92 protein-coding genes and 15 pseudogenes (1 of these 107 running past the window's edge) are annotated in these 115,343 nt (G+C 60.5%); 55 read left to right on the top strand and 52 right to left on the bottom strand.

Translation table 11 applies throughout. The features are described from left to right. From AC3WLM_RS20010 to AC3WLM_RS19995, 4 genes are all read right to left on the bottom strand, one after another. On the bottom strand, positions 1-5,055 hold the 5' portion of the coding sequence (locus AC3WLM_RS20010) for a hypothetical protein (protein ID WP_492478597.1). 27 nt of this gene lie to the left of the window's left edge; 5,055 of the gene's 5,082 nt are visible here — the first part of the coding sequence; it begins with the start codon at positions 5,053-5,055; the stop codon falls past the left edge of the window. 84 nt (positions 5,056-5,139) lie between these two features. Then, positions 5,140-6,195 carry a hypothetical protein gene (locus tag AC3WLM_RS20005; protein WP_492478596.1) on the bottom strand — a complete coding sequence of 352 codons (1,056 nt, stop codon included), beginning with the start codon at positions 6,193-6,195 and terminating at the stop codon, positions 5,140-5,142. Positions 6,196-6,271: 76 nt separating this feature from the next. Then, positions 6,272-6,766, bottom strand: coding sequence for a hypothetical protein (locus tag AC3WLM_RS20000; protein WP_492478595.1), 495 nt, complete (start codon positions 6,764-6,766; stop codon positions 6,272-6,274). Positions 6,767-6,784: 18 nt separating this feature from the next. After that, positions 6,785-7,750: a hypothetical protein gene (locus AC3WLM_RS19995; RefSeq protein WP_492478594.1), complete on the bottom strand. Its 966-nt coding sequence runs from the start codon at positions 7,748-7,750 to the stop codon at positions 6,785-6,787. Between the two features lie 1,414 nt (positions 7,751-9,164). Here AC3WLM_RS19995 and AC3WLM_RS19990 point away from each other — a divergent pair. From AC3WLM_RS19990 to AC3WLM_RS19975, 4 genes and pseudogenes are all read left to right on the top strand, one after another. Further along, entirely contained in the window at positions 9,165-9,644 is a 480-nt protein-coding gene (locus AC3WLM_RS19990; protein ID WP_492478593.1) for a hypothetical protein, read from the top strand. A 1,093-nt stretch (positions 9,645-10,737) separates the two neighbouring features. Continuing rightward, positions 10,738-11,292 carry an IS701 family transposase gene (locus AC3WLM_RS19985; RefSeq protein ID WP_492478592.1) on the top strand — a complete coding sequence of 185 codons (555 nt, stop codon included), beginning with the start codon at positions 10,738-10,740 and terminating at the stop codon, positions 11,290-11,292. A 36-nt stretch (positions 11,293-11,328) separates the two neighbouring features. Further along, a complete protein-coding gene (locus AC3WLM_RS19980) occupies positions 11,329-11,628 on the top strand; it encodes a hypothetical protein (RefSeq protein ID WP_492478591.1) in 300 nt (99 codons plus the stop codon). A gap of 104 nt (positions 11,629-11,732) precedes the next feature. Continuing rightward, positions 11,733-11,978, top strand: a pseudogene (locus AC3WLM_RS19975) (transposase); the annotation flags it as partial. A 70-nt stretch (positions 11,979-12,048) separates the two neighbouring features. Here AC3WLM_RS19975 and AC3WLM_RS19970 read toward each other — a convergent pair. Together AC3WLM_RS19970 and AC3WLM_RS19965 are read right to left on the bottom strand one after the other, a co-directional pair. Then, positions 12,049-13,377, bottom strand: coding sequence for a glycoside hydrolase family 1 protein (locus AC3WLM_RS19970; protein WP_492478658.1), 1,329 nt, complete (start codon positions 13,375-13,377; stop codon positions 12,049-12,051). A 90-nt stretch (positions 13,378-13,467) separates the two neighbouring features. Next, positions 13,468-15,822, bottom strand: a complete 2,355-nt coding sequence (locus AC3WLM_RS19965; protein WP_492478590.1) for a TonB-dependent receptor — start codon at positions 15,820-15,822, stop codon at positions 13,468-13,470. Positions 15,823-15,970: 148 nt separating this feature from the next. On the opposite strand from AC3WLM_RS19965, the gene AC3WLM_RS19960 reads away from it, so the two are divergent. Continuing rightward, on the top strand, positions 15,971-16,597 hold the full coding sequence (locus AC3WLM_RS19960; protein ID WP_492478589.1) for a TetR/AcrR family transcriptional regulator: 627 nt from the start codon (positions 15,971-15,973) through the stop codon (positions 16,595-16,597). Positions 16,598-17,364: 767 nt separating this feature from the next. Here the strand turns inward: AC3WLM_RS19960 and AC3WLM_RS19955 are convergent. Then, the gene (locus AC3WLM_RS19955) at positions 17,365-20,175 is read right to left on the bottom strand and encodes an EAL domain-containing protein (protein ID WP_492478588.1); all 2,811 of its coding nucleotides are present in this window, start codon (positions 20,173-20,175) and stop codon (positions 17,365-17,367) included. 964 nt (positions 20,176-21,139) lie between these two features. Between AC3WLM_RS19955 and AC3WLM_RS19950 the strand changes: the two genes are divergently transcribed. Next, complete coding sequence (locus AC3WLM_RS19950) at positions 21,140-21,292, top strand: hypothetical protein (RefSeq protein ID WP_492478587.1); 153 nt, start codon at positions 21,140-21,142, stop codon at positions 21,290-21,292. Positions 21,293-21,485: 193 nt separating this feature from the next. Further along, complete coding sequence (locus tag AC3WLM_RS19945) at positions 21,486-22,628, top strand: GGDEF domain-containing protein (protein ID WP_492478586.1); 1,143 nt, start codon at positions 21,486-21,488, stop codon at positions 22,626-22,628. A gap of 238 nt (positions 22,629-22,866) precedes the next feature. On the opposite strand, the gene AC3WLM_RS19940 is transcribed toward AC3WLM_RS19945, so the two are convergent. Then, positions 22,867-23,166 (bottom strand): hypothetical protein, encoded by a 300-nt coding sequence (locus AC3WLM_RS19940; protein ID WP_492478585.1) that lies wholly within the window; start codon positions 23,164-23,166, stop codon positions 22,867-22,869. Between the two features lie 491 nt (positions 23,167-23,657). Here AC3WLM_RS19940 and AC3WLM_RS19935 point away from each other — a divergent pair, with 491 nt between their 5' ends. The 5 genes from AC3WLM_RS19935 (at position 23,658) to AC3WLM_RS19915 (ending at position 28,545) form a co-directional block, all read left to right on the top strand. After that, positions 23,658-24,008: a PEP-CTERM sorting domain-containing protein gene (locus tag AC3WLM_RS19935; protein WP_492478584.1), complete on the top strand. Its 351-nt coding sequence runs from the start codon at positions 23,658-23,660 to the stop codon at positions 24,006-24,008. 943 nt (positions 24,009-24,951) lie between these two features. Beyond that, a complete protein-coding gene (gene tnpA / locus AC3WLM_RS19930) occupies positions 24,952-25,320 on the top strand; it encodes an IS66-like element accessory protein TnpA (RefSeq protein ID WP_492478583.1) in 369 nt (122 codons plus the stop codon). Then, positions 25,317-25,658, top strand: coding sequence for an IS66 family insertion sequence element accessory protein TnpB (gene tnpB, locus AC3WLM_RS19925; protein ID WP_492478582.1), 342 nt, complete (start codon positions 25,317-25,319; stop codon positions 25,656-25,658). Before tnpA ends, tnpB begins: the two co-directional genes overlap by 4 nt. 59 nt (positions 25,659-25,717) lie before the next feature. Then, entirely contained in the window at positions 25,718-27,361 is a 1,644-nt protein-coding gene (tnpC, locus tag AC3WLM_RS19920) for an IS66 family transposase (protein ID WP_492478657.1), read from the top strand. A 245-nt stretch (positions 27,362-27,606) separates the two neighbouring features. Continuing rightward, positions 27,607-28,545, top strand: a complete 939-nt coding sequence (locus AC3WLM_RS19915) for a nucleotidyltransferase and HEPN domain-containing protein (protein WP_492478581.1) — start codon at positions 27,607-27,609, stop codon at positions 28,543-28,545. A 55-nt stretch (positions 28,546-28,600) separates the two neighbouring features. On the opposite strand, the gene AC3WLM_RS19910 is transcribed toward AC3WLM_RS19915, so the two are convergent. Together AC3WLM_RS19910 and AC3WLM_RS19905 are read right to left on the bottom strand one after the other, a co-directional pair. Then, entirely contained in the window at positions 28,601-29,413 is an 813-nt protein-coding gene (locus AC3WLM_RS19910; protein ID WP_492478580.1) for a class I mannose-6-phosphate isomerase, read from the bottom strand. Next, complete coding sequence (locus tag AC3WLM_RS19905; protein WP_492478579.1) at positions 29,410-30,450, bottom strand: mannose-1-phosphate guanylyltransferase; 1,041 nt, start codon at positions 30,448-30,450, stop codon at positions 29,410-29,412. Before AC3WLM_RS19905 ends, AC3WLM_RS19910 begins: the two co-directional genes overlap by 4 nt. Positions 30,451-30,664: 214 nt before the next feature. On the opposite strand from AC3WLM_RS19905, the gene AC3WLM_RS19900 reads away from it, so the two are divergent. From AC3WLM_RS19900 to AC3WLM_RS19870, 7 genes are all read left to right on the top strand, one after another. After that, positions 30,665-32,173 carry a phosphomannomutase gene (locus tag AC3WLM_RS19900; protein ID WP_492478578.1) on the top strand — a complete coding sequence of 503 codons (1,509 nt, stop codon included), beginning with the start codon at positions 30,665-30,667 and terminating at the stop codon, positions 32,171-32,173. 336 nt (positions 32,174-32,509) lie between these two features. Then, positions 32,510-33,004 carry a DUF4402 domain-containing protein gene (locus AC3WLM_RS19895; protein ID WP_492478577.1) on the top strand — a complete coding sequence of 165 codons (495 nt, stop codon included), beginning with the start codon at positions 32,510-32,512 and terminating at the stop codon, positions 33,002-33,004. 95 nt (positions 33,005-33,099) lie between these two features. Beyond that, a complete protein-coding gene (locus AC3WLM_RS19890) occupies positions 33,100-33,621 on the top strand; it encodes a DUF4402 domain-containing protein (RefSeq protein ID WP_492478576.1) in 522 nt (173 codons plus the stop codon). Positions 33,622-33,722: 101 nt separating this feature from the next. Beyond that, positions 33,723-34,613, top strand: a complete 891-nt coding sequence (locus AC3WLM_RS19885; protein WP_492478575.1) for a fimbrial biogenesis chaperone — start codon at positions 33,723-33,725, stop codon at positions 34,611-34,613. Positions 34,614-35,929: 1,316 nt separating this feature from the next. Continuing rightward, positions 35,930-38,524 carry a hypothetical protein gene (locus tag AC3WLM_RS19880; RefSeq protein ID WP_492478574.1) on the top strand — a complete coding sequence of 865 codons (2,595 nt, stop codon included), beginning with the start codon at positions 35,930-35,932 and terminating at the stop codon, positions 38,522-38,524. 185 nt (positions 38,525-38,709) lie between these two features. Then, positions 38,710-39,099: a VanZ family protein gene (locus tag AC3WLM_RS19875; RefSeq protein WP_492478573.1), complete on the top strand. Its 390-nt coding sequence runs from the start codon at positions 38,710-38,712 to the stop codon at positions 39,097-39,099. Continuing rightward, on the top strand, positions 39,071-40,069 hold the full coding sequence (locus AC3WLM_RS19870) for a M48 family metalloprotease (RefSeq protein WP_492478572.1): 999 nt from the start codon (positions 39,071-39,073) through the stop codon (positions 40,067-40,069). The genes AC3WLM_RS19875 and AC3WLM_RS19870 overlap by 29 nt, the downstream gene beginning before the upstream one ends. 274 nt (positions 40,070-40,343) lie before the next feature. On the opposite strand, the gene AC3WLM_RS19865 is transcribed toward AC3WLM_RS19870, so the two are convergent. After that, positions 40,344-40,520: a hypothetical protein gene (locus tag AC3WLM_RS19865; protein WP_492478571.1), complete on the bottom strand. Its 177-nt coding sequence runs from the start codon at positions 40,518-40,520 to the stop codon at positions 40,344-40,346. Between AC3WLM_RS19865 and AC3WLM_RS19860 the strand changes: the two genes are divergently transcribed. The 6 genes from AC3WLM_RS19860 (at position 40,503) to AC3WLM_RS19835 (ending at position 46,358) form a co-directional block, all read left to right on the top strand. Further along, the gene (locus tag AC3WLM_RS19860) at positions 40,503-41,741 is read left to right on the top strand and encodes an exopolysaccharide biosynthesis polyprenyl glycosylphosphotransferase (RefSeq protein WP_492478570.1); all 1,239 of its coding nucleotides are present in this window, start codon (positions 40,503-40,505) and stop codon (positions 41,739-41,741) included. The genes AC3WLM_RS19865 and AC3WLM_RS19860 overlap by 18 nt on opposite strands. A 105-nt stretch (positions 41,742-41,846) precedes the next feature. Beyond that, the gene (gene rfbA, locus AC3WLM_RS19855; protein ID WP_492478569.1) at positions 41,847-42,746 is read left to right on the top strand and encodes a glucose-1-phosphate thymidylyltransferase RfbA; all 900 of its coding nucleotides are present in this window, start codon (positions 41,847-41,849) and stop codon (positions 42,744-42,746) included. Beyond that, a complete protein-coding gene (gene rfbC / locus AC3WLM_RS19850; protein WP_492478568.1) occupies positions 42,743-43,288 on the top strand; it encodes a dTDP-4-dehydrorhamnose 3,5-epimerase in 546 nt (181 codons plus the stop codon). The genes rfbA and rfbC overlap by 4 nt, the downstream gene beginning before the upstream one ends. Further along, positions 43,285-44,142, top strand: a complete 858-nt coding sequence (gene rfbD / locus AC3WLM_RS19845; RefSeq protein ID WP_492478567.1) for a dTDP-4-dehydrorhamnose reductase — start codon at positions 43,285-43,287, stop codon at positions 44,140-44,142. The genes rfbC and rfbD overlap by 4 nt, the downstream gene beginning before the upstream one ends. Next, entirely contained in the window at positions 44,135-45,199 is a 1,065-nt protein-coding gene (rfbB, locus tag AC3WLM_RS19840; protein WP_492478566.1) for a dTDP-glucose 4,6-dehydratase, read from the top strand. Before rfbD ends, rfbB begins: the two co-directional genes overlap by 8 nt. 43 nt (positions 45,200-45,242) lie before the next feature. After that, positions 45,243-46,358, top strand: a complete 1,116-nt coding sequence (locus tag AC3WLM_RS19835) for a DUF1972 domain-containing protein (protein ID WP_492478565.1) — start codon at positions 45,243-45,245, stop codon at positions 46,356-46,358. A gap of 207 nt (positions 46,359-46,565) precedes the next feature. Here AC3WLM_RS19835 and AC3WLM_RS19830 read toward each other — a convergent pair. From AC3WLM_RS19830 to AC3WLM_RS19810, 5 genes and pseudogenes are all read right to left on the bottom strand, one after another. Further along, positions 46,566-46,781: pseudogene (locus AC3WLM_RS19830) on the bottom strand (ATP-binding protein); the annotation flags it as partial. Positions 46,782-47,302: 521 nt separating this feature from the next. After that, positions 47,303-48,232, bottom strand: coding sequence for a transposase (locus AC3WLM_RS19825; protein ID WP_492478564.1), 930 nt, complete (start codon positions 48,230-48,232; stop codon positions 47,303-47,305). Then, positions 48,214-48,654, bottom strand: a pseudogene (locus AC3WLM_RS19820) (IS630 family transposase); the annotation flags it as partial. The gene AC3WLM_RS19825 and the pseudogene AC3WLM_RS19820, both read right to left, overlap by 19 nt. A 64-nt stretch (positions 48,655-48,718) precedes the next feature. Beyond that, complete coding sequence (istB, locus tag AC3WLM_RS19815) at positions 48,719-49,591, bottom strand: IS21-like element helper ATPase IstB (protein ID WP_039338571.1); 873 nt, start codon at positions 49,589-49,591, stop codon at positions 48,719-48,721. After that, a pseudogene (locus AC3WLM_RS19810) lies at positions 49,588-49,941 on the bottom strand (Mu transposase domain-containing protein); the annotation flags it as partial. The gene istB (AC3WLM_RS19815) and the pseudogene AC3WLM_RS19810, both read right to left, overlap by 4 nt. A gap of 107 nt (positions 49,942-50,048) precedes the next feature. Between AC3WLM_RS19810 and istA (AC3WLM_RS19805) the strand changes: the two are divergent. Continuing rightward, positions 50,049-51,311: an IS21 family transposase gene (istA, locus tag AC3WLM_RS19805; RefSeq protein WP_492477676.1), complete on the top strand. Its 1,263-nt coding sequence runs from the start codon at positions 50,049-50,051 to the stop codon at positions 51,309-51,311. Beyond that, entirely contained in the window at positions 51,308-52,078 is a 771-nt protein-coding gene (gene istB, locus AC3WLM_RS19800) for an IS21-like element helper ATPase IstB (protein ID WP_066043586.1), read from the top strand. Before istA (AC3WLM_RS19805) ends, istB (AC3WLM_RS19800) begins: the two co-directional genes overlap by 4 nt. Positions 52,079-52,210: 132 nt before the next feature. Here istB (AC3WLM_RS19800) and istA (AC3WLM_RS19795) read toward each other — a convergent pair. The 10 genes and pseudogenes from istA (AC3WLM_RS19795) to AC3WLM_RS19750 form a co-directional block, all read right to left on the bottom strand. After that, positions 52,211-53,104, bottom strand: a pseudogene (gene istA, locus AC3WLM_RS19795) (IS21 family transposase); the annotation flags it as partial. 221 nt (positions 53,105-53,325) lie between these two features. Beyond that, positions 53,326-53,874 (bottom strand): helix-turn-helix domain-containing protein, encoded by a 549-nt coding sequence (locus tag AC3WLM_RS19790; RefSeq protein WP_492478563.1) that lies wholly within the window; start codon positions 53,872-53,874, stop codon positions 53,326-53,328. Positions 53,875-53,978: 104 nt separating this feature from the next. Further along, positions 53,979-54,925, bottom strand: a protein-coding gene (locus tag AC3WLM_RS19785; RefSeq protein WP_492478562.1) for an IS630 family transposase whose coding sequence is annotated in 2 segments (ribosomal slippage) — positions 53,979-54,589 and positions 54,589-54,925 — 948 coding nt in all. Because the reading frame shifts where the segments join, the coding sequence is not laid out codon by codon here. Positions 54,926-55,013: 88 nt separating this feature from the next. Beyond that, positions 55,014-55,202 (bottom strand): annotated as a pseudogene (locus tag AC3WLM_RS19780) (transposase); the annotation flags it as partial. 195 nt (positions 55,203-55,397) lie between these two features. Beyond that, positions 55,398-56,317: pseudogene (locus tag AC3WLM_RS19775) on the bottom strand (IS5 family transposase); the annotation flags it as partial. Between the two features lie 120 nt (positions 56,318-56,437). After that, on the bottom strand, positions 56,438-58,081 hold the full coding sequence (locus AC3WLM_RS19770) for an IS1634 family transposase (protein WP_492476953.1): 1,644 nt from the start codon (positions 58,079-58,081) through the stop codon (positions 56,438-56,440). Between the two features lie 160 nt (positions 58,082-58,241). After that, a pseudogene (locus AC3WLM_RS19765) lies at positions 58,242-58,418 on the bottom strand (IS5/IS1182 family transposase); the annotation flags it as partial. A gap of 400 nt (positions 58,419-58,818) precedes the next feature. Next, a complete protein-coding gene (locus AC3WLM_RS19760) occupies positions 58,819-59,886 on the bottom strand; it encodes a glycoside hydrolase family 99-like domain-containing protein (RefSeq protein WP_492478561.1) in 1,068 nt (355 codons plus the stop codon). A gap of 46 nt (positions 59,887-59,932) precedes the next feature. Then, positions 59,933-60,496, bottom strand: a complete 564-nt coding sequence (locus AC3WLM_RS19755) for an acyltransferase (protein ID WP_492478560.1) — start codon at positions 60,494-60,496, stop codon at positions 59,933-59,935. A gap of 35 nt (positions 60,497-60,531) precedes the next feature. Then, the gene (locus AC3WLM_RS19750) at positions 60,532-61,827 is read right to left on the bottom strand and encodes an MATE family efflux transporter (protein WP_492478559.1); all 1,296 of its coding nucleotides are present in this window, start codon (positions 61,825-61,827) and stop codon (positions 60,532-60,534) included. Positions 61,828-62,034: 207 nt separating this feature from the next. Here AC3WLM_RS19750 and AC3WLM_RS19745 point away from each other — a divergent pair, with 207 nt between their 5' ends. After that, entirely contained in the window at positions 62,035-62,271 is a 237-nt protein-coding gene (locus AC3WLM_RS19745) for a hypothetical protein (protein ID WP_492478558.1), read from the top strand. Positions 62,272-62,413: 142 nt separating this feature from the next. On the opposite strand, the pseudogene AC3WLM_RS19740 reads toward AC3WLM_RS19745, so the two are convergent. From AC3WLM_RS19740 to AC3WLM_RS19730, 3 pseudogenes are all read right to left on the bottom strand, one after another. Beyond that, a pseudogene (locus tag AC3WLM_RS19740) lies at positions 62,414-62,596 on the bottom strand (integrase core domain-containing protein); the annotation flags it as partial. Further along, positions 62,590-62,996, bottom strand: a pseudogene (locus AC3WLM_RS19735) (transposase); the annotation flags it as partial. The pseudogenes AC3WLM_RS19740 and AC3WLM_RS19735, both read right to left, overlap by 7 nt. An 88-nt stretch (positions 62,997-63,084) precedes the next feature. Next, positions 63,085-63,822: pseudogene (locus AC3WLM_RS19730) on the bottom strand (IS701 family transposase); the annotation flags it as partial. Between the two features lie 638 nt (positions 63,823-64,460). Between AC3WLM_RS19730 and AC3WLM_RS19725 the strand changes: the two are divergent. After that, on the top strand, positions 64,461-65,639 hold the full coding sequence (locus AC3WLM_RS19725) for an O-antigen ligase family protein (protein ID WP_492478557.1): 1,179 nt from the start codon (positions 64,461-64,463) through the stop codon (positions 65,637-65,639). A 167-nt stretch (positions 65,640-65,806) separates the two neighbouring features. Continuing rightward, positions 65,807-66,261, top strand: a pseudogene (locus tag AC3WLM_RS19720) (transposase). 123 nt (positions 66,262-66,384) lie between these two features. Here the strand turns inward: AC3WLM_RS19720 and AC3WLM_RS19715 are convergent. The 3 genes from AC3WLM_RS19715 to AC3WLM_RS19705 form a co-directional block, all read right to left on the bottom strand. Next, on the bottom strand, positions 66,385-67,404 hold the full coding sequence (locus AC3WLM_RS19715) for an IS110 family RNA-guided transposase (RefSeq protein ID WP_492478556.1): 1,020 nt from the start codon (positions 67,402-67,404) through the stop codon (positions 66,385-66,387). Between the two features lie 200 nt (positions 67,405-67,604). Further along, positions 67,605-68,693, bottom strand: coding sequence for an IS5 family transposase (locus AC3WLM_RS19710; protein WP_492478555.1), 1,089 nt, complete (start codon positions 68,691-68,693; stop codon positions 67,605-67,607). A 37-nt stretch (positions 68,694-68,730) separates the two neighbouring features. Continuing rightward, entirely contained in the window at positions 68,731-69,261 is a 531-nt protein-coding gene (locus AC3WLM_RS19705) for a helix-turn-helix domain-containing protein (RefSeq protein WP_492478554.1), read from the bottom strand. Between the two features lie 272 nt (positions 69,262-69,533). On the opposite strand from AC3WLM_RS19705, the gene AC3WLM_RS19700 reads away from it, so the two are divergent. From AC3WLM_RS19700 to AC3WLM_RS19690, 3 genes are all read left to right on the top strand, one after another. After that, complete coding sequence (locus AC3WLM_RS19700) at positions 69,534-70,595, top strand: glycosyltransferase family 4 protein (protein WP_492478553.1); 1,062 nt, start codon at positions 69,534-69,536, stop codon at positions 70,593-70,595. After that, positions 70,592-71,566, top strand: a complete 975-nt coding sequence (locus AC3WLM_RS19695; protein ID WP_492478552.1) for a glycosyltransferase family 2 protein — start codon at positions 70,592-70,594, stop codon at positions 71,564-71,566. Before AC3WLM_RS19700 ends, AC3WLM_RS19695 begins: the two co-directional genes overlap by 4 nt. Before the next feature lie 299 nt (positions 71,567-71,865). Beyond that, positions 71,866-72,756, top strand: a complete 891-nt coding sequence (locus AC3WLM_RS19690) for a sulfotransferase family protein (protein WP_492478551.1) — start codon at positions 71,866-71,868, stop codon at positions 72,754-72,756. A 174-nt stretch (positions 72,757-72,930) separates the two neighbouring features. On the opposite strand, the pseudogene AC3WLM_RS19685 reads toward AC3WLM_RS19690, so the two are convergent. The 9 genes and pseudogenes from AC3WLM_RS19685 to AC3WLM_RS19645 form a co-directional block, all read right to left on the bottom strand. After that, positions 72,931-73,113, bottom strand: a pseudogene (locus AC3WLM_RS19685) (integrase core domain-containing protein); the annotation flags it as partial. 239 nt (positions 73,114-73,352) lie between these two features. After that, positions 73,353-74,996: an IS1634 family transposase gene (locus AC3WLM_RS19680; protein ID WP_492476953.1), complete on the bottom strand. Its 1,644-nt coding sequence runs from the start codon at positions 74,994-74,996 to the stop codon at positions 73,353-73,355. A 163-nt stretch (positions 74,997-75,159) separates the two neighbouring features. After that, positions 75,160-75,446: pseudogene (locus AC3WLM_RS19675) on the bottom strand (transposase); the annotation flags it as partial. Between the two features lie 131 nt (positions 75,447-75,577). Next, on the bottom strand, positions 75,578-76,687 hold the full coding sequence (locus AC3WLM_RS19670; RefSeq protein WP_492478550.1) for a hypothetical protein: 1,110 nt from the start codon (positions 76,685-76,687) through the stop codon (positions 75,578-75,580). Positions 76,688-76,708: 21 nt separating this feature from the next. After that, positions 76,709-78,943, bottom strand: coding sequence for a GumC family protein (locus AC3WLM_RS19665; protein WP_492478549.1), 2,235 nt, complete (start codon positions 78,941-78,943; stop codon positions 76,709-76,711). 2 nt (positions 78,944-78,945) lie between these two features. After that, complete coding sequence (locus AC3WLM_RS19660) at positions 78,946-79,635, bottom strand: polysaccharide biosynthesis/export family protein (protein WP_492478548.1); 690 nt, start codon at positions 79,633-79,635, stop codon at positions 78,946-78,948. After that, complete coding sequence (locus tag AC3WLM_RS19655) at positions 79,632-80,978, bottom strand: O-antigen ligase family protein (RefSeq protein ID WP_492478547.1); 1,347 nt, start codon at positions 80,976-80,978, stop codon at positions 79,632-79,634. Before AC3WLM_RS19655 ends, AC3WLM_RS19660 begins: the two co-directional genes overlap by 4 nt. A 128-nt stretch (positions 80,979-81,106) precedes the next feature. Beyond that, on the bottom strand, positions 81,107-81,361 hold the full coding sequence (locus AC3WLM_RS19650; protein ID WP_168905583.1) for a hypothetical protein: 255 nt from the start codon (positions 81,359-81,361) through the stop codon (positions 81,107-81,109). A gap of 435 nt (positions 81,362-81,796) precedes the next feature. Continuing rightward, positions 81,797-82,087 carry a hypothetical protein gene (locus AC3WLM_RS19645; RefSeq protein WP_492478546.1) on the bottom strand — a complete coding sequence of 97 codons (291 nt, stop codon included), beginning with the start codon at positions 82,085-82,087 and terminating at the stop codon, positions 81,797-81,799. Positions 82,088-82,685: 598 nt separating this feature from the next. Here AC3WLM_RS19645 and galE point away from each other — a divergent pair. The 7 genes and pseudogenes from galE to AC3WLM_RS19610 all read left to right on the top strand — a co-directional run bounded on the left by galE (position 82,686) and on the right by AC3WLM_RS19610 (position 87,334). After that, positions 82,686-83,687: a UDP-glucose 4-epimerase GalE gene (galE, locus tag AC3WLM_RS19640; protein WP_492478545.1), complete on the top strand. Its 1,002-nt coding sequence runs from the start codon at positions 82,686-82,688 to the stop codon at positions 83,685-83,687. Positions 83,688-83,796: 109 nt separating this feature from the next. Then, positions 83,797-84,348 (top strand): helix-turn-helix domain-containing protein, encoded by a 552-nt coding sequence (locus AC3WLM_RS19635; RefSeq protein ID WP_492478544.1) that lies wholly within the window; start codon positions 83,797-83,799, stop codon positions 84,346-84,348. Between the two features lie 54 nt (positions 84,349-84,402). Continuing rightward, positions 84,403-84,738 (top strand): hypothetical protein, encoded by a 336-nt coding sequence (locus AC3WLM_RS19630; RefSeq protein ID WP_118074911.1) that lies wholly within the window; start codon positions 84,403-84,405, stop codon positions 84,736-84,738. Positions 84,739-84,778: 40 nt separating this feature from the next. Next, positions 84,779-85,243, top strand: coding sequence for a hypothetical protein (locus tag AC3WLM_RS19625; protein WP_492478543.1), 465 nt, complete (start codon positions 84,779-84,781; stop codon positions 85,241-85,243). Then, the gene (locus AC3WLM_RS19620) at positions 85,158-85,748 is read left to right on the top strand and encodes a JAB domain-containing protein (protein WP_492478542.1); all 591 of its coding nucleotides are present in this window, start codon (positions 85,158-85,160) and stop codon (positions 85,746-85,748) included. The genes AC3WLM_RS19625 and AC3WLM_RS19620 overlap by 86 nt, the downstream gene beginning before the upstream one ends. Next, positions 85,745-86,062, top strand: coding sequence for a hypothetical protein (locus tag AC3WLM_RS19615; RefSeq protein WP_492478541.1), 318 nt, complete (start codon positions 85,745-85,747; stop codon positions 86,060-86,062). Before AC3WLM_RS19620 ends, AC3WLM_RS19615 begins: the two co-directional genes overlap by 4 nt. Before the next feature lie 79 nt (positions 86,063-86,141). Then, positions 86,142-87,334: pseudogene (locus tag AC3WLM_RS19610) on the top strand (IS256 family transposase). Between the two features lie 412 nt (positions 87,335-87,746). On the opposite strand, the gene AC3WLM_RS19605 reads toward AC3WLM_RS19610, so the two are convergent. Continuing rightward, positions 87,747-88,037: a MarR family transcriptional regulator gene (locus tag AC3WLM_RS19605; protein WP_492478540.1), complete on the bottom strand. Its 291-nt coding sequence runs from the start codon at positions 88,035-88,037 to the stop codon at positions 87,747-87,749. Between the two features lie 852 nt (positions 88,038-88,889). Between AC3WLM_RS19605 and AC3WLM_RS19600 the strand changes: the two genes are divergently transcribed. From AC3WLM_RS19600 to AC3WLM_RS19590, 3 genes are all read left to right on the top strand, one after another. Further along, positions 88,890-89,726, top strand: a complete 837-nt coding sequence (locus AC3WLM_RS19600; RefSeq protein ID WP_066554070.1) for an IS5 family transposase — start codon at positions 88,890-88,892, stop codon at positions 89,724-89,726. A gap of 22 nt (positions 89,727-89,748) precedes the next feature. Beyond that, entirely contained in the window at positions 89,749-89,907 is a 159-nt protein-coding gene (locus AC3WLM_RS19595; RefSeq protein WP_492478539.1) for a hypothetical protein, read from the top strand. Positions 89,908-90,573: 666 nt separating this feature from the next. Continuing rightward, complete coding sequence (locus AC3WLM_RS19590) at positions 90,574-91,617, top strand: hypothetical protein (protein WP_492478538.1); 1,044 nt, start codon at positions 90,574-90,576, stop codon at positions 91,615-91,617. Positions 91,618-91,695: 78 nt separating this feature from the next. Here the strand turns inward: AC3WLM_RS19590 and AC3WLM_RS19585 are convergent, their stop codons facing one another. Beyond that, positions 91,696-92,190: a hypothetical protein gene (locus AC3WLM_RS19585; protein WP_492478537.1), complete on the bottom strand. Its 495-nt coding sequence runs from the start codon at positions 92,188-92,190 to the stop codon at positions 91,696-91,698. Between the two features lie 211 nt (positions 92,191-92,401). Then, positions 92,402-93,004: a hypothetical protein gene (locus tag AC3WLM_RS19580; protein WP_492478536.1), complete on the bottom strand. Its 603-nt coding sequence runs from the start codon at positions 93,002-93,004 to the stop codon at positions 92,402-92,404. A 690-nt stretch (positions 93,005-93,694) separates the two neighbouring features. On the opposite strand from AC3WLM_RS19580, the gene AC3WLM_RS19575 reads away from it, so the two are divergent. Continuing rightward, complete coding sequence (locus AC3WLM_RS19575) at positions 93,695-94,906, top strand: IS256 family transposase (protein WP_062347439.1); 1,212 nt, start codon at positions 93,695-93,697, stop codon at positions 94,904-94,906. A 28-nt stretch (positions 94,907-94,934) separates the two neighbouring features. On the opposite strand, the gene AC3WLM_RS19570 is transcribed toward AC3WLM_RS19575, so the two are convergent. Then, a complete protein-coding gene (locus tag AC3WLM_RS19570; protein WP_492478535.1) occupies positions 94,935-95,216 on the bottom strand; it encodes a hypothetical protein in 282 nt (93 codons plus the stop codon). A gap of 569 nt (positions 95,217-95,785) precedes the next feature. Next, positions 95,786-96,427 carry a response regulator transcription factor gene (locus AC3WLM_RS19565; protein WP_492478534.1) on the bottom strand — a complete coding sequence of 214 codons (642 nt, stop codon included), beginning with the start codon at positions 96,425-96,427 and terminating at the stop codon, positions 95,786-95,788. Positions 96,428-96,585: 158 nt separating this feature from the next. Between AC3WLM_RS19565 and AC3WLM_RS19560 the strand changes: the two genes are divergently transcribed. Continuing rightward, positions 96,586-97,935 carry an IS1380-like element ISSp1 family transposase gene (locus AC3WLM_RS19560; RefSeq protein ID WP_376706517.1) on the top strand — a complete coding sequence of 450 codons (1,350 nt, stop codon included), beginning with the start codon at positions 96,586-96,588 and terminating at the stop codon, positions 97,933-97,935. 574 nt (positions 97,936-98,509) lie between these two features. Further along, the gene (locus AC3WLM_RS19555; protein ID WP_492478656.1) at positions 98,510-99,334 is read left to right on the top strand and encodes a flagellin N-terminal helical domain-containing protein; all 825 of its coding nucleotides are present in this window, start codon (positions 98,510-98,512) and stop codon (positions 99,332-99,334) included. Between the two features lie 166 nt (positions 99,335-99,500). On the opposite strand, the gene AC3WLM_RS19550 is transcribed toward AC3WLM_RS19555, so the two are convergent. From AC3WLM_RS19550 to AC3WLM_RS19540, 3 genes are all read right to left on the bottom strand, one after another. Next, on the bottom strand, positions 99,501-99,905 hold the full coding sequence (locus AC3WLM_RS19550) for a hypothetical protein (RefSeq protein WP_168905591.1): 405 nt from the start codon (positions 99,903-99,905) through the stop codon (positions 99,501-99,503). Between the two features lie 215 nt (positions 99,906-100,120). Beyond that, positions 100,121-101,317: an IS256 family transposase gene (locus AC3WLM_RS19545; protein ID WP_004207098.1), complete on the bottom strand. Its 1,197-nt coding sequence runs from the start codon at positions 101,315-101,317 to the stop codon at positions 100,121-100,123. A gap of 515 nt (positions 101,318-101,832) precedes the next feature. Continuing rightward, the gene (locus AC3WLM_RS19540) at positions 101,833-102,192 is read right to left on the bottom strand and encodes a hypothetical protein (protein WP_492478533.1); all 360 of its coding nucleotides are present in this window, start codon (positions 102,190-102,192) and stop codon (positions 101,833-101,835) included. 270 nt (positions 102,193-102,462) lie between these two features. On the opposite strand from AC3WLM_RS19540, the gene AC3WLM_RS19535 reads away from it, so the two are divergent. The 8 genes from AC3WLM_RS19535 to AC3WLM_RS19500 all read left to right on the top strand — a co-directional run bounded on the left by AC3WLM_RS19535 (position 102,463) and on the right by AC3WLM_RS19500 (position 110,214). Then, positions 102,463-103,299 carry an IS5 family transposase gene (locus tag AC3WLM_RS19535; protein ID WP_066554070.1) on the top strand — a complete coding sequence of 279 codons (837 nt, stop codon included), beginning with the start codon at positions 102,463-102,465 and terminating at the stop codon, positions 103,297-103,299. Between the two features lie 114 nt (positions 103,300-103,413). Next, on the top strand, positions 103,414-103,803 hold the full coding sequence (locus AC3WLM_RS19530; protein ID WP_492478532.1) for a MarR family transcriptional regulator: 390 nt from the start codon (positions 103,414-103,416) through the stop codon (positions 103,801-103,803). A 636-nt stretch (positions 103,804-104,439) separates the two neighbouring features. Then, the gene (locus AC3WLM_RS19525) at positions 104,440-104,640 is read left to right on the top strand and encodes a hypothetical protein (RefSeq protein ID WP_492478531.1); all 201 of its coding nucleotides are present in this window, start codon (positions 104,440-104,442) and stop codon (positions 104,638-104,640) included. An 838-nt stretch (positions 104,641-105,478) separates the two neighbouring features. Then, positions 105,479-105,769, top strand: coding sequence for a winged helix DNA-binding protein (locus tag AC3WLM_RS19520; protein ID WP_162896217.1), 291 nt, complete (start codon positions 105,479-105,481; stop codon positions 105,767-105,769). Positions 105,770-106,236: 467 nt separating this feature from the next. Continuing rightward, positions 106,237-106,593, top strand: a complete 357-nt coding sequence (locus tag AC3WLM_RS19515) for a hypothetical protein (protein WP_492478530.1) — start codon at positions 106,237-106,239, stop codon at positions 106,591-106,593. 673 nt (positions 106,594-107,266) lie between these two features. After that, a complete protein-coding gene (locus AC3WLM_RS19510; RefSeq protein WP_492478529.1) occupies positions 107,267-108,322 on the top strand; it encodes a hypothetical protein in 1,056 nt (351 codons plus the stop codon). Positions 108,323-109,124: 802 nt separating this feature from the next. Then, complete coding sequence (locus AC3WLM_RS19505; RefSeq protein ID WP_492478528.1) at positions 109,125-109,811, top strand: ParA family protein; 687 nt, start codon at positions 109,125-109,127, stop codon at positions 109,809-109,811. Continuing rightward, positions 109,804-110,214, top strand: a complete 411-nt coding sequence (locus AC3WLM_RS19500; RefSeq protein WP_492478527.1) for a hypothetical protein — start codon at positions 109,804-109,806, stop codon at positions 110,212-110,214. Before AC3WLM_RS19505 ends, AC3WLM_RS19500 begins: the two co-directional genes overlap by 8 nt. An 81-nt stretch (positions 110,215-110,295) precedes the next feature. Here AC3WLM_RS19500 and AC3WLM_RS19495 read toward each other — a convergent pair whose 3' ends face one another. Together AC3WLM_RS19495 and AC3WLM_RS19490 are read right to left on the bottom strand one after the other, a co-directional pair. After that, entirely contained in the window at positions 110,296-111,456 is a 1,161-nt protein-coding gene (locus AC3WLM_RS19495) for a replication initiation protein (RefSeq protein WP_492478526.1), read from the bottom strand. An 806-nt stretch (positions 111,457-112,262) separates the two neighbouring features. Further along, positions 112,263-113,063 (bottom strand): hypothetical protein, encoded by an 801-nt coding sequence (locus AC3WLM_RS19490; RefSeq protein ID WP_492478525.1) that lies wholly within the window; start codon positions 113,061-113,063, stop codon positions 112,263-112,265. Positions 113,064-114,137: 1,074 nt separating this feature from the next. Between AC3WLM_RS19490 and AC3WLM_RS19485 the strand changes: the two genes are divergently transcribed. Then, positions 114,138-114,281, top strand: a complete 144-nt coding sequence (locus AC3WLM_RS19485; protein WP_492478524.1) for a hypothetical protein — start codon at positions 114,138-114,140, stop codon at positions 114,279-114,281. Between the two features lie 333 nt (positions 114,282-114,614). Here AC3WLM_RS19485 and istB (AC3WLM_RS19480) read toward each other — a convergent pair. Beyond that, positions 114,615-115,343: IS21-like element helper ATPase IstB (istB, locus tag AC3WLM_RS19480; RefSeq protein ID WP_492478075.1), on the bottom strand; the 729-nt coding region annotated here is incomplete at its 5' end.

Genomic DNA, 115,343 nt, shown 5'->3' with positions numbered 1-115,343 from the left:
CATTGCACTTTCGAACTTGAGTTTCACGCTGGCAAACAGGCCTTTGCTCGTGTTGCGGTTTTCGGCAAAATCGCGATCGCGAAATCCTGTCGCATTGTAGCCGATGACGATCATCGCATTGCGCGCAGGCGCAATCCCGATCTGCGGCCCGAGCGCAAATGCGCTCGTTCCATCTCGCAGGCTTCTCCTCACCGTGCCCACAGCCCCCACTTCGACACGTTCCTCCAGCCCGATCCGCACATCGGCTCCAGCCACCAGACTCGTTCCTTGCAGCCCGTAGCCTTCATAGCGGTCAAAGCCGTAACGTGCGGCAAGGAACAGCACGAATTCCTGGCGCTGGACCAGCGCCTCGCCGTCTCGCCCTTGCGGCGTGAAGTTGGCTGACACAGCGCCGAGCAATCGCGTGCTGCGGGCATCGACCGTTCCGCTGGCGGCATTGGCAGTGATAGCCGTGGCGCTGCCAATGCCGGCCCCATTCCATTCGCCCGAGGCCTCCTCTCCCCGCAGCATGTCGCTGCGCAGTTCTGCCTTTGCCAGAAGCGCGAACCGGCTGGCATCGGGCCGATGGGCAAGTGACAGAGCGGCGTTCACAGACCGGGTATGCGTCCTCCTGTCGTCCTCTGCCTGCTTGGCTGAGCGCTCCTTTGCATCGGTCAGCGTCATGTTGAATCCGACGATGCTGCCCTCACCCAGTTGACGGACCGCACCCAGGGCCAGGCCCTTGCGCGCCATCGCGCTTCCCTCGCGCAATTCCGCACGGCTCGACACGCTCCAGCGACCCGATCGCCAGTTTGCCCCGAGCGTATAGGCGGTGAAGTCCTCGTCGCGCGACGTTGCAGTTGCCGTCCCGGCAATACCGGTGCGCGCGACGGTGACCTGCGCGTCACCGCCCACCTTCCGGCTACCATCGATCGAGGCGTCAAGCGTCAGGCGCTTGCCGACCGGCACGGACTGGGCAAGGCCGTATGCAGCAAAGACGCGCTTGCCCTGCTCGGTGACTTGCTCGCGGCCGAGCACGGACGTCACCCGGGCCCCTGACCAGGGCGCAACCTCGAACCCTGCGCGAAGGGTACGCGTCTCGCTGTCATCGCTCCGGGACATCTCGTAGTCTGCAACAAGCCGGACGCTCGAGGTCACAGAATAGCGCGCGCCGGCCCGGTACCGCGGCGGCTGCCACGATGAGGAACCGCCGTCCCCGAGCGCAATGGCACCGGTCGCTGTCAGCTCGAGGCGGTTGTCGAGCAGGCGCCGCGTCGCGCCGGCCTCGATCAGAGTTACCGCGCTGCTTTGCTCCTGGCCCAGTGTGTCGGCATAACGGGCAAGACCAAGACGCAATTCAAGACCCGGCGCCTGCCACGTGCCACGCAGCTGCATCAGGTCACGGCGCGCAGGTTCGCCCAGAGTGACATCGCGGGCAAGGCTTGCCGATACCGACAGGTTCGAACCCAGCGCAAGCCGTCCATCGAGCCCCAGTTTGCGTCGGCCGAGCTCGGGAATGCTTGCCTGGCCAAGACCGAACTGGCCATCGATCGAACGAATGTAGGCCAGGACGTCGCTACGGCTATCGTGCCGCTCGATTTCGAGAAGATAGGCAAACTGCGAAGGCCCGGTGCCACTGCTCAGCGCCGTCTCGGCCCGAACCTCCAGTGTCCCGTCAAGGGCGAGCCGGGCATCGAGTCCGGCAAGGGTCGTCCTGGCCGCGCTGCCGGCATCGGTGCTTTGGCCGGCTTCGCTGATCGCCGTTGCGCCCAGACGCAGTTTGCTGTCTGCCACCTGCAGTTCACCGCGCAGCCCCCCGGTCCATTCCCCCGGCGCTGCTGTATCGACATCGTATTCAGCGACAATCGTGCGCGGATTGAGATTGTCGTCGCGGCTCAAGATCGGTTCCTTGAACTGAATCGTTCCGGCAAGAATGTCGACTTCGTAATCGACGAAGCGGACAAGCTTGCGCGAACTGAGGACGAGCTCCGAGCGGAAACGGTCGCGCACTTCGAGCGTCACGCTCTCGCTATTGGGCACGATCCGGCGCGAGGACAGGCGGTAGGGGCCCGAAAGGCCCGCCCCCGGCATCTCGTCGCGGCGATGGGCATTGGCACTTTGCGCCGCGAACCCCTCGATCCGCGCATTGCCGGAACGCACATCGACTGCAGCGCCAGTCAGGACGCGTTGATAGCGGCCCAGCACGGTGTGATCGAAGCCCGTGACGAAGTCGCCGACAAGTGCCCGGAACGCCTCGCTCTCGATCCGCACATAGAGCTTCCCCGTGCTCGCAGCATCGAACCTGCGGTCCGAACCGTCACCGAAGACCGTATAGTAGGCCTTGGGATCCAGTCCGCCCAGCAGACGTTGCTCGGCGGCCTGCTTGGCGCTGTCGTAGGCAATCGTCATCAGGTACCTGCCCTTGATCCGCCCCTTGGCATAAAGTGCCGTGCGTGCGTGGCGGCCAAGATTGCTGTCAAAGCGATCGGCCCGCTCCATGTGATCGGCAATGCTGCGTGCGCCTATCGCCGCTTCGGCAACGCCGACCAGGGTCCATTTCTGCTCGCCGGGCAGCAGCCAGGCCTCGATGATCTGGCGGCGCCTGATCTCGCGGTCGACGAACTCGAATGCAAGCTCGACACGGCCGCTGACCATGGTCGGTGCCAGCTCGACAAGCGCAACGCCGTCGTCACCCTTGATCGACCAGGTCGGCGTTGGCTGGTCCGATCCTGCAATGAGCTGGCCCTGCCTTGCATCGATCGCCGCCGCACTTTCGTAAGGCGCGGATATGGCAAGCGTGCCGGCAAGGCCTGCGTGCACGGGACGGCCGTTGCGATCCAGTACGCGCACAGCAATGACAGGACGGGTCCGTCCGTCAGCGACAAGCCTCGAGAAAGCCGGCGCAAGCTCGGCCCTGGCAGGCGTTGCGTTGAAGTTCACGGTCCGCGTCAAGCTGGCGGCGAGGCTCTGGTCAGGACGGCGCACATCGGCCTCGATCAGTGTCTGCTCACCGCGCAGCGGAATGCCGCGCCAGATGCTGACGGCATAACCATCAGGCGAAATCCGGGCGCCGTCGAAAGCCAGCTTGTCGACAGCCTCGCCATCGATGCGCAGATCGACCCGCTCGCCTGCCCGGTGTCGTATAACAACGCGGACGGCCGGCGCACGAGGATTGTGGTCGGCTTGCGGGAACAGGAACTCGGTCGGTCCATCGCCCAAGGCGAGCCAATCGATGTCAGCTCCTGCAGCCGTACGTCCATCTTCAGGCTCCTCCCCGGAAGCGCTGGACGAGGTCTGCATCGCGTTGTCGCTGCCTGGCGCCAGGACCACGGCGTAGTCGACACGGGCCAGGCTGCCCCCTTGCCCGGTCACGAAGCGTGACAGGGCGCTCCCGGCACTGCGGGTCGAGCGGGCACAGTCGACCACACGAGCCCCCTCGGGCAGCGTGCCCGCCTGCAATTCGGCGACATGCGTGCCCGGTCCGAGCCCTTCGAAGTGGAACCGTCCGCTCGCATCGCTGACGGCAAAACTGCCATCTTCGAGTGCAATGCGTACCCCCGGCAGACCCTGGCGTTTGCCTGACGCATCACAGCCACCCAGCGTAACCTGCCCGATCAGCGTCATGGTGGCCGCCAGGGCATCCCGCTCAATTCGCACGCGGGCCACGGCAAAGCCCGAAAGGTCCCGTGAATCCGCCACTTGCGCGCGGTTGCTGGCAAATCCTGCTGCCGCATCGGGACGGACCGTCATGGCATAAGTGACAAGCTGCTCATCGCCCGGTCCCAGGGAACCCAGCGTCAAGGCAAAGCCCCGGCCGTCGCTGTCCGGGAGAAGCGCACCTGCTGCCGGAAGCGCTCCGCCGACACGTACCGAATCGCTGAGCAGCCGCAGCTGCGGCGAGGTCCGGTCAAACAGCCTCAATCCGGTCTTGCCCCGCGCCTGGTCTGCGTTGCGAACGCGCACGCGGAAAAAGATCGTGTCGCCAGGCTGCGCTACGTCGCGCGAGGCAGACTTGGTCACGGCAACGGCTCGCGCAGGCCGGTCAAGGGGAATATCGACGCGCACCGGCGCCAGCGATGCAAGCTCGAGCGGATTGCCAAAGGAGGCTGGCAATATCTCGAGTTCGGCGCCATCGGGCCGGCGCAAGGCTGCAAGACTGGCTGACGAGACCTTGCTTGGCGCACTATAGCCCGCAGGCGGCGTGACCACGAGGCGATAGTGCCCGAGCGGAACCAGCGGGAACCGGTACTCCCCGGCGGGCATAGGCCAGACATTTCCGGCCCCGTCGATGACGTCCTGGCCGGTGACAACCGACGAAGGCCAGGATGTGCGGCCATCGTCGGCCCTCACCGTAGCCGGCGCCCCGGTCTGGGCATCGACCAGCGTCACCGTCGCACCGGAGACAGGCGCGCCATCCTCTGAATCGAACACAAGACCGAAAGGATCGGACAGGACTTCGACCTGGGCCTGCGCCACGAGCGAGGAGACGATACGGTCCTTGTAGGTGATGGTTATCATGTCGCCATCGGCCAGGCTGAGCCGGCAGTCTCCCGCAACCGGTTGCGGGGGAATGGCGCTCGTTGGCAAAGCACCAAAAAACGTGGCGGTATCCAGGCCCGTTTCCGTGATGGCGACGTTCTCCACGTCTCCGCTCGCCGATGTCAGCGTAACCTCCAGGGTGTCGACCTTGCCGGCCTGAAGGAGCGCTGGCGACAATTGCAGTCGGAAGACAATTGTCTGGCCCAGCTTCAACTGCCGGATCGTGGCAGGCGTGGCGGCCTGGACCACGCTTTGATCCACGCTGACCGCTGCCAGCGCATGACCGCCACAGATGCCGCCCGGCAGCTCGACCGGGCTGGTCGCAGAGGTGGTAGCGGGCAGAACCGCCAGCTGCGAGCGCAGTGGCGGCACTTCGAGTGTTACAGTGTTCGACCGCACATGGCGGACCTGCCCCTGGGAACGGTAGGCAATATCAGCGGTATTGACGATCGACTGGGCCCGCGCCGAGCCGAGGCATGCAAGAATGCATGTGGCAAGAAGCACAAGGCCGAACTGCAAGAGGAACCGATGTCGCATCGTGCTGCATGCTGGTGCGCTTCCAGGGACGAAAGCCTTCGGCATTGCCGGATCTGGCATTTCGTCCCTGGGCGACATTCGCGATCAGTTGATCGAGGCGCGGAACACGAGCGTCTTGGTCTCGCTGGCAGCGACCGAGGCAATCGTTCCGGTGACGGTGTTCGAGGTGAAGTCGCCAACACCCGTACCATCTGCCTGGCAGACGCCCGAGACCACGCTGCCGTTCGTCTTGACTCCGAAGCCTGCGTCAAAGGTCAGGTTCGCCGGCAAAGGGTCATTGACCGCAACCGAGGTTGCCGCTGCACTGCCGGCCGCATTCGAGACGGCAATGCAGTATTCGATCGTCGCACCCGGGATCATCTTCGGGTTCGTGGTCCCGTTGACCGGGTCGCTGATCACGCGAGATGTCTTGGTAGCGCTCAGCGCCGCAGCCAGCACGGTGTAATCGTCCTTGGCAGAAAATGCTGCGTCGCGCAGTCCGTCGGTGGCACCCGAACCATCTGCGAACACGGTGTCCATGCCGGCCGTGTTGCCACCGGTGGTCTGCACCAATGCCGCACCCTGACTGCCGGCCCCCCCGCCTGCCCGCGCCGTTGCGGTAAGGGTGACAACAGCGACACTGCCCGTCGTCAGGCTCAGCGGGACGTCCGAGACCACGAAGACCGTGGCCGAGCCATCAGCTGCCAGTTCGTCGAGATAGGTGATCTGCGCATCGCCGGAATCGTACGAATTGCTGCCGTTCGAATCGCGGAAAATGCGCACATTGCTGGTGTCGAAAGTATCGGTATTGGCATGGGCGCCCGCCCCGCCGCTCTGCTGGGCGGCAACGAGCGCAAAGTCGAGCACGGCGTTCGACGTGTTGGTCACGGTAAAGGCCGTCACGGCCGAAGTTTGACCGGGCGAGACTTGCGTCGTTGTTGTCCCGACTTCGGCGACCGTGAGGTTGACCTTGCGGTCGACCGTCAGCGTGTCGGATGCCGAGGTGCCAGTCTGGTTGATGCCGCCAACCTGGAACGCCACCGTCACGTTGTTGGTAATGGTGCTCCCGGCGGTCGTGCCGGCGGCAAAGGCCGGATTTGTGCTGAGTACGGCGAGCGCGCAAACGCCCGCCGCCCCCAGCAGTCTGCTGCGGTACGTCATCTATTGCTCCGTTTCTGATTGCCTGCGTGTCGACTTGCCGCCCGCAAGCTGGCGGCCTTGCTACCCCCCGCGGCTCTTAGCGGACGGTCGCGTTGTACTGGACCTTGCCCGAAGCGCCTGAAGCAATCGCGGCTATGACCCAGCGCATGTGCGTCACATCGCTGGCCTTGGCCGGGCGCTTTGCTCCGGAGCTATCGATAATCGAAAGTGCGGCAAGCTGTCCCCAGGTCTTGCCACCATCAACCGAGACCACCGCATTGCCGATGCTCTCGGGCAGGATCTCGACGGCCGCAGGCACGGGGTTGGTCACGACAAAGTCCGTCACCACCTGCGAGCCCTGATTGCGATAGGAAGTCGAGAACAGCAGGCGATCGCCAGGAACGACAACCTTGGGCTCGCTCAGGACCAGCTTGCGCACGCCGCCTTCTTCAACGGCCTTTTCCAGCATCACGCTGCCCTCGAGGGCGACCGGGTTGGCTGCTGGCGGGTTGGCTGCTGGCGCCGCTGCTGCCCCTGCCCATGGCGTGGCCAGGGCCAGGGCGGCGGCGGTCAGGGAAATCTTGATGTTCATCTGCTTGTGTCCCCACTGTCAGTTGATCTGTACGGTGAAATTGACTGTAAATCGGGTACCGCCCGCAGCATCGCCGAGCGCAACGCTTACCCCGCTGCTGCCGGCCTTGCCGGCATCGCCATCCTCGCCATCGGTCAGGGCAGCACCATCGAGCGACAGGGAGCCTGCCGTATAGGTGGTACCTGCCGGGATGACGTCAGCGACTGCGAGACCTTGTGCAATGCCACTGCCCGATACTTCCGCAACGAGCTGGTAGGTCACTTTGGCTCCGGGGATCGGTGCAGTGCCGCCAAACGGGTCGACAACACGCGCTGACTTGATCAGGCTGACGCTGGCGAGCGAGGAGCGCATTGCGGCCTGTGCCGCGTTTCTGGCGGTGGTGAGACCGACAACGGCATTGCCGCCACCTTCACCCTTGCCGGCAAAGCTCATGCCCGGCGCTCCGCTTCCGGTCACAGCGGCTGCGACGAGCTGGACCCGGGCCACTTGTGCATCGCTCGCACCATCCGGCAGCGCAGTGAGCACGAATATCCGCGCGGCGCCGTCAGGCGCGAGCACGGGGGTCTGTGCGCCGCCCGCCAGCATCTGGTCGACGCCTGCCTCGTAAGTGCCGTTGTCATTGCTGTCGATCGCAAGGCCGATGACCTGTGGGCTGAACTGGTTGCCGCTCATTGCCGCATCGACGGTGAGAACGAATGCCTCCGGCCCATTTCCGCTGTTGGTGACCGCAAACGGCAACACGCCTGTCTCGCTTTGCAGCACAAGCTCGGAGGCAGCGAGGCTGGTGACCGCAACATCGAGCAGTTCATCGACCCTGATAACGACCTTGTTCGACCTGATCGTGCCGGTCTGGCTTCCGGCCTTGAATGTTGCAGATGCCGTGTTCTCGATGAGCGTGCCGGCATTGACCCCCGCAGCATGCACCGGGGTCACGCACGCCAGGGCAAAAAGGCTGCCAGTGCCAAGGAGGAGCTTCGGGCTCACGGACGGTGCATAAGTAGACATACGCATCCCAAACACGCATTAGGGTTAAGGAGTTCTAACCATTTAGAGCAGGGTGCTGTTAACCGTATCGAGTGCCCGGGACCGGTGCGTCAGGCCTGATGGCAAGCCACAAACCATAAACTCCATTAACTTCATAAGCTTATGGGTGAGCCGGTGAAATGGTGCGAGGCAGGCGGCTACCCGATTGCCAATTTTACATCCGAATCGGAGGGAAGGTCGCCTTCCTGAAGCCAAGGCCTCTCGACCTGCCATGGTGTCCCGATTCCCGGGCGCCCAGCAGGCGTTCATTTTGGAGCAGGGAGCAGACAGATCACCTGTGGCTGGCATTGGCAACAAGGTCCCGATCAGCCAGGCGCCCTGCTGTAACAGGACGAAGACATACGACGGCATGCAGCCGTCGGACATGCGCCGCTTGGAACCGTTCCAGGACAAGGTACCCAAGCTGCGCAAGCGCGTTGCGGACTTCTCCTTGGACAGGAACATCCGGCAGGACGTCATTCGCCGAAAGGTGTGAGGCATGCTCGTAGACGTGAGCGGGTCAAGAGCGGGCGCGGTGACTGGGGTGTGTCGATCTGCCGGGCTGGCGAGGTTCTGGAGATGGATACGCCGACCTGCCACGACAGATGCCCCGCCGAAAGCGGGCCGGTTCTGAAACCAGCAACTACGGGAGCTGCGGGATCTGCGGGATCTGCGGGATCTGCGTCCGTGCTGGCTATCTTTGCGTCAACGTGCTTCTTCACCATCACGGCGGGGAGATCGCCATGAAACAAAACGCACTGGACCTACAACGATCTGGGTCCCGGATTCGCAACAAGACGCCAAAGCGCACGGCCAAGGCATAGCGCAGGCAAGTCCGCGACGTGGCCTGCGGCAAGGCGGATGCCTGGGGTCCAAACGCAATCAGAGCGCATTCGAGGTTCGAGGCAGCATGGCTCAGCGCAAGGAGGCAGGGCGCAGGAATATGTCAATATTTACCCGCGGCGGCCTTCGGCTCAAGTCTTGCCGACGCGGCGATGGGCCATTCTGGTCGAACCCCTTCGGGGAATATGCCCTGATCGCGTTTGGACCCTAGACCAGGGACTTTGTCCGAAACCAGCTCGGGTCACATCACTCCTTGTCAGATCCAACACCTGCTGGTGGGTCATGGATGCGTATCGCCAATAAAGGCGCGTCTGGCACCTCCATGCTGGTCGGGACCTGGCTTCTTGATGACCCGCACGAACAATTAATGCTTCTTATCAATGACATGTAATGAGGAAGGCAGTAAAGATGTAATCTTGATGAAATGTCAGCGTATGGTTTATTCAAATTTGCCTCTATTACTGATATCTTGCAGCCGATCGAGCAAGACAGGACATTTGCCCTTTGAACAGACATTCTCCTCTCGCAAAGCTTGGCGGTATCCTTGCTGCAATTTTCAGGTAGCGCCGTGGATCGGCCTGGCTGGCACTCTCTGCGGGTTCTGCTGGATAAACGTCTGATAAACTACGCAATTGCAATCGATGCCATCCAGCGCCTGCAGTCCGATGATCTCGTCATCATCGACATGGAAATGTCATCCGGCAACTTGCCTGTCGTACGCGACAGGTCCGGAATCGGCCTTGGCGTGATCACAAACGCTGCCCGCCGCCATGTCGAAGGCGCAACCGGCATGATGCTTCCTGACAAGGCACTGTTTGAACGAACGCTCGAATTTGGCTTTCTGGTGAAAGTCCCGCTGGTCGGCATCCGGACGCAATCAACCAGCATGTTCCCTGCCGCCCCTGGCTTGTGCAATCAGCTGGCCAGGACCATGGCCGCCAAGGCTGACGCCGGCCTCACGGGCAAATGGCGCAAGGCGCCAGCAAAGCCCAAACCGCCATCAACCGATTGACGCCTGAAAGCCTGGGAAGCGCGCAGCATGATCCGCCGATCATGTCGGTGACGCACGGCGCATTTCATGAAGCCGGCTCCTTCCGGCTGCTGCGCGACTGACAAACCCTATAAGTTCCGGCAGGAATTGTTTCGCCCGGTGCCGCCCCCAGCATAACACCGCACGCTGGGTCGCCATGGCTCGCCCGATCGGCACGGATCGGGGAAGACCCTTGCCTGACGGACCAGGCCAGACCAGCTGCCGGGCAAGATTGCGAGATGTCGCAGGATTGCACCGGGTCCCGGGTTGATACACGCACCCTGCAGATCCGGGATCATACTGACTTGATTGGAGAAATTTCCAGCCTAGGCTTCTGGCATGGCTGGACGAACGCCCGTTTCGAGCTGTCTGTCGCGCGCGACATTTGCAGCCCTTGCCGTGTTTGCTGGAGCACCGGCAGCCCATGGCGCACCCGCTGTCTCGGCATCCGGCCATGCAAGCGCAGAAGTCGTCGTTCCTGTCGAAATCCTGTATTCACTTGGCAGACCCGGAACGAACCAGCCAGCCCTGAATGCAGCATCCCAGTCGATCTGCCGGCCGCTGCGCGCGCCCTGCCCGATTCACTTCGACACGGTTGTCGTCATAATCGACGAAAAGGACACCAGGCGCCCACAGTCCGGAGCGGCAGCTTCGCCACGGGTTCTTGTCTATTTCGAGTGAACGCCCGGTTGGGCAGGGAATATGCTGGGGCAACTTGCGGCAGCCTGACTTCCCTCCGGCACAGACAAGACACGCCAAACATCAGCGATGATCGTCGTCGGCGTAACCCGTTTTCGCGCCATGCTCATGACGGTAGCATGGGCTGCAGCTGCCCCGGCAGATTCCCTTCCTGCGCCGGCTTACACTGGCCTGGTGATCACCTTTGCCAAGGGCCGCAATTGGTCAGGACATGCTGGAGGTTGCGGCAAGGATGGCTCTGCGCCAGGCGGCATCCGCGCAGGCATGCATCTACTACTGTTGCAGTTTCTGCCGGGTTCTGATTCTCTCTGTGTGGTCAGCGGCGGGTTGGGTAATGGCGGTTGCGGAGTGAGCTGGGACGCTTGTTGATTGGCGGATGGCACTGGCTGAGTTGACGGCATATCTTGCTCCGGCACTGGGCCGGGCGGAGACGCGGGCGTCGGGCGGCGCGTTCATAGACGGACTACTTTCGGCAGCCGAGCGCAAGACGGAATGGCTGCTGGCGGAAGAAGCTGGACTGGGTCGGCCCTATCGCATCCAGTCGCTGCTTGGGCGCAGCGCCTGGTCAGCGGACGCGCTACGCGCACTTGTGCAGGATTATGTCACGGCAGCGCTCGTTCAGGGCGGTGTTCTAGTCGTGGATGAGACGGGTTTTCTCAAGAAAGGTGCGCGTTCGGTTGGGGTCGCGCGGCAATATTCGGGGACGGCGGGGCGGATCGAGAACTGCCAGGTAGGCGTGTTTCTCGGCTACGCCAGCCGCTTCGGCAATGCGCTTATCGACCGCCGGCTCTATCTGCCCAAGGCCTGGGCCGAGGTCAGCGACCGCCGCAGCAACGCGAGCGTACCCGAGGATGTCGCCTTCGCCACCAAGCCGACCATGGCGCGCGAGATGATTGCTGCAGCGTTGGATGGCGGAGTTTCCTGCGCGTAGGTTCTGGCGGACGCGCTTTATGGTTCGGACTATCAGTTGCGCCGCATGCTGGAGGATCATAGCCAGCCCTATGTTCTGGCGGTGCGCTCCAACCAGCATTTGCGTTTCCTGACGCAGGAAGGCCTGATCCAGAGCGATACGGCCTATCTGGCGGAGGAACTGGAAGCGGGCGACCAGCGCGGCGCCACATGGACCCGTGTCGAAGACGATCTCGGCGTTCCGCCAAACGGGACAAAACGAGTCCAAACCGGCAAGCAGCATGACGCTTGCTCAGGACGTGCTCACAACGCCGGAAAGCCGCCGGCTCATCGCAAAGCTCATATGCGCCGCTCATAACCATCCCGTCTTCATCTGGGCATGGTCCCGATGGCGGGGAATAGACCAGTACGTCGCCGCCTGTTACCATCGAAGAAAACGGTCAAAACCGCAACTGTAGTACTAAGGCAAAGCTCGGCATGGCGAGCTATTTTTGCAAGCCATCAGCGCCTTGGCAGAAGGGAAGCGTCGAGAACCGCAACGGCCGTATCCGCCGCTTTCTGTCGCTTGACACTGACATTGCCCCACTGCCGAACTATGATCTGGCAGCTATCATCCAGAGGCTGAACAATACTCCGCGCAAGTGCCTCGGATTCCGAACACCAACCGGGGTCATTGGAGAACAAATCGCACCCCACATAGCGAATTGAATTTTGGTGCCGGGCGTGGGGCTCGCCCCACCCCCGGCAAAACGCTACACTCTCATCGGAGGTTCGCACTTCAAATAGAAATCACAGCGTTGTTCTTGGCAATGCCCCCCAGCACGAATGCGCTTGGCTTTGGCGTGCGCTTGAAGGTTGTGCGGTCAACTCCGACCAAGCCGAACTTTGGGCTATAACCCGAATACCATTCAAAATTGTCGAGCAGGGACCAGTGGATATAGCCCAGCACTTCTGCGCCATCGGCCATCGCTCCGCGCAGGCCCTGCAGCGCATCGACGATGAATGGCGCCCGCACGGCATCATCGGCAATGCCCACGCCATGTTCGGTGATCAGCACCGGTTTGCCTGATGCCTTGTGGACATAGCGCACCGCCCCACCAAGCGAGGGTGCGTGGATTTCGGCGCCCATCTGGCTCAGGACGGCACCGGCTGGCGGCGGGAGTGCGCCCTTGGCATCAAACCGCATGCGATCATAGTTTTGGATACCGATGAAATCGTCGTCTGCGCCAAAGGCAAACCACGGTTCATAAGCCTCGGCGCGCTTGCGATCACGGATCATAGTCACGCCGGTGGCCTGATCGTCTGATACCGCAAGGCTGAGGCCAACCGGCAGGTCTGGCTGTATAGACTTGATCGCGGCGCGCGCTTTGCGGTGGGCTGCGCCCATGATCGGGATCATGGCAAGGTGTTCTTCGCGCGAGAGCAAGAAGCCGGCCGAAAAGTTCTGGCTCCCAAGCGCTGCGCCAGCGGCCTTGAGCATGGCGGCATGGCCAGCATAAAGCGCAGGGGGCAGGCCGATCCACGACAGGATCGTCGGCAGGTTCGGCTCGTTCAAGGTTACCGCATGACTGATGCCAGCACCCAGGCCCCGGGCGGCTCGTTCGCAATAGCGCGCAAAAAGGTCTGGCGCGGCAGGGTTTGTCCATCCGCCGCGCGCGGCAAACCAGCGCGGACAGGAAAAGTGGTTGAAGGTGACGACCGGCGCCAGGCCACGGACGCGGCAGCCTTCGATGATGCGGCGGTAGTGGGCGATCATCGCATTGGAAAACTGGCCTTCCTCAGGCTCGATCCGCGCCCATTCGAGCGAGAAACGATAGGTATTGAGGCCCAGACTTTGTACCAGATCGAGGTCAGCCGGCCACAAATCGAAGGCGGCGGTGGCAGAGCCGGAAGGTTCGGCAAAGAGCGACGGCTTGATTTGTTCCATCCACCAGAAATCGCTGGCGGTATTGTCCCCTTCAGTCTGGTGTCCAGAGGTGGCCACGCCCCACAGGAAGCCCTTGGGGAACTGCGCGCGCGGCTTGGCAGCGGCGCTGATCGCGGGGCTGGCAGCGCTCAGTGCCGCAGTTACCACAAGGCCGGAAAGGGCGCGGCGGGTGATGATCATGACGTGGGGAAACTCGCTGCCTTGGGATGAACGCTTGCCGATCCGTACGAAGTGGACCGGGGCAGGCAATCCGCCCCGGTCCAACCATGTTCAGTAGCGCAAGGACAGTGACAGGCCGAACGACCGGACCGAATCCAGCCCGAAGACCTGGCTGTAGGATTCGATGCCATCGTTTTCTTCGCCAGCGTTCAGCCCGATGCTTTGGGGCACATGCTGGTTGGTGCAGTTCTTGCAGAACAGGCTGGCCTGCAAAGTGCTGCCAACTTTCACGCCGATGTTTGCACCGAACGTGTCTACTGCCCGGAAGAAGCCACCGGGTGCGCCATTCAGAATGTAGTTCACCGAGGAGCGGTGGTACCAGTTACCCTGCAGGAATGGCACCACACCACCGCTGACTGGCAGATCGTAAACCGCCTGCACAGTGGACGTGAATCTGGGCGAAACCGGCAGCCTGAGGCCCGCTGCATCGAAGGTGCCCGATGTTGCGCAGCTTGGGGTGGTCTGGCTCGAATAGCACTGCGCGCCGGGGAAGCTCTCGAACTTGGCATCAAGGAACGACATTCCGCCGTTGAGCGAAAATCCGGGCAGCGGACGCGCGGTGAAGCCAACTTCCACCCCTTGCGTTTTCACCTTGGCGGCATTCTGCACAACGAAGGTCTGCAGCGTGGTATCCAGCGATTGGACCTGATAATCGTCGAAGATGGAGCGATAGAACGATACGTTCAGCGTCAGCTTGCGATCGAAGAAGGCCGTTTTGATGCCCAGTTCAGTGGTGTTCGATATTTCAGGCCGGATCGCAGGCACGAACGCTGTGCCGTTTGCAACGGCGATGGCGGTATCGTTGAAGCCCGGCCCTTTGTAACCCCGGCCCTGGAAGCCAAAGAGCAGAATGTCTGGCGTTACCTGATATTGCGCGCCCAGCTTCCAGCTGAAATTGTTGGCGTTGAAGGCTTCGCGGTAGCGTCCGTTCGGGCCGGACAGCGTTACGAAGTAGTTGCGGCGGCCGTGGCTGAGGTCGAGGCGGATTTCATCGCGGGTATAGCGGCCGCCGGCTATAAGACGCAGGCCGGGTGAAACCTCGTAGGTGAGCTGGCCAAAGGCGGCGTAGCTTTGGGTGTCGAGCACGAAATCGGTATCGCGGCCAAGGAAGAAGCTGTTGCTGACCGAGCAGGTCCCCGGAGGGGCGCCGGGCGTTGCCACTGCGCCAACGCAAAACGGATATTGCGGCAAAAGGAAGGCCGGGAAGCCAGTGTTTCCATAGATCTCGCTGGACTGATCAAGCGTAGACTTGAAGTAGAACAAGCCAACTTGTCCGCTGAGCGCTGCATTGGCTGGCAGGGCCAGACGCAGTTCGTTGGAATATTGATCATAACGCGCATCGGTGGCGTTGACGTTGACTTCATCGATCGGGAGGTAATCGACATCCAAGCTTTGGTTGTTCGAGAAATAGCGCCACGCAAAGATGTTCGACAGTTCAAGGCCCGAACCCAGTTCATAGTTGATCGTCGCCTGCGCGCCGCCGGTATCGATATCGCGGAAAGCACCGCCATTGCCGGTGTAAAGGAAGTTGTCCGGCCCAGCGGTGCCGCCGGCGCTTTCATAGACTTCGCGGCGGGCGCTGCCGGGGCCAAAAGCGCGCCATGTACTATCGAAGAACGCACCTGCGCCGGTCAGCTGATTATAATCGCCAATCACATACAGCGACAGCGCGTCTGTGGGTTCGATCAGATATTTGGCCTTGATCTGCAGATTGCGGCGGTTGAGATCATCCCGGCGGCCGGGTACAACCGCATCGATGCGCGTCACCGGCGGTTCCTGATAGCCATAGAGTGCGTTGATGCGCAGCGCGGAATTGGCGCTGACGGGAATGTTTAGCACCTGCCGCGCGATGATGCCGGAGGCATTGCGATCCGCGCCGGGCGTTTCGCGGAAGGTCACTTCCACATCGCTGCCGCCCGAGTACTCGCCCAGACGCGGCTTGGCGGTGACGATGTTGAGCAGGCCAGCCGAGGCATTCTTGCCGAATAGCAGACCTTGCGGTCCGTTGAGCACTTCGACCCGTTCCAGATCCATCAGCAGCGGCGTGCCCAGGTTGGGACGGCCAAGGTTTACCTCGTCAATCGCCAAGGCCACGCTGGAATCAATGGTGCCGGCAAAAGCCAGCGTGCCGATGCCGCGCACCGAGAAGCTGGCATCAAGACCGATTTGCAAGCTGGGAGCTGCTTGCGACACGCCAACCAGATCGTTGATCTGGCGTGTGCGCAGTTCATCGGCGCTGACAGCGGTCAGGCTGACCGGAATCTTCTGGATGCTTTCGCTGCGGCGCTGTGCAGTTACCACGATTTCGCCCACTGCGCCTTCTGCGTTATCGCTCGCGTCCTGAGCCCAGACCGGCATGGCAATCGCAGCGGCGCTTGCGCCCAGAATCACTTTCAACGCCTTCATGTCTCTCTCCCTGCAGCTCCTGTGAACTGGCGACGCACTTACTGACGATAAAACATACATTCAAGCATGAATGTTATTTCTGTATCTTGAACAATCCGGTGGATGCGTGGAATAGCGGAGTGCCGCTTGCAGACAGAGGGATCGGGGCTTGAAGATACGCCGCACGCAGGAAGAGCGATCTACCGAAACTAGAGCGGCGCTGCTGCAGGCCACGGTTTCTGCGATCCATGACCTTGGCTATGCCGCAGTTACCACAGCGATCATTTCTGAACGTGCGGGCCTTTCGCGCGGGGCTTTTCTGCACCACTTCCACACCAAGGCCGAACTTATGGCAGCCGTGGTCAAGATGGTTTTCGACGATGAAATGGCGCAGTATCAAAAGATTGTGCAATCTCCGGAGATGGATCACCTATCGCAGTGGCCCCGCATCCTCTGGTCTGTCCTGTCCCGGCCATCGGGCATTGCCGTTCTTGAAATCCTGCAAGCGGCACGCAGCGATCCGGATCTGGCCCGCATGGTCGGGCCTACGCAAAAGGGTGCCGAAGAAGGGGCTTTGAACAAGTTGCGCGAAGAGTACGGTGGCGATGAAGCAACCGCGCGTTCGGTGATGCGTTTGATGGTCTGGGCTATTCGCGGATTGACGCTTTCCGATATGATTCTGCCCGACCGGCAGGCGACCATGGGTGCGGTCAATTTACTGGCAAACATGTTGCTGGCTGTCTCACCCGATGGTGCGGTTCATGGATTGCAGCAGTTTACCTCACCGCCGGATTAACGATGATCGCAAGTCTGTTATCAAAAGCCCATGTCCTCTGGCGGTAAGCCACTCGTTCAGTGATGGCTGAAGCCGAGTCGCTGTGAAGCCTCTGCCACCGGATACCCGCGCTCGGTATTCTGCGCCTCGGCGTCATGCATGAACTCGTTGCGGAAATTGGGCTTCCCTCTCGTTGCTCGGGGGTCGGCGATGACCACGTGAGGAATCGAGAAGCGCTTGCCTCGATCATGTCAGGCGCACGGCAAATGTCGAGAATGCCGATGCATCGCTCGTGCGTGAGAAGGCTGGCAATCTCCTTGGACCGAGAGTGCCAATGCAGCAGCTCTGCCAGCAACCATCCTGTTCGAGCGCACGCTCGAATTCGGCTTCGTGATCAGGCTTCCCAACCCCCGCAGGCCGCTGCAGTGGGTCAGCGAAGTCTCTCCTGGCTCTGAGAGCACCAAAAGAGCTGGTGACGGTGTTTCTGGCGACGCAATGTCGCGCGCACCAACCAGCCTGCCCACCCGGCCGAGAGGGCTCAGCGGACCGCTTGGCCGTTGAGCCCTTGCGCAAGACCGGCGTTGGCCGGAGCCGCCGCATCGCAGCGGTCCCTGCCCGGCCGGAAGGAGATAGACGCGCGCGAGCCGGCCACAATTCGAACGCGCAAGCGCTCAGGCGCCGCTGCAGGACCATATTTTCCCTCAAACACGCTATCGTGTGGCCTACAGTCCCCGAGCCTTCCAGGGGGAAGGGATCGCAGGGTTGAATGGCGCCCGTCGTCACCTGGATCAATGGCACAGATGCTGCAGCTCGTGGAGCGAGAGGTGAACCAGACCTGCCTTCTGGCGCGCCGCTTCCCAACTACGGGTGATGGAACGGAACGGTTTTTCTGTACGCGGATTGGCAATGACATAAGGGCAACCATCGGTCCGCTCGATCTGGCGCAGAATCGACGCCACACCAGGGCTGAACGACATCCGGTCGAGCGTTCCATCCGGGCGATAAATCGTCCAGGTCCGGCCTGCCAGGTCAATCTGCTCCCAGCGCGCCGTCAGCAGCTCCTCGACCCGCAACTTGGTTTCGACAAGCAGCGCCACAATCGTTCCAAGACACGGATTGTGGCTTGCCGCTGCTGCTTCTCGCAACCGGACAAGATCCTCGGATGTCAGCTTGGCGCTGCGCGCCTTGCCGCTCCACATGTGACGCGCAAGCAGCGGCGTTGCCGACCCCGGGAGATTCCAGCGCCTGGCAAGTTTGAACATGTAGGCCAGCAGCGCGCGAACCCGGCCGGCCATGACGGGGCCCTGCCCATCCATGCTTTCGAGCGACGCGAGCCAGCTGGCAGTATCGGCATAGGCCATCTCATCCAGGCGGAAGCGACCGAACTGCGGCAGGATATGATCGCGCAGGCAAGCCTCGTGAATTGCTCGTGTATGGGCCCTGTCACCAAGATGCGGGAGGTAATGGCGCGCCAGTTGCTCCATCGTCGGAGGTATGCTTCCGCTCGCTGGCGCGGTCGTGGCACGGCCTGCGACGCCTTGACTTCCAAGAATGTCATTGGCCGGGCCCGGCGCCACGAGATCGATCCCGAGAAAGGCAGCAACCTTTTCGTATGAGGCAACGTCGGCCGGCAGGGGCACGGGACCTTGCGGCGATTTCGGCACGCCTGCAGCGGCCAGTGCCTCGGGCGACGTCCGATGGCGCGTGCACAGTCCCCCTTGCCCGTCGTCGACCAGCGGACGTGCAAACTCGATGCCGGCCCCGCGACGCGACGTGCGGCGGACAATCGCGCCTTCGAACTGACCATCGCCGAGATCGACAACGAGCGGCTGGCCGACGGAGCAGCCCTCAAGGCCCTCGAGCAACGCTCCTGTCTCGGAGAGATTGCGAATGACCACCGGCAGATAGTAGCCGGCCGCGATTGCCCCGGCGCGGCGCAACATCGACAGGCGGCGGCTGCGTTGTCGGGCAGGACCGCTTGGCGACAGCTTCCACGTTCCGCTGGCGAGCTTTTCGCGCAGCAAGCCCGATTGGACCGGCTTGCTGTAGATATAGCCCTGGACATGGCTGACCCTGAGGTTGCGGATCAGGTCGAGCTGATCGAAGGCCTCGATGCCTTCGGCCGTGGTCTCCATGCCAAGCGCTTCGGCCAGTGCCACGATCGCGGCAACGATCGCGCCGTTGCGTGTTCCGGGCAAGGCAATTTCACGCACGAAGCTCTGGTCGATCTTGATCTTGTCGAACGGCGCGCTCTTCAGATAGCCGAGCGAGGAGTAGCCCGTACCGAAATCATCGAGCGCGAGCCGGACCCCGATTGCCTTGAGCGCTGCAAACATCTGCGCGGTCTGCGCGGTTTCACCCAGAAAGACCCCCTCGGTTATCTCCAGTTCGAGCCTCTCGGGCGCAAGACCTGCCTGGGCCAGCGCCGATACGACCGTCTCGGGGAAACGCTCGTCGGCGAACTGGTGCGCCGATACGTTGACTGCAACCCTGATGTCGCCGGGCCAGCTTGCCGCGTCATGGCACGCCGTGCGCAATACCCACTCGCCCAAGGGACGGATGAGATCGGCCTCCTCGGCAATTGGAATGAACAAGGCCGGAGAAACCGCACCGCGCTCGGGGTGATGCCAGCGCACCAGCGCCTCGACACCGGTCACGCAGTTGTTGAGCGCGTTGACAATCGGCTGATAGCTCACCTGAAGCTCGCCTCGTGCCAGCGCATCGCGCAAGTCGCTTTCGAGTGCCTGGCGATCGAGAGCCGACTGGAGCAGGTCGGTCGAGAAGAAGGTGAACCGCCCCTTGCCCGCCGCCTTGGCGGCATAGAGCGCCAGGTCGACGTTGCGGATCAGTTCCTCGGCCTCGCAGCCGTCGACAGGGGCAATGGCAATGCCGCACGACGCCCCGATGATGCAGCGGCTGCCATTGACCGAATAAGGCTGCGACAAGGCAGCAATGATATTGGTGGCAAGGCGCCCAAGATCGCTGCGATCATCGCTGCCAGGCACCATGACCATGAACTCGTCACCACCAAGCCGGAAGATCAGGTCGCGTGTGCCGACCAGGCCGACCAGTCTTTCGCCGACCTGGCGCAGCAGGTCATCGCCGGCGGGGTGGCCAAGCGTATCGTTGACGTGCTTGAACCGGTCGAGATCGAGCAGCAGCACGGCACAAGGCCTGCGCGATCGGCGGCTCGACAGGAGCTCGCGCTCGAGCGTCTGGTTCAAGTTGCGGCGATTGGGCAGGCCCGTCAGGCTGTCGAACAGCGCAAGTCGCTCAGCCTGCTCCGATGATGCCCGTTGCGCAGTGATATCGATGGCCGAACCACTGTAGCCGACAAACCGCCCCGCCGCATCCTTCAAGGCTTCGGCAGCAAGCAGCCAGCGTCGGCCATACACCGAGCCGGCCCGCTGCACGGTCAACCCGCTGAAGCTTGTCTGGCGTGCCAGGACGAAGCCGAGGGTGCGGGCTGTCTCGTCGCCTTCGCTGACCCTTTCAAGGAGATCGCCGATCTGCACGCCTGTCACAGTGCTGTCTGATCCGATCAGGACTTCGACGATCTCCGGCGAGATGTAGCTGATGGCGCCAGATGCGTCGGTCATCCAGAACCAGCTCTGGCCCGATTTTTCACAGGAACGCAGCAGCAGCTCGGCGTGATCGCTCGTTTGCAGCGACCTCGACCATCCTGTCTCGTCTGCCACCGCCCGGTGCAAATGACGCGCTCCGCCGTCCTGCTCCGGCGGCTGCACTGTTCCGCCCTGCGTCCTGAAAAGCCTGAAACCAACCACGTCCCGTTTCCCGCCGCCGGAGATCGCCGGCCAGACATGGTGGGTTAGGCAGGAAATGGTAAACTGCAGGCAAATAGGCCTAGAACGCCTGGGGCTACCTTCTGCCAAATCCCTGTTATCGAACCGGAAAATACTTTGGCAACGAAAGCCCCTGCCTTCGGGGCAGGGAGAACTTCACCACCATTGTTAGTATGTGGAGCGCTATTCACAGGACTATTCTTGGCGTTTTAGGCAGCATGCTCGAATCAGTCCGATATGGACTTTCTGCTTCTTCAGCGCGACTTGCCGGGTGTCGCAAAACGCCTGAACCTGGCAGATATGCTCAGGCATGAAATCGACTGGCAACCGGCGCGGACTTGGAAGGGGCCGCAAGCAGGTCATCGCCGGGGCACTTGCAAGTTGGCCGGCTGCAGCGGTGGCTCTCGAGCAACCTTGCGGAACGCACAGCGGGCGCACCTGCCATACCGCTCGCAGCAGGCACGATTGGACTCCGCCAGTCGCGCGTCTTGCAAGTGCTGGCCTTGCCGCCCGTGTCGGCCCGGCGGCTTTCGCAACCTTTCCCATCCTCGCACGCCTTGCCGCCGTACCGGACTGCTATCCTGCCGCTTGCCCGCGCCGCGCTTGTCGCAACCGTGTCGGCACATGCCAGTGCCGAGGTTGTCGTGCCCGTCGAGCATCGATGCACCTTTGATGCCTCCCCTGCGATCTGGCACGTGCCGCGCATTGTGCCGCACCATGTGCGGCATCTTGTGTGGCGCATTGCGTCCTATACAGCGCAGTGCTTGACGCAACGTGCGCGCTGGCCTGCCAGACCTGTCGGCGAGGATCGATCATGTCGTTCGCCAAGGTCGAGTATCGCGGCGTAGATCCCGGCCATACCGGAGTGACGTTCGGACTGGATGCGCCCACCCAAGCGCGCGAGCGAGCATGAAACTGTCTCGGTTCCCGAGCGCCTGAACATCCTGGCATCGACAGTGCGCACCACCGTTCATGCCCGGGAATGCACTGAGTGCCCCGGAAACGTGCCTTAAGCATGTTCGCCCTAGCCCCGGCCTGCGACAAGGGTGGATCCTGCCTGCCGCTTTGGCTTGCAGTGCTTCGGGTCACCGAGGTGGGGTGTTGCAATGGGAAATGAATCGATTGGCGGTTTGCGCTTCTTGCGCCTGTTTGGTGGAGGGCAGGAGCGTGAGCGAGCCACGCAAGATGGCAACAGCCAGGCTGACGAGCCGTCGGCGCGGCCTTCACTCACAGCGTACGGCGTAGCCCAAAAGATGTTGCTCGATGAGATATCGACATTCCTGCTGGACAACGCTCTTGCAGTAACAGCCAGTAACCTGCTGGCTGTTCATAGTGCGTTCTCGGGCGTCGACGTCGGACTGGCGCGAAAAATTCTCGAGAAGCAAGCCTCCGGCACAAGCATCACGCAAGAGTGGCTTGATCTGAACAAGACACCCGATGGCATGCAGGAGGGCGTCAAGAAGATCATCGGCAGCCTCGAGGATTCGCTCGAGACTTTCGCCTCCACGACCAGGACTGCGCGAGACGCTGCCACGACTTACAACTGCGAGATTAAAAAGCAGGTCTTGCGCGCGACGTCCCTTGATGCTGACAGTGCGCTGTCAGCCTTGGAAATTCTGGCAAGGGAAATGGTGTCAAGGACCGAGATTTTCGCAGCAGAAATGAAGCGCAGCGAAGACGAGGCGCAGGCGCTTCGCCGGGAACTCGACAAAGCCCGGCATGACGCTGAGATCGATCACCTTACCGGTCTGCCAAACCGGCGCGCATTTGAGGCGGCTCTCGATCGTCATTATCGCGAAGCTCGCCAGGAAGCAGACCACTTGTGTGTCGCATCCTGCGACATCGATCATTTCAAGCGCATCAATGACACCCATGGGCACGACACCGGGGACAGGGTTATCAAGGCGATCGGTGAGGCTCTTGCCCGGATCTCTGACGACACTTGTCATGTCGCACGGCATGGCGGCGAGGAATTTGTCATGCTGTTCCGGGGCAAGACCACCCAGGAGGCCTGGGAGAAGCTCGACGCTGTCAGAGAGAATTTCGGTAGTCGCCGGTTCGTCAACCGCTCCAATGACCACCCCATTGGCCAGATCACGTTTTCGGGCGGGATTGCGGATGTCTTTGCGCACAAGAACCCCAGAGACGCCCTGAAAGCAGCCGACGAAGCGCTTTACCAGGCCAAATCCGGTGGCCGAAACCAGATTGTGCTGTCGTCCCCGGTCAGTACGAGGTCCCATCGCGGGTGACGCCTGGGTATTGCCGGCGGAGCAGTTTCCTCAAGGCGGTATCTGGCCCTTCATTGCCCTCACAACGAAGAATCCAGACCGGGCTAGGCAGCGTGGACAGATGCCGCGCGGTCACGGCCGAAGTCAAAAACCGTCAGTTCAAAAAGGCGAGGTGAAGGAATATGTCGATATTTCGAGCCGAGTCGACGCCGAAGCGGCGGTTTCTGCCCGCCCCTTAGGGGGTGCTCTGGAAAGGGCCCTAGCCGCGTTGCTCGGCCTCAAACAGGCCCACTATTCCGTCGTCGTCGCGCCTTGCCGGGGCCGTTTTCAGGGCAACCGTGATCCGTGCGGCACCTGTCCACGCTGCCTGATCGCCAGAACCGCCCGAGGACATCATCGCCTCTGTCAGGCGATAGGCCGACTGGCGCAAACCTGCCGACCTCCAGTAGATGCGAAGGCAGACCCAGCGCGGGGGCACTGGCAAGCCTGCACCTTCACTCCCGCCGCGAGCGAGCAAACGGTCAAGACGCCGTGGCGACCCCGACGCCCGATCGGTCACTAAGGGGCCGTCCGAGGGCAGGTTCGTCCCTGCGAGGTCGTGCACGCCATTATTGACAGCCACCGCTCAAGCGTCGGCGCGGATTGCAGGTCCCTGGCCACAAGGCTTCATGCCTGGATGATGTGCCGCATATTGTGCCGCGCCCAGTGCCGCACCTTATGCAGCACATTGTGGCCCAGGTTCTCGAGCACCGGGCCTTACCTGCCGGTTTTGACATCATCGCCTGCCTGCAGACCGCCTTGGCGCTTCGCCCGCTTGCATCAGCCTGTTGGCCAGGTTCCTCTACACATGCCGGCTCCTGCCGGACCGTCGGACGGCGACCTGAACGCAGCAGCGCAGCCGCTTTGCAAGCGCCCTTCCGGAGTGTTGGCGAATCTTACAGATGGCGAGGCGCTTCGGTCTGATTAACCATGAGAACCTCCCGATAACTGCCACTGGCACAAGTTTTGCGAATCATGGATTAACCAATAACTGCACAGGCTAACGTCACCATGTTGCGAAAGCTCATTCTCTCGACCAGCATTGCCGGGCTCGCGTCCGTCGCAACGCCTGCCCACGCAACCTGGTGGCTCAAGCACACGCATTACTGCAATTGCGGCCATAACGGTGGGTCATCCCTTTGTGGCGGCACGACTTCGGGTGGCACCACCTCGACCTCGGGAGGAACAACCACGACGTCAGGTGGGACGACCACCACGTCAGGCGGCACCACCACTTCAGGCGGCACGACCAGTTCAAGTGGTGGCACCCAGGTCCCCGAGCCCGGCATGCTGGGGATTCTGGGGCTGGGGTTTGTTGGCCTGGGCTATGCCCGCGCGCGTCGCCGGGTCACACGGTCGTAATTCCATCGAGATAGCCGTCGCCAGGCGCAGCGGCTTCAGGAGTTTCCGATGGGTTCGGCGTAGCAGGCTGTTAAGCATTGCTCCTGTAGATGATCCCTGCGGCATCGCTCCTATCCATGTCGCAAGCGTTTCATGTCCCGGCTGGCCTCTACGCCCGGCTGCCCGGGACATGTTTCCCGCCCTAGGCTGACCGAGTGCTGTCTTTGCAGCGGCCATTCTTCTCTTGTTGCGGCAGGACTCCCCACAGCAAATTGCTGAAGTTCGGCGCGGAATGGTATTTGAGGTCGCCGCCGATCGAATTCACTCGCACGCTGTGGGCGACCGGGGGCGTCACCGGAAGTTTTGCAAGCGGTTGCTTCGCCTTGTTTTTCTCGTTGCAGGTCGGAACCCATCGTGGCCGAAGCGCTGTCCTGCAGTCGAGAGTGCACAAGTCCTTACCGGCATCACCCTTGCCTCGCCGCAGTTGCAGGAAAGCCAGGGGCAAGCTAAGAGCCATTGGCGACCGGGTTGCCTCGATCCAGTTTGCCGCACAGCCCCGGCGCACCTGGAGATCGATCGCCCAAGCTGACAGGTCGCGCCACGCAGCAAGATTGGCGATTGCGCCGCAAGTGCTGGGCTTCGAGCACTTGAGTCAGGCAGGTCTCGAAAAAAGCCCTGCCTGTTTCGCATCTGCGTGCTGCAGGCAAGACTCCACGCCGATCAGCAAGATACCATCAGTGCAGTGATGAACATGACATGGGTCGCTCCGGCCTTCGAGCAGGTTTGTCCCCGCACGGGCGGACTGCCGGAGGCACGGGTCTGGTGCCTGGGGACAGGACATTGCTAGGGTGAATGGAGTTCGCGCTCGAGGGGGCGCGCGTATCCGTCCGGCAGGCCCCGCCTTGCCCGGGAGGTGAGTGAGCGGTCTTAAGCGTGCTCTTTTTTGCGCGCTTTGGAGCGGTCGATGGGTCAGATCACGGTGTTTTCGGGGCCGGAACGGCGCCGGCGTTGGAGTGACGAAGAGCGGCTTCACATTCTGACCGAGGCGTTTTCGCCGGGGGCCTGCGTCGCGGAGGTTTGCCGGCGGCACGATATCTCGACGGCGTTGATCTACACTTGGCGGCGCAAGATCCGCGAAGCTCAGGCCGAGCCGACGCAGGAGATGTTGCCGGCTCCGAGCTTCGCCGAGGCTGTAGTCGTGGAGGAGGAAGGATCTGCGCGCCCAGATCTACAACCCACGATGATTGTCGAGTTGGCGCGCGGCAAGCGGGTGAGCATCTTCGCATCGGCCTCGCTTGCGCAAGTCGCTTCAGTACTGAAGGCGCTGCGATGATCCCTTCTGGCGCGCGGGTGTGGATCGCGATGGGTCACACCGATATGCGTCGCGGGATGCAGAGCCTGGCGGCGATGGTGCAGCAGCACTTCATGAAGGACCCGTTTGCCGGCGATCTTTGGGTCTTCCGGGGCCGCAGCGGCACGCTGGTAAAGATCATTTGGCACGACGGGATCGGCATGTCGCTCTACGCGAAGCGCATCGAGAAGGGCCGCTTCATCTGGCCCTCGGCGAAGGACGGCGTGGTGTCGCTAACGAGTTCGCAGCTTGCCTGCCTGCTGGACGGGATCGACTGGAGGAACCCTCAATATTCCTGGCGTCCGCAAAGCGCAGGATAGCTTTGGATTAGCCTATTTTCGGCTTGCACGTGAGCGACGGCAATGATTCACTCGATCCCGTGGAAGCCGCTGTTTCGCCCCTTCCGAACAACGTCGAAGCGCTTCAGGCGCTTCTCGCGATGGCGACCCACAGGGCGGATGAAGCGGAGGCGGCCCTGGCCAATGCCCGCGCCCGCGAGACCGCAGCCGAGGCGATGATTGCGCATCTCAAGCTGCAGAATGCCAAGCTGCGGCGTGAGCAGTATGGTGCCAGCGCCGAACGCACCGAGCGGCTGCTCGCACAGTTCGAGCTTGAGTTTGAGGATCTCGAAGCCGACGCGGCCGAAGACGAACTCACCGCCGAATCTGCCGCGGCGAAGACGACGACCGTCGTCGCGTTCGAGCGCAAGAAGCCCGTCAGGAAGCCGTTCCCCGATCACCTCCCGCGCGAACGCGTGGTTGTCTCCACGCCGTGCTCGTGCCCAGCCTGCGGCAGCGACCGCTTGTCCAAGCTCGGCGAGGATGTGACGGAGACCCTTGAGGTAATCCCGCGCTCGTGGAAGGTCATCCAGACGGTACGCGAGAAGTTCGCTTGCCGGGACTGCGAGAAGATCACGCAGCCGCCAGCGCCGTTCCACGTCACTCCCCGCGGTTGGGCCGGGCCAAGCTTCCTCGCCATGCTGCTGTTCGACAAGTACGGCCAGCATCAGCCGCTCCACCGCCAGGCCGAGCGCTTTGCCAGCGAAGGCGTGCCGCTCAGTGTATCGACGCTCGCCGACCAGATCGGCGCGGCCTGTCTCGCGCTCATGCCGATCTACCAGCTGATCGAGGCCCACACGCTGGCCGCCGAGCGCCTGCACGGCGACGACACCACCGTGCCGATCATGGCCAAGGGCAAGACCATCACCGGGCGATTGTGGGATTACGTGCGTGACGACCGGCCCTTCGGCGGCAACGATCCGCCCTCGGTCGTCTTCTACTATTCGCGCGACCGGCGCGGCGATCATCCAAAGCACCACCTCGCGGCCTGGTCCGGGATTCTGCAGGCCGACGCCTATGGCGGCTACAACGAGCTTTACGCTCCGAACCGGCAGCCGGGGCCGATCCTTGAGGCTGGATGCTTCGCGCATGCGAGGCGGAAGTTCTTCGAGCTTGCCGACGTCGAGGGCGCGGCCCGCAAGAAGAGCCGCGGCGAGAAGGCTGGGACCGTCTACCCGATCGCGCTCGAGGCCTTGCAGAAGCTCGATGCCCTGTTCGCAATCGAGCGCGGCATCAACGGCCAAAGCCCGGCCGAACGTCTCGCGGCCCGCCAGGAGCTCAGCACGCCGCTGACAGCCGAGCTCCACGAATGGCTGAACGCGCAGCTCGCCAGGATTTCGCGCAACCACGATCTCGCCAAGGCGATCAACTACATGCTGCGCCGCTGGGGCGCGTTCACCCGTTTTCTCGACGACGGCAGGGTTTGCCTCTCGAACAACGCCGCCGAACGATCGCTGCGCTGTGTGCCGCTCGGACGCAAGTCGTGGCTGTTCTGCGGCTCCGATCGCGGTGGCCAGCGGGCGGCGGTCGCCTACTCGCTGATCCAGACCTGTCGCCTCAACGACGTCGATCCCCATGCCTGGCTAGCCGACGTCCTCGCCCGCATCGCCGATCATCCCATCAGCCGGATCGACGAGTTGCTCCCGTGGAACTGGCGGTCCGCTAAGGTCGATCTCGCCGCCTGACCCAACTTCGCCGCGGTCCTCGGCGTATGCTTACGGGCGCGCTGACGCTGAACAGGGTGCACGAGACCTCGTCGCCCGAAGCTTGGGAAAACAGTGGAGCGAAGAGGGGATGACGTTTCAGGGGAGGCGGTGGTGGGCGCGAGGTTCCAAGCCGCGGAAGGCACACATCCTCCCAGCCTGTGCGGGGTAAAGCGCCATCTTGCGCCCTTGCCTTCGCGCCTCGGAAGCGACAGGGTAGACCGAGGATGCGACGCGATATCGATCATCTCCCTTCGGCCAAGCAGCGCGAACTGCAGCGCGTGGTCCAGCTGATCTTCGAGGAATTCGAAGATGTTACAGCCTGTGCCAACGCTGCGCGCCGCAAGGCGGGGCGCATTCTCAAGGTCATTCTCTACGGTTCTTACGCGCGCGGCGGCTGGGTCGACGAGCCGCATACCGCCAAGGGCTACAAATCCGATTTCGACTTGCTGATCATCGTCAATCACAAGGACCTGACCGACCGGATCAAGTTCTGGTCGCGGCTCGATGAGCGCCTGATGCGCGAGTATGGCATCACCGGCACGCTCAGGACGCCGGTCAATTTCATCGTGCATACGCTGGGCGAAGTGAACGATGGACTGGCGCATGGCCGCTACTTCTTCATGGACGTCGCACGCGATGGCATCGCGATCTATGAATCCGACAATACCGAGCTGCACAAGCCAAGGCCCAAGACCCCGGAGCAGGCCCTCGCCATGGCAAGGGAGTATTTTGAGGAGTGGTATCCGAGTGCCGCAGGTTTCCAGAGAAATGCCCAGTATGCGGTTAATGATGGCGACCTGAAGCTTGCAGCGTTCTTACTTCATCAATCCACGGAGCGACTCTACCACTGCGTGCTTCTCGTTATGACCTTCTACACGCCACACGTTCATAGCCTCGGATTTCTGAGGACGCAGGCCGAGCGACTTGATCCCCGCCTCACCTACGTCTGGCCATCCGACAACCGCAAACAGCGGGCCATGTTTGAAAAACTCAAGGAAGCCTATGTCAAGGCACGATACGCAAAGCACTACACCATCACGGTCGACGAATTGACCTGGCTCACTGAACGGATTGCGGATTTGGGGCAGGCAGTACACGCAATCTGCTCCGAGCGCCTGGCAGAAATGGACACCCGAGTACGCTCCCGATCGAACAGTTCATGAGTTGGCACTTGCTACGAGAGCGCCGCTTTCCGACGTTCCGTCGTCATGCGTTTTGTCAGGATACGCAAGACCAGGCAATCAAGCATTCAGAACCGGGCTCCAACCAGAAGTCGTCGCCTGCATCCAAAATCGCAGCATCGCTTCGACCGCAATACGAGTTGTCAATGCGAGCCTGTCCCTTGATCGGCAACACCAGCAAGGATTCACCTTCTGGCATGGCAATCTCGCGCCGGCTGGCAGGGCCCTCAACCCGCAACAAGCCAAAGTAAGGTCCATCGACCAGCTTAACGGTGCTTCGAGACATGAGATTTTGACGCAAGGCCGGCAAATGTGGCTTGCCTTTGGCGACCGCGATTCCACGCTCCAGATGGAGTTCTCTTGGGCGGCCATAGTCGAAAAGACGGTAAGTGATCTCGCTGTTCTGCTGAATTTCGACCAAGGTTATTCCGGCACCAATGGCATGAACTGTCCCGGCAGGGATGTAGAAGAAATCCCCTGGCTGGACTTCGAACCACTCCATCAATTTTTCGATGCTGCCATCGATCGCTGATTGCCGAATACTCTCGCTGCTGGATGGCGCGCTAAACCCGATTCCAAGCGTGGCTCCGGGCTCGGCATCGACCACCAGCCAGCACTCCTCTTTCCCTCTGCCCGTCTCTTTCAACGCCTTCGCTTGCGCATCGCTGGGGTGAACCTGCACTGAGAGTTTTTCGCTTGTAAAAATGTACTTCGCCAGCAGGTCCGGAAGCTCCGCAGGCGGCTCGAACCATACCTCGCCAATCCTTTCGGACGATTCTCCACGGAACTCTCGGGGAAGATCGTCCCTTCCCCACGGCTTTGCGACCACGCGGCGGCTAAGCAACTTCACTGGTTCACTGCTCCGCTCAGCTTGCCAACCAATTGCGCGCCTTCAGGTGTCGTTATCAGGACCTCGTCCTTATCAACAACGACTATCAAATCCGACGCTCCTACCACGGAAATCCTTGGACCATCGGTCATGGCGAACACGTTACAGCAATCCCGGAGTTCGGTTCTCCCGCGCTGGACATTGCCATCCACATCCGCCTCCAGAGCGTCTCTGAGCGATTGCCAGTTTCCGATGTCGGACCAAGCCATGCTGACCGGAACCATGGCCGCCTTGTTTGTGTTCTCCATGACCGCAAAGTCGACAGATTCACCTGTGATCCTTGAGAATGCGTCTGCGTCGGGAAAGAAGCGGTTCCCGTCCGACTGTCCATGCGCGACAGCGGCTTTGACAAAATCGAGGATTTCCGGCCGGTACTTGCCCAGCTCATCAAGAAAGGTACCGGCTCGAAAAGCAAATATGCCTCCATTCCATGCATACTCGCCACTCAGCAGAAACTGTTGGGCAAGCGCATATTCCGGTTTCTCTACGAACTTGTCGACGCTGTACCCCGTGGTTCTGGCAATCGGATCGCCTTGCTTCAGGTAGCCGAACCCGGTTTCAGGCGCGGTCGGCACAATACCGAGCGAAACCAGCCAGCCATCTCTGGCCAGATGTGCTGCCTCAATCGCCGCCTGCCTGAACGCGTTGCTATCGCCGATATGATGATCGCTCGGGCAGACCAGCATGACCGCCTCCGGCGACAAGGACAATGCAGCAAGAGCAATGGCAGCAGCCGTATTACGCGCCTCTGGTTCTACAATTATGCGGATTGTGACAGGCGCGCAGACCTGCGCTTGAACATGTTCCAGATGCGCCGTACCGGTCACAACAATCGGATGACCAAACCCGAGATCGGACGCACACCTTGCCAATGTCGCGGAAAAGAGCGTTTCGTCACCCACCAGCGGGAGGAACGGTTTGGGCAATGTCTTTCGAGACTTCGGCCAAAGTCTGGTTCCGCTGCCGCCGCACAATACAACCGGAGCGCATTCGAGCATCTAGAAGAACCTTACAAAAAGACTTTTCGGTGAGAAGCCTATATGAAGCTCAAGTGAAGAAAAAAAGGCTTCTACGGCTTCTTCGTTCAGCCTGCGTTGAATTCTGACCGCAAGTCGATAATGGCCTGTGACGGTCAGCACAACGCAAATTGGCATAACGACCACATCACGCACCACCTTTTAATGGACCGAGTTGCTCGCCAGGAGTCAGAGAATGATCGTTGCAGGTATGGAAGCGGGAACGTCACTCACAGATCTCATGGCTTCAAGCGGGGTTCCTTTCGGCACCAGCGGCGTTCGTGGCCTGGCTTCGGCCATGACTGACAAACTCTGCCACGCCTATGCCAGCGCCTTTCTGCAGTACCTCCGCCAGATCGGAGAATTCTCCAGCGACAATCGCGTAGCTCTTGCCGGAGACTTGCGGACAAGCACGCCGCGCATCCTCGCCGCCTGCGCCACCGCCGTGCAGGATTGCGGAGGCGAAGTGGTATTCTGCGGGCTGACGCCGACGCCCGCGCTCGCCTTCCATGCGATGGGCCTTGGCATCCCCTCGATCATGGTAACCGGCAGCCACATCCCGGCAGACCGCAACGGCATCAAGTTCTACCGCCCCCATGGCGAGGTGCTGAAGAGCGACGAGGCCGGCATCGTCGGGCAGCGGGTCAAGATCGATCCCTCGCGCTTCGGCAACGATGACAGCCTGTTGGCGCCGGTGCCCCTGCCCGAGGTGACGCCGGTCGAGGACGAATATATCGCGCGCTATGTCCGTCATTTCGGGGCAGATGCGCTCAGCGGACTGACCATCGGCGTCTATCAGCACACTGCGGTGGGGCGCGATGTGCTGGTCCGGGCGGTCGAGGCGCTGGGCGCCACTGCCGTGCCGTTCGGGCGCGAGACGGTGTTCGTGCCGGTCGATACGGAAGCGATCCGCGAGGAAGACATTGCACTGGCTGCCAGCTGGGCGGCCGAGAACAAGGTCGATGCGATCATTTCCACCGATGGCGATTCCGACCGTCCGCTGGTGGCCGATGCCAGCGGTACGTGGCTGCGCGGTGACATCGTCGGCCTGCTGTGCGCGCGGGCGGTGGCAGCGGACGTGGTGGTGACGCCGGTCAGCTCAAACACCGTGCTGGAATTGAGCGGCGCGGCGCCAAAGGTGGTGCGCACGCGCATCGGCTCGCCCTACGTGATCCGCGCGATGATGGACGCGGCCGACGCGGACACGAGCGCGCGGGTTTGCGGTTACGAGGCCAATGGCGGGTTCCTGCTCGGCAGCGCGGTCGACGATCTGGCGCCGCTGCCAACGCGCGATGCCCTGCTACCGATCATCGCGGTCGTGATGAATGCAAGGGAACGCCCTCTGGCCGAAGTCGTCGCCGAACTGCCGCCGCGCTTCACCTTCTCCGATCGCGTCGCCGATTTCCCGCAGGAAAACAGCGCCGCGCTGATTGCCTTCCTCAGCCACGGCGAGGAAGACGAGCAGCTTGCCCGCATCGCCCGCCTGTTCGGCGAGATTGCCGGCTTCCCCACCGGCATCGACACGACCGATGGCTATCGCATGAGTTTTGCTGATGGTGCGATCATCCATTTCCGTCCTTCCGGCAATGCGCCGGAATTGCGCTGCTACAGCGAGGCGGAGACCGAGGAGAAGGCGCGCGACCTGAATGCCCGGGCGCTGCAACTGGCGCTCTCCCTGCCCGTGCTGGACAAAGGTCAGCATTGAGCGGCGTGCATTGCTCAAGCTTATGCGATTCGAAGCTCTTCTTCCCTAACAGGAATTTATGGTTTTTGCTCTGCAAGTCCGCGGCAGGACTACGCTATCGCGCGGGGACACAGATGCAGTCATAGGCCAATTAATCCTTTGTTTTAAATGGTATTCTCAAGAGAGTAGCGTAAGCTTTTTCGATAGGAAGGCAGCACTTCGGCGCCTTGCGATGGATAACCAGTCATTAACTCATACGTACTAATCCTTAGGTGGAAGGGCACGGGGATCGGCCCTCAGCGGAAGAGAACATGGCTCTCGACGCCCGACACGGGTCCCGAACAGAGGGTTAACGAAATGAAGTCCATTGCAATCCTTGCAGCTGTTGCTGCTTTCGCTTCCACGCCCGCCTTCGCTGCAGGCAACACCCAGACACAACAGGGTACCGCAACTGCTACCGTAATTGCGCCGATTACCCTCCAGCACACCAACGGCGCCGCAATCGGCTTTGGCAAGTTCACGACCGGCACCGGCGGCACCGTCGTCGTCAGCCCGACCGGCGTTGGCAGCCCGACCGGCGATGTCACCTTCGTCTCAGGCAACACCAATACTGCGGACGCCTTTACGGTGGGCGGCGAGGCCAACCGGACATTTGCCATCACCACCACCGGCGGCAGCGTCTCGAACGGCAGCGTCTCGATGAGCTTTTCAACCACCCCGTCTGCCGCGACCGGTACGCTCAACAACAGTGGCACGGCAGCATTTTCGGTCGGTGGCACTTTGACTGTTCCCGGGACGGCCACGGCCGGAAACTACGTCGGCACCTACGACGCCACGGTCACGTACAACTGATCTCTTACCTGCGTGAGGACGCGATCCTCCCAAGCGTCCTCACGCCAATCAGATCACTCAGGACGACGAGGCCAGCCATGCCAGGACAGAAGATCTTGAGGCTTCAGGCCATCGTCGTCGCTGCCACGATGGTTCTGGTGATTGCATCACCTGCCAGTGCCCAGAGTGCAGCCAACCAGTCGGGCTCAGGCAAAGCGGAAGTCGTGGCGCCACTTTCCATCCAGCCAGTTCTCGACCTGCGTTTTGGGCGGTTCTATCGGCCCGCATCCAATGGCAACCTCACGGTTTCCCCATCCGGTGCCGTGACCGGCACGGGGAGTATGGCGAGCGAAGTCTTGACCCCGCAAGCCACTGGTGGTCGTGGCCCGGGCACCTTTCTTGTCAGCGGAGATCCTTCGCGCGTCTTCCGCATCTCATTGCCCAATCGCATCGACATTACCAATGGCGCCGCCACGATGCGAGTCAGCAACTTTACCAGCAACGTTCCTTCACGCGGCGTAGCGCTAAGTTCGGCCGGGCAGTTCAGCATCACCGTTGGCGCACGCCTCCAGGTTGCCGGCAATCAGGCAGTCGGGGCCTACAGCGGCCGTTTCCCGGTCACCGTTACTTACGATTGACGCTACCAAGGCAGCATTGCCTTATACGCGAAAACCCTTAGATTCTCGCCGCACGATGCTTTGACGGGGAATGGGGGCAAATCTTGGCCGGTTTTTTGAGGTTGGGTATCGCTGCAGTGCTCCTGGCCGCGCTGCACGGGCCGATTGTCGTTGCTCAGGAAGCACTGCAGCCGCAAGCCACCCCGCCGGCAGGATCCGTTGCCGGTCTTGGCGACATCAATCTCTATCCCAAACGGCTCGTGCTGACAGACCGCGATCGATTGGGCACGATCGGCCTCTACAATCGCAGCCCTGCGACCGGCGAATATGAGATCACGATCTCCGATAAGCTGATGCTGCCAAGCGGCAGCATCGTCGACATGAGTGACGATGCTGCCCGCAATCCCCCATCCGGCTTCCATCCGGCAAGCACTTTGTTGCGGTATTCGCCCAAGTCGGTGCAATTGCCGGGCAACGAGTCGCAGACGGTCAGGATCGTACCAAGGCTGCCGGCCGATCTCCCGCCCGGTGAGTATCGCGCCCATTTCACGGTTTCGGCCGTACCGCCAATCACTGAAGCGGATTCGATCAGCGCTGCTGTCAACGGCAACGCACAGGCTGGCATAGGCGTCCAGATCCTTCCTCGCTTCGGAATTTCGATACCCGTCATCCTTCGCATTGGCGCGACGACACTCGATGCGGGGATCAGCGAGGCTCGCCTTGTCCGTTCGGTCGAAGGCTCGTGGGAGTTCGAGGTGACCCTGACGCGCACCGGCACCCGGTCGGCTTTTGGGGATGTCATGGTTACCGCAACAGGCATTGCGAGCCCTGTCGCCCAGCTTCGAGGCGTCGGCCTGTACACCGAGATCAATTCGCGAACGGTCCGCATTCCCATGAACCCCAAGGTAGAGCGAGAAAAACTTCGTCCTGGCATGATGGTGACCATCACGTACCTCGACGATGACGTCGCTCCCGGTGCCGTGCTCGCCCGCAAGGAGATACGCCTGCCGTGAGCCGGGGGTGGCTGCCAAAGGCGGCGCTTCTGACCGGCACGGGCACAGCAATTGCCACTGCGGGACTGATGCTTGGTCGCGACGACAGGGCACCCGATGCCCCGCTTGGGGACGCCGAAATCAAGAACGAGCCCGAACGCATCGCGATGCCTGCAGTGCGTTTTGCCCCTGCCGCATCCGATGGCCTGGGCGCGCGCTTGGACAACCCGGTTTCCAGGACGAACGGGCAGCAAGTCACTGGAGTGCACGGCGCCGTTCGTTCCGGATGGAGGCGAGCACAGGCGGTCTCGAGGCTGGATTTGCCGGTCACTCTTGATCGGCCGCGAGACAGGCAACAGCCGACGGCGCAGAACGGCCTGGCGCGCGTATCGAGGACATCGACCGATCCGGCCCTGACGGACACCGCCTGCGCCGCGTCATGCCCTGCAAAGGCTTTGCCGGAGCAGGCTGATCCAGATCCTGCAAACTCACCGACCTTGGCGGCTACCGGTCAAACCTCAACTGTCTTTGAGGTTCATGAACGCGAGCAGGCGACCGGATCTAGCAGATCGGATCAAACACCAATCGTCGTACTTCCTGTGCCAGCTTTCGGCGCTGTTTCTGACCCTACTCTTGAAACATCCCGCACCCTACCCTTGCCCGCTGCAGCATCTGAACCGAAGGCCGACCCCGTTCAGGTTTTCTTTGATGAAGCTGCTCTTGCCGAGACGCACGCCAAACCTGTTGATAGTCCGCCGCAGACATCCCCTGTATCCCCGCTGTCTGTCGTTGGACCGGACCAGGAACCAGCAGCGACAGCGCATGGGCCCGCGCCCGTAGCCGCAAATCACATCGTCAGCACCGATGCGCCCAGCGAACAGACCACCTTGCCGAACGGTTATCAGGATAGGGGCAAATCGCCCTGCCCATCCTGCGAGGAGGACGCACTGTCCCTCCCCGCAACAGCCCGCCAGGTTCCGGCACCATCACTTCACCTGAGAGACAATTCCCAACGACCCCAGCCGTCGTCCCCGACCGACAGTCTCTCCGAAAGAGGCCGTCAGGCGCATTTTACCATCGATGCGGTTGCAATGCCGCAGGCACCAGCTGCTGCTCCGGCCCCAAGCCCAAAAAGGACGCTGCCAACCCCTTTGTTCGGCCAGGTACAACGCCCTCCTGCCCCTGGCGCTCTGAGCCGTGCTGCGCCTACCACAAACACTGGCACGCAAGCTGCGACACTTGCGATAACACCTCGACCCGGCCCGACGGCGGCAAATGCCGCCGATTCAGCCTCAGGGACGGGCTTGGGGGCAGGATTGCTCGCCGCCGACACGCCCATGTTCACAGATGACGATGAACTGGTCATTTCCCTGCGAACAGCTTCTGGCGAGATCGAGGAAACCATCACCGCGTTCGGCGCGCGCCAAGGTGTCTTTCTGCCTTTGGGAGAACTGTCACGGATACTTGATCTCGCGATCAGGATTTCGGACGAAGGACATTACGCCAGCGGCTGGATCATCGAGCCTGCACGAAGCGTATCGCTCAACCTTCGCGCCCGCGAAGGCATCATAGCCGGCAAGGCGACACAATTGTCGCCGGCGTTCTTCGCTTCCTATCAGGACGATATCTTCGTGCGTTCCGATGCGCTCGCGAGCATCCTGCCAGTCGAAGTGAAAGTGGACCTTCGCGATCAGGCGGTCATCATCACCCTCCTCGAAAAGTTCCCGTTTCAGGCGCGGCTCGAGCGCGAAGCAGAGCGTCAGCGCCTCGCCAGTCGGCAAGGTGCCAACCAGAAAGAGAATACGCCCCTCGAACCCACTCCCTGGGCAGCATTTTCGATGCCTGTCAGCGACGTGGAAATGCGCGCGGTGACCGACGACACATTCGGGTCACGCCTTGAACTTGAAATGCGTGCCGCAGCAGATCTCGCCTTCGTGACAGCGCGAGGCTATCTTGAAGCCAGCAGCCGCGATGGTCTGACAGGCATCCGCATGGAATTTGGCCGCCGGGATCCGGCAGCAACGCTCCTTGGCCCTTTGCACGCCACACAGTTCGCTATCGGCGATATCGCGACGGTTTCGCAGGCGATTGGCCTCAGGTCCGTGGCCGGTCGAGGTCTCTTTGTCAGCAACGCTCCGCTGGATGAAAGCTCCGTATTCGACAGGATCGATCTTCGAGGGTCCCTTCCCGATGGCTACGAAGTCGAACTCTACCGCAACAATGTTCTGATTGGCGCATCGCAAACCGCGGTCAATGGTCAGTACGAGTTTCTGCAAATCCCGCTCGACTTCGGCGCGAATGTGCTGCGCCTCGTGTTCTATGGCCCGCAAGGTCAAACCCGGGAGGAAGTACGTCGCTTCAACGTGGGCAATGGCCGACTTGCCGCCGGCGATTTCGTCTATGATCTTGGCGTGGTCCAGAAGGATCGGCCCCTGATCGCGGTCCGCCCTCCCCTCTATCTTGCAACCCCCAGCGAAGGCCAGTGGCGGGCTTCTGGCAACATCGCCTACGGCATGTCGTCCCGTGTGACGCTCGCCGGCGGAATGGCTCTTGCCTGGAACAAGCTGGGCGAATTGCCCGGGATCGCAGGGAACATCGGCATTCGCAGCGAAGTCGCAGGCTTACCCTGGCGGCTCGACGCTGCGCTCCAGCAAGGCGGCGCGCGCGCACTACGCGCCGCCGTCGCCGCGCGAATTGGAGCAATCGGCGTGTCCATTGCGCACGGCGAGTATCGGGGCGGCTTCATCGACGAGGTCCAGGCATTCGAAGATGCCCCCTTGCGCCGGGCAAGCTCGGTCGATGTCAACGGCGCATTGCCCTTTGGCTCGACCGGCCTTCCCTTCATCGCTCGCCTGTCCCGGCTGGCCTTCGCCGATGGCAGATCGATCGAAACGGCAAGCCTGCGTACATCGCTGCGAATTGGCACCGCTCTGCTCAGCCCCGCGCTGGAATACAACGCATCGGCTGCGGGCCTCGCGACCAGCTCTCGCCTGGCTGCGAGTTTCGACCTGGCCCTCTTTGCCGGATCGCGCACCCGGATCAGGGCATCGACCACAGTTGACCTTCTCGGCTCGCCGACATTGTCCCAGATCTCGGGGCAGATTGATCGAACCCTGTCGGCAAGACAGACCGTCCGCCTCTTTGCCTCGCATTCGTTCCCTGCGCGTCAAAGCCAGATCGGCGGTTCGTTCAGCCATCGTTTCGACAACGCCAGTCTGGCGCTCGATGCTTCGGCCAGTTTCCCGACGCACGCTCACTACATCGGCTTGCGCCTGTCGACAGGCTTCCTCCAGAACCCCTTCTCACGGCGCATGCAACTGGCGATGCCGGGAGTTTCCAGTGGCGGCCTGCTTGCCGTTCGCACCTACCGCGACGAGAATGCCAATGGCATCCAGGATGCAGGTGACTCACCTATCGCCAACGTTGCCGTCATTGCTTCGGGCAAGGCCTATGAAACCGACGACGATGGCATTGCGCTCGTGCCCTCGCTCGGCGACGGCCAGAAGGCAAGCTACGGTATTGACGAGGCTACGCTGCCCGACATTACCCTGGCACCAGGCCGCAAAGGCCGCGCCTTTGTCGCGCGAGCGGGCCGGATTCACAGCGTCGGTCTTGGTATCGTGTCCTTGTCCGATATCGAGGGTCAGGCGATCTATTCAGGGGTAACCACGCTCAAGGGTGTATCGGGCTTGCAGCTGGTTCTGACCGACCTCGACGGCAATGCTCGCGGCAGGGCGCGCTCGCGCGCTGGGGGCAGCTTTCTGTTCGAGCGGGTTCCGCCCGGTCGCTACCGCATCGAAATCGCCGCCGATCAGGCAGAGCGCCTCGGCATCGGCCTCGCTACCCCTGTCATAATCGAGCTGTCCGGAAAAGCGGACGTCATCCATGCGAACCTGCTCGTGAAGGATACACAGTCCTTGCCCGGTCAATGATTCCCGGCAAGTCGCAGTCAATTCCCTGGCGCTTGGCTGATCGCTTGCTCCCCGCAACTGCAGCTTGCCACGCGCGCACAACGCTTCATCTCTCCACGCCACTTGCAATGTTGCATTGCAAAATGCAGAGCCTAGACCCCTAGCCGCTGCCGATTTGGCGTCAAAGTCAGGAAGTTCTTGTCGACATGCCGCGTTCGACGTTGATACCAATTCTGGCAGCAGCATTCTGGCTGTGTGTCGTCGTGACGCTCTTTTTCGCCTTGTCTCCTCGAGGCGACATCGCCGGGGTGAACGACAAGACCCTCCACATGCTGGCGTTTGCATCCCTGACGTGGCTTGCCTGCGCGGCATTTCCTTTTGCGTCGATGATCCGGGTCTTTTTCTGGCTATGTCTCTTTGGCGGGGCCATAGAACTGGCGCAAATGATGCCGCAGTTGCGCCGTGATGCGGAACTCGCCGACTGGCTGGCCGATATTGTGGCGATCCTAGGCGGGCTTTTCGCAATCAAGCTGACCGGCTTTCGCGCTTGGCTCGCAAGGTCTGCTCTTGCTGCTGCGTCTCGCGGGTCTGCCTGATATGGCTCGGACTGGCATGGATCTGGCAACATTCTGGCGGTCCCCATCTCGTCCGCTGTCCATTCGGAGGGTCGCGGCCGCGGCTTTGCTGACTCTTGGTTGCATCTTGTCCCTGCCATCAATGGCCGAAGCGCCAGCTCCCTGGCCAATCCGGACGCGCGAACGAATCGCACTGGTCAATGAGTTGGATTTCCGATTGCGCAGTGCAATCCTGCCCTCGGCCTGCAGCCAACAAGCTCCGGTGCTCGGTGCCGAGTTCGATGCCATCAAGAATTATGCGGTAAGCGACCGGACCGCCATTGCGCAATTGCTTGGTCTGCATGAGCATCCGCAGGCCGTTGCCGTAGCTGCAGGCAGCCCCGCCGCCATTGCTGGCCTGGCGGTCGGCGACGACATCCTGAGCATCAATGGCAAGGCGCCAGCGCAACTGCCTGCGGTCGGCGGCCTCACCTTGTCCGATCTCGTCCACGACAGCATTGTCGCACAGCTCTCAAGCGGACCGGTCAACCTGCTCATCAAGCGTGACGGTGCCCCCAAGGAGCTTGTTATCGCGCCTCGTCTGCTTTGCCCGGGCCATGCCAATCTCTCGACAGCCCGGAACGTGACTTCGCATGAAGGTGGCAACGAAATTCTCGTGACCGCGGGCATGGTCGACTTCACGCGCAGCACCGATGAGCTGGCCCTGGTCATGGGGCACGAATTCGCTCACGTTTTCCTCGGGCATGACAAGGCAAGGTCGCTCGGCATTCGCAGGCAAATGGAACGCGACGCCGATCTGCTCGGTGCTGCCATTGCCCGCTGCGCAGGTTATGACGTGGCCAAGGCGCTGTCCTTCTGGGACCGGTTGGGTGCGCGCGACAAGTTCGCCTTTCTGAAACTTCCAACGCACGACAAGGCACGCACGAGGAAGCGGCGCCTGCTTGCCTATGTCCAGGAAACACAAGCGCAATGTCCCTTGGCGGCGCTATGACCGGTCACCGCAAAAATTCTGTTTTGTGCAGGTTATGTTTCCTACAGGACCAACCGGCGCGCATCAGTTCCTGCTTGTCAGAGCCACTCTCGGCATCACGCCGTAATCGCCTGATGAACCTGAAGTGTGACCAAGCGCACTGCTCCAATCCGGGACGACCCTTAACAAAAGTACAACGAATCGCTTGCGGCCTTCGCGGGTGCAGCATAGTGTCCAAAATGAAACAAACGATAGAATGGCTTTCCGGTCAGGTCGCACCGCTGGTCTGGAGCACTCAGGGATGAATCAGCACACGGGCATTGCGATAGATAGCCTCGCATCGACAACTCGCGGCAGGCGCCCGGTCTCCAAGCACAAGCAGCGAGTATTTCTCGCTGCCACGCTGTTGCTGGCCGACCTTGTTGCGATTTTCCTCGGTCTTGCCCTGGCAAGCATGATCCGGTTCGGCCATGTCTGGACTGGCCTGGATAGCCGCAATATCCTTGCCATTGCACCATTCTACGTGATCAGCGCGGTGGCCGTACGAGCGCTGAGTGGCGAGGCGCTGATCAGGCTTGCCGAGACGCTGAAACGGGGCATGCTGGCACTGGGCGCTACGGCATCCATGCTTCTCTATCTTCTCTTCGCCACCCAGGACGGCGACCAGGTCTCGAGAGCTCTCCTCACGCTGACATTTGCCTGTGCGGCTTGCATGCTCTTGATCCTCAGGCCGCTGCACGTCTATTTTGCCCGGCATCACCTGGGCGGTGAACTTTATTCAGTCCTGGTTCTCAATGATGGCGTGTTTCCATCGTCGCTCGGGCGCCACATCTCGATCAACGTGAGTGGTCGTTTCGATGCCGCCAATCCAAGCGCCGAGGACTACGACCGCCTTGCCGGCCTGCTGGTGTGTTGCGATCGGGTTGTCGTGCGTTGTACCCCTGACAAGCGGGACCTCTGGGCCCACGTTCTGCAGGGCATGAACGTCCACGCCGAAATCATCGCACCCGAGATAACGCAGACTCGGGCTATCGCCGTCAGCTCGTTCGCAGGCCGTCCAACCTTCCTTGTAGCAAAGGGGCCGCTCAATCTGCGCGATCGCATGCTCAAGCGTGGCTTCGATATCGTCGTCGCGGCGAGCGCCTTGCTCTTCCTGGCGCCTGTGATGCTGCTCGTCGCTGTTGCCATCCGGCTGGAAAGCCCGGGACCCGCGCTTTTCCGGCAGAAGCGCATTGGACGGCAGAATCGCCTGTTTGACATCTTCAAGTTCCGGTCGATGCGCGTAGAGACCTCCGACCTCGGCGGCCGCCGCTCTGCAACGCGCGATGATGATCGCATTACGCGTGTCGGACGCTTCATCCGCCGCACGAGCATCGACGAACTGCCCCAGCTGCTGAATGTTCTCAAAGGCGACATGTCGATTGTCGGCCCCCGCCCTCACGCCGTGCATTCCACGGCAAAGTCTAAGCTGTTCTGGGAGGTTGACGAGCGTTACTGGTATCGCCACGCCTGCAAGCCTGGCATAACCGGTCTTGCGCAGATCAGGGGATATCGCGGGGCGACGCATGAAGAGCGCGATCTGACCGATAGGCTCGAGGCAGATCTGGAGTATGTGGGGAAATGGTCGTTCTGGAATGACGTGGCGATTATCGTGAAAACGCTGATGGTTGTTGTTCATCCTAATGCGTATTGACGGGCGCATCATTATGATATGTGAGCTCGATAGTCTTGACTAGATAGATGCGTAAGTGACTTACCTAGTCGACGGGAATAATTTGCTACCAAGGGGCACAGCTAAATGTCAGGCAACCATAAGAGCCGCAGGGGCTTGATCCTCGCCGGCGGTTCGGGAACGCGCCTCTATCCGCTGACACGTGGCGTCTCGAAGCAATTGATGCCGGTCTATGACAAGCCGATGATCTATTATCCGCTGAGCACGCTGATGCTGGCTGGAATTCGCGATGTCCTGATCATCACCACACCGGAGGACGCCGTCCAATTTCAACGTGTGCTAGGCGACGGTTCGGCGTTCGGCGTGTCGATCTGCTATGCCGTGCAGCCCAGCCCTGATGGCTTGGCGCAGGCTTTCCATATCGGCGCTGACTTTGTAGGGGCCGAGCCAAGCGCACTCGTCCTGGGAGACAATATCTTCTACGGACACGGCTTGCCTCAGTTGCTTGACAGCGCAAATAATCGTGTCAGCGGAGCCAGCGTTTTTGCGTATCGCGTCAACAACCCAGAAGCATATGGCGTGGTGGCGTTCGATGCCGATGGCCGCGCCAGTTCGATCGAGGAAAAGCCATCCGAGCCGAAGTCGAACTATGCTGTGACCGGGCTCTATTTCTACGACGGCACGGTGGTGGACCGAGCCCGCGACCTCAAGCCCTCGGCACGTGGCGAACTCGAGATCACCGATCTCAATCGTCTTTACATGGATGAGGGCCAGCTTTCTGTCGAGATCATGGGACGGGGCTACGCCTGGCTCGATACCGGAACGCATGGTTCGCTGCTCGATGCCGCCACGTATGTGCGCATTACCGAGGAGCGCCAGGGGCTAAAAATCTGCTGTCCTGAGGAAATCGCCTGGCGGCAGGGTTTCATTGGTGATGCAGAACTTGAAGCAATTGCGCAGCCATTGCGAAAATCGGGCTATGGCGAATACCTGCTACAACTGCTGACCCAAAAGGGCCCGCTGTGAACATCATTCAATGCAATATCCCGGGGCCGCTTATCCTGGAACCTAAAGTGTTCGGCGACGAGCGCGGCTTCTTCATGGAATCTTGGAACGTCTCGGCATTTACACAGGCCGGGCTGGACCTGACCTTCGTGCAGGATAATCACAGCCACTCGCAGAAAGGCGTGCTGCGCGGCATGCATTTCCAGAATCCCGGCCCACAGGGCAAGCTTGTCCGTGTGGTGCGCGGCGCAGTCTTCGACGCCGTGGTTGACCTGCGCCTCTCTTCGCCGACCTTCGGCAAGTGGACAGGCGCCGTTCTGTCGGCCGAGAACAAGCGCATGTTCTGGGTACCAGAAGGCTTCGCCCACGGCTTCCTCACGCTCGAGGATGATACCGACTTCCTATACAAGTGCACCGCTCCTTACGCGCCACAGCACGAGGCAAGCCTTGCCTGGGACGATCCCACGGTTGGTATCAACTGGCCACTCGAGGGACTGGAAGTGAAGCTATCGGCCAAGGACGCGATGGGTCTTGCGCTACATGATGTGCAGGCCTTCGCGTGAAAGCACTGATAACCGGCGTCAATGGTCAGCTTGGCAAGGCCCTGCTGGCAGTTCAGCCCGAAGGCTGGACCTGTGTCGCGCTCGACCGCACAGCACTCGACCTGTCTGACGCCGATGCCATAATGCGCGTGGTCGACGCCGAGCAACCGGATCTGGTTCTCAACGCTGCGGCCTACACGGCAGTCGATCGCGCCGAGAACGAGCCCGAGCTCGCTCACCAGATCAATGCTGGCGCGCCAGGTGTCTTTGCAAGGGCCCTGGCAGGAACGCGCTCACGTCTGGTACAGGTCTCGACCGACTTCGTCTTCGATGGCTCCAGCAGCCACGGCTATCGTCCTGAAGATGCGCGCAATCCGCAATCCGTCTATGGCGCCAGCAAGGCGGCGGGCGAGGATGCTGCCGGTTCGCAAGCCATCATTGTGCGCACCAGCTGGGTCCATGCCGCAGGCGGCGCAAACTTCGTGCGCACCATGCTGCGCCTGATGCGTCAACGTGATGAGCTTCGCGTCGTAACAGACCAGATCGGCTCGCCCACTTGGGCGACAGGACTTGCTCAAACCCTCTGGGGCCTTGTCGCAAAAGATCAGCCCGGCATTTGGCACCACCGCGATGCGGGCGTTGCCAGCTGGTACGATTTCGCGATCGCCATTGCGCAAGAGGCGTATTCACTTGGCTTGATCGCAAGGATCCCATCGATCATGCCCATTGCCACCGGGGACTATCCAACCCCGGCCAAGCGCCCATCCTTCTCCGTGCTTGACGTATCGGCAACGCGTGCAACGCTTGGCGATCCCCACATCCACTGGCGCGCCCATCTCAGGACCATGTTGAACGAGGAAAAGGCTCTTGGCTAACCTGCTTGTTACCGGCGGTGCCGGCTTCATTGGCGGCAACTTCGTACGCTATTGGAGCAAGGAGCATCCCGACGACACGATCATCGTGCTCGATTGCCTGACCTATGCCGGCAACCGTTCGACCATTGCCGATGTCGAGCAGGCCGTACTCGTCGTCGGCGACATTCGCGACACAGCGCTTGTCGAGAAGCTGCTGCGCGAACACGGCGTGGCGAGGCTCGTCCATTTTGCCGCTGAAAGCCACGTCGACCGCTCGATCACGGGGCCCGACGCCTTCATCGAGACGAATGTGATCGGCACGAGCAGCCTGCTCAAGGCCGCGCGCAAGGTCTGGCTTGACGAAGGCTCGGGCAGGGACCACCGCTTTCACCATATTTCGACCGACGAAGTCTATGGCTCGCTTGGCCCCGATGATCCGGCGTTCAGCGAAACCACGCCATACCAGCCCAATTCCCCCTACTCGGCATCCAAGGCTGCCTCCGATCATCTGGTGCGTGCCTGGCATCACACCTATGGGCTGAATACGACGACGACCAATTGTTCCAACAACTACGGGCCGTACCATTACCCTGAAAAACTCATCCCGCTGTTCATCCTCAACGCGCTTTCGGGCAAGCCGCTGCCGATCTACGGCGACGGCCTTAATGTGCGGGACTGGCTCTACGTCGAAGACCATTGCCGCGGCATCGACGCGGCGCTCGAGCATGGCAAGCCTGGAGAAACCTACAACATCGGCGGTGGCGAGGAACTGCCCAACATGGCCGTGATCGACCGCATCTGCGCTGAAGTCGACCGCGCCTTTGCCGAAATCGACGGCCTTGCCGACCGCTATCCGCAGGCCCCTGCGGCGCGGGGCCGCGCCACCTGCGAACTCAAGACATTCGTTGCCGATCGCAAGGGCCACGACCGCCGCTACGCGATCGACGAGACCAAGGCCCGCACCGAACTCGGCTATGTCCCGCAGCACGACTTTGCAACCGGCTTGCGCAGCACCTTGCGCTGGTACCTCGAAAATGAAGCCTGGTGGCGGCCGCTACGCGTTACCGGACGAAGCTAGTACGCTAAACTGATCCATCCGTTTTTGCGCAAAATTCTGGTTCATGGGGGCATCTTTGCCTGAAAAGCACCTTCTCATTCTCGGTATTCGAGGCGTTCCGGCGCAACATGGCGGTTTTGAAAGTTTTGCTGAGCGCCTCGTTCCCTGGATGGTCCAAGCAGGCTGGCGGGTCACTGTCTTTTGTCAGGGCAGCATGACAGGCAAGCGTTACGAAGATGTCTGGGAAGGATGCCGGCGTATCCATATTCCCGTTCATGGCGACAGCGCCCTGTCGACGATCGAGTTCGACATCAAGTCGACTATCGAAGCCGCACGCGAAAACGCGGTTACGCTGACTCTGGGCTACAATACAGGATTTCTTGCAGCTTACATGCGAATGAGGAGACAGTATAACCTGATCAACATGGATGGCATAGAGTGGCAACGGGCGAAGTACTCCAAGTCGCAGAAGGCGTACCTTTGGATCAACGAACGGCTCGCGGCGATATTTGGAAACGTACTAATCGCCGATCACCCTGAGATCGCCAAGCATCATTCACAGCATGTATCTTCAGAAAAAATCCGAATGATACCTTATGGAAGCGATCTCATCGAGACTGCGGATGAAAGTATCCTTGCCAATTATGGCCTCGTAGCAGGCCGTTTCATGACCGTGATCGCAAGACCCGAACCGGAAAACTCTCTGCTCGAGATTGTCCGTGCGTTCTCTGCAAAGACGAGAGGGAGCAGACTGGTTGTACTCGGCAAGTACAGGCCTGAGCAACCTTACCAGCGATCCGTGCTTGACGCAGCCAGCGACGAAGTCATCTTCCCTGGCGCAATTTACGATAAGGCTCATGTGCAGGCATTGCGGCATTTCAGTCAAGCTTACATCCATGGCCACCGAGTAGGAGGAACGAACCCGTCGCTCGTCGAGGCACTCGGCGCAGGAAATCCGGTGATCGCGCACGATAATCCTTTCAATCGCTGGGTAGCGGGCGATGCTGGGCTGTGGTTCTCTAAACCGGACGAGATCTCGGCCCATATTGATGCACTTGCTGAAGACCCGGCATTGCAGGAACGCCTCTCTGCGGCTGCACGAAAGCGCTGGCGGGAGGTTTTTACTTGGCAAACTGTTCTCGAGGCTTACAAAGAATGCTTTGAGGCAACACGATCCTGATTGCCTTAATGTTGCATTCCAACGTTAAAACCGTCGGCGAAGTCTTTGATCAGCACTTCACCTTCGTCGGTATGCAGGAAGTGCGGTGCGTAGCGCCGGGGTGCGTAATTCAGGAGTTTTGGACATCCGTTTCGCAAAATCGCGGACGCGCATTTCACTAAGTCGCGGACAGTTGGCGTGGTTCGCTCATAGGTGCCTTGGTGATTTTCACGCTACGATAATTTCGCCTTTGTCCGGTTGGGTCAAGAGGGACGGCGTGCGGGTTTTACGCATGCTATCGCCCTCGAGCGTGATCCGGTGCGCATTGTGGATGAGGCGATCAAGGATGGCGTCGGCGATGGTCGGCTGACCGATCATTTCGTGCCACTGTGCGACCGGGAACTGCGCGGTGATCAGCGTTGATTTCCGCTTGTAGCGCTCCTCGAAGGTAACTGCTTATATGAGGTGGGTCTCTGTCAAGGGTTCATGGCGGCATGATATGTTTCCTTGGCGTTCTGGATAACCTAGTCCGGGCCCGGTTTGCATGATCAGGCGCGGTGGTTGCGCCAGCTCCAACTTATATTCGGTCAGCACACTCGGCTGCTGAACCAACATCCCGCTTGCTGCGGACGGGGCCCAGGATGGCGGGACCATTCTCACGGATCGGCATGGTGTGCCCTGCAATACTCGGTCCGCCGCCCCGGTATCCAGCAGGGTCTGCAGGCCCTGACGGATCTCGAAGTAAGATTCGGCTGCTATTTGGCTTGCATGATTGCCCCCTCGATCACGACGCCGGCAGAGACATATTCCCAGAGCGCAACGATGAGCTGGAGACCCGCAAAAACCGGGTAGTTCGAGGGTGGTCAACCAGACGGCGGGTGATGCTGCTGCTACCCTACCACAATGTGTGCGCCGTTGGTCTGTTTTGGGCGGTATTTTGCGGTTCTCCTAGGTTGCAGGCAGAGTCATCCCATGCCTTGGCGGCGTTCGTGGAAGATCAGCCTGTTGAAGTTGTAAGCCAGGTTGCACAGGGCGAGCTTCGCTTCGGCACGGGCCAGGCCGATGGTGCGGATGAACAGCCCGAACCGGTTCTTCTGATGCGCGAAGACGTGTTCGACGTGGGCGCGGATCGACGATTTCGCAGCGTTGGCCCGGGCGATTGCCTTCGGCATGGGCTTGCCCTTGGGTTTGCGCCGGTGAATTCGGGATGTCAGCATCCGATCCGACAACCACTTCTCGTTGCGCTTTGAGCGATAGGCGCTGTCTGCCCAGACCTCGGAGCCGGTGTTGTCCGTGCTCACGACATGGCGAAGGAGACGCCCGTCGGCTGCTGACGCTGAAGTCACCGCCATCTCCCGGATGAAGCCATACCGCCGGTCAATGCTGATGTGCGATTTGTAGCCGAAGACCGGCAGGGCAATCATCGGCAACGGCGTGCCATCCGCGCGATACCGCACTTTGCCGCCAATCTTGAGCGTCCAGCGCGCATCGATGTCCTTCTGCGCGGCCTTGTTTGGCTCGTCGGGCCAGATCTCCTTCGCGCTCATGCCGGACTTGATCGCCTCGCGTTCACCTTCGGTGTTCCGCTGCTTGGGTGCAGGCACCAGCGAGGCATCGACAATCTGCCCGGACATCGGGATGTAGCCCTTCTTCTGGAGTTGCCAGTCAAAGGCCTTCATCACCCTCTTGAGCGTTCCGGTCTCGGTCAGGCGATTGCGAAAATGCCGGATCGTGTTCTCGTCCGGCGTCCGGTCCCCGAGCGACAGCCCAAGGAAACGCAGCCAACTCAGGCGATCCCTGATCATAAATTCCATCCGTGCATCCGACAGGTTGTGCTGCGCCTGAAGGATCAACGCCTTATACCAAGGTGCATTGATCAGTACCCATGTGCCCACTGGCGCATTCCGATGGACATGATGCGCCAAGGCTGATCGACGAGCCTGTTCCAGGCGAAGCAACAATGGTCGACGATGTCGTCGTAGGATTTGAAGATGCGGTTCGACAGCCAGTTGTCGCGCATGAACTGCCAGACGTTCTCGACCGGGTTGAGCTCCGGATACCTCGGCGGCAGCGGCATCAGCGTGATGTTGGGGGGCACGACCAGTTCGGCCGATCCATGCCATCCGGCCTGATCGAGCAGAAGGACCGCATGCGCCCCGGGCGCGACGTGGAAGGCGATCTCCTCGAGATGCATGCTCATCGCTTCGCTGTTACAACGGGGCATGACGATGCCGGCAGCCTTGCCTTCAGCCGGACAGATCGCGCCGAACAGCCATGCCGAGGAGCGACGCTGATCCTTCGGCGCTGATGGCCGTGTCAACGGCACTGTAAAAATCCCCGGAAGTGGCAAAGTAAAATTCCCCACTTTGGGCTTTGGGCGGTCAGTTGGTTGGCGGCTGTCCTCCATTCTTGGGTGGGCGACCGCGGCGGCGAGGTTCAACCAGAGCGGGCGGTGTAATTCGCGCATTTGATCTGATGTGTTCGGGCAGCAGATCGGCGTGCCGACGCAAGCGGTAGCTTGAGCCATCGATCTGGATGACGATGGCATGATGCAGCAATCGATCGAGCAGGGCTGTTGCGACTACAGGGCTGCCGAAGATGTCTCCCCACTCGGCAAAGCCGCGGTTCGAGGTCAGTATCATGGCACCCTTTTCGTAGCGCGCGTTGACCAATTGGAAGAACAGGTTGCCGCCCCCGGGTATGACCGGGAGGTATCCGATCTCGTCGACGATCAGGAGCGATGGCCGGCAGTAGAAGCGAAGCCGCTCGCGCAATGTGCCTTCGCGTTCGGCTTTGGCGAGGGCGCCGATCAGATCGGCCAGCGTGATGAAGGTGACGCTTTTGCCTGCTTTGACGGCTTCCAGGCCAAGAGCACTGGCCAAGTGGCTTTTGCCGGTACCGGGCGGGCCGAGCAGATGGACGACCTCGGCGCGCGCAACGAAGTTGAGTTCGGCCAGTGCCATGATCCTGGCCTTGTCGAGCGAGGGTTGGAACGAGAAGTCGTATCCGGCCAGCGTCTTCACGGTATTGACCCTACCCATGCGCAGCGCCGTACGTATGCGGCGCTCCTCACGGAAGGTCAGCTCCTCGAGCAACAACTGCTCCACAGCCTCAAGGGCTGTGATCTCTCCACGGTCGAGACGCGATACGCAATCATCGACGACTTCGATCGCGCGCGGCATCTTGAGGCCAACCATGCTGCATTTGATGCGGTCGAGCACGGACGCTGACGGGTCCGGCAGCAGCGAGTTCATGCTCTTGCTCCTGCTAGTTGCTGACCAATGGCGGCATAAATGTCGAGAGAGCGGCGCGCCACTTGCTGTCCGGTAAATCCATGCGGCAACGGCAGATCGTCGTTCCGGCGCTGATGGCGCCGGTGTCCATCAAGAAGGGAACGTTGCCGCCGCCCTTCCAGCAATGGATGGCGTGCGATCAGGCGATCATCTTCAAAGATCCGGATTTCGTCAGCGAGGCTGTGGACTTCGACAACGCGGCGTCGGGTTGCATCGGGGACCGAGTAGTAGTTGCCGCCGACGCTGACCATTCCTTCATGGCTGATCCGGCGCTCCAGCTTGAGGACGGCACCGAACGGCACCAGGGGCAAAGGCTGTTGAAGGACAGTTCACAGGAGCCGTAAGGCGACATCTACCTTTACGATTTGTCGCCTTGGCCTGATCGATTTCCCGGCGGGTAGTCTTCCGGGAGAGGACGATGGGTTGTCTCGATGGCGAGGCATTGACGGCGATGAGTGTGCTGTTGAAGCAAGGGCATACGCAGAGTGCGGTTGCGCGACTGCTTGGGATTACAGAGGGCGCGGTCCGTTATCACCGCCGCCGGCGCGCTGAGGGTGCGGTGGATGGGCGGAGCCGGCAGATCGGCAAGGCGGCCGAATATGCTGAAGCGATCGCGCACTGGCGCAGCGGCCGTGGGGATGGTGCGATCAACATCGCGGCGCTGCATGAGTGGCTGACGCGCGAACATGGCTATGCCGGGAGTCTGAAGTCGGTGCAGCGTTATTGGTCGCGGACATTTCCAGCCCCTGTGATCCGCGCGCGTCGCCGGGTGGAGACGCCGCCGGGAGCGCAGGCGCAGGTCGACTGGGCCGAGTTCCCGGGCATGGTGCTGGGCGAGGAAGTGGTCGACCTTTCGGCGCTGGTGATGACGTTATCGTGGAGCCGCAAGCGAGCGATCGTGTGGTCCCGCTCGAAGGATGCGTTGGCGTGGCAGTCATGCCATCTGGCCTGCTTTCAGCGCCTTGGTGGGGTCGCGGCGGTGATGCGCATCGACAACGTCAAGACGGCTCTGTCGAAGGGCGCGGGCGCTTGGGGAGAGATCAACCCGACCTACCGCCGTTTCGCCAGCCAGATGCATTTTCATGTCGATGCGTGCCAGGTCCGTCAGCCCCGCGCGAAGGGCAAGGTCGAACGTTCGGTCCGTGATTGCCGCGAGTACCTCGATCCTTACAGCGGTGTCTTCGGCAACCTTGCCGATCTACAGGCCTGGACGGATGAGCGAATGACCGAACGCTCAGGCCAATTGCGCTGCCCGGCGACCGGCACAAAGGTCATGCAGGCCTGGGAGCAGGAACGTTTCCTGCTGACCCGGCTCCCCGAGACGCTGCCCGAGCCGTTCGACGTTGCTGTGCGTCGCCAGGTTGGCGATGACTGCATGGCGAGTTTTGAAGGCCGCCAATACAGTGTGCCCTTCCGCTTCATCCGACAGGACGTCGAGGTACGTGGAGTCTCTGGCAGGGTACTGTTCCTGAAGAACTGCGAAGTTGTCGCCGACCATCCGCGCGGAACCGAGGCGCTGGTCGTCATTGACCCCGCCCATTTCGAGGGTCCGAGCACGCCCCGGGTAATTGCGCCGCTGCCGCTGGGCCGGATGGGCCGCAAACTGCAGGAGATTGCAAGCGCTGGTGTCCAGCACCGCTCTCTCGACCTCTATGCGCGCCTCGCGGAGGTGGCTCGATGAACACGCCCCGGATCAGGCTCGATATCGATGCCACCCGCGAGAAGCTGTGTCAGCTTGCTTGTGGCCATGCCGCAGATGCTCTCGATGACATGATTGGCGAGGCGGTGCGTGACGAGATCAGTGCGCACGTCTTCCTCGACCGGCTCCTCACGACCGAACTTGCTGGCCGCGAGGAGCGGCGTGTGCGGGTCATGCTCAAGAACTCGAAGCTGCCGTCGGGGCAGACGCTGGAGAACTTCGATTTTGCCTTCCAGCCCGCAATCGAGCGCTCACGCATCGACACACTCGCCACTGGCACCTGGATACGCAACGCCGAGGTGGTCCTGCTGCAGGGGCCGCCTGGCGTGGGCAAGTCGCACTTGCTCGCCGCGCTGGGCATCCGTGCGGTCCAACTCGGCTTCTCGGTCCAATACTACCGCTTCGACGAGCTCATGGCCGCGCTGCGCCACGACGCCCAATTGCCACCGCCGCGCATCAAGATGCGTAAATACATGTCGAGCGCGCTGCTGTTGATCGACGAGATGGGCTACGATCCGCTAAACCGCGAGGAAGCCAGCCTATTCTTCCGTCTCGTCAGCTATCGCTATGGCCGGGGCGCCATGATGATCACCACCAACAAAAGTATCCGCGACTGGACCGAACTGCTTGCTGGAGACGAAGTCCTCGCCACCGCCATCCTCGACCGGCTTCTCCACCGCGCCCATGTCCTCAACATCAAAGGCCGCAGTTACCGCCTGCGCGACCTCGAGGACGCCTTCAAGGCCTGACCGCCAATCCTCGTCGAAGAAATTTCAGGGGTGGGGAGCATGCTCCCCACCCCTGAAATCATACCTATCATGCAGCGCGACACCTCGTAACACTGGGTGTCGCCTTAGCTCGTAAAACTGGGTGTCCATTGACAAAGGCTGCAACGCAGGCCGTTCCTCGGCGAAGGCCTCGTTGACGACACGCCCTGTAGATGCGTGCAGGCGGGGATTGGCGACAGTGCTCAGCCAGCGGTCGAACTGCGCGTTCAGGTCGTGCAGATCGCGGAACGCGCCGCCCAGGAAGAAGTCCTCGCGAATGTAGCGGAATGGCCGCTCGACCTTGCCTTTGGTCTCCGGCCGATAAGCGCGGCAGGCCTTCGGCAGATAGCCGTAATGCTTCGCAAACTCCCCCAGCGTGCGATTGTAGACGACACGGCCATCCTCATCTTCACCGATAACGGCAGTCTTCATGCGGTCGTACAGGATCTCGCGCGGCACGCCGCCGATCGCCTCGAATGCCGCACGATGGCATGCCAGCACGCTCGGCATAGTCTGGCGCATGACGAACCGGCCCCAGATCAGCCTGGAGAAGCCCAGAACCATGGAGAACAGCCAGACGATTTGCACGCGATCGGGCGCGTCGGCAAAACGCACGCGGAATTGTGCAAAGTCGACTTGAGCCTGCTCGCCCGCAGGCGTCTCGAAGCGCACGGCATATGGCTTGCCTCCACCTGCCGGTCGTAGCGTGCGCACCACGTCGCGCACCGTGCTGTAGCCACCGGTGTAGCCGCGTTCGCCAAGCTCACGCGCGAGCCGCTGCGCGCTCAATCCTGGATAGGCTTCCAGACGCGCTCGCAAGTAACCCATGTGAGGATCAAGCAGGCGTTCGCGCGGTTGGCGAGGACCGTAGGTCGGCACCTCAATGCCACGGCCAATGTATTTGCGGACTGTCTTGCGGTCGATGCCGACTTGCCGGGCTATGGCGGCAATCTTCACGCCTTGGCGGTGCAAATCCAGGATCATCATCAGATCTCCAAGCTTCTTCATCGCAGCACCGCCTCCCACCGGGGAAGCTATGCCGGATTTTTGGAATTTGACCCTGTCCGGGGCGCGCCCCGGACAGGGTCAACGAGAAGAAGTGGGGAATTTTCAAATGTCACTTCTGGGGCATTTTACTCCGCCATCAACAGGCCGGGTTCCGCGCTTCGCCCAGCGCCGGGTGAGCTTGGTCTGCTGGCCGACGCGGGCCTCGTCCTGCCACCACAGCTCTATCGGCGTACCTCTCGGGAGCCGCCGCTTGATTTGCGCCAGACGGGCGACGAACCTTTTTTAAAATCGGCAATGTCATCGCTCTTCTGGCCACGGTGACGTGGCCGGGCCGTGAGCTTGCGATAGCCCATAGCGCGAAGCTCGCGCCCGAGGGTATGGCGTGTGACCGACAACTCGAACTCGTCCCAGATCCACTGCGCCAGATCGCACAGCCGCCAGCGTACTACCCCATGCGCTGCAGGAATTGGCCCAGCCTCGACGATCTCGGCAAGCCGCGCGCGCTGCTCATCGTTCAGGATCGAAGCCCGCCCCGGAGCCTTGCGCGTTGCCAGACCATCGGCACCTCCCTCGTTGAAGCGCAGAACCCAGTCGCGCACGATCTGCAGCGTCACGCCGGCAATCTTCGCCGCTTCGCTACGGCTCCTGCCGTCCAGGATCAGTGCAACAGCCAACAGACGCCGGACCTGATCGGCATCGCCACTTCGTCGCGCAAACCCACGCAAATCCAACGATGTGTAGTCAGATCGAACCCCAATCGCTGCCGCCATCGCAAGCCTCCATGTGCCTGCAACGTCGAATCAGATTTTCATCCGCTTGGGAATCCCCGGCGTGAGTCCGACTCAGCGCGCCTTGGTATTAGAGCGTTTTCCGATCATGCTGGATCATATCCGCACGAGCTGAAGTAGTTGGCGCATTCGTCCGGCTTGAAGATATCGATGAGCCTGCCGATGAGGCTCCATAGGCCGGAGACGGTTCGTTCGCCTGCCTTTCGGAGCATGGCCTTGAGCCGAGAAAACGCCTTTTCGATGGGATTGAAGTCAGGACTATAGGGCGGAAGGAAGCGCAGTGTTGCGCCGACCGCCTCGATCCGTTCGCGCACCGAGGCGCGCTTGTGGCTCGACAGATTGTCCATGATCACCACATCGCCCGGGCGGAGTTCAGGGATGAGCACCTGCGTCACATAGGCTTCGAACCAGTCGCCGTTGATCGGACCATCGAGCACCATCGGCGCGACCATGCCGGTCATCCGCAGCCCGGCGACAAGCGTGGTCGTCTTGCGATGGCCATGGGGAAAGCCCATCCTCAGCCGCTCGCCTTTGGCGCACCGTCCGTGGCTGCGGGTCATATTGGTCGCGGTCCATGTTTCGTCGATGAAGACGAGACGTTCGGGTTCCAGATCGAGCTGGCCGTCGAACCATGCCTGGCGTTGGTTCAGGATCTCGGGGCGATCTTGCTCGATCGCGTGCCCGGTCTTTTTTTGCATGTGATGCCGCGTCGATCAAAGAACCGCCACAAGGTCCCGATCCCAACATGCACACCTTGCTCAGCAAGGCCCGACTGGATCTCTGCCAGCGTGATGTCGCCGTTCTCGGCCAGCATTGCCGTAATCCGGTCGGCATGAATATCTGTCTTCGACGAGCGCTGATCGCCACCGGGCTTGCCTGCAATGGCGCGGCCATGCTCGCGGGCCAGCTGTCGCCAATGAATCGCCGTCGCGACGCCTACCCCAAAACGAGCCGCAGCCGCCCGACAACTCATGCCCTCGTCTGTCGCCGCAACGACCCGATCCCGCAAATCCTGAGATAAAGCTCTGGCCATCAAAGCTGGCCTCCTGCCCAGCCAGCAGGATGAATCAGAATTTCAAAGCCGTTGGAATCCCTTGCGATTCAGGGACTGTGGAAAACGCTCTAAACATCATGACCGGATCGAACGGCGGTCGCCCACCCTTGGCACCGTCGCCGTAGTTGAGACCTTCGACGAGCCAGGCTCGGAAATACTCGAAGTCCACCGTCTGTTGCAAAACCTCGAGCGGATCGCCGTCCTTGCTCAAGGCCTCAAGATGATCGCTCAAACTGAACAGGGACTTCGGATCCACGACGGCTCTCCATGATCGTTCCTGATCAATGAATCACCATCACTGCCGAAACGCTACAGGTGGACGGTTCGAAGAACCGTCTGATTCCGGCATGATAGGGACGTGATGGCCTGCGAGGGGATGGTGAGCCTCGGTGCTGGTTGGCTGATCCGCTGATTTCCTTGGTGGATCCGACTTCCGAACGAGGTTTTCGCGTTATGCAGGCGCAGTACGCCCCTCAAGCCAGGCGAGCCTCTGGAAGTTATAGGCAAGGTTGGCCATGCCGATCTTGATGCGGGCGCGGGCAATGCCGATGGTGCGCACGACGAGCCCCATACGGTGTTTCTGGCCGGCGAAGACGTGTTCGACTGCCGAGCGGATGGCCGATCGCTTTGCGTTTGCTCTGGCAACGCGCTCAGGCATGGCGCGGCGGTTCGGTTTGCGCTGGTGGATGTGGCTCTTGAACATGCCCCTCTCGAGAAAGGTTTCGTTTTTCTTCGACCGGTAGGCGGTATCAGCCCAGACGCCCGAACCGGTGTTGTTCGTGCTGATCAGGTCAGGCAACCGGGCACCGTCATGGGCATTGGCGGCGCTGGCATCACAGGTGCGGATGAGGCCATGGGCCCGGTCGATGCCGATGTGGTTCTTGTAGCCGAACATCGGGATCGCGAGATCGACCGGTTTGAAGGCCTTGGGATCGGCGCCCTCCTTCACCTTGGCTTTGGTGTATTTCACGCTCCAACGGGCATCGCGATCCTTCTGGCGGAGCCGGGCTGGCTTTGCCTTCCATGCCTCCGGGATCCGGCCGTCCTTGATCGCTGCCTTCTCCTCGTCGGTGTTCCGCTGCTTGGGGGCAGGCACAACGGTAGCATCGATGATCTGGCCGCCCATGGCGAGATAGCCCCGGTCGGTCAGTGCGGCATCGAAGCGGGCGAAGAGCTTGTCGATTGCCTTGGCTTGCACCAAGCGCTCGCGGAACAGCCACACCGTCGTTGCATCCGGCACCGCGCCATCGAGCCCAAGGCCCAGGAAGCGCTGGAACGACAAGCGATCCTTGATCTGGAATTCCGTCGCTTCGTCCGAAAGCGAATAGAGCGCCTGCAGCACCAGAATTTGAACATCATCACCGGGTCAAACCCAAGTTGAACAGTGCCTTCATAGAACGGATTTTATATCAATAGGATACGCGAGTGTGCGCGGGTGTTACCACTACATTTTGCGGCTGATGTGTGGGACGCGCGAACGCGCGGCGGAGCTTACGTTGCGGTCTGCTCAGCAATGTTGGCTGGGAGTGCGATGCCGACAGCCTTGAAGACGTTGCCCACGTCACCTGTGACGTGCGTGCGTGTGGTAATGGCCTTGCCATCCTTTTCGATGGTGGCCTGCTGGAGACGATCGAGATCGTTGAGAAGCGGCTGCCATTCGGGCTGGAAGCCCTTGTCCTGGCATAGCCGGGTCAGTTCCTTGGCGAGCGTCAGGGCAAGGAACGAGACGAAGACATGGCCGCGGATCGCGGCATCGGACTGATGGAAGATCGGCCGGGTATCGAAGCTGGCCTTGGCCACGCGGAACAGGGCTTCGACCTGTAGCAAGTCTCGATAGCGGATGACGGCCTGAAGCGGGGTGATCCGGGCATTGGTGCGCAGGACACTGATGCCGTCGAAGCGGGCCTCGTCGGCGAGTTTGCCCAGATCGATTTCGAAGCTCTTGCCGCTGGCTTTGAGATAACGCCGATAGGCCGAGTTACCGACCAGCGCCTTGTCGCCCTTCTTGAGCTGGGCCTGGAGCCCGTCGATGATGGCCTGACGGTCCGCCTTGTCCTTCTTGGCTTCGGCCTCGTTCAGCGTGACGATGTAACGCTGGGTGTCCTTGCCGCTGCCGACACGGACCTCCTTGACCCACAGCTGGGTCTCGCCTGCCTGCCGCTCGAGCACGAGCGGAACCATCGGAGCAGTGTCGTTCAACACGACATCGCGGATGACGCTGCTTGATCGCTCGCGGGCGCCGAGGATGTATTCCATGCCCAGCTCTTCGAGTGCGGCAATAGTGTCGGCGCTGATCATGCCGCGATCGGCCACGACGCAGGACCGGGTAATCCCGAAGCGCGTACGCAGGCGCGTGACGATGGGCAGGAGGACTTTCACATCGGCCGTATTGCCCGGCACCATCTCGGTGCAGATCGGCCGCCCCTGGGCATCGATCACCACGGCCAGGATCATCTGCGCAAGCTCGGGCCGGTGATCCTTGGAATGACCACGCCGCCCCAGCGTGTCACCGCCTGCGCCGTAGAACGATAGTGAGGTGGTATCCATGAACACGAGGCTCAGATCCGTGAACAGGTCCCGGCGCCTGTCGAACAGCTTCTCCTCGATCACGTCCTTCACGCATCGGGGTGCCAACGCGCCTTCAGCCTTCTCCTCGATCTCCTCGCCCAGCCAGGCCATGGCACGGTAGAAGTGATGGAGCGCCAGATCCTCAACTCCGTCGATGGCATAGCTCTTCATCCAGTCGGTGCACGCCCGGTCCGAGCCTGACACGAACAGCCGGTGCAACATGGCAACGAAAACCGCGCGTTCGACATCAAAGCCAAATCCACGCCCTGCCGCCACCTCGGCCAGCACGGCATCGACACCAAGCCGCTGCCACAACCGGCCAAACAGCAAGGGGCCGCCGATGCGGTGGGCGGTTATCTTGCCATCATCGATGTCGGAAAGGATGATGCTGCGTTCGGCGTGCCGGGCAATCGAAGCTGCCAGCCTGTCCAGTTCGCCACTGGCGGCAAGAGCATCCTTGCGGCCCAGCGCCTTGATGGTGCGCTGACGAACGACCTTACCCTCGCGCACGCTTTCGACGAGATAGAGGTAGCGGTGGCCCCGGGCGACTCGTTCGACAACAAACATGCATGTGTTGTTATCGCCGACCTGCACAATACTCCACAGAAACACCACGTTCAGCGCAAATGTTGTTACTACACCCAATCTCCGCGCCAAATCCACATCACGCAAATTCAATCACTTACGAAGCAATGTTCGACACCTGTTCCAACGTCACTGTCCAACTTGGGTCAAACGGCGGCCGCCCGCCTTTGCCACGAACACTGCGGCGCAGAGCGGCGATCAATGGCCCCCGGAAAACCTCAAAGTCGACCACCCCGGACAGACGCTCCAACGGATCACCCGCTGCGCTCAAGGCCTCGTACCGGTTCGAAAGATCAAAGAAACCGGGCTGTCCCGCCATCATCGCCTCCGCTCACCCGCAAAGGCAGTGAATCAGGTCAGGCCGACAAGCGCCAGAGTTTTTCGAGCCGTCCAGGTTTTTGCGGGTGTCCAGCTTCGCTCAGCACATGAAGCGGGGGTGGGGCCATCAGCAGGGTGAATCAAACTCCGAGTCACCGCGCAACCATTTTCTGCCAACCTCGTGAGCAGTTACCCAATCGGGCGGTTACGATGAAGAGCGTCGCCATGTCTTCGCCCGCCTCGGCGGGCGAAGACATGGCGCATATCGCAATCGCAAATGTCGGTAACAATCTTCGATGAGGCAACAGGGGGGGCAGTTTCCCACTTCGCCTGACACTGTCGGTCTCCTGTTGCGAGTTTAATACGCTCAGGTGACCGGCGCTAAACCGTTACAAGTCCAGCTATTTTTCGCTGAAGACAGAGCGAATAGCGTCGATATCAGTTGTGCCCCGACCGCGAGTGGGTTCGATATAGGAGCCTTCACCGAACTCGTTCCAGCAACACACAATACCATAGGCATTGCCACCTTGGACTTGCTGCGCCATCATCGTGCGGGCTGCGCGCAAGTGCGCTACGAACTCTTCTGGCGTGGATTCTGATAGATCGCGGAGGGTATCGAAACTGCCTCCCCAGGGTCTGCGGTCCCAACCGGAGATCATCGGCACGATCATCGGTACGGTGCTGATTCGGTCTGTTGCAGCCCAATGGCGACGATAGGCATTGTCAAGTTCCAGATAGCCGTGAGTTCCACGTATATCACCCGGGCCGCGATTGAAGTTATAGATCGAAACTGCACTTAATCCGTTGCTCTTGGCCTGCGACATCATGGGGCCGATATTGCCGACGAAATAGAACCCCGTCAGCCCGCGCTCTTTCGCGCGCGCCTGGGCCCATGCAAGCCATTCCTTTATAGAGCTGTTCTGCAACTTTGCATCGGCGTTAAGCTTGTCGGAGGATTGGAATTGAACGACTGGCCGACCGCTGATCTTTAGATAGCGGGAATCCTTGGTGTAGCGGTCCAGCCAAATATCGACCATTGCGTGCCAATCTGCAGTGGTGTACCTATTCTTGTTTTGGTTACACCACATAACTGCGAACTTCACTGCGGTCTGATTGGTCTTGAGATAAGCGTTGATCGCCTGGTCAAGCATCACTGAATTATTCTGATAGTACCAGTCGAACATTACAAAGCTAATTCCGCCCTGAGACATGTAATCCAGCTGCTTGGCCATCACATTGGGATCACTGTCGTCATAAAAACCGATGAGCGGCTTACGCTCCGGAAACGAGCGGATCTTCTCCCAAGGCTTTCTGTACTGTCCTTGCGGCAAATCCTCCATCCAACCAGGGAAGTAATATACGCCGACCACGTCTCTCACCGCCACCGCCTGCTTGGGTTCCGAAGCCCCGATGAGCAGCGTGACGAGCGAAAGGGCCATTTGAAACATCGGGCGACGAGCTTTCGACATCGGGCGCTCCTTGTCTCGGCAAACTTCACTCTATCAGTCACAACTCTCAGCCTGTGCTGACCTCCGCCTCGAAGCCCGGACGCATCTTGAGCACCCGCCCTGGAATGCCGCCCACTATTGCGCCAGGCGGCACGTCACGGATTACCACAGCGCCGGCTGCAACGATCGCGTGGGCGCCAATTCTCACACCTTCTAGGATGATCGCACCCTGCGCGATCCATACTCCGTCGCCGATCGTTACTGGCTTCGACGTGATCCCTTGAGCGACAATCGGCATATCGGTGCGTGTAAAAACATGATTGCTGTCGCGCACGCTGACCGACCCCGCAATTATCACGTCCTCGCCGATCGTGATGCTAGCGTTAGACCCGTAAACGCAATGCGGTCCGCAGATGCTCCGCTTCCCGAAAGTAATCGTGCCGCTTCCTTGGAACAAGGTGCTATGACCAATGGTGTTTGCACCTTCGAAGATCACTTTCAAAACGCTTCCACTACCTAATTGGAAGAACCGAACTCCTGGAAATAGTCGCAACTTGCCGCGTCTCACAATATGGGGCCAATAGACCAAGCGGATAGTAGAAGTAGCTACTGCATAGATCAAACGCTGCACGCAACGAGACCATGCGCGAGAAATTGTTCCACCGTTCACGCCGCAATTTCCCTTCGCAGAAAGATCGAGAAGACATCTACTGGAATTTTTACCACTACACGCGCACGAAGTGCTGTAACAATCGAAATGGAGATGTCGTTAAGAACTAATGCAGCAAGAGCCGCATATACCCCCCAACCGAACGCTAGCAGCAAAACCATCCCGATGAACATTGATCCAAGGCCACAAACAATACAGGCATTGCGTAGAAAGCGTATTTCGCCACAAGCTATCAATACAGCACCTGATGGACCTGACAAGATGTTTGCGATCTGCCCAATCATGTAAAACGCGATTAGATCCGAATGATCGGCAAGTCCTGCTGAAAAAAAAGTAAACAATTTTGTCCGAAAAATATACACTAGCAACATTAGTGGTACACTAAGTGCAGTGGACAAAATCACAGCTTGTCGTGCTTGCCGACGACAACCTTCTACATTGCCTTGAGCAAAATCGGTAGCAAGACGTGGCTGGGCGTAGCTATTCACCGAAAGCAGCACGAACCGAGTCGCTAGTACGTATTTAATTGCAACTGACAAGCCAGCGAGATCGGCAGGCGTCAGGAAAAAGCCGTAAACTGCCATCGACACATCTGGATAAAGCGTGATGAGCAATGACAATGTGCCGTACGTCGATGCTCCACGCAGATTGGCCACCGCCTGTCGGACAATGGCGATGCCGCGCACCATCTCGCCGAACCGGCTCCAGGGAACTCGCATATGTATCAAGCCATAGACAAATCCTATCATTTGCCCCAGTGCGACAATGCATAAACAGGGCACAAAGCTAGTCGGTTGCACAGTAATCAGCAGAATCATAGAAACAATAGGTGGCACCATCAGAACTGCAATGTCGGCATGGACTTGTCGTGTCTGTCCTCTTAGTGCGCCACCTACAGTCTGGATCAGACTGCCCGGCAGGGAAAGTAGCACTGCGGCCGTAATCGCAACAGTCCGCCATCCTCCGCCAAGAGCCGTAGCGGCAATTCCGCCCAGTGCCGTTAGCAGAATAGTCGGAAGATATATCATTAGTGTACTCGCGATAGATATAGCGATTCGCTGATAGGCACGGATAGGTTGCGGTGAAGTCAGCAATGGCGGCAGAAGGGCCGGTAACGATATCGCGGTGCCAAGCATCATAAGAAGGGCAATAATGTTCATGCAAGAATAGGCGAACACGTATTGCCCGCCGACCGTGGCGCCCACGACCTTAAACACACATAGCTGCCATAAAAAGGCTAGTAGAGTGCCTCCAACCTTCACCGCGCTGTTGAAAATCACCGTCTTGAACAAAGTATGGACTCCGGAGAACGCAGCTTAGGAATCAGGCTTAAGGCTGGCGGCATCGCCCGCCCAAGCAAGAGCCTTTAGCCCATGGCGAACCGACGTTGTCCAGCAAAATAAGCCCTTGCGGGTGAACTGATGGGTTGGATGTCCCCTTCGAGCGGCGTCGTATGATTCCGAACCGGCAGCAGAACGTGCCAAGCGAAGGAGGAGTAAATGACCGACGTCCACATCCTTGCCATTGACCTGGCAAAGCGCAGTTTCCAGATCTACGCGACATCGACGGGAGGAGCGGTTCTATTCAACCGGACCATGTCGGGGGCCAAGCTCAAGGCGCATCTCCGCGAACAGGCGCCATGTATCGTCGCGATAGAAGCCTGCGCTACGAGCCATTTGGACACTTCTGTCATTGGGTGCCTGGCTGCAAGGTTAGAGGTGGCTCGGTTGGTCTGAACAGCGATCGGCGTTTGGTAAGTGGATCGTCCGCCAGGTTGCTTTCCTGAATTGCCGATATTGGGCGTCACGCAGGGCGGGCGTAGCCCGACCGGAGAGAGGCCCAATATCGGCGGTGACCTGCCCCCCGGCAGTCCCTCGATCATAACGAGAGTCCAGCGGTTAAATACGATGGCCCAGACGCCTGCACAAGCGCGTCGGGCATAATGATCTCGTCCTGCACGAAGGCTCGACGCGCTTGTGCAGGCGTCCGGTTCCCCAACGATGAGTGAGGCCGGACATTGTTGTAATCATAGCGCCAGATGGCCAGTTTTCGTCGGGCATCGGCCGGGGCAGATAGTAGACGCTGCCCCGGCTGATCCCCAGTTCCCGTGCCTGCCGCGCCACAGGCAGGCTGTGCGAACGGTCGATCATCGTTTTGCGCTCGGCAACAGTCCTGCCTTGCCGAGCGCGCCGGCCAAAAAATCGTTCGCCAGCGTCAACTCGCCGATCTTGGCGTGCAGTGTCTTCACGTCGACCGCCGGCTCGGCCGCTTCCGCGGCGCTGTCTGCGCCGAAAACTCCGGCCGCCCCTTCCAGAAACTGCGTGCGCCACGTCGTGATCTGGTTCGGGTGTACGTCGAACAACTGCGCCAGCTCGGCCAGCGTCTTCTCACCCTTCACGGCGGCCAGCGCCACCTTCGCCTTGAACGCCGGACTGTGGTTCCGGCGGGGTCGTCTGCTCATCTCGTCTCCTGTCATGCCGCCACACTGGCCGCCGTCAGGCAGAAAATCCACTTATCACGCTGTGCAGATTCTCCAGGCCACCTCTGTTCTTGCGTGGCCGTCCGCGACCAGCAACCGGGAAGATCATGGCAACATCGGCCGGATAGACCTTCTGCTTGTAAGGTATGCCCACTGCCCAGATCAGACCGCGCTCGGTCAGTGCCTGCCGGAACGGGCCGGACAGGCCATAGCCAGCGTCGGCCAATATGCCACCGAAGCGCACACCAGCGCTGCGCACGCGGTCGATCTCGGCAAGGGCGATATCGGGCTTGGTGCGATAGGCGCTCGCCTCTGCAGGAACCTTGGCACGGTCCATCCGCGCCGCATCGCTGGTCCAGCTCTCAGGCAGGAACAGGCGCAACCCGATCATGACCGGCACTTCGTTCGATACCAGCGTCACCGACACAAGGGTCTGGCAGTTCGCGTTCTTGCCCAGCGCCGAGGCATATTGCGGCGCCACGCCAACCGACGCACGCCCCTTCTTGGGCAAAGCCGTGTCATCGATGATCAGCCAGGCATCGCTGCCACCCACAAGTGCATCGGCCTGCCGACAGAGTTCTTCCTCCAATGGCGCGCTGTCCCACAGGGCACCACCGATAAAATGGTGCAGCTGATCGTAGCCAATCCCCGGCGAACGCATCGCCATCGGCTGCACGCTCTTGCGGTCACCAGGGCCGATTAACCCCTCGACATATGCCGGACACATCCGCGCCCTGCGCCGATCGCCCAACATACCCAAAAAGGGCGCGAGCCACTCCGTCAGCTCATCCCGCCATGCTTCCACCATCGCCAGCCTCCACGCTGACGATCTTGAATCACGATAAGCGACTCTTGTGAATCTCAAAAATCCACTTCTGCCAAAGTAGTGCTAGTGTCCTTGACGATAAGGACGAAGTCGTCGTCGTAATGGCAGTAGGCGACGGCAGGATTCCATTGCGGGTACTCGCGAACCGTGATGGGGCGCACCTGCTGAACGCCGAAGTTCCATGCTCAGCGATCCTTTCGCGCCTTGTCGCTCAGGCGCGGTGGTTGCGCCATCTCCAACTTATATTCGGTCAGCGCACTGGGCTGTTGTACCAACATCTCGCTTGCTGCGGACGAGGCCCAGACCAGGTTATCCAGACTGCCAAGCAAACAAATCCTGCCGCCATGAACCCTTGACAGATATCCACCTCATATAAGCATTCACGTTCAGGGAGCCGCCGGCATCAAACAGGAAAAATCGCGCTCCAGGGCAATTTTGGTAAGTGACAGTTGCGCTCAATGGCTTCTATGCAGCGTCTCCGCGGTCGGTCGATCCATTGTCTAGTGAGGTAGGGTGCAGTGCAGGCGTCATCGGCAATCAACCAACTCCAGCCAGCGCCACGTGCGAAAGCCGAAGCCTACCATATGGTCCTTCTGTGCTGCTATTTTTTGCTCGTAAACTTGATCGATCCGGACCTCGCGCTAATAGGGACGATAGCGTACTTGGGCATTTTGTTCTTCGTGAGTCGTGTCCAGTTCGTACCAGCCAGTTTGATGTGGCCGACGACCCTCTTCGCGCTTGTCGGCGTAATGATGACCTTAGTCTGGGGTGTCGATGACACCCGCAGTTTCTTCCGGTCAGGACTCTACCAGCTTTTCCCGATGGCCAACATTCTGCTGGGGTTGCTGCTGGCGTATCGGATTCGCGATAGCCGAACTTTGTATCGTGCTGTAGTTTTGGCTGGTGCAATTTTGAGTTTAGTTTACATCGTGCGCTATTCAACGTCGGAGTTGACGAATGATGTCAACCGGTTTGAATTGCGTGACACAATTGGCCACGGTTTCCTCCTGAGTGCTGCTGCGGGCGCAGTAGCAATGGCCCGTTGGCGAAGCCTGCCTTGGCCACGCAGCGTGAGCTACGCGCTTGCAGTTTTATGTCTAACGTCCGTCGTAGTGTCGGATAGCCGCACTGATCTTTTGAGCATGATGATCCTGCTAATAGCAATGGTCTATCCCATTATCGCGCGGCGGGTGAACGCAACCAATACCATTGTCCTAGTTTGTCTGTTTGCAGTTTTTACCACTCCGCTCCTGTCAGAAATGCTAGGGCCGTCTCTCACCCAGTCTCTGGGAAGATACTTCAACCTCACCGAGATGATGGCTTTGGATTACAGTCGATTCGACGATATTAATATGCATTGGCGTGGCTATGAAGCCACCCGAGCCTATGAATTTGTATCCAATCACGGTACGCTCGCTACTTTCTTTGGCATGGGCTGGGGTACGAACGTTCCTCTACATATCACCATCGCACTCGGCGATGACACGATGTCTGCAATCGGCAAGTTCCATAGCGTTTATTCGCAGCTGCTTGTTCGGGGCGGTTTCCTTGGCGTCGCATTGTACGCCACCCAGATGGGCCTGTTTGGCTTCTACATTGGGCGACCGACGTTGATGCGAGGAGATTCTGAGTATCGTCGCTTCGGTGCGGGCATGATGATCTGTGCGCTCCTAGCCGGGCCCGCAGTGACGGGATTCTACGCTTCAGGCGGCACGGGCGCCACCTTGGACATTTTGATTTCGATTATTGGTGGAAGCGCATTGCTAAGATCGCGCCTGCGCGAGAAAATAGGTCGCTAAAAACAGGGCCATTAGACGCGAAGATTATCAGTTAGCAACGGAAGCATCCCACATGGACGCTGTTGAGTTTTGAGCTTTTTAAGTGTTATACCAAGGTGGACGGTTCGAAAAACTCTGGAGTTTGGTGACCTGACCTGATTCACTGCCCTTGCGGATGAGCGGAGGCGATGATGGCGGGACAGCCCGGTTTCTTTGATCTTTCGAACCGGTACGAGGCCTTGAGCGCAGCGGGTGATCCGTTGGAGCGTCTGTCCGGGGTGGTCGACTTTGAGGTTTTCCGGGGGCCATTGATCGCCGCTCTGCGCCGCAGTGTTCGTGGCAAAGGCGGGCGGCCGCCGTTCGATCCGGTGATGATGTTCAAATTCTGGTGCTGCAGGCGCTCTATTCGCTTTCGGACGAAGCGACGGAATTCCAGATCAAGGATCGCTTGTCGTTCCAGCGCTTCCTGGGCCTTGGGCTCGATGGCACGGTGCCGGATGCAACGACGGTGTGGCTGTTCCGCGAGCGCTTGGTGCAAGCCAAGGCAATCGACAAGCTGGACACCTTCTGTAATCGTTCAAGGGCGGTGACGGGTAAACGGGCCTCATGCTTCTGTACGCGGTCCTGGTTGGCCGCTGGCTGAGAGAGGCGAAGGGTGGGTCGGGTGCCGCAAGCTCGAAGCCGTGATCGATGGTCACAAGTTGTCCAACGCGGTCATCCACCTCCACACGATCCCGTATTCCACGACAGGTCGTATCCGATCAGGTCATACTGGCCTCAGGGCAGAGAACGGCGTGCGATTGATCCACATGCGATGCATAACGACGGCGAGCCTGCGAGCGAGAGCGACGCGTGCCTTGCGCATCCCGCGCCGCCGCGCGACATTGAGGGCCCAGTCTCTGAGCCAATTCTGGCTTTTGCAGCGGGTAAGGACCGAGTTGGCGGCTTCATAGAGCAGCCAACGAACCATGCCGTCGCCACATTTGGTAATTCGTCCTCTCTGCTCGACCTCACCGGACGCATATATTCGTGGTGTGAGACCGAAGATGGCGCCGACGGTTTGGGACTTTTCGAACCTTGAGGCAATGTCGACTCCGGTCCGGAATGCGAGCGCCGTCATGGCGCCGACGCCTGGCACACTCATCAGGAGGCGGCAGATATCATCTGCCCGTGCGGCGGAGAGCAATTGTGCGTCAAGATCGGCCATCATGACCAGCCCCTGTTCATATGCCTTGAGCAAAGGCTCGGTCATCCCGAGGAGTTCGGCATCATCGAGCTCTTCACGCACGCGGCGTGCGAACAGCGACGATTTCCCGGCGCCAATACGGTAGCCGAATGCCTTGAGCGTGCCGCGGATGGTATTGAGCAAATCCCTGTTTCGCCGCATCATCGACTGTCGATGTCGCAAAAGAAGCCGCAATCGCTGGCTTGCGTCGGTCTTCACATGGGTAGCCTTGAACAGACCGGTCCTCATTGCCTGGGCGATCAGGCGCGCATCCCGCTTGTCGGTCTTGACCGGCGATGCCTTGGCGAACGCGCGCATCTGGCGAACCTCAATGCAGATCGCCGGCAGACCAAGATCGGCAAGACCTGCATAGAGCCAGGGCGCCTGAGGGCCGGCTTCGAGGCCCACGCGCCGGAAAGACGGTGCGACCTGATAAAGCGCTTGCGCAATTGCCGCTGGATCGCTGGCAACCACCAGTTCCCGGATGACAATGCCATCTTCATTGAGGATGCATATCGCCGTCTTCTCCAACGAGACATCCAGTCCTGCATAATGGTTCATGAGCGAGTCTCCTTGTTTCGTGAGATCCACATTCTGACGCACATCGACGGCGCAGAGCAGTGATTAACTCAGCTCGAAGAACCGTCTGATTTTGGCGTAATTGCGATGTGATGGCACAGGAGCGGGTGGCGAGCTCCAGGCTTGGGTTGCTGATCCGCTGATTTCCTTGGTGGATCCGACTTCCGAACGAGGTTTTCGCGTTATGCAGGCGCACTACGCCCCTCAAGCCAGGCGAGCCTCTGGAAGTTATAGGCAAGGTTGGCCATGCCGATCTTGATGCGGGCGCGGGCAATGCCAATGGTGCGCACGACGAGCCCCATACGGTGTTTCTGGCCGTCGAAGACGTGTTCGACTGCCGAGCGGATGGCCGATCGCTTTGCGTTTGCTCTGGCAACGCGCTCAGGCATGGCGCGGCGGTTCGGTTTGCGCTGGTGGATGTGGCTCTTGAACATGCCCCTCTCGAGAAAGGTTTCGTTTTTCTTCGACCGGTAGGCGGTATCAGCCCAGACGCCCGAACCGGTGTTGTTCGTGCTGATCAGATTCGGCAACCGGGCGCCGTCATGGGCATTGGCGGCGCTGGCATCCCAGGTCCGGATCAACCCGTGAGCCCGGTCGATGCCCACGTGGTTCTTGTAACCGAACATCGGGATGGCGAGATCGACCGGCTTGAAGGCCTTGGGATCGGCACCCTCCTTCACCTTGGCCTTGGTGTACTTCACGCTCCAGCGGGCATCGCGATCCTTCTGACGGAGCCGGGCTGGCTTTGCCTTCCATACCTCCGGGATCCGGCCGTCCTTGATCGCTGCCTTCTCCTCGTCGGTGTTCCGCTGCTTGGGGGCAGGCACAACGGTAGCATCGATGATCTGGCCGCCCATGGCGAGATAGCCCCGGTCGGTCAGTGCGGCATCGAAGCGGGCGAAGAGCTTGTCGATTGCCTTGGCTTGCACCAAGCGCTCGCGGAACAGCCACACCGTCGTTGCATCCGGCACCGTGCCATCGAGCCCAAGGCCCAGGAAGCGCTGGAACGACAAGCGATCCTTGATCTGGAATTCCGTCGCTTCGTCCGAAAGCGAATAGAGCGCCTGCAGCACCAGAATTTTGAACATCATCACCGGGTCAAACGGCGGCCGCCCGCCTTTGCCACGAACACTGCGGCGCAGAGCGGCGATCAATGGCCCCCGGAAAACCTCAAAGTCGACCACCCCGGACAGACGCTCCAACGGATCACCCGCTGCGCTCAAGGCCTCGTACCGGTTCGAAAGATCAAAGAAACCGGGCTGTCCCGCCATCATCGCCTCCGCTCATCCGCAAGGGCAGTGAATCAGGTCAGGTCACCAAACTCCAGAGTTTTTCGAACCGTCCACCTTTCTTAAAATCGGCAATGTCATCGCTCCTCTGGCCACGGTGGCGTGGCCGGGCCGTGAGCTTGCGGTAGCCCATAGCGCGAAGCTCGCGCCCGAGGGTATGGCGTGTGACCGACAACTCGAACTCGTCCCAGATCCACTGCGCCAGATCGCACAGCCGCCAGCGTACTACCCCATGCGCTGCAGGAACTGGCCCAGCCTCGACGATCTCGGCAAGCCGCGCGCGCTGCTCATCGCTCAGGATCGAAGCCCGCCCCGGAGCCTTGCGCGTTGCCAGACCATCGGCACCTCCCTCGTTGAAGCGCAGAACCCAGTCGCGCACGATCTGCAGCGTCACGCCGGCAATCTTCGCCGCTTCGCTACGGCTCCTGCCGTCCAGGATCAGTGCAACAGCCAACAGACGCCGGACCTGATCGGCATCGCCACTTCGTCGCGCAAACCCACGCAAATCCAACGATGTGTAGTCAGATCGAACCCCAATCGCTGCCGCCATCGCAAGCCTCCATGTGCCTGCAACGTCGAATCAGATTTTCATCCGCTTGGGAATCCCCGGCGTGAGTCCGACTCAGCGCGCCTTGGTATTAGGCACGCAGTGTGATAGTGGGCGAAAGATGGCTGTAATGATTTGGGTTCGGTGTGGATATCAGTGGATGGCGCCCGCGGGCCAGAATCTCCTGCAAGTCCGCGATGCCAGCGGTTCGGGTCATTGCGCCGATTGCGTGCAGCTTTGCAAAACTTCATCGGCTGAATTCGGAAAGGGCGGTTGTGCGGATCGGCATTGATGGACATGTGCTCACAGGTAAGCACCAAGGTACCAAGACTACACTCACCAACCTGCTCAAAGCAATGGCCGTCGCTAACGGGCGGCACAAAATGGTGGTCTTTTCGAACGATCCCGAAGAAGCCCGCCTAGCCGTCGGCGAGGCGGGTTATGCATATCGCGCGCTCGTCAGCCATTCTCCGATCCGGCGCCTCTTGCGTGAATTTCCTCTCCTGTTCCGCAAAGAAGCGATCGACATTGGCGTTTTTAACTACATTTCGCCATTGCCCGGTCGCTCGGTCGTCTTCATTCATGACTTGCTTCCCTTCACACACGGAAAATATTTTCCGATTGGGTTCCGACTACGGGCGATGTTGTTCTTCGCCCTCTCGATGATGAGCGCATGGCGGATTATTGCGGTGAGCGAGTATACGGCAGCGAGTATTCGCGATTGCTTTCCGTGGCTTTCGCAGAAGCTGCGCGTTGCGCGCAACGGCCCATCATTTCCCGAACGGGTCTATTTCGAACCACGTACGCCCTCACCGGAGCGCTATGTGCTTGCCGTTGGGCGCATGGAGCAACGAAAAAACATCGCACTGTTGGCCGAAGCCTTCGTCCGTGGGGCCCCAGCCGACGTGTCGCTGGTCTGCGTTGGATCACGGGATCTTGGCTATGATTATCGCTTGCCTGACGATCCGCGCATCAGGGTCGTCACAGGCCTAGATGATGAGCGACTAATCGAGTTGTACAGAGGGGCTGATCTGTTCGTCTATCCCAGCAGCGCCGAAGGTTTCGGCCTACCGTTGCTGGACGCAACTTTATTCGGTCTGCCAGTGCTGTCGTCGGATCGAACCGTACTGCCCGAAGTTGGCGGCCATCTCGTCGAATATTTCAACCCTGACGAACCCGGTGCGCGGAACTGGCTTTCTGCCAGGATCGCGCGGCATTTTGCTGGAGATGCAGTCCAAGCACCTTCGCTTGCGGACCGGCTAGAGCAAGCTGCTCGCTTTTCATGGAACAAAGCGGCCATGGAGCTCGTCGCGGTGCTGGAAGAAGCTACACGATGACAAACGACACAAGCGGTCGAAATTGTCGGCCGGACGCAGAGCCTCGTATCAGTATTGTTGTCGTGACATACCGGTCGCTACCGTTTATAGATCGATGCCTCGCTCCGTTCATCAACCGCCCAGATCTGGAAATCGTAGTTTGGGAAAATGCAAGCTGCGATGTGATCGGTGATCACGTTCGCGCGCAGTATCCAGATGTTCGGATGATCAACAGCCCTGACAACCTTGGCTTTGCGCGTGGCAACAATCGTGCGTTCGAGCATTGCTCGGGCAAGTACATACTATTGCTCAACCCGGATGCATTCATCGACGACTCGACGATCATTGATCGGCTCGCGGATTATCTGGATAAGAACCCAAGGGTGGCCGCAGTTGGACCGCGTCTAATTCATGAAGACGGCAGTCATCAGGTTGGCGATGCTGGTTGGCGTATTTCACTCGGCACCGTCGTGGCGCACGCCTTTATGATGCAGCGGCTATTCCCTGCTCTTCCCAGCCTTTATCTCACCAATCCTAGCCTGCTTGACCGAGCGAGTCTACCGGTCGACTGGGTTTGCGGTGCGTGCATGCTTGTCCGCATGGAGGTGATCGCGCAGCTTGGAGGGCTGGACGAAGAGGTATTCATGTACGGCGAAGATATCGAATGGTGCACGCGGATGCGCGACGGCGGCTGGCAAGTTCATTATCTGCCCGGCAATTCAGTACTACATCTTCAAGGTGCTACACAGCGCGAGCGCGGCAAGGCTTTCGCCTCCGTCAAATGGTTGGACGACGTAGCCTTTCGCTATCGCCAAATCGGTTCGCGGGCGGGCTACATACTTCTGCGCGGCGCAGTCATTTTGGGCTATTCTGTGCGTTCGATCATTTTCTACCTTACCTACATCGTAACTCGTCGCCAGAAACTGCAGCGCAAGGCTCAGGTTATGGCTTGTTTTGTGAGACATGTGTTTCGGCTACCGAATTTTTCGTGACAATTTAAATGAGATCGTGTCAAACACTACGGCAGATGGCCAACGCAAACATGCATCAATCCTTTTTGTTGGGTAGTCCGACTTCCCTGGCGGTTAAAGAGTTGAGGTGTAGACCTTTGACGTTTTTTTGTTGGATTGAGCATCGGCTTTTCCCTCGTTCTGACCGCGTGGTTGAGCGCACGCTGGCGATTCTGGAGGCGCGGGACGCATTCGGCCGCTAATCTAGTCTAATCTTCATGTGATCAAGGGAGCGAAGGTGATCCTATGAATAAGAGCGGCCTACGTCGGGATGACAAATCGTGACCCGCAATCTTGATTTTGTCATCATCGGTGCCCAAAAAAGTGGAACGACAACACTGCACGAGCTGCTGAAGGACCATCCTGGCATCGCGTTGCCCATCGAGAAAGAAGCCCCCTTTTTTCATTTGGCGGACGTTACTGAGAGTGCTTGGTTCAATCACGTGGACCATGAATATGGCGCGACTGGAGGAAGATTAATTGGCAAATGCTCGCCTCAATACATGAGCACTCCGTTCGCAGCCGACACCGTAAATCGCTTATTTCCGTCAGCTCGGATCATTGCCATACTGCGAGAGCCGATTTCACGGGCCTATTCTCATTACAGGATGTGCCTGCGTAGAGGTCAGATCACATCGTCCTTTGAAGAAGCAGCTCGCGAATGGATGAAGCCAGAGTCGCTCAAAGTCGCCCGATCATTGCCGCATATCGACGCAAACGAGGCACAGTGCTGCCTTGTCTGGAGCGAATACAGCCGCCTACTGCAACCATGGATAAATTTATTTGGGCGGAGTAACGTATTAGTTCTTTATACCGCTGATCTAGAGGCGAGGCCTCGCGAAGTGCTTGCCACAATGCTCGAATTCATCGGGGCCGACAGCGGTTGGGTCTCGCCTAATCTCGGCAAGACCTTTCTTAAGGGTGGTTCCCGGACAAAGCTATCGGTGTTACGGCCGCTTCGGCGGATCAAGGTAATTGACCGGCTGGTACCTGCTCTCATTGGCATTCTGCCGCGGCGGCTAAAGCATATGCTTCAACTCTGGAACGTCAGGCCTGATTCCGACGACGGTCTTGAGATGTCCGTCGAAACGCGCGCAGCGCTCACCCGCCATTTCGCCCGCGATTCCACCGAGCTGCGAGCGCTTGGCTACTTTCCGCCATGGACGAATTAGCAGGCTGCTGAGAGGTGGCTCGGTTGGTCTGAACAGCGATCGGCGTTTGGTAAGTGGATCGTCCGCCAGGTTGCTTTCCTGAATTGCCGATATTGGGCGTCACGCAGGGCGGGCGTAGCCCGACCGGAGAGAGGCCCAATATCGGCGGTGACCTGCCCCCCGGCAGTCCCTCGATCATAACGAGAGTCCAGCGGTTAAATACGATGGCCCAGACGCCTGCACAAGCGCGTCGGGCATAATGATCTCGTCCTGCACGAAGGCTCGACGCGCTTGTGCAGGCGTCCGGTTCCCCAACGATGAGTGAGGCCGGACATTGTTGTAATCATAGCGCCAGATGGCCAGTTTTCGTCGGGCATCGGCCGGGGCAGATAGTAGACGCTGCCCCGGCTGATCCCCAGTTCCCGTGCCTGCCGCGCCACAGGCAGGCTGTGCGAACGGTCGATCATCGTTTTGCGCTCGGCAACAGTCCTGCCTTGCCCAAGTTGAACAGTGCCTTCATAGAACGGATTTTATATCAATAGGATACGCGAGTGTGCGCGGGTGTTACCACTACATTTTGCGGCTGATGTGTGGGACGCGCGAACGCGCGGCGGAGCTTACGTTGCGGTCTGCTCAGCAATGTTGGCTGGGAGTGCGATGCCGACAGCCTTGAAGACGTTGCCCACGTCACCTGTGACGTGCGTGCGTGTGGTAATGGCCTTGCCATCCTTTTCGATGGTGGCCTGCTGGAGACGATCGAGATCGTTGAGAAGCGGCTGCCATTCGGGCTGGAAGCCCTTGTCCTGGCATAGCCGGGTCAGTTCCTTGGCGAGCGTCAGGGCAAGGAACGAGACGAAGACATGGCCGCGGATCGCGGCATCGGACTGATGGAAGATCGGCCGGGTATCGAAGCTGGCCTTGGCCACGCGGAACAGGGCTTCGACCTGTAGCAAGTCTCGATAGCGGATGACGGCCTGAAGCGGGGTGATCCGGGCATTGGTGCGCAGGACACTGATGCCGTCGAAGCGGGCCTCGTCGGCGAGTTTGCCCAGATCGATTTCGAAGCTCTTGCCGCTGGCTTTGAGATAACGCCGATAGGCCGAGTTACCGACCAGCGCCTTGTCGCCCTTCTTGAGCTGGGCCTGGAGCCCGTCGATGATGGCCTGACGGTCCGCCTTGTCCTTCTTGGCTTCGGCCTCGTTCAGCGTGACGATGTAACGCTGGGTGTCCTTGCCGCTGCCGACACGGACCTCCTTGACCCACAGCTGGGTCTCGCCTGCCTGCCGCTCGAGCACGAGCGGAACCATCGGAGCAGTGTCGTTCAACACGACATCGCGGATGACGCTGCTTGATCGCTCGCGGGCGCCGAGGATGTATTCCATGCCCAGCTCTTCGAGTGCGGCAATAGTGTCGGCGCTGATCATGCCGCGATCGGCCACGACGCAGGACCGGGTAATCCCGAAGCGCGTACGCAGGCGCGTGACGATGGGCAGGAGGACTTTCACATCGGCCGTATTGCCCGGCACCATCTCGGTGCAGATCGGCCGCCCCTGGGCATCGATCACCACGGCCAGGATCATCTGCGCAAGCTCGGGCCGGTGATCCTTGGAATGACCACGCCGCCCCAGCGTGTCACCGCCTGCGCCGTAGAACGATAGTGAGGTGGTATCCATGAACACGAGGCTCAGATCCGTGAACAGGTCCCGGCGCCTGTCGAACAGCTTCTCCTCGATCACGTCCTTCACGCATCGGGGTGCCAACGCGCCTTCAGCCTTCTCCTCGATCTCCTCGCCCAGCCAGGCCATGGCACGGTAGAAGTGATGGAGCGCCAGATCCTCAACTCCGTCGATGGCATAGCTCTTCATCCAGTCGGTGCACGCCCGGTCCGAGCCTGACACGAACAGCCGGTGCAACATGGCAACGAAAACCGCGCGTTCGACATCAAAGCCAAATCCACGCCCTGCCGCCACCTCGGCCAGCACGGCATCGACACCAAGCCGCTGCCACAACCGGCCAAACAGCAAGGGGCCGCCGATGCGGTGGGCGGTTATCTTGCCATCATCGATGTCGGAAAGGATGATGCTGCGTTCGGCGTGCCGGGCAATCGAAGCTGCCAGCCTGTCCAGTTCGCCACTGGCGGCAAGAGCATCCTTGCGGCCCAGCGCCTTGATGGTGCGCTGACGAACGACCTTACCCTCGCGCACGCTTTCGACGAGATAGAGGTAGCGGTGGCCCCGGGCGACTCGTTCGACAACAAACATGCATGTGTTGTTATCGCCGACCTGCACAATACTCCACAGAAACACCACGTTCAGCGCAAATGTTGTTACTACACCCAATCTCCGCGCCAAATCCACATCACGCAAATTCAATCACTTACGAAGCAATGTTCGACACCTGTTCCAACGTCACTGTCCAACTTGGGCCTTGCCGAGCGCGCCGGCCAAAAAATCGTTCGCCAGCGTCAACTCGCCGATCTTGGCGTGCAGTGTCTTCACGTCGACCGCCGGCTCGGCCGCTTCCGCGGCGCTGTCTGCGCCGAAAACTCCGGCCGCCCCTTCCAGAAACTGCGTGCGCCACGTCGTGATCTGGTTCGGGTGTACGTCGAACAACTGCGCCAGCTCGGCCAGCGTCTTCTCACCCTTCACGGCGGCCAGCGCCACCTTCGCCTTGAACGCCGGACTGTGGTTCCGGCGGGGTCGTCTGCTCATCTCGTCTCCTGTCATGCCGCCACACTGGCCGCCGTCAGGCAGAAAATCCACTTATCACGCTGTGCAGATTCTCCAGGCCACCTCTGTTCTCGATGTAAATCCCGGGTCACTTCTCAGTGACAATCAACAGCCTAATTCACCCAAAGCTGGAAGCGACCAGTTGGAAGCCTGAATTTGACACGGACAAAATCACAGCGATCCACATCCTTTAGCTTAAACCTAAGGCCTGAATTCGGTGCCGCCCCACCGCCATCAATACAAGAAAACGACAAATCTAAAGAGCGCACTTCCATTTTTCCTGAATTTATACTAGATGAGTACATAATATCTCGCACAATAACATCTTTTCCCGCAAAAACCTTGCTTGCAATCAAGCGCGAGAAAGGATCGGAATTTACTACTTCTAATATGCTCTTGCCGTCTTTTGATTTGATATTATATATGATACCTGGCTGATCTGTCACTTTCCATTCAAAAGGTCCCCGCCGATTATTACCGAAGTTTTGATCTATTGACACTTCGCCCGAAGCAGACGTCAAAAAGTTTTGACAGCGGGTACTGACTAATTGAGCAGCAAATTGAATTTCATTTTCGCGGGCAAAATCATTGGCAATTTGCCCTAGCTGGAAGCACTCATCCTCGCGATTGAAGGAAGGAGCTGAACCAAGAAAATATTCACTATCTTTGTTTTGGCCAGTAGTCCGCAGCCACATAGCAAACTTGAGCCAACTTGATCCGTCGTCAGAAAATGCATGCGTTACTTGCGAAGTATAGTCTTGCGCGTCTGCGGAGAGAAAGCCCCCTCTCTCGATAGCATCCAGCCTATCCAACCGTGTCAACGCAACCAGCCTTGGCCCTACGGCAGCCCAATTCTGAGCTAAAGTCGCTGTCTCGATCACTGCAGCTTGCACAGCGACATCGCGCCAACCGAGCGTCGCTGCCTGCACAAGCGATTCTGACGACATTTCAGGATTCAATACAGCGCTACTTCGACTCAGCACTGACAAAGCCTCGACGGACAGCGGCTGCTTCACTATCGCCAAGCGCGCGATGTCTATCGCTTCCATATCTCGACCGCTTGCCAGCTTGTCCAGACTTGCTTCTGGAAGGGTCTTCGACATTAAAAGCGCTGGCAGAAAAAAGGCGTTGATTCCTATTTTGGCCGAAACAGAGTCAACTGTCAGGCCAAGCATTAAAACTGACAGTAGGCAGAACACCACAATTCGCTCGAGTATCCGCATTCGTCCAGCACCAAACAAACGTCAAGTCTCCTCCGAGCCGTAACTGTAGTAGCTATAGCCATAATAGCCATAATCTGAATTTGCTGTCTTCGGGTCGAACTTGGTCAATACCGCCCCAATGATTTTGGCATTTACAAGGCTCAGTCGGCGCAGTGCCGCCTTCACTGCGCCCCGGTGCACTTGCGAGGAATCGACCACGATCAGCACAGCTTCAACGTGGGCAGCGATCGAAGCCGTATCCGACAGTCCCAGCATTGGTGGGCAGTCCACAATGACCACTTCCGCGAGGCTACAAGCTTCCTCAATCAACGCATTCAAGCGTCCGCTTCCAAGCAAGATGGATGCCTCCGGCGGCCTTGGTCCTGCCAGAACGAAAGACAATCCGGCCTCTTCGCTATCCAGGTGCACTACGTCAGCGAGCTGCGCATTTCCGCTGAGCACATCGGAAAGCCCGTTTTGTAGCTTCTTGTCCTTGATCCGGTGCAACGTCGGGCGCCGCATGTCTGCGTCGATCAGCAGCACCTTTCGGCCAAGTCGGGCAAGATCAATCGCAATAGCATTGGCGGTCGTGGATTTGCCTTCCGAAGCTTGCGAACTGGTGACTGCGATGGATGAGGGGACGCCATTGGCCGTTGCATAATTGAGATTGGTCACCAACGAAACGTAGGCTTCGCTGATCGGCAGCTTGGGATCGCTCCTCACCTGATCCAGTGCTGTACCGTCGGCAGCACTACCGACATGAGGGATCAGACCAAGCATTGGCACGCCAAGCTTGCTCTCGACATCGAGGGGCGAGCGAATTGTGTCGTCAAAGTGATCTTTCAGAAACACAAAAGCTGCTGCAGCACCAATTCCCAGCAGCAGGGCAATGGCAATGTTTTTTGGAAAACTGGGCGCCGTCGGTTCAGAGGGCACCTCAGCAACATCGACGACGGACACGTTGTTTGCCGATGCCCCAGCCGTGGCAGTCAGCTGGTTGTAACGCTCAAGCAACGCATCGTACGATGATCGGTTGGTCTCCGCGACACGCTTGAGAACATTATATTGCACGCCGCGATCTTGTTCTGTAAGCGCAGCCCCCTTGAGCGCGGCCACTTCGCTTTGAAGCGTCTTCTCCTTTTCAAGTGCGGCGCGATAATCAAGATAGACCGAACGCTTGATGCCATTGCCCAGCGCCTGGATCTGCTCTTCGACACGTGCGGACTGCGTTTTCAGGGCGAGCACTGAAGGGTAGTCATCCAGGTATCGCGCTCGGGCTGCTGCCAATTGTGCGTCGATCTCAGCCTTTTGCTTGATCATCGCCTGCATTGCAGGATTGGCGAGAGCTTGTGGCGTTGTCAGCACAGGCACATTGGCAATCGCTTGCCAGCGATCCTCTGCTGCAGCGCGCTCCGCAGCCGCCTGGTTGGCCGCCGAGTTCGCTTGGACGAGGCTCTCGTTGGTGACCGACAAAGTGGTTTCGCGGTCGGCGTTGACCCCCTGACCTGCCACGCGGATCAGGCCTGCTGCACGCGAATACCCGTTCAGTTCGCGCTCGGAAGCCTCAAGCTTATTCCGCGCGTCCTGTAACTGTTGCGCCAGAAAGTCGCGAGCATAGGACGAGCTCTCGAACTTGCGGTTGAGGTTGCCTTCTATATAGCGCTGCGCAATTGAATTTGCGATTTTCGCTGAAAGTGCGGGGTTAGCTGACTGAAAGCCAATCGATATGACCCGGCTTTCTCTGGGAAGGTTAATCGCGAGGTTCTTCTGTAAGAGCTCGATTGCCTGCTCAAGTCGATAATCATCGAGCGCCTTTTTGCCCGAGAGGTCAGACGGCAGGTCGGAAGCTTCCGGCAGCTTGTCCTTTACGGCTTCGAAAAAGGAAGGATCTGTCGCAAGCTTTTCAGCTTGAACGACACGGGTGGCCAAAGAGCGACTGTTGAGAACGTCCACTTGGGTTTGCAGGAACCGGTCTGCATCCTGATATGATGCCGCTGGCGTGAGTTCACTGCCTTCGAGAATCTGATCGGCCTGCTGCTCTACCAGGACCGATGCCGTTGCGGTGTAGATTGGCGTCATCAACAAGGTCGCGATGACGCCAAGCGCCACTGCCGCTGCCACGATTCCTGCGATCCACAGGGCTTCACGCCGCAGCAGGTTCAGGATTCGCCGAAAATCAATCGCGAACATGGGTTCGTCGATGTCGACTTGCTGATACTCGGGAGGCTGTCCGCCCGCTTGCAATGCCTTGCCCCGCAATGAAAAGTCACCCGCCATGATCAGAAATTCCGGAAAACGTTAAAGATGGGCGCGGCAGCGATGAAGTCGCGATAGGCGCCCTTGATGGCATTGAAGCCGACGACAATCTGGTCGCCGCCGAGAATCTCGGGATCCTGCGCGCGGCCTTCACGGATATCCTTGAGATTGAAAACGGCACCCATGCGTTGTCCGTTGATCTGCCTGAACACGACGATTTCGTTGACTTGCGCAACGCGCGTGAGCCCCTTGGCCCGGGCAATCGATTCCATAAGGCTGGATGAGCCCGATACTTCGTAGACGCCCGGTTCGATCACGTTGCCTTCAACCACCACGCGCTGTGCGGCGGAGGTTTCCACGCCAACCACGACCTGCGGATTGACGATGTATCGTGCGGACAAGCCCTTCTCCAGCTCACGGCTGAGTTCGATCGGGGACTTGCCTACCACCCGAACCGTGCCGACCAGTGGGAAGTTGATATTGCCGCCGGCATCGACCTGGATCTTCTCGAACGAGAGATCAGGCTCCTGAAATGTGCGGATCGAAAGCGTATCAAGCAGGCCGATGCGGTACTGCGCAGGGCCCTTGCCGGGGTCTGCCGCTGGAACCATCTTGTACGCATCCTCGCCGCGCGGCAGATATGCGGCGGGCGAATAGCAACCTGAGAGCGTAAGAATGAGCAACGCCGACAGCGTGACAGGTTGAACCTTCAAGTCTGCTTTCCTTCATACTCGGGTGGCCGGGTCAGCAAGCCGACCAGCAAGCCAGCAATCGCCAGCATGGCTTCATTGCGAAGGGGGTAGTCGATCAGTGCCTGCCCTGCAATCATCACGAAAGCTGTGGCGCAGATCACTTTTTGTGCTCGATGCTCGTCATTCACGGCCTCAGTGAAAAGGCGCACCAGCAGAAATGCAACCCAGCAAAGCAGAACGGCATATCCGACGATGCCACTTTCGATGCCAAGTTCAAGGAAGTCGTTATGTGCGCGGTTTGTTACGGCCGGAACGAGATTTTCGAGTGACTCATATATCGGGAAGACGGTCGTGAATGTCCCGGTGCCGGCTCCTGCTGGCCAGAATGCCTGCCAAGCGCTCCACGAATCTTGCCAGATCGCAACGCGTGCGTCCTGAAGATCGTCGAACCGGCTGAGTGCCTGCTGCACTCGCGTGTTGCTCAGGAGCAAGCTTACAGAGGCGATACAGGTTATCACCAACACAGTGCCACCGACCACGGCTCGGTGGCCCGCCTCCTTCAACCGGCCCTTGCGAGCGAGAAGGGACTGTCCAACCCGCCATGCCAGCGCCGCGCAAGGAACGATCGCAAGCGCAAGCGACGATCGCGACTGGGTCAGCACCACCGCAATCGCCAACATGAGACCAATCCCGATGCGCAGGCCAAGGTCCAGATTACGCGCGCGCAATTGCTGCGGGAGCAGGATGACGATGAGCAGGCAGATATCGAGAAACAGGCCTGCAGGGTTATGATAGGCGAACAAACCGTGGAGCTGGTGCGGGTTGCGGATCTGGTCGTAGGGAATGAGAATGCGGTTGCCCGACGAGAGTTGGATAGTGCCAAGCAGAACCATGAACAGGCCCATTGCAGCCAGGCTCTTGAGCACGAAGCTGCGATCGCGAACCGATGCATTGGCCACCAGAAGCGCAGCACCCACCGCAGGGATCAGGCTCAATGCCGCCATCATTGTCCGGGCAGGATCAACCGAGAACGACATCCATGCATCGGGCATTTCTGCAGCCGTCAAAGAGGCCAGCACAAGTTCACGACCGGCAAGCTTTGTCCACAGCTCCGGAGGCAACTTGATGACTTGCAAGACTGGCAGTGCGACAGTGATCGCAATCAGGACAAGCAACGCGCGGTCCAACTTTGCAAACTGCAGCGCGGTTTCTGGCGCTCTTGCGGGCCAAAGCAAGATACCAAGGACGACAAGTTGCACCAGCATATTGGGCAACGGGTAAGGAACGCCGCCCCCACCCAAAACAAGCGACACTGCCAGGATTGCGATCAGCCGAGCTTGCCGAACCTTAGGAATGCGCTGCAAACCAAAGCTCTCCCAATCAGAATGTCTCTATCTCGCAGAGCCGGAAATGCGCCATCGGCAGCAATCTGCAGGCGCAAAAAAAGGCTGGCCGATCAAGCCGACCAACCTTTCCTTGTATCAGGTTTCGCTCAGCCGTTCGACTTGTCGATAGCCTTCACGATACCGTAGGTGGCAAAGCCAAGAGCAAGCGCGCCAATGACGTAGCCAGCAGCCGAAATGCCGTTTTCACGCTTCACCGAGCGCGACGCACGGACTTCCTTGCTGCTGAGGACGGGCTTTACGCCATTGAGCGATGCAGCCGCAGTCGTGCCGGCATTGGCCGCCACAGGAGCAGTCAGCATCGCCGCAGCAGCGGCAGCGGCAATCATAGACTTGATCTTCATAACGGTCTCCATTCCAGAATCAGTTTGCGACCTGTGGGCTTGAATTACCGCACTGCACAACCAATGGCAACTGCTTAATATTACTCGTTCAGTGCGCCCCCATCCACAACCCGCCGGTCCCTTGTTGGTTTCTGCCCGGGGCAGGACGCAGCATTGTAGACTTGGCTGCACCATCGTCAAGTGTCTGTATTCTTTTGCATTATCTGGTACATCGCCCTGCCAGGAGACGAGCAAAAACTCATCCCCGGGCATGGCAGCACGTCCGGATCGTCATCGCTGTCGGTGCTGACTAAATCATGAACATCATCTTATCTTTAGTTCAGTCGGTCATGCGCGTCCGCCGCAACCGGCTAAGCAAAAGGCCTGATAGCGCTGCAAACGCAGGGCTAACCACGACTATCCGATCATGGCCTCATGACCATTCGGCCTGCGTCCTCACCCACCCTGACCCAGTGCTGGTTCACCCGAGCACATTCCCCTGCGCGCAGATCCCGGACACGCGACGACGAGTATTTCGTTGGCACCTGTCGCTACTGCCACCGGCCTATTCATTCCCGCTCCGGCAACCATTGGACACTTGCCGACGGGTTTGACCTTGATGCCCTTGCCGAACAGGCAACCCACCCGTTCATCTGTGTCAGCGATCCCGCAGATGGCCTCGTCATAGCCCGGATAGCGATCGACACTCCGGAAAGCGATGATGCCGCCAAGGAGCAACTGGCACATGTCAAGGAGCGTTACGCAAGCATGATGCCCGATCGCACCCTTGATGTCAGAGTGCTGGGGCGAGCGCGAAGCAAGACAAGGACATGAACCCGGCGGCTCGCCCTTGAGCTCGGCCTCACGAAAGCGCCTGTGACCCGCTGCTCTTACGCATCCCGCCAAGAGCCTGTCAGCGGGTGGGATCTCACTTCGCCGGTCTTCCCCATGGCCTCGACTGGCTGCAAGTCAGGTCTGTGCAGTTGTAGCCATGCCGGATGCAGATCCTTCAACGGTACCGCCGGCCCATCCCACCTTTGGACCCGCAGCAGTCGCCGCCAAGGCCACCCGGCACGCGCATCTGTCGCAGGGTCATAGACGATCATCAGCCCTCGCTGCAACGGCATGGAGGTCTCTTGGTTGAGAAGCAAGTGAGGCTATGCGTTCGGGCGCCAGTTCAGCATGTTGGCGGAGCGCCGGACACGCCCAAGGTCCGAAGTCTGTCGTCAATCCGTTTGCAATGCGCCTGTGACCGGATAGCTAGCGTCACCGGTTGAAGACGGCAGGTTCTGCCATAGCCACACGAACCTGACGTTGGTGCATCAATGTTTGGAGATTCATTTCAATGTCGAAAGTTCCCGTACTCGTCACCGGCGGCGCAGGCTATATCGGCAGTCATGCCGTTCTGGCGCTGAGCGATGCGGGCTATCCGGTCGCGGTCATCGACAATCTGACCACCGGCTTCCGCTTCGCCGTGCCCGAAGGCGTCGCCTTCTATGAGGGCGACATCGAGGACGGCGACCTTCTGGCGCGCATCTTTGCCGAACAGGGCATCCGCGCCGTCATGCATTTTGCCGGGTCGATCATCGTCCCTGAATCGGTCGGGAACCCGCTCAAGTATTATCACAACAACACCGCCAAGAGCCGCGCGCTCATTGCCGCTGCGGTTGCGGCAGGCGTGCCGCATTTCATCTTTTCCTCCACTGCCGCGACCTACGGCATCCCCGAAGTCTCGCCGGTCACCGAAGACAGCCCCAAGCGGCCGATCAATCCCTACGGCACGTCCAAGCTGATGACCGAGACCATGCTGGCCGACGTTTCGGCTGCCCATCCGCTCAACTACTGCGTGCTGCGCTACTTCAACGTCGCAGGCGCCGACCCCGAGGCCCGCACCGGCCAGTCTACCGCTGGCGCCACCCACCTGATCAAGGTCGCGGTCGAGGCAGCCCTGGGCAAACGCGCCTCGGTCGGCGTGTTCGGCAGCGATTTCGACACACCCGATGGCACCGGCGTGCGCGATTACATTCACGTCTCTGATCTTGCCGCAGCGCACGTCCTGGCGCTCGAGGCCCTCATCGCTGCGCCCACGCAATCGCTGACCATGAACTGTGGCTACGGGCGCGGCTTCTCGGTGCTCGAAGTGCTCGACGCAGTCGACCGCGTCACCAATCGCAAGATCGTGCGCGAGATGCAGGGGCGCCGCGCCGGTGATCCCGATTCGCTGATTTCCGACAACAGCCGCATCAAGGCCAAGCTGCCGTGGGTCCCGCGCTACGACGATCTCGATACGATCGTCTCCCATGCGCTGGCATGGGAGCGCAAGCTGAGCGAAATCCGCGGTCAGTAACTGCCTGGCCTACGAGGACCAGCTCTCGTGCAGGCCTAGTGTGCAAGTTAAGACAGAATTTACCATGCCCTGCGTTCCCCTTTCCGGGCATTTCTGTTAACCTTGCACCATGGCCACCCGTCTCGACTTCCCCGTTGCCAGCGAGGACAATGCGTCCGGCGAACTTGCCGGCCTGTCGGCCAAGCAGTGCGAGGTCCTCGATCTCCTGCTCGAGCACAAGAGCAACAAGGAGATCGCCAGGCTTCTTGGCATATCGCCATCTGCCGTCGATCAGCGACTTGCTGCGGCACGCCTGCGCCTTGGCACAACGCGCCGGGGCGATACGGCTCTGGCCTATGCGCGGCTCAAGGGAACCTGTGTGAATTCCACAGGTGGCTTTGCACAGGTCGCCAGCGTCGGGCAAATCGCGGATGAGGATGGCGAGGACGAGGTGGGCGGTCTGCTCTTGTTCGAGGACATAGGCCTTTTTCCCGGCCCTGTGCCAGGGAATCCGTTGCCATGGCCCGAGCAACAGCCCCCCCACCCCGGCCTCCGGGACCTTGCGGTCCCGGCGAGCCCGCTGGTGCGCCTCGGCCTGATCATTGTCTTTGCCCTGCTTATCGTGGTGGTGGCCCTGATCGGAATGAGCGTGACCCAAAGCGTCGTGGTGCTCCTCGGATAAGCAATCGCCCCGCCAGTCAGTGATTGCGCCGCTGTCTGCGGCAGGGGAATAGCCATGACCATGACCAAGACCGTCGCCGCCACGCGGCTTGCCCGCGAAATCCCGGCCGCCGAACTGGCGATCGACCAGGCCCTCCAGGCAACATCGGCAGTACTCCAGACCATGCTCGCCGCACGCACCGCCGGAGATGTTCCAGCCCACACCGGCCAGGTCGCGATCACCAAGCTCATCCAGAGCCAGCAGGCCCTGGTCAGCGCCAGCAGCGACTTCCTGCGTGTCCATCGCGAACTGGCTGCGCTCGGCCGGGAACTCATGGCAGCCGACTATGGCGAGTGCCCGCCGATCAAGGGCGCGCTGGAAATCGGCAGCGACGAAGCTCTTGCTGCCTGATCGCTCTTGACCTGCAGGACAAGGCAGGCACCTAGGCAAGGTGCGCTACGCCCTGCAGATTCTCCTTCTGGCCCTCGTCTCGGTCTACGCCTGGCGCCGCGCCGGCGTGACCGAGAAAGGGGGTACAGCTCTCATGGCCTTCCTGTTGTTCGCCTCGCCCGTCTACGCGGCGATCAGCACCAAGGCCGGGCAGTTCGACCGGATTGACCTTGGCTATCTCGTGATCGACGGGGTTGTCCTCATGGCCATGATCGGCTTCGCCCTCGTTTCCGAAAAGTGGTGGCCGCTATGGCTTGCAGGCGCTCAGCTCATCGCATTCCTCTCGCACTTCGTACGGCTGATCGATGCGAGCTACGCGCCCTTCGCCTACGCCTTGATGATGCGTGCGCCCTCATGGGTGCAGCTGGCGATCCTGGCGCTTGGCACCTGGCTTGCCGCGCGACCTGCACCAGCACGCCAGTCAGCTCAGAGCCAGTCGGCAGGCTCGGCTTCGCCCGGCCGCTAGGACGCCTTCCTGCCCGCGCCCGCCATGGCCTGGGCGAGCTGTTCGCACCGCGTCAGCCGGGTCTGCTGACCTCATCAAACCGTGCGGCAGCCGGTTCCTGGCACCTTGCGCACAACACCCGAACCCTGGCGATCCTGGCGTTTCTCCCAGGCTCAGAGCCTATCTCGTGCAGCGCCTCGCCAATGCGCCGCTCGAGCAGATGCTCACGCTCTTCTTCGCCAAGGACGGGGCGCTGGTCGGCAGCGACCTGGCCCAATCGGCGAGCCGCGCCCACATCCTGATCCGCCCGCTCAGTCTTCTGCACAAGGCGCGGCGCCTTAACGCCCACAGCCTGGTTCTTGCTCACAATCATCCTGGCGGTCACGCCTGCCCCAGCCAGGCCGATATCTGCTCCACGGCGATCTTCCACCGCCTGATGGACCAGAACGGACTGCAGCTTGCCGAACACTCCATCATCGGATCGGAAGGGATCTTCAGCATGCGCCGTGCAAGGTTACTACCATGACCGAACTGTCCTCGACCATCGGTCTTGCCGCTCTTGCCAGCGAGGCATCGTCGCCGCGCGAGTCCTCTGCCAGCGCGATCGCGGTGGCTGAACTTGCTTTGCGCCGCAAGCTCGCCGCCCTGTTTTCACAAGGCCCGCTCCCATGCGACCCGGCTCTCGATATCCTCCTCGAAGTCTATCTCGGACTGCGCCAGGCCAGACTGCGCACTCCGGGCGACGTAGCCGCCAATACCGGCCTTCCCACATCGTCAATGACGCGCTGGATAAAGATCCTCGAAGAAGGCGGCCTGGTCGTGTCCCACGGGGTGGTGTAGGAAGGTTTCTCTGAGAGGGTGGCCACCGTCGATCTTCTGGTAGGGTTCGGATGCGAACTCGAACCTGGAGAAGAAGACGATGACCGACGACAGAATGGCCCTTGTTGAGCTGATTGAGCAAGGGGCAGACAGCGATTTGGTGCGCGATATGCTGGCATTTGCCGCCGAGCGCATGATGGATCTGGAGATTGAGGCCAGAACGGGTGCGGCTGCGGGCAGTCGCAGCCCGGCGCGGCTCAACCACCGCAACGGCTATCGCGAACGGGGCTGGGACACTCGGGCCGGCCGGATCGAGCTGGCGATCCCCAAGCTCAGGAAGGGCAGTTACTTCCCGAGCTTCCTTGAGCCACGCCGCACGGCTGAGAAGGCGTTGGCGGCGGTGATCCAGGAAGCCTACGTCCACGGTGTCTCGACTCGCTCGGTCGACGATCTGGTCAAGGCGATGGGCGCCAGCGGCGTCTCGAAGAGCCAGGTGAGCCGTCTGGTGGCCGAGATCGACGAACGGGTGAACGCCTTCCTGCAGCGATCGAGGGCGAGTGGCCCTACCTGTGGATCGACGCCACCTACCTCAAGGTCCGCGAGGGCGGGCGGATCGTCTCGACGGCGGCGATAATCGCCGTCGGCGTCAACACCGATGGTCGGCGCGAGGTTCTGGGCGTTGCCACCGGCCCTTCAGAAGCGGAACCCTTCTGGAAAGCCTTCCTGCGCTCGCTCGCCGACCGGGGACTTCGCGGGGTAAAGCTGGTCATCGCGGACGACCACAAGGGGTTGCGCGCCGCCGCCAGCAAGGTGTTCGCCGCGAGCCAGCAACGCTGCCGGGTCCACTGGATGCGCAATGCGCTGGCACATGCCGCGCCTAAGCAGCGACCGGCAGTCATCGCCATGATCAAGACGATCTTTGCGCAGGAAACGGCTGAAGCGGCTCACCAGCAATGGGAACAGGTCGCCGATGCCCTGCGCGAGAAGTTCCCGAAGCTGGCCGACATGATGGCCGGATCGCGCGAGGACGTGCTTGCCTACATGACCTTCCCGAAGGAGCACTGGGCGCAGATCGCGTCGACCAACCCGCTGGAAAGGGTGAACAAGGAGATCAAGCGAAGGGCCGATGTCATCGGCATCTTTCCGAATGACGCCGCCGTCGTCCGCCTCGTCGGAGCACTCATGCTGGAACAGAATGATGAGTGGGCGGTGTCACGCCGTTACATGACGCTGGAAACCCTCGGCTCGGTGAGCCATAACCCCATTGTCAGCCTGCCAGCTCTGGCTGCCTGACCCGAACCTGATCCTACTGCGGATCGACGGTTCCTACACCACCCCGTGGGACACGACCAGGCGGCCTGGTCCAACGTCACAAGGATACGCGCGATAATCGCCGTATCTGCCTGACCCTTACCGGTGAGGGCCATGCCCTTGCCGAGCGGGCAATCGAGACGATCGCCACCGCGCGCCAGACACCTGCTCAAACCCAGATTCAGGCAGCCCCCCTGCTGCAGGCCACACCCTTGCCGCAAACCTTTTTCTTTGCCCAGTAAGAGCCTGGCAGGACTTCAGCATGCAGGCGCATTGCCTGCCGCATCTACCAGAGCTGACCTGCTCGATCCCTCCTGGCGCAACTACGCGAGCGGCCCCATGCCAAGCGCCTTGCCGGACCGGTTCTGCATCGCATGCGAGAACCGGTCCTGCGTCAGCTGAAGCAGCGCCGCATGCCCTCTGCGGCTCTCTCACTGAGCGCGACCCACTGCCGACGCTTGTCGGCGGGATCCTGCGTACGCTCAACCAGGCCCAGGCTTACAAGATAGGTAAGCCAGCGCAGCGCTGTCGACTGAGCAATTCCTGCATCCAGCCCGATAGCCGAAGACGAAAGGCGCTTGCGCCCCAGGCGAGCGACATAGAGTTCAAGCAGCAAGTCCCAGGCAGGATCCGAGAACAGATCCCGGCCAATCCCGAGCAGCTTTTGGCGGTTGCTGCGACGCACCTACTCTGCCTTGACGCTTGCCAGAAGACCAGCGTCGCTCGCACCACCTCCCGAAGGTTGACAGTCAAGCCCGAATTGATCGGGGTCGCCATCGGACCAGCGCAACAACATCTGTGCAATGTCTGCTACCTTGCGGCGGTCCAGCTGCTGCATTCCTTCGCCCCCTTCTGCCCCGGCGTAGAATTACTAAGCCATTAACCACAGGACTTTTCCATAAGAGGTTCTACGCAGTCAACCTTTCCCGGCAATCCGCAATCGGGCAACATCGTAGTCGCAGGCCACTATAGCTGTCCCTTGCGAACCTGGTCTGAGAATCCGCAAGCTGCATCGATGCCTTCCGTGGGACACGGCCGCCATCGATGCGCAATGGCGGCATTGTTCAAGACCCTGAAGCAAAAGGCCCTAAGTCAATAGGCCCTGAGTCAAACGGCCCTGGGTCAATTCGCCCCAGCACCACACTCAAATACTTGCATTGATCGCTGCCACAGATCCTAACGTGCAAGCATCTGTCCGCGCATGGCCGGGAATGTCGCAGCCCGCACTTTGGAATTGCTGCTAATCCAGCCGGACGATTCCCGGTGTCTTGCAGGACAAGCCGATGCCAACTGTCGTGATGGTGACATGACTTTTAGCGCAGGTTTCCGTGCCGCAGCGCCATCGCCGACAACGCGCATCGCGGCCTGCCGCTGCAAGACCCGGCGCAGACGACTTTACGCCAAATTCACCATACTATTCCAATTTGGGTCTAAGAGCCCGATCCGAAACTAAGTTGAGTGGTATCAGTGGGTTAGCTTGACGACCCGCCCAGTCGTTGATTCAGGGGTTTCGCCAAAAACTACCTGGGATACAACGATGTGGACCGATACCACTCGCGCTCTCCATGCGCGAAGCATGCTAGCTTTACCAACAGATTTAACCGATGCCGAATGGGCTTTCTTCGAGCCACTTCTTCCTCCACCAGCAAAGACAGGTCGACCACGGAAGTGGGAGATGCGCCGGATTGTTGAGGCCATCTTCTATCTGCTCCGGGGTGGGCTGCCATGGCGAATGCTGCCACCTTGCTTTCCACCGGTCTCAACGGTGCGACGCTGGTTCTACATATGGCGCGATACTGGGCTATGGCAGGCCTTGAACCATGGCCTTCTTATGCTGGTCCGTGAAGCACAGGGGCGTGAGGCCTCGCCCAGCGCCGGTGTGATCGACAGCCAGAGCGTCAAAACCACTGAAAGTGGCGGACCTCGGGGCTACGATGCTGGAAAGAAGATCAAAGGCCGCAAGCGTCACATCCTAACCGACACCGAGGGCAATCTGGTTCACGCCGTCGTCCATACCGCTGACATTCAGGATCGCGATGGAGCTCCGATGGTCTTGGGCGGCGTCATCAAGCGGTTTCCCTGGCTGCGGCACGTGTTCGCTGATGGCGGATATGCTGGCCAGAAACTGAAGGATGCCCTGAAGCCTTTGGGTAGCTGGATGATCGCAATCATCAAACGCTCCGACACGGTCAAGGGCTTCGAAGTCTTGCCCCGCCGGTGGGTTGTCGAAAGGACAATCGCCTGGCTCAACCGAAATCGCCGACTTGCCAAGGACTTCGAGCAGACCATCGCATCTGCCACCGCTTGGCTCTTCGCGGCCTCGGTACAAGCCTTCATCCGGCGTGCCGCAAGACACTGTCATTCAACAAATTAGTTTCGAATCCGACTCTTACGTAATGTTGTCTGAAGCGTTCGCAAAGCTGCAGGAAGCTCTTGATATCATTGACGCGCACGGTGCCCACTTGCCCGGGATACACATTGCATCGGCTATGGAAGTCCTGGCCGAGCTGCTGGAAAGCGATTCTCAGGTGACTGCCGATGGGCAGTCCGAATAACTCTGTGCAGCAAGGGATGCCTCCGGCTCGTCTCGCATCTTCGGGCGCTCTGCCCACCACGCCGGGCTGCCCCGCTCCCTAGAACGACATGTCACGATCGTCTTGCCAGGACCAGCACTGTCCAGCAACAGGCACTCGCAGAATGCTCGGCAATCAGGTCGACGCTTGCCCAGGACGGCTTTGCAGCTCGCCGGGATCGGGTCGAAGAGCCTGGCCGCGAGACAGGCATCGCAGGCTGCTCATCGCGCCTTGCGCGCCTCACCATAGGCGGTGCGACACACGATAGCAGGATCCCAGGGCATTGGTTGCGGCGAAGGCGATGCGGCCATCGGCGCGGCCGGGTCAGAGCCAGATCCCGGGCGCACGCCATTTGTCCGGGCTGATCGCCCAATGCCCGGCCAACCGGGGACGTAATTCCAAGCCGTTGTCCTGGACATCTTTCCAGTACCCGAAGACCACCGTGCACATGGTCACCACTTGCGTACGACAAGGACCAGCATGTTGTCCGCCTCGCAGGCCGGGCATCCTCAAAAATCTGCAATTCGGGTGACCCCGGCAATCTTTCAGCCAGACAACTATGTATTCTCGCGTAACCTCATGGTAAAGTTTGGTCTACCAGAAATGGTTAACACGCTCGGCTAGAAGTTATGAGTCAAGGGGGCTTTCATGAACCATACCGTGCGTAATGCACTGCTGACTGCAGCCGCAGCAGCATCGGCGCCGACCGCGCTTGCTGCCCAGGATCGCGATGGCTGGTATATCAACGAGGCCCAGGATCTGGCGCTGATCGAAGGCAATCCAAGCCAGTCGGGGGCCCTGCTCGGTGTCCAGTGCGATCGCAACGATCCGCGCGCTCGTCGCCTGGTCTTCGGCTCAGTCCGCAAGCGCGATCGTGACGGCCTCTTGCGCGAAATCAGTGCTTTGCGCCCGGCAGTGCTCAGGATCGCCGTGGAATCACAGTCTGCCTATGCGGAATTCCTGGTCGAGCTCGAGGACAAGGCACAGCTCGACATCGGTGGTACTGCCGATGTCGTTGCTGCCTACCTCACCAAGGAGCAATTTGCGCTCATCCGCTCGGCCCGGTCAGTAACCGTTCGCGTCGGCGAACGCCAGGCCTACTGGTTTACCGGCAATGGCTCGGCTTCCGCGACCGGCACCCTGCCCTGCGCTGCAACGCCGCAGATCCTTGCCAGCCGCATCATCCCCTCACGGCCCGACGATGCGCCCGTCCGCCCGATACAGACCAGCTGGAGCTTCACCCCGCGCCTGCTGGCCGCCGATCCGACCAAGGGGCGGTACATCGCTGGAACCTCGACCGTCGGCTTCCCCGAGAGCCCGCTCGCCAGCTTCAATTTCGAGATCACCTGTCATGGCAACCGTCTCCATGCCGCCTTCACCAACGGCTCGGTGGCAAACAGCGTCGCCATGAACCGCGCCTTCGATCCGGCAAAGTTCCAGACGCTGGTCAACACCAGCGACAACTTTGCCGAAATCTATCGCGCAGGTCGCCAGATCGCGCGTTTCCCGGTCGAGGCCGGCAGTTCCGGCAAGGGGCACGTCCTGACCTCGCAGGAGCTCAGCGCACTGCTGTCCTTCGACCGGATCGTCGTCAGCAGCGCAAAGCAGGCACGCACGATCGAATTCACCGCAGAGGGCGGGCCACAGGCCATCTCGTCGATTGCCCAGGCTTGCGGTGCCTCGCAGCGTTAGCTTGACCGAACCTGGCCTCGGTCTCACTACGCGAGACCGGGCCGGGCGCTATCCTGGCGTGCCGGAGTGGCCCCTGACCTATTCGTTGGCGGCCTCGGGCAGAAAGTACCTGGCAACGCGCAGGATCCCCTCGTCGCCAATCGTGACCCTGGCATCAGCAAGCCTGGGCTCCCTCACCTGCCCGGCACCATTCCTGCGCCCCTCACCCGACCTGCCCGACTGGCCCGACTGGCCATCGCTGCCGGCACAGACCAGGACCAGCCTTTCGCTCTCGAGGGCTCTTATGTAGCGCATGACAATATCCGGCGAGAGCCTGAGATCTCTGGCGAGCCCCAAGACGGTAACCTGACGCCGCTGCAAGGTATCGATCAGGATGCGCAGCAAGATGCGCCAGGCGTCATTGGCAAGCGGAAGCGAGGCACTGAGCGCCGCCAGCCGCTCGAGTGCTGCAAGCTCCCGCTTTGCGCGACCAAGCAGCAACTTGCCATGGGGGTAGGTGGGTAGCGGTCGCGACGACCGTCCCGTTCTGCCATGACTGTTGAATTGCGTTACGCTGCCCCCGTTCGAACTCAAGGCCTGCCTCCCAGCGTTCACATCGCACACCCTGTCCAAAAGTTAACGATCTGTAAGTCCGCGTCAATCGCCCTGTTTGCGCAATGCAAAACTTGCCGTTGAATCGGCAGGAGATTTGGCCGACCTGCAAGATACCGCAGGTCATGCCGGCATGATGCCGTTTCTGGCACGAAGTGCTGCATCCCTGCCAGGAGCGTCACTGCCCGGCCTGTCAGCCGCCATTATCGAAAAGCTCCTTGAGGCGGCGTTCGGCCAGCCATAGCCTTGTCCATTCGACGGCTTCAGCAAGACCTGGCGGGCTTTGCTTGGCTGTTGCAGGATCGGCCGCCGCCGCGATACCTCCCTTCGGCAAGGCCGCATTATGCGGATCGAAGCGGTCAACCACTCGCTCGATGTCCTGCAAGGATCCCGTGCCTGCTGCATAGCTCTCGAATGCGGCCTCGAGCTCCTGCTCGAGAGCCTCCAGCCCCCCGTCCTGAAAGACCGGTGGAGCCGCATCGACGGCACATGCGCCGTGATCGCAATCGGCCGCCGGATCAACCGATGCCACTGCGCTCTGGGCCGGGTCCGTGAGGTCTGCTGCGTGATCATGGCTTGGCGGCCATGTCTCCTGCGCACCTGCGCCCGGGTGCAGGGTGTCCAGGCCGCCTGGCTCGGCAACTATGACCAGCGGACGACGCCGGACGCCCATGTCCTTGTTCGCATGTTCACTATCGCGCGCCGCCCACTTGCGGCCCAGCAGGAACAAGGCGATCAGGCTCATCGCAGTGAGCAGTGCCAGCGTCGAAAACATCTCTTTGTCGATGCCAGCCACAAACAAGCCCCCGGTGCCCAGTCCAGCAATTGCCGCAAAGCCTACAAGGTCAAGTCGGCCACCGCAATTGCCGAACCTGATGGTGCGCCGGGTGCAACTCGAAAGGTGCGTAGTACAAGCTGTGTCAACTGAGCAGAAATGCCCAATACTGCTCGCCTTCACCAGCAAAACGTGGTTGAGAGCACCTGTCGCCACCGCGCCGTTGCTTGACTGGCACCGGCAAGAGGATGGCCCAGCTTTTCGTGCCCACCATTTTTGACTATTTGTCAGATAGTTGGGAGACCCTTTTCCTTGTACCCTTCTTGCGAGGTCTGCCCCGCTTGGTGGCAGTGGCCTCTGGCCAGGCTGATGGGCCAATGCAGATGTGCGGGCGCGCAGCCAATCCAAGCTCAGGACCAGTTGCGACAAGGGGTCAATGTCCGTAACGACGTAACGCAGTACAGGCCTTGCCTGACGTACAGACTATTGGCGACGCTACGTGTCCTCGCCACCATGCATCCTGTTCAGCAGGTCAATCGCCAGCGACACCCGGTTAGCGTCCGCGGTCGTGGTGTAATTTCCGGTGCAGACTGAGGTGCCGCTGGTGGTGGGGCATGCCCCACCACCAGCGATTTCGATCTCGGTGGCCACCGGGCTCATCGGTAAGGTGGAGTTACCACACTTCACACGCCCACCGAGGAGTTGATCCCGATGACCGACGACAGACTACCGCTTGCCGAGCTGATGGCGAAGACCGGAGATGGAGATTTCCTGCGCACGATCGCCGAGAGCGTATTGCAGATCATCATGGAGGCCGACGTCGATGGCCTGGTCGGTGCTAGCCGGCACGAGCGTTCCGGCGACCGCACGACGTGGCGCAATGGCTATCGCGACCGAAGCCTCGACACCCGGCTCGGCACGCTCAACCTCAAGATCCCCAAGCTGCGGACCGGCGCCTACTTTCCCGGCTTTCTGGAGCCGAGGAAGACCGTCGAGAAGGCGCTGGTCGCGGTGATCCAGGAGGCGTGGATTGCCGGCGTCAGCACCCGGCGCGTGGATGAGCTGGTCCAGGCCATGGGCATGACCGGCATTTCCAAGTCCTCGGTGTCGAAGCTGTGCAAAGACATCGACGAGCGCGTCCACGCCTTCCTCAAGCGCCCGCTCGCCGGCGACTGGCCCTACCTCTGGCTCGATGCCACCTACCTCAAGGTGCGCGAGAGCGGACGGATCGTCAGTGTCGCCGCGATAATCGCCGTCGCAGTCAACACCGAGGGCAAGCGCGAGATCGTCGGCCTTCACATTGGCCCATCGGAGGCCGAGCCGTTCTGGTCCAGCTTCCTCAAGGACCTTGCCCGACGCGGCCTGACCGGCGTGAAGCTGGTCATCTCCGATGCCCACGAGGGATTGAAGGCCGCGATTACCCGCGTCATGGGCGCGACCTGGCAGCGCTGCCGCGTCCACTTCATGCGCAACGCCTTGGCCTATGTGCCCAAGGGACAGAATACCGTCGTTGCCGCTGCGATCCGCCAGGTCTTCCTCCAGCCCGACCATGCTGCCGCCACGCAGGTCTGGCGCCAGGTCGCCGACCAGTTGCGCGCCCGCTGGCCCAAGCTGGGCGCCTGCATGGACGATGCCGAGCACGATGTGCTGGCCTACATGACCTTCCCCGAGCAGCACAGGGTCAAGCTGCATTCCACCAACCCCCTGGAACGCCTGAACAAGGAGGTGAAGCGCCGCGCCGATGTCGTCGGCATCTTTCCCAACGAGGACAGCATCATCCGCCTCGTCGGCGCCGTCCTGCTCGAGCAGAATGACGAATATCAGCTCCAGCACCGCTACATGCAGATCGAGGGCATGGCTGCCCTTGCCACACCAATGATCGAGGAGGTTCAGCCGCTACAAATTACACCCAAGGCCGCCTGAAAGTGCAGCCCAATGGCCACACCCGATTTTACACCACATTGACGGACGCGACCGACACCCGCAAGCCGGCCTCGGTCAGGTTCTGCGAATCGAGGATCTCGAGAGACTCCTCGAGCAGGGCCAAAGCGCGGGCCAAGCTGTCTGCCTCGCTGTTACCCTGATCCATAACTTCTCCAGCATGGCCTGAAATCCCGGCAGCATGCTGAATAGCGAGGTAACCTCGCACCCAACCGAACGGCTTCATCGGGGTCTTTACGTAACCTCGAGCAACGCAACCCGCCCAGCTTTGCGCGATCGCAGTTTCCCACATGTAAACAGAAGCTTATCGGATGGACCTGCCCTGGGAAGATCCTTGCTGATACCCCGCATCAGGTCCGCTAACCGTCTTTCCTGCGCTTTGCCGCGCCAAACAGCTGTCTGGGACAAAAATCAGTGAACGGTCGTTAACGATCTTTGTCCCTTGCCTAAGCCTTGCGATTGCGGTTCTTGCGTCCCCAGGGACGGAGAATTCGGTGCAATCAGGTCTGCAAACGGACATATTCAGAGACAGCCCGGAACGGGCCCGAACCTGGCCCGGTCACGAGGTGCACTTTTCACTGGTCGGCAGCTTGCACCGCCAGAAAAACGGTCTGGCTTTCAGGTCAGGCAATGGCCTTTACTACGACCTCATTGCCCCTCCCGCCATCCGCACCAGTCTTGTTCTGCCTGACGCAAGGCAACATCGCGCGTACGGCTCGAAGCTCATCTTGCAGGCAGCTCCAGCCTCGTCGTCCACAGCATCGAAGCCCATGGCGACCCGGACCTGCCCCAAGATCAGATCGTGCTCGAACGTCTGCTGGTCATTGCCGCAGTGCGGGCACAGTACGAACGGGCAGCGGCTCAGGCAGCAAGCGCGCCATAGGCCGATGCCTCGATTTTTACGCGTACGGCATCGGCGACATTTCGGGCTCCGAGTTTGCCCAGCAGCTTGCTCCGGTGAATTTCGACCGTGCGAGGGCTGATCTCCAGGAAGCGGGCAATCGCCTTGGAACTCTCGCCTGACACCAGACCCTCAAGCACCTGGCGTTCGCGTTCGGTCAGGCGGGCAAGGCTGTGGCAGGCGCGAACCGCACGCTCGAGCAGGTCACGGCGATGCTCAGCCTCGGCCACGACCCTTGGCATGGCTGCCGCGAGATCCTCGCACGTCCGTGGCGTCGAGATGAACGAGAGCGCCCCGCCCTTGATGGCCTGAACCACATGGTCCACCTGAGGCTTGTCGTTATAACCGACGAACGGGCACCACTGTCCTTGCCGCGCAAGCTGACTGACCAGCTCGGGGATCGCACTGCGCGGGCCATCATCCCGGATCAGCACCACACCATTGCGCGGGACTGCATCGAGAAGCTCGCCAAGGTCTTCGTAGATCTCGCAATGAAAACCCGCATCGAACCCGAGCCGGGCAAGGACAGCCCGGTCGCGCGCGGCCGGTTCGAGGATGTGGAGCGTCGTCTTTTGTGCCGTGAGCCCTACTTTGACGAGCAAAAGTCCTGATAACAGGCCAATTGAACCTAGCCCGCCTTATTCACCAAAAGTGTCCTGAAGGGTTGGCGGGAGTGGCGTAAGCCTCTGATCTGAATTAGGAACTTGGTGCCTAAGCCGAACCTGCCGCAGGGCAGAAAATGCCACAAGCCACACCCGCCATGAACGACGATATCGCAAGCTCATTTGGATTCTCAGCAGTCGGCCGCAAGAAAATAACAGCTGCATTCGACGGTGGCCGGCTTACCTCGGATGGCGGTGTTCTACTGCTTGCACAAGCCGAGCGCGCGATGGGGATTTGCCAGCGCCTGGCGGCTTGTATTGCCGATCCGCGCGATCCAGCGCGGGTGATCCATCGCCTGGATGACATTCTGCGTGCCCGTGTGTTCGCGATCGCGTGCGGCTATGAGGATGCTGATGATCTCGATGCTCTGCGCGACGATCCAGGCTTCCGTCTGGCGCTCGGCAAGCTGCCGGAATCGGGCGCGGGGCTGGCCAGCCAACCGACGATGAGCCGGTGGGAAAATGCACCGACTACGCGCGAACTGGCCAGCATGATGGCCGCGATGATCGACATCTACTGCGCCAGCTATCCCGCCCCACCGACAGCGGTCACGCTGGATATCGACGACACGTGCGACGTCGTGCATGGCTATCAACAGCTCTCGTTCTGGAACGGGCATCATGGGGAGCGCTGCTTCCTACCGATCCATATCTACGACACCGCGACCGGCAGGCCGGTGGCCATGCTGCTGCGCACGGGCAAGACGCCTTCTGGAAAAGAGGCGGCGGGGCACATCCGACGCCTGGTGCGTCACCTGCGCCGTAACTGGCCCGATACCCACATCACCATCCGCGGCGACGGGCACTATGGTCGACCCGAGGTCATGGCCTACTGCGATGCGGCCCGCGTCGATTACGTGTTCGGCCTGCCCACCAATGCAGCGCTGCGCGCCGATCCCGCCATTGTTGCGGTCGCCGATGCCTGCGCGGTCAAGCGCGCCCAGCGTCAGTGTCCCGTCCTGCGCAACTACGCAGAGACCCGCTATGGGGCAAAGACCTGGAAGTGCCAGCGTCGTGTCGTTGCACGGATCGAGGCCAGCACGCTGGGCATGGACATTCGCTATGTCGTCACGTCGCTGACCGGGGCCTCAGCCGAGCACATCTACGATGCGCTTTACTGCGCGCGCGGGCAGGCCGAGAACCTGATCAAGCGGCACAAGGCCCAGCTGGCCAGTGATCGCACCTCGTGCCGCTCGGCCAATGCCAATCAGATGCGCCTGATCCTGCACACTGCCGCCTACTGGCTGCTATGGCGCATCCAGCAGGCGATGCCCAGGACCGCTGCTCTGGCAAGCGCCGAGTTTACAACCTTGCGCCTGCGGCTGCTCAAGGTCGCTGCGCGCGTCGTAGAAAGTGCTAGCCGCATCCGCATTGCCTTCGCTTCGGCCTGTCCGGATGCCGATCTGTTCCGCGCCCTCGTTCTCTGGCTCAAGCCTGCGCCGACGTAGCCCATGCGGCAGTGCCGCAGAACTCCGAGCCCAGCCCTTCGACCCGAAAAGCCCATCAATCCGAATGCGGTGAAACAAACGCCAGCGACGCCGGTCGTCCGCGCAACACCGCCAGCGGCAGCAAATGCCCAGAGCGGGCCTGAAACCGAGCGTCGTGAATAAGAGAGGCTAGCCTGACGCGCATTATGCCTCCCGCCGCCGCTATCGCCCTGATTCCAATCGGTAAAATATCCTCATAGTGGTGTCATTTCATCGATCGCACCCGCATTCTACAGGGCAGGCGGGAGGATGCCGGACGGCGACGGCAAATCGGTCCGGAAAATTTTTGCCGCCAGCACTTGCCGGCAGGGAAACGTTCGCACGCCCTCCCCGATTGCATCATGATCGGGATTTTATCGTTTGTTTTCAGATATCTTCAGCTTGTCCGCAAAGCCTGCTCCCAGCCTGGCCAAGGCGCATCTTGCCGATTTGTTTACCACGCCTCGAAACCACGGCCATTAACTACGGCAAGGCGTTGCCGTCCTTCCCGGCAACGACAGTAACGCTTCCATGTTTTCATCGAAGGAATATCGAGATGGCTGTAATCAATACAAATATTGCCGCAGTTCGCGCGACTTTTGCTTCGAATTCTGCCAACAAGATGCTTGGTATCTCTATGCAGAGGCTGTCTACCGGCAAGCGCATCAACGGTGCAAACGACGATGCTGCAGGCCTGGGCATTGTCACCACGATGACCGCCTCGATCCGCTGCATGAACATGGCAGTCCGCAATACGAACGATGGTATCAGCCTCGCCCAGACCGCAGATGGCGTCCTGTCGGAAGTGGTCAATATGGTGCAGCGAGTTCGTGAACTTGCCGTGCAGAGCGCTTCGGAAACCTATGTCGCCTCAGACCGGCAAGCCATGCAGGAGGAGGTCAGTGCGCTCACCGAGCAGATCGCGGACACTCTGGCCAATTCCACATTCAACGGGAAGACACTCTTCAGCACCACGGCCGGCACCGATGTGACCTTCGATCTCCAGATCGGCAGCACGACCACCGACGTGATGACGATCACGAGCAAGGCAATCGATGGTACGAACCTCGATGCAACCGCCCTGGACGTGACCACCGTAGCGCTTGCGCGGACGACCCTCGACAATGCCGATGCCGCACTTGATGACATCAATGCCGCCCGCAGCACGCTCGGTGCAGCACAAAACCGCCTCGAATCCGTGGCAAACAATCTGACCACCAATGTTACGTCACTGTCTGATGCACGCTCGCGAATCGAGGATACCGACTACTCGACAGAAACCGCAGCAATGGCCAAGGCGCAGATCCTCTCGCAGGCATCGACGGCAATGATCGCCCAGGCCAACCAGTCGGCCCAGAACGTCATGTCGCTCTTGCGCTGATCCGCGGACCTTTCATGGTCCGGGCACGCGGCCGCGGTGCGCTCCTCGACGAGACGCCGTGGCCGCGTGCTTCGCGTAACGTAACGAACCCTGCTCGCTCAACGCGCCGACGCCGCACTGTGACGAGCGCGATGTTCGGATTCCGATCGGGAATCCCCACGTAACGTTACGGCGTCGTCGCCCGTTGCTGACCTGGAGGCATCGCCGAGGCCGAGGGCTTGCCTGAGGGACTGTTCGCGAAGGCCCCGGCCGGCAGGGAGATGCGTAACGGAGCCGAACCGACAGCTCCTGCCGCATTCGTCGCCACCTTGCCCGCCACCAGCTCGGCCCAGGCCTTCTGCGTCATCCGTTCGACGGGCACCCACGCTGCAACACTGCCGTCCGGGAATTCGTGCTGGACCCGTCGCCAGGTCAGCCCCAACTCGGTGTCGACCAGGTAAAGTTCGCCGCTCGCCTCGAGTGGAACCGCAACGTAACGCGCTGACGACCCGGTAACCGGAGCAGGCTCGGGGGTACAGGCCGAAGCAGCCAGAGCCGCACCGACGCTTGCCAAAAGCCATTGGCGTTTCATCTATTGCCCATTCCCCCCTGCAACCAACCCGCAGATTGCCACCCGACCTTTATACCATCCGATCATGCCCTGTCGCAACCACGCCGAGCCATCGGAATGAGGACGACGAACGCGGCACAAAGCGCCAGAACTGCGATTCCAAGGCATTGCAGGCCCAGGTCGTGTCCCACGGGGTGGTGTAGGAACCGTCGATCCGCAGTAGGATCAGGTTCGGGTCAGGCAGCCAGAGCTGGCAGGCTGACAATGGGGTTATGGCTCACCGAGCCGAGGGTTTCCAGCGTCATGTAACGGCGTGACACCGCCCACTCATCATTCTGTTCCAGCATGAGTGCTCCGACGAGGCGGACGACGGCGGCGTCATTCGGAAAGATGCCGATGACATCGGCCCTTCGCTTGATCTCCTTGTTCACCCTTTCCAGCGGGTTGGTCGACGCGATCTGCGCCCAGTGCTCCTTCGGGAAGGTCATGTAGGCAAGCACGTCCTCGCGCGATCCGGCCATCATGTCGGCCAGCTTCGGGAACTTCTCGCGCAGGGCATCGGCGACCTGTTCCCATTGCTGGTGAGCCGCTTCAGCCGTTTCCTGCGCAAAGATCGTCTTGATCATGGCGATGACTGCCGGTCGCTGCTTAGGCGCGGCATGTGCCAGCGCATTGCGCATCCAGTGGACCCGGCAGCGTTGCTGGCTCGCGGCGAACACCTTGCTGGCGGCGGCGCGCAACCCCTTGTGGTCGTCCGCGATGACCAGCTTTACCCCGCGAAGTCCCCGGTCGGCGAGCGAGCGCAGGAAGGCTTTCCAGAAGGGTTCCGCTTCTGAAGGGCCGGTGGCAACGCCCAGAACCTCGCGCCGACCATCGGTGTTGACGCCGACGGCGATTATCGCCGCCGTCGAGACGATCCGCCCGCCCTCGCGGACCTTGAGGTAGGTGGCGTCGATCCACAGGTAGGGCCACTCGCCCTCGATCGGCCGCTGCAGGAAGGCGTTCACCCGTTCGTCGATCTCGGCCACCAGACGGCTCACCTGGCTCTTCGAGACGCCGCTGGCGCCCATCGCCTTGACCAGATCGTCGACCGAGCGAGTCGAGACACCGTGGACGTAGGCTTCCTGGATCACCGCCGCCAACGCCTTCTCAGCCGTGCGGCGTGGCTCAAGGAAGCTCGGGAAGTAACTGCCCTTCCTGAGCTTGGGGATCGCCAGCTCGATCCGGCCGGCCCGAGTGTCCCAGCCCCGTTCGCGATAGCCGTTGCGGTGGTTGAGCCGCGCCGGGCTGCGACTGCCCGCAGCCGCACCCGTTCTGGCCTCAATCTCCAGATCCATCATGCGCTCGGCGGCAAATGCCAGCATATCGCGCACCAAATCGCTGTCTGCCCCTTGCTCAATCAGCTCAACAAGGGCCATTCTGTCGTCGGTCATCGTCTTCTTCTCCAGGTTCGAGTTCGCATCCGAACCCTACCAGAAGATCGACGGTGGCCACCCTCTCAGAGAAACCTTCCTACACCACCCCGTGGGACACGACCCAGGCCCAAGCCATTGCAGGCCCAAACCATCGCAGGGGACGGCGCCGGTTTGCCGCAACGCCAACCACGCATCAACCTCGTGTGGCCTGCCCGGTCATGATCTGCTTTTGGGGTGGTATGCCAGGGTGCCGGGACAAACAGGCAAAGGTCCCAGCCCGGGCCCAGGGAGATCGATCTCCCGGCCGTTACGTCACGAGGTTGGATCGGATCCAGCCTTCACGAACAAGCGACTTTCCACGCAAGTGTCCGGCGTCACGACAAAGCACCGCCGTGGGCTGAAGGCAGCGCGCAACAGGAACCAGCCAACGCTGCAACAGATGACAACCGGACGTGCCGGGCGCATGGTACGGGCAGAACGCAAGACATCAACGCAAACCCGCTTTGTGGCAGCACGATGTGGCTCGCTCGCGGTCACTTCACCGGCGCTGCATGCAGATGGGCAAAGCTTTCCAATCCAGGCTGGATCGGTAGCAGAGGCTGCGTTGCGCTCCCTTGCGCCGCGTTACGTTGCGTGACGTTATGGTACGGCACACGCGCGCGCAAAGCCTGCCCGACAGGCCCGGCCCGGGCATCGTCCTGGCAAAGCTTGCGCACCGCCCCGGGCGGCCCCCTGCAACTTTGGGAAGGGTTGCGTCCCGACAGGGTCGCGCTGGAGACGACGTTACGTAACGCCTTCGCGCGGCGATCGACCGTGATGGACAGCCTTTCGCGCGGGGCATTGCATGAGGTTGGCAGGGCAGCCCCCATTCCGGCCTCGAGGGTCTTGGCCATGCGCAAGGTCTTTCAACCATGCAGAACCCCGCCACTGTTTCGCGACACCTGCGATCGGCCTCGTTCGAATCGCGTTCCGGGCATTGGCGGTGCGTCCGGCAAGCACTGTTTGCCAGCACAGCCTTCGCCAAGGCGACCCCTGATGCTTGGATGAGCTTCGCTACTTAGAGCCCGATCCGAAACTAAGTTGAGTGGTATCAGTGGGTTAGCTTGACGACCCGCCCAGTCGTTGATTCAGGGGTTTCGCCAAAAACTACCTGGGATACAACGATGTGGACCGATACCACTCGCGCTCTCCATGCGCGAAGCATGCTAGCTTTACCAACAGATTTAACCGATGCCGAATGGGCTTTCTTCGAGCCACTTCTTCCTCCACCAGCAAAGACAGGTCGACCACGGAAGTGGGAGATGCGCCGGATTGTTGAGGCCATCTTCTATCTGCTCCGGGGTGGGCTGCCATGGCGAATGCTGCCACCTTGCTTTCCACCGGTCTCAACGGTGCGACGCTGGTTCTACATATGGCGCGATACTGGGCTATGGCAGGCCTTGAACCATGGCCTTCTTATGCTGGTCCGTGAAGCACAGGGGCGTGAGGCCTCGCCCAGCGCCGGTGTGATCGACAGCCAGAGCGTCAAAACCACTGAAAGTGGCGGACCTCGGGGCTACGATGCTGGAAAGAAGATCAAAGGCCGCAAGCGTCACATCCTAACCGACACCGAGGGCAATCTGGTTCACGCCGTCGTCCATACCGCTGACATTCAGGATCGCGATGGAGCTCCGATGGTCTTGGGCGGCGTCATCAAGCGGTTTCCCTGGCTGCGGCACGTGTTCGCTGATGGCGGATATGCTGGCCAGAAACTGAAGGATGCCCTGAAGCCTTTGGGTAGCTGGATGATCGCAATCATCAAACGCTCCGACACGGTCAAGGGCTTCGAAGTCTTGCCCCGCCGGTGGGTTGTCGAAAGGACAATCGCCTGGCTCAACCGAAATCGCCGACTTGCCAAGGACTTCGAGCAGACCATCGCATCTGCCACCGCTTGGCTCTTCGCGGCCTCGGTACAAGCCTTCATCCGGCGTGCCGCAAGACACTGTCATTCAACAAATTAGTTTCGAATCCGACTCTTACATTTCACAATATACTTTTGTATGTATTGCCAGTCACTGAATTATCTGTGAATATTGTTAAAGTAATGTCACAAAATGACGAGGGACTGCAAGAGCATGATTTTGCACGATATTGCTGTGGCCTACCGAAATTTCATGCACTTACGACACGCCATCATGCCGATGGGCGCCCCAAGCGATCCGGCTTTGAGCATTCTGGTTGAATTGTTCATCGCCGTGGACAATCGCAGGTGCTTGAGCGTAGGTGATGTCGCCTTGCTGACCGGAATTGCTTCCACCACGTCCCTGCGCTGGATCCGGCAGCTGGAACACCAAGGCCTGGTCAACAGGCAATCAGATCCGGCCGACCAGCGCCGGATTTTTCTGAAACTGACCCCAGATGGTCATGCGCTTGCCGAACAGGTCCTGCGCAGCCTTGCTGAGCAATTCGCCCCGTTACGTAACGCCTTTGCTGCGGGTAGCGGCCTGCGCCGGTCCGCAAGGTAGCAGGGGCTACCGTTCAGGGACGCTCCCGGCCAGGTCGCATCGGCCTTGTCGAAGCGCGCAATGCCCTCGTGACGGCCCTGCCGGTCGCTGCGTCACGTAACGCGGTCCTTTGTCTCGTTATACGCAATGCCCCTCCTGCTGCGGGCATGCCCGCGCCAGCCCCGGTGATGCTGACCTGCAGCGGCAAGCCTTTGGCCCAGCTCGTTGCGCGCCCCTCTTTACCGCAAGTCTCGTTACGTAACATGCATAAAATCGTTACGTAACGATCAGAAGCGCGGGCATTGCCCAGGCGCGCAAATCCATCGCCCGCCCTGCTCTCTCAAGCCTCGCGGCCAAGCCTGCGCCTCGAGGCAGCACAAAGCGTTGCGCAGCAGACCGTCACGCAGTGGTGCTGCGCTGCTCAGGCCGAAGCGAGTGCACTTCGCAATCGCAAAAGCAGGAAGCCATGGGCCGAGGAAACATCAGATGGGGCCGAACGAAGGGATGTACCCGGCCAAGGACTTTGCTGCAGGAAAGCTCCGGATCCAAGGAGGTCGTCGCCCCGCCACGCAAGGACCTGCACCATAAGCATCTATCCCGAATTGCCCCGCCAGATCGGCTTTGCTAGCTTGCCCTCCCGGAAGGCAGTCTGGAAAGATGCAGATGCGCAAACAAGCCAATGGCAGATCAATGTCCGCCACCCTGCGCGGGCCGGTTTCGGCGTGCATCCATCGGATAGCCGCCACAAGCGAAGTCCTGCAACTTCATGAAGAAGCGCTGCAATGGGCCGAAGCCAGCGTGAAAAGCGCGCAGCCTGCCAACGATGCGTTTGATCAATGGCGACCCGGTTCCTGGTGAGCCGGATCTGAAGGCCACCTCGGATTATCGACAGGCCCAAGCGGACTTCTCCTGCAAGGAGCCACTCGCAGTGCCTCGGATTCGCGTGGGAACGCCCTGCCCATGAGCAAGCCAGATGTCGCAGACATCGACCCGGGGCACCTCGAGCATGCCTGCAAACAAAGCCGAACGACTGCCCCTGCGCCCTGAAGGTTCTGGTGCGGGCCGGCACGTAGCCCGTACCAGTGGCACTGACGCAAGGTTTGAGGGCCTGTGCCCGTGTCGTCCCTGTGCCAGTGTCCTCCCTGTTCTCGTGTCGTCCCTGTGCTCGTGGCGTCAAGGCCTGCTGCCCTGGCATGCCCGCCCCTTGCGGGCCACTGCATCTGGAGCAGCAATGCAAAACTGATGCGCTTGGCAAGATCTCTCCGCCCAAGCCCATGGCGACGTGCGTTGCGCAACGGTGCCGTTGAAGGCGGCAGAGCCTGCCCTCGAACACGAGACACGCCCCCTGGCGATACTCATCCAGCAACGCGCGCCGCCGACCTTCTCCCATAGTCTGGCAAAGCAAAGGATTTGTCGGGAAATCGCAGGAAGGCCTTGCCCTGCCAGACCTGCTTTCCAGCAAGGTGCAGCCATATCCCGAGCCCCGTGTAATCGATGGCGCTTTTGCAATAGCTTCATCCAACCTCTACCTTTTGAACGTCCTGTGCGATAGATATTCAGGCAGCGAGAGCTGGAGATGGCTCTTGTAAACTTTAGTCATAGATTCACGAGCCCCGAATTGCCTTCTCCTGTGAATTTGCGCGCAATTGCCACTGCCTATCGCGACTCCTTGCATTCCAGGCAGACAATTCTGCCAATGGGTCCACCTGTCAGTGCGCCCTGGAGCATTCTGCTCGAATTGTACCTCAACGCCGAGCGATACATCCCACTAAGCCTTGGTGACATGGCCTTGCTCACCGGGATCGCCCCCACCACCTCGCTGGACTGGCTTCACAAGTTGTCAAGGATGGGCCTTGTTGCCAAGGTGCCCGACCCTGGCGACGGGCGACGTTTCCATGTCTCGCTTACGCCGCAAGGGACCGAGGTTACCGAACAGCTCCTGTCTGACCTTGCACGGGTCTTTGTCCATTCGCGAAATGCGCAATGATCATCGCTCCCCGCAACTGGTTCGGGCAGCCCATGCATCGCCATGCGCCGCCCACGGCGATCGCCGTGCCCGGCCGGCGCAGCTCCCGCCCACTTTCGCCCCCCTGCCCGTTCGTACAGTTCGGTTCATCCTGCAACGCACAGGCCTGCGGGTGCATTCATCCTGGCCATGGCGAGATCGGGATGCCGAGCGCCCGGATTCCGGGCCTTTCTGGCAAGATGCCAGCGATATCGGCGTCGCAAAGGGTACGGCAGCGGTTGCCGACAGGCTGTGGCTCATGCGCCACGATCGCCGCCTGGCAGCGTTGGCCAATCATTCCAACGATCAGGCAAAGCCCGCTTGCCCCCCCTGGCGACACCTGCACTGCCGTCATCTTCCGCAACCCGGTGCGCGGCAGCAACAGCCGATCCATGGACTATCGTGGTCTTGCACCCGCCTTGCGAACCCGCCGTGGGAAGCACTGAACAATGGAAGATGACGAAGGCGTCCTTGATCTGGCGCTAGCCTACCGTGAGCACTTGCGCCTGCGCGAACGTGTGCTTTGCCGCCAGGCTTCCTGCCATCCTGCCTGGTCCTTGCTGATCGAGCTCCTGATCGCGCAGCTCCGTAAGGAAACGCTGAGCGTGAGCACGCTGACCCGGGCCGCAGGAATCAGGAATACGACAGCGCTTCGGTGGATAGACTGGCTGCAAGGCCGCCGGTTGATCGAACGGCGTCCTGATCCGCAAAACCGCGTGCGCGCTTTCATCACGCTTTCCGCACAAGGGAGCAAGGTGGTCAAGGCCATGCTCGTTGACATGGTTGCCAATTTCGACGTGCTTTAGCGGACGGTCGATCCAGTCGGACGTCACGCATTACGCATTGGCCATAACAATCCCCCTGCCTCCTGCCCCCTCGTCCCCTGCCCCCCTGCCCCCCCTGCCCCTTGGCCCCTTGGCCCCTGGCTCGCACTCTTTCTTTGGCGCGACACCCATTGCGGGCCAGCGCCCCTGGCCAGCGTCGAGATGCAAGGCATGGCGCGCATGCAGCAGCCAGCCACTCTGGTACAAAAATGGTCGATGAGCTCTGGCGTTGGCGCGCCAGCGTGCCCCTGCTGGAGTTCAAACCGCGGAGTCGAGGCATATCGAGGTTCCCCCGAGCCTGTCGCACCGCGCGCTCCCGCCAGGCCTTTCAGGGCAGCTCTCATCGCGGGGCATTGCCAGGTTGCGGCAGGACCGGTCCGGCTGAAACGGTCCTTTCGGGGGGCATTGCGGGCCGCTAGCCGGAATATCTAAGATCTTGTATAGCAAAGTAGGGTTAGCTTAACACGGCCAATAAGCCATTGGTAAATATAGAGGATTCTGTCGGTTCCTGGCAATGCCATATCCTGATTCACTTCTCGACCCCGGTGCGGGCATCCAACTTTGCGAACTCGAGGCCTGCCTCAAGCTCGGTCGCCTCGATGGGTCAGTGGTAATGTGTCTACCGCCGGTTCGACGGCTTGTGGCCCTGCGCAGCTTGCGCAATCTGCTCATGTCGGCGCTGACCGGTGAAGGCCACGAATTCACCGAGCATCGTTTTCATGCCTGGTTTGCCGGGCTTTCGACCCTCAGTGACGAACCGGCATTGGGCAAGCGCGACCCCAGAGCCATCTGTGAGACCATGCTTACAGAACTTGGCCATAGCAGCTGGCAGGATCTGGCCGAGATTGCGCTTCGCTTCAAGAGCGCGCTGCTCGCCCCATCGGACCTTGGAGGAAGCGAGGATCATCCTGGCTCTGATCACAGCGACATTCACACAATCATCGATGGAGCCCGCAGCTTGGTCGGTCAGTTGCCGCCCTCCCCCGACCCATTGGCCGATTTGTCGCATCTCCACCGGTCCCTTGGCGAGAGCGTGCTGTTCGCACCTGTGCAACGTCATCACCAGACGCTCGTGCTTGGTCAGCTGAATGTGACGGTCGAGCGCCATCCTGGCCCCTCCCCTTGCTGGGCACTCGACATGGTTTGGGGCGAGCGCTGGCAGAAAGCCGGCATACTGACCTTGGCTCTCCCCTTCCCCGGGCTTATCCGTCTTGAGGCGGTGACGCTGCTTGCATCGCATGATCCATCGGACAGTCTCGACGGGCGAGGCAGGATTGCCATGGCATTGCGGGATGCCGCGCAACACCTGCAGCAGGATATTGTCGCTGCAGGCGTAGCCTGTGACCGGATCGAAGCCCTTCGGACCGGCAGGCGCGCAAGCTCCAAGGGCCCTGCCCTGCTCGAGTTGCTTCACGGTTTTGGCCCCTTGCGCTCGTCTCAGATCGAGAACCTGCTGAGCGTAACCAGGCTCGGTGCACGCAGCATTCTGTGCGGACTTTTGGAAAGCGGCTTTGTGGCGCGGACAAAGGTCTGTGGTGTCTGGTTATTCGGCCCGACTCTGCCGACGCGCCAGCTTGACCCCGTTTCGCATGATGCAAACGGTGGTTTTGCATTCTCCGCGGCTGCGATCGGTGAGTACGATGCATCCATGGCGGATATTGACAGGCTTCTGGCGCGTTTTGGTGCCGATAACGCTGGCGAATGCGATTAGCCGGTCCTGCGACCGCGTTGGGTGGTTTGCCGTCAGCGCTTGGCTTCGCGACTCCAAGCATCGTTTGGACACGGCCACGAAGGTCCGGGTCTTTATGTGTTCTTGGGGATGGAGTGTTGCAACCGGGCCCGAATGCGTTGGCAAGGTTGTAGCCTGGGGGTGTGGCGATTGGAGGGAACTCTTGATGTCCCTCCCGAGGCGGTCAGTGTCGGAGAGCCCTCCCCCACTTGCTGCGCGTTCGTGTGAGACGCAATGCTTGTTCGGCATGGCGCGGCGGACATTGCCGCAAGCGAATTCTGGGTGATCTTCCCATGGCGCTGGCCTGATCTCAGCTGGCGATGGCTGCTTTTCCGGCGATAGGGAGCGTAGCCTTTCCGGCCGGCCGTTTCATTAAGTATCTAGAAGTAAAGAATTTTTTATGGGCACACGGGCGCGCTGCATTGTGCCGCGCGTAGTGCCGCGCGGCACAATGCAGTGACGGATGCGCCTGCAACCTCGAAGCACTCCGCACATGCGTACGCGCCTTGCCACTTACGTTAGATGCCGCCATCGCATAGTGATGTACATCAACGAGCGCGTCCAACCATGCTTCTGGCAGCGAAGGTAGCCGCGAGGTTGATGTCGAGAGCGAATGCAAGCTTCATCTCGCTTCTCGTTGCACATCATGCAGCGCATACGAAGGCGACTGCAATGCCGCGTGCACATCCTGACGCGCATTGCAAAGCCCGTTGTGTCGCGCTATTGACGTCGCATAGCAGCGCGCCGGTGCAAGCGAGCGCCAGCGCCAAAGCGAGAGGCAAGTGTGCCAGTAGTTACAATCGCGCAAAGCAAGGGCGGAGCAGGCAAGACCACGCTGGCGCTCGCCCTTGCATCGGAGTTCGACGCCCTTGGCGGTACCGTCCACATGCTGGACGCCGACCGCCAGAACAGCCTGATGAACTGGCATCGTGATCGCCAGGCCACAGGCAAGGGGGAGGGGAGCGCGATCGTGGTCGAGGATGCCTCGCAGCTGCGCGATGCCGACATCGGCAACGCCATTGCCAGGGCCAGAAGCCTTGCCCAGCTGGTCATTGTCGATTCCGAAGGGACCTCGAACTTCAAGACGGCCTATGCTGCGATGGATTCCGACTTCGTGGTCATCCCGACACGTTCGAGCCGGCTCGACCTCGAGCGTACCGTCGAGACCAGCGACATGCTCACGCGCATGTGTCGGGGTGTCCCTTTTCGCGTCCTCATTACCCAGACAGGGCAGGTGGCGCGATCAAAGGCGGAATGGGAAATCGATGCCCAGATCGCCAATGCACTACCGACATTTCCCGACAAGATGCACATGCTCGATGCCTACCGGGCAATGTCAAATTTCCGCCTGACCTTGTCCGAGGTAGAAACCGCAGGTCTGGCCCGCACCGAAAAGGCAAGGCGCATCGCCCAGGCCATCCTTGCCCAGATCCTGACGGAAATTAAGACGAAGGACAGCAACAATGGCTGACGCAGGACGCGACACACCAAGCCCCCTTGGCGACATCATCGGCCAGACCCGCCAGCGCCTGGCGGGCGAGGACCCGGCAAGCCTGCTCAAATCGCTTGTCGCGGAAACAGCGCCAGCGCCTGTCGCAACGCCACCTGCTTCAGTTCACCAACCGTTGCGGCCCCAACCGGCACCGACAAGCCTGCCTGGCAACTACTTTGCGCAGATCCCGGCCGATCTGAGCGTTACGCCAAAGCGCAAGCCGGTGAGGGGGCCTGCGCGAACGCTGCACATCAGCATGCGGCTGTCACCGCCTGAACGCGATCGCCTGGTGCGGTGGTGCGACGCACGAAACCTCAGCCTTCCGGACGGAATTGTTGCACTGCTCGATCTGGTCGAAAGCGAGACGCAAGGGGAGGGCTGAGGCCAGCCGAACGTCTCGCGCAGGGCCGGCAGCCTGCCGATCGCACGCCATGGCTCGCGCTTTATGTGAGGGAAGGGGGGCTCAAACCTTTCCGCGGACCCTGACAAAGCCACGGCAGAAGCCCTCGAAGGACTTGTACAGTGCCTCGCCTGCAAGTTTCTCCAGTCGAGCCCCCATTTGCTCACGATAAGCCTGGGCTATCAGGTCCTTGTCCCAGCCACCGCCGAAATCACCCAGGATCGCAAGCAGGCGATTGTCCCCGCAGAAATGCAGCGAACCTTCCGGGAAAAGCTGCCGGCTTGCAGGTGGCAGCGGAACCTTCCTTGGCTCACGGGACTTTGCCGGGGGGAGGGGAGGTGCCAGGGCTTCCAGTGTCTCGGTTGTCCCTTCGCGTCTCGCACGCCGTCCCACTTTGGGCCGGTCAAGCTCGCGCGCCGCTTCCTCCTGGGCCGAGGAATCCTTGGGCAAGAATGTCATCTTCACCGATTGCACAGGACGGCCACGCCCCGAGCCCCGAATCTCCTCCCACTCGACCGTGAAATCGGCAAGCTGATCGATCTCGGCCTTCGACTTGGCCAGGACCTCCCGCCGCAGCTCGGCGAAGTTCTTGAGACTTCCCTCAGGCACGCCGATCCGGCGACGCAACTCCTCGACGCTCATGCGCACCGTGCGATTCTGGCGATTGATGATCAGGCAACCCAGGTCATAGATCGTCAGTGAATAGCGCGACTGCAGCGCCAGCATCACGCCAAGGTTCACCCGCGCATAATAATCGGAGCGCTGGATCACACGCTTGAAGTTCTCCGAAAATTCGAACTCGACGACGCTCAGGCCATCTTCGGAAACTTCCTCGACACAGCTGGCAAGAAGGGACTGCGACATGATCGCCGGCTTGCCCTTGCGCGTCGTCGTGCGAATGCGAACGATAACTCGCAGCAGCTCGTCCATGACCGGCTGAATGCGCTCGTTGCCCTTGTGCGAGCCACGCAACTCCTTCTTCGTGATGGTGAATGTCTTGTCAGACCCGGCGTCCGGCCCGGCCTTGCGCAACATCAGCGCGAAGGCCTTGCGCGCCGCCGCGCTGAGCGAACCGGTTTCAAATTCGGATTCGACAAGCTCGCCGGGCTTGCTGACAAACTCGAGATCGCGCCTGCGGATGACATCGGCAACCCTGAGTGTCCGCCCGAGACCCTCAAGATCCTCTTGCAGCTGCAGCTCTTCCGTGGCCGAATCAACTTCCATGTGAGGAGCGTAACATCTCGTCCTCTCAAAGAGAACATCCCCCCCGATCACTCACATAGACAAGCCGGATCGAACACGGCCCGGTCGTGCAAGCCAGGAAGGGACGTGCACGCCAGGCATACCCCGGAGCCCTGCAGTCGTCACGTCTGCTACCGCGATCGAGCACCCCCGTAACCTCATGTAGTCGTTGCAATGCCATGACCCGCAAGCCCGGCGCTGCAAGAAGTAGCGCCCTGTTCTGTCTGCATCAAACCGCGACCTGGAGCCAGGCTCGTACCCATCCCCCAAGACCTCATGTTGTCAAACCCACCCCCGGTTCCTCACACTAACCGTCTCGCACAGGGTCCGCTGGGCTCGACACGCTATCGCACAGTCGCGACCACAGGTGCGGCCCAAGCCCCCGCGTACTCACATAAAGACCGCCAGGCCGGTGGGACTCCCCCCATGACTCATGTAAAAACAGGCTCTCAGCCAAGCTACGGACAAAAAAGGCCGTGTTTGAAGGCGATACCGCGCGCTTTGGAGAAGGTAACTGCAACTCCCCCAAGACCTCACACAATCCCCCGATTCCTCAAGACATGGCCCCCGCCAGCACATGCTGAAGCCCCCAAGGCCTCATCCAGTCGCCCCCGCAATCTCACAATGACTCGGACAAAAGCACGATAAACCGGGCCTTTTGGGGCTCCGAATCCTAGAATCTGGAATCAGGAGAAGACTCCCCGAGCAATGCTCGGGCATCTTTATTCCTGGATTCCCGACAGGAGACAGCACCTGACACAGAGCATGGCAGCCGCGCGCAAAGCCGGTCAGCAGCGCAGGGCAAGCCTGACAAGGTCGGCACATAGTTCGTCAAAGCCTGTCGTCCCGGGGACATACGTCAGCCTTTCATTGCCAGGCGAAACCACGAAGCCCGGCTCGGGACGATCGGCAGCGCAGGGCAGGCAGATGATCTCGAACTCTTGCCTGAGCCCATTGCCGCACAGACGGCCGGTAAAGACCTGTACCGGACCCTCAGCGCCAAGCTGACGAGCAATCTGCAACGCCGCGCCGTGACAATCGAGACGCTCCATGATTGCGGCCAGGCAATCCAGCATGTCCCTCTCGTGACTGCAGGCGAGGGGCGTGAACTGGTCACGGCGCCAGACCGGTACCACCGCAGCAGATCTCGGCTGCGGGGTGCCCGGCCAATCGAACTCAGCGCATACCAGCGCCAGATATGGTCCTTGACCCACCGGCATCGCGTGGGAAGCCGATCCGCTGACACCATCGCGAAGATCAATCCGCCTGCCTGAACGTAGATACAAGGCGCGAGCGTTTGCTGCCTCGACCACGACCAGCACGAAAAATCGCGGTGCGCGCGCGCCGATGGCCTTCCAGAACGCGCCAGACAAGGCTTCTGGACCGATGAACAGGCAGTCGCGCAACTGAACGCCGTCTGTAAGCCAGAACGGTTCCGTAGCGCCAAGCAAGCGGTCCATCTGGAGATGCGCCCCGCGTTCGGCAAGAGCTTCAATATCGAGGCGACCCATCCTGGCGCTGGCCAGCAGGTCCATCAGGCGCAGGTAGAGGGAAGAGCGAACCGGTTGCCTCGCCGCGGCAAGGTCCATTTCGGGTCCGGTCTCAAAAGGGTATCGACCGTACGCCATCTGCAACACACTCCGTGCCGGCCCATCCTGGCGCTGCCAGCCAGCACGACGATGCCATTTTCACCAGGGAAAACAAGCAGATCTGTACCTGGCAGGTCTGACAGGCTACAGGTGCCATGAAGGCAAGTCCCGGGCACGTCGGTCCCGGGCAGGCAGGTCCTGATCAGGCAAGGACAACGATGCCGATCTGGCCGTTTCAGGGTCATCGCGCCGACTGCCCTGCGGGATTACGCCAAGGATGGCAGGGGTATGGCCTGGGGTCTCAGGATGCCGCCAGATCGATCAAGCGACATGCCATCTGGGCAAGGGCGAGTCCGAAAATCAGACCGAACTCTGCAAGAAGCAGGAAGTTGCCCCGGTGAGCACACCTGCAGGTGCCCGAACGCTGGGAATTGGGCTTTCCCTCGCGCGCTTTGCCAGGGGTAGCTGGCAGAACTGGAGACCCTGCTTCGATCATCGGTACGCTCGCAGCGGAGATTGCACCTGCTTCAACCCATCTGCGTGCTCGCACAGACCGGCCGAGCTGGCAATACGGTGTCAACGCAGCACCTGAGGCTCGATCGTCTATCGGTAGCGAGCGGGCGAGGGCCGGGTAAGGAGGGCCGAGTAGCGAGGGACTGCACCTCTCGAGCGCTCCTGGTGCGCTGACAAATGGGCATTGCCGAGACAAAAAAATGCCGCAGCGACACGGGAGGACGCTGCGGCCAGACTCCGATCGGCCCACTCTGGACAAGGATTTTGGGGCGGGTCGGGCCCGATCGCTCGTGTCGTTATCCACGCTCCGCCCATATTTTGCCACAACTTTCGCCACGAGACTGGTTGAAGTTCGAAGCACCCGGCTTCGCTCTGCCAGGGGCCTCACGACCAGCCTGGTTTCTCAGCACTGGTTTGTCGGCCCTGGTGCGTCGGCCCTGGTTCGTCGGCATTGCCGTTTACATGAGAGATCGGGGGCAGCCGTCGCCCGGCATTGCCTTTCGCTGCGCCGCAAGGCTGGTAAGAAGCGGCAGAGCCTGTCGCGGTGGGGGAGATACCATGATGGGTGGACAGCGGCCTGTGGTGCGGCAGGGGCCAGCGCGCCTTGCCAAGCATATCGACTTGGTTTTCGGCCCCAACAAGGGCGTCGATGTCGATCGATGGAAGCGGACATCGCCGCTCGGGCTGAGCTACGAGCCGCAATAGATGCTCAGCGCGGACGAGGTAACGCGTCTCATGGGCGGCGCCTGCCAGTTCATCAAGCAGGCGAAATCCGCCTAGCGATGGCTCACAGCTGGTAGGCGACACGGAGCCGCTCGGCGACTTCTTCGCGTGTCAACCGGCGCGCAAATTTGACCCCCTATCGGCGTCCAAAATTGACCCCAGCTGATTGTTGTTTTGGCGGTTATCCCGGTAGTCCATAGGAGGGCCCCGCGGACGACGACGCGCGCCGTCAGGAGCGCTGGCGGCGGCGTCCGTGGGAGGTACCTGTGGACCCACCGGGTTAACCGCCGGGGATGGGGGTCCGGGGGAAGGGGTTCAGCTGCGGTGTTTGAACCGCCAGCTGTCGTTGCCCGTCTCGATAATATCGCAATGGTGGGTAATGCGATCGAGCAGCGCCGTCGTCATTTTGGCATCGTGGAACACGCTCGGCCATTCGCCGAACGCCAGGTTGGTGGTGATGATCACCGAGGTCTTTTCGTAGAGCTTGCTGATCAGGTGGAACAGCATCTGGCCGCCTGATCGGGCGAACGGCAGATATCCCAGCTCATCAAGCACGACGAGGTCGAGCCGGGCTAGTTGCGCTGCAAGGCTGCCTGCCTTGGCCTGACGGGCCTCTTCCTCGAGCCGATTGACCAGATCGACGGTGTTAAAGAACCGCCCTCGTGCCCCGGCACGGACCACGGCGGCAGCGATGGCAAGGGCCAGGTGCGTCTTGCCGGTGCCGGTGCCGCCGACCAGCACGATATTACGCTGTTCAGGCAGGAACGATCCGGCGTGTAGAGAACGAACCAGCCCTTCATTGATCGGTGTATCGTCGAACACGAAGCCATCCAGATCCTTGATCGCAGGCAGGCGGGCTGCGGTCATGCGGTAACGGATCGACGCTGCTTCGCGGTGTGCAACTTCAGCATGCAGGAGGTCGCCCAACATCTCCATCACGGAGCGGTCGCGGCGGATGCCATGGGTGACCGCATCGTCGAAGGCTGCGACCATGCCCTTCAAGCCCAGCCCCTTCAGGGCGCTGATCATCTCATGCCGCTGCAT

It is taken from the genome of Novosphingobium sp. FW305-C-30-35 (assembly GCF_058783135.1).
This window is presented reverse-complemented; position numbering and strand designations above follow the sequence as displayed.

Bases quoted from the DNA above. Each gene is read 5' to 3' on its own strand.
- AC3WLM_RS20005 (WP_492478596.1), bottom strand. From the start codon at position 6,195: ATGACGTACCGCAGCAGACTGCTGGGGGCGGCGGGCGTTTGCGCGCTC.
- AC3WLM_RS20000 (WP_492478595.1), bottom strand. From the start codon at position 6,766: ATGAACATCAAGATTTCCCTGACCGCCGCCGCCCTGGCCCTGGCCACG.
- AC3WLM_RS19985 (WP_492478592.1), top strand. From the start codon at position 10,738: ATGGCACTGGCTGAGTTGACGGCATATCTTGCTCCGGCACTGGGCCGG.
- AC3WLM_RS19970 (WP_492478658.1), bottom strand. From the start codon at position 13,377: ATGATCATCACCCGCCGCGCCCTTTCCGGCCTTGTGGTAACTGCGGCA.
- AC3WLM_RS19965 (WP_492478590.1), bottom strand. From the start codon at position 15,822: ATGAAGGCGTTGAAAGTGATTCTGGGCGCAAGCGCCGCTGCGATTGCC.
- AC3WLM_RS19955 (WP_492478588.1), bottom strand. From the start codon at position 20,175: ATGACCGACGCATCTGGCGCCATCAGCTACATCTCGCCGGAGATCGTC.
- AC3WLM_RS19945 (WP_492478586.1), top strand. From the start codon at position 21,486: ATGGGAAATGAATCGATTGGCGGTTTGCGCTTCTTGCGCCTGTTTGGT.
- AC3WLM_RS19935 (WP_492478584.1), top strand. From the start codon at position 23,658: ATGTTGCGAAAGCTCATTCTCTCGACCAGCATTGCCGGGCTCGCGTCC.
- tnpA (WP_492478583.1), top strand. From the start codon at position 24,952: ATGGGTCAGATCACGGTGTTTTCGGGGCCGGAACGGCGCCGGCGTTGG.
- tnpB (WP_492478582.1), top strand. From the start codon at position 25,317: ATGATCCCTTCTGGCGCGCGGGTGTGGATCGCGATGGGTCACACCGAT.
- AC3WLM_RS19915 (WP_492478581.1), top strand. From the start codon at position 27,607: ATGCGACGCGATATCGATCATCTCCCTTCGGCCAAGCAGCGCGAACTG.
- AC3WLM_RS19905 (WP_492478579.1), bottom strand. From the start codon at position 30,450: ATGCTCGAATGCGCTCCGGTTGTATTGTGCGGCGGCAGCGGAACCAGA.
- AC3WLM_RS19900 (WP_492478578.1), top strand. From the start codon at position 30,665: ATGATCGTTGCAGGTATGGAAGCGGGAACGTCACTCACAGATCTCATG.
- AC3WLM_RS19895 (WP_492478577.1), top strand. From the start codon at position 32,510: ATGAAGTCCATTGCAATCCTTGCAGCTGTTGCTGCTTTCGCTTCCACG.
- AC3WLM_RS19880 (WP_492478574.1), top strand. From the start codon at position 35,930: ATGTTCACAGATGACGATGAACTGGTCATTTCCCTGCGAACAGCTTCT.
- AC3WLM_RS19875 (WP_492478573.1), top strand. From the start codon at position 38,710: ATGCCGCGTTCGACGTTGATACCAATTCTGGCAGCAGCATTCTGGCTG.
- AC3WLM_RS19860 (WP_492478570.1), top strand. From the start codon at position 40,503: ATGATCCGGTTCGGCCATGTCTGGACTGGCCTGGATAGCCGCAATATC.
- AC3WLM_RS19865 (WP_492478571.1), bottom strand. From the start codon at position 40,520: ATGGCCGAACCGGATCATGCTTGCCAGGGCAAGACCGAGGAAAATCGC.
- rfbA (WP_492478569.1), top strand. From the start codon at position 41,847: ATGTCAGGCAACCATAAGAGCCGCAGGGGCTTGATCCTCGCCGGCGGT.
- AC3WLM_RS19835 (WP_492478565.1), top strand. From the start codon at position 45,243: ATGGGGGCATCTTTGCCTGAAAAGCACCTTCTCATTCTCGGTATTCGA.
- istB (WP_039338571.1), bottom strand. From the start codon at position 49,591: ATGAACTCGCTGCTGCCGGACCCGTCAGCGTCCGTGCTCGACCGCATC.
- istA (WP_492477676.1), top strand. From the start codon at position 50,049: ATGGGTTGTCTCGATGGCGAGGCATTGACGGCGATGAGTGTGCTGTTG.
- istB (WP_066043586.1), top strand. From the start codon at position 51,308: ATGAACACGCCCCGGATCAGGCTCGATATCGATGCCACCCGCGAGAAG.
- AC3WLM_RS19790 (WP_492478563.1), bottom strand. From the start codon at position 53,874: ATGGCGGCAGCGATTGGGGTTCGATCTGACTACACATCGTTGGATTTG.
- AC3WLM_RS19770 (WP_492476953.1), bottom strand. From the start codon at position 58,081: ATGTTTGTTGTCGAACGAGTCGCCCGGGGCCACCGCTACCTCTATCTC.
- AC3WLM_RS19760 (WP_492478561.1), bottom strand. From the start codon at position 59,886: ATGTCGAAAGCTCGTCGCCCGATGTTTCAAATGGCCCTTTCGCTCGTC.
- AC3WLM_RS19745 (WP_492478558.1), top strand. From the start codon at position 62,035: ATGACCGACGTCCACATCCTTGCCATTGACCTGGCAAAGCGCAGTTTC.
- AC3WLM_RS19715 (WP_492478556.1), bottom strand. From the start codon at position 67,404: ATGAACCATTATGCAGGACTGGATGTCTCGTTGGAGAAGACGGCGATA.
- AC3WLM_RS19710 (WP_492478555.1), bottom strand. From the start codon at position 68,693: ATGGCGGGACAGCCCGGTTTCTTTGATCTTTCGAACCGGTACGAGGCC.
- AC3WLM_RS19705 (WP_492478554.1), bottom strand. From the start codon at position 69,261: ATGGCGGCAGCGATTGGGGTTCGATCTGACTACACATCGTTGGATTTG.
- AC3WLM_RS19695 (WP_492478552.1), top strand. From the start codon at position 70,592: ATGACAAACGACACAAGCGGTCGAAATTGTCGGCCGGACGCAGAGCCT.
- AC3WLM_RS19680 (WP_492476953.1), bottom strand. From the start codon at position 74,996: ATGTTTGTTGTCGAACGAGTCGCCCGGGGCCACCGCTACCTCTATCTC.
- AC3WLM_RS19670 (WP_492478550.1), bottom strand. From the start codon at position 76,687: ATGCGGATACTCGAGCGAATTGTGGTGTTCTGCCTACTGTCAGTTTTA.
- AC3WLM_RS19665 (WP_492478549.1), bottom strand. From the start codon at position 78,943: ATGGCGGGTGACTTTTCATTGCGGGGCAAGGCATTGCAAGCGGGCGGA.
- AC3WLM_RS19650 (WP_168905583.1), bottom strand. From the start codon at position 81,361: ATGAAGATCAAGTCTATGATTGCCGCTGCCGCTGCTGCGGCGATGCTG.
- AC3WLM_RS19645 (WP_492478546.1), bottom strand. From the start codon at position 82,087: ATGTGCCAGTTGCTCCTTGGCGGCATCATCGCTTTCCGGAGTGTCGAT.
- galE (WP_492478545.1), top strand. From the start codon at position 82,686: ATGTCGAAAGTTCCCGTACTCGTCACCGGCGGCGCAGGCTATATCGGC.
- AC3WLM_RS19635 (WP_492478544.1), top strand. From the start codon at position 83,797: ATGGCCACCCGTCTCGACTTCCCCGTTGCCAGCGAGGACAATGCGTCC.
- AC3WLM_RS19630 (WP_118074911.1), top strand. From the start codon at position 84,403: ATGACCATGACCAAGACCGTCGCCGCCACGCGGCTTGCCCGCGAAATC.
- AC3WLM_RS19615 (WP_492478541.1), top strand. From the start codon at position 85,745: ATGACCGAACTGTCCTCGACCATCGGTCTTGCCGCTCTTGCCAGCGAG.
- AC3WLM_RS19600 (WP_066554070.1), top strand. From the start codon at position 88,890: ATGTGGACCGATACCACTCGCGCTCTCCATGCGCGAAGCATGCTAGCT.
- AC3WLM_RS19595 (WP_492478539.1), top strand. From the start codon at position 89,749: ATGTTGTCTGAAGCGTTCGCAAAGCTGCAGGAAGCTCTTGATATCATT.
- AC3WLM_RS19590 (WP_492478538.1), top strand. From the start codon at position 90,574: ATGAACCATACCGTGCGTAATGCACTGCTGACTGCAGCCGCAGCAGCA.
- AC3WLM_RS19575 (WP_062347439.1), top strand. From the start codon at position 93,695: ATGACCGACGACAGACTACCGCTTGCCGAGCTGATGGCGAAGACCGGA.
- AC3WLM_RS19570 (WP_492478535.1), bottom strand. From the start codon at position 95,216: ATGTGGGAAACTGCGATCGCGCAAAGCTGGGCGGGTTGCGTTGCTCGA.
- AC3WLM_RS19560 (WP_376706517.1), top strand. From the start codon at position 96,586: ATGAACGACGATATCGCAAGCTCATTTGGATTCTCAGCAGTCGGCCGC.
- AC3WLM_RS19555 (WP_492478656.1), top strand. From the start codon at position 98,510: ATGGCTGTAATCAATACAAATATTGCCGCAGTTCGCGCGACTTTTGCT.
- AC3WLM_RS19550 (WP_168905591.1), bottom strand. From the start codon at position 99,905: ATGAAACGCCAATGGCTTTTGGCAAGCGTCGGTGCGGCTCTGGCTGCT.
- AC3WLM_RS19545 (WP_004207098.1), bottom strand. From the start codon at position 101,317: ATGACCGACGACAGAATGGCCCTTGTTGAGCTGATTGAGCAAGGGGCA.
- AC3WLM_RS19540 (WP_492478533.1), bottom strand. From the start codon at position 102,192: ATGGCCAAGACCCTCGAGGCCGGAATGGGGGCTGCCCTGCCAACCTCA.
- AC3WLM_RS19535 (WP_066554070.1), top strand. From the start codon at position 102,463: ATGTGGACCGATACCACTCGCGCTCTCCATGCGCGAAGCATGCTAGCT.
- AC3WLM_RS19530 (WP_492478532.1), top strand. From the start codon at position 103,414: ATGATTTTGCACGATATTGCTGTGGCCTACCGAAATTTCATGCACTTA.
- AC3WLM_RS19525 (WP_492478531.1), top strand. From the start codon at position 104,440: ATGCAGATGCGCAAACAAGCCAATGGCAGATCAATGTCCGCCACCCTG.
- AC3WLM_RS19520 (WP_162896217.1), top strand. From the start codon at position 105,479: ATGGGTCCACCTGTCAGTGCGCCCTGGAGCATTCTGCTCGAATTGTAC.
- AC3WLM_RS19515 (WP_492478530.1), top strand. From the start codon at position 106,237: ATGGAAGATGACGAAGGCGTCCTTGATCTGGCGCTAGCCTACCGTGAG.
- AC3WLM_RS19500 (WP_492478527.1), top strand. From the start codon at position 109,804: ATGGCTGACGCAGGACGCGACACACCAAGCCCCCTTGGCGACATCATC.
- AC3WLM_RS19495 (WP_492478526.1), bottom strand. From the start codon at position 111,456: ATGGAAGTTGATTCGGCCACGGAAGAGCTGCAGCTGCAAGAGGATCTT.
- AC3WLM_RS19490 (WP_492478525.1), bottom strand. From the start codon at position 113,063: ATGGACCTTGCCGCGGCGAGGCAACCGGTTCGCTCTTCCCTCTACCTG.
- AC3WLM_RS19485 (WP_492478524.1), top strand. From the start codon at position 114,138: ATGGGTGGACAGCGGCCTGTGGTGCGGCAGGGGCCAGCGCGCCTTGCC.